The sequence below is a fragment of the Micromonospora sp. NPDC001898 genome, assembly GCF_042891255.1.
GTDB lineage: Bacteria > Actinomycetota > Actinomycetes > Mycobacteriales > Micromonosporaceae > Micromonospora.
This window is the reverse complement of record NZ_JBIATC010000015.1, coordinates 1-115343: the sequence shown is the minus strand read 5'-3', so window position 1 is coordinate 115343 and position 115343 is coordinate 1. Positions and strand designations below refer to the sequence as shown.

At 73.6% G+C, this 115343-nt stretch carries 91 protein-coding genes and 5 pseudogenes (1 of these 96 running past the window's edge); 46 read left to right on the top strand and 50 right to left on the bottom strand.

From position 1 onward, the window contains the following. The 3 genes in view from ACFYZF_RS24895 to ACFYZF_RS24885 are tightly spaced (each overlapping or abutting the next) and all read left to right on the top strand, a layout consistent with a single transcriptional unit that may run on beyond the window. Window positions 1-862, top strand: partial view of a nitrate- and nitrite sensing domain-containing protein gene (locus ACFYZF_RS24895; protein ID WP_387024615.1) — the final stretch only. It extends 1625 nt beyond the left edge of the window; only the last 862 of its 2487 coding nucleotides appear in the window; the start codon falls outside the window, past its left edge; the stop codon is at window positions 860-862. Further along, window positions 859-1251 carry a roadblock/LC7 domain-containing protein gene (locus tag ACFYZF_RS24890; protein WP_350888587.1) on the top strand — a complete coding sequence of 131 codons (393 nt, stop codon included), beginning with the start codon at window positions 859-861 and terminating at the stop codon, window positions 1249-1251. Before ACFYZF_RS24895 ends, ACFYZF_RS24890 begins: the two co-directional genes overlap by 4 nt. Further along, window positions 1248-2342 (top strand): TAXI family TRAP transporter solute-binding subunit, encoded by a 1095-nt coding sequence (locus ACFYZF_RS24885; protein ID WP_387024613.1) that lies wholly within the window; start codon window positions 1248-1250, stop codon window positions 2340-2342. Before ACFYZF_RS24890 ends, ACFYZF_RS24885 begins: the two co-directional genes overlap by 4 nt. A 133-nt stretch (window positions 2343-2475) precedes the next feature. On the opposite strand, the gene ACFYZF_RS24880 is transcribed toward ACFYZF_RS24885, so the two are convergent. The 11 genes from ACFYZF_RS24880 to ACFYZF_RS24830 form a co-directional block, all read right to left on the bottom strand. Next, window positions 2476-3333, bottom strand: coding sequence for a S1 family peptidase (locus ACFYZF_RS24880; RefSeq protein WP_387024611.1), 858 nt, complete (start codon window positions 3331-3333; stop codon window positions 2476-2478). Between the two features lie 141 nt (window positions 3334-3474). Next, window positions 3475-5271, bottom strand: coding sequence for an NACHT domain-containing protein (locus ACFYZF_RS24875; protein ID WP_387024608.1), 1797 nt, complete (start codon window positions 5269-5271; stop codon window positions 3475-3477). Further along, complete coding sequence (locus ACFYZF_RS24870) at window positions 5268-6740, bottom strand: VWA domain-containing protein (protein WP_387024606.1); 1473 nt, start codon at window positions 6738-6740, stop codon at window positions 5268-5270. Before ACFYZF_RS24870 ends, ACFYZF_RS24875 begins: the two co-directional genes overlap by 4 nt. A 70-nt stretch (window positions 6741-6810) precedes the next feature. Beyond that, complete coding sequence (locus ACFYZF_RS24865) at window positions 6811-9027, bottom strand: tetratricopeptide repeat protein (RefSeq protein WP_387024604.1); 2217 nt, start codon at window positions 9025-9027, stop codon at window positions 6811-6813. Continuing rightward, window positions 9024-10154, bottom strand: coding sequence for a hypothetical protein (locus ACFYZF_RS24860; protein WP_387024603.1), 1131 nt, complete (start codon window positions 10152-10154; stop codon window positions 9024-9026). The genes ACFYZF_RS24865 and ACFYZF_RS24860 overlap by 4 nt, the downstream gene beginning before the upstream one ends. Before the next feature lie 13 nt (window positions 10155-10167). Next, entirely contained in the window at window positions 10168-11271 is a 1104-nt protein-coding gene (locus tag ACFYZF_RS24855; RefSeq protein WP_387024601.1) for a transporter substrate-binding domain-containing protein, read from the bottom strand. Window positions 11272-11288: 17 nt separating this feature from the next. After that, window positions 11289-12602: a hypothetical protein gene (locus ACFYZF_RS24850; RefSeq protein WP_387024599.1), complete on the bottom strand. Its 1314-nt coding sequence runs from the start codon at window positions 12600-12602 to the stop codon at window positions 11289-11291. Window positions 12603-12772: 170 nt separating this feature from the next. Further along, window positions 12773-13576 carry a TetR/AcrR family transcriptional regulator gene (locus ACFYZF_RS24845; RefSeq protein ID WP_387024597.1) on the bottom strand — a complete coding sequence of 268 codons (804 nt, stop codon included), beginning with the start codon at window positions 13574-13576 and terminating at the stop codon, window positions 12773-12775. Window positions 13577-14196: 620 nt separating this feature from the next. Further along, window positions 14197-15807, bottom strand: a complete 1611-nt coding sequence (locus ACFYZF_RS24840; RefSeq protein ID WP_387024596.1) for a hypothetical protein — start codon at window positions 15805-15807, stop codon at window positions 14197-14199. Window positions 15808-16386: 579 nt separating this feature from the next. After that, window positions 16387-17385: a dTDP-glucose 4,6-dehydratase gene (gene rfbB / locus ACFYZF_RS24835; protein WP_387024594.1), complete on the bottom strand. Its 999-nt coding sequence runs from the start codon at window positions 17383-17385 to the stop codon at window positions 16387-16389. A 116-nt stretch (window positions 17386-17501) separates the two neighbouring features. Then, a complete protein-coding gene (locus tag ACFYZF_RS24830) occupies window positions 17502-18833 on the bottom strand; it encodes a hypothetical protein (protein ID WP_387024593.1) in 1332 nt (443 codons plus the stop codon). 154 nt (window positions 18834-18987) lie between these two features. Here ACFYZF_RS24830 and ACFYZF_RS24825 point away from each other — a divergent pair, with 154 nt between their 5' ends. The 4 genes from ACFYZF_RS24825 to ACFYZF_RS24810 all read left to right on the top strand — a co-directional run bounded on the left by ACFYZF_RS24825 (window position 18988) and on the right by ACFYZF_RS24810 (window position 26103). Beyond that, window positions 18988-19611 (top strand): LuxR C-terminal-related transcriptional regulator, encoded by a 624-nt coding sequence (locus ACFYZF_RS24825; RefSeq protein ID WP_387024591.1) that lies wholly within the window; start codon window positions 18988-18990, stop codon window positions 19609-19611. 113 nt (window positions 19612-19724) lie between these two features. Further along, complete coding sequence (locus ACFYZF_RS24820) at window positions 19725-23432, top strand: VWA domain-containing protein (protein ID WP_387024589.1); 3708 nt, start codon at window positions 19725-19727, stop codon at window positions 23430-23432. Between the two features lie 4 nt (window positions 23433-23436). Then, the gene (locus ACFYZF_RS24815) at window positions 23437-24063 is read left to right on the top strand and encodes a DUF4255 domain-containing protein (RefSeq protein WP_387024587.1); all 627 of its coding nucleotides are present in this window, start codon (window positions 23437-23439) and stop codon (window positions 24061-24063) included. Between the two features lie 3 nt (window positions 24064-24066). Next, window positions 24067-26103: an ATP-binding protein gene (locus ACFYZF_RS24810; RefSeq protein WP_387024585.1), complete on the top strand. Its 2037-nt coding sequence runs from the start codon at window positions 24067-24069 to the stop codon at window positions 26101-26103. Window positions 26104-26147: 44 nt separating this feature from the next. Here the strand turns inward: ACFYZF_RS24810 and ACFYZF_RS24805 are convergent, their stop codons facing one another. Beyond that, the gene (locus tag ACFYZF_RS24805) at window positions 26148-26507 is read right to left on the bottom strand and encodes a hypothetical protein (protein WP_387024583.1); all 360 of its coding nucleotides are present in this window, start codon (window positions 26505-26507) and stop codon (window positions 26148-26150) included. On the opposite strand from ACFYZF_RS24805, the gene ACFYZF_RS24800 reads away from it, so the two are divergent. Both ACFYZF_RS24800 and ACFYZF_RS24795 read left to right on the top strand, forming a co-directional pair. Then, window positions 26506-26730, top strand: coding sequence for a hypothetical protein (locus ACFYZF_RS24800; RefSeq protein WP_387024581.1), 225 nt, complete (start codon window positions 26506-26508; stop codon window positions 26728-26730). The genes ACFYZF_RS24805 and ACFYZF_RS24800 overlap by 2 nt on opposite strands. Window positions 26731-27258: 528 nt before the next feature. Then, complete coding sequence (locus tag ACFYZF_RS24795; RefSeq protein WP_387024579.1) at window positions 27259-28038, top strand: DUF4157 domain-containing protein; 780 nt, start codon at window positions 27259-27261, stop codon at window positions 28036-28038. Window positions 28039-28080: 42 nt separating this feature from the next. Here ACFYZF_RS24795 and ACFYZF_RS24790 read toward each other — a convergent pair whose 3' ends face one another. Next, window positions 28081-29946, bottom strand: a complete 1866-nt coding sequence (locus tag ACFYZF_RS24790) for a hypothetical protein (protein WP_387024577.1) — start codon at window positions 29944-29946, stop codon at window positions 28081-28083. A gap of 472 nt (window positions 29947-30418) precedes the next feature. Then, on the bottom strand, window positions 30419-30619 hold the full coding sequence (locus ACFYZF_RS24785; protein WP_387024575.1) for a hypothetical protein: 201 nt from the start codon (window positions 30617-30619) through the stop codon (window positions 30419-30421). Window positions 30620-30656: 37 nt separating this feature from the next. Here ACFYZF_RS24785 and ACFYZF_RS24780 point away from each other — a divergent pair, with 37 nt between their 5' ends. Beyond that, window positions 30657-34022, top strand: coding sequence for a hypothetical protein (locus ACFYZF_RS24780; protein WP_387024573.1), 3366 nt, complete (start codon window positions 30657-30659; stop codon window positions 34020-34022). Window positions 34023-34032: 10 nt separating this feature from the next. Here the strand turns inward: ACFYZF_RS24780 and ACFYZF_RS24775 are convergent, their stop codons facing one another. Continuing rightward, a complete protein-coding gene (locus ACFYZF_RS24775) occupies window positions 34033-34602 on the bottom strand; it encodes a hypothetical protein (protein ID WP_387024571.1) in 570 nt (189 codons plus the stop codon). Between the two features lie 204 nt (window positions 34603-34806). Between ACFYZF_RS24775 and ACFYZF_RS24770 the strand changes: the two genes are divergently transcribed. The 13 genes from ACFYZF_RS24770 to ACFYZF_RS24710 are packed head-to-tail and all read left to right on the top strand — an operon-like array spanning window position 34807 to window position 47613. Continuing rightward, a complete protein-coding gene (locus ACFYZF_RS24770) occupies window positions 34807-36336 on the top strand; it encodes a phage tail sheath family protein (protein ID WP_387024569.1) in 1530 nt (509 codons plus the stop codon). Window positions 36337-36360: 24 nt separating this feature from the next. Beyond that, window positions 36361-36804, top strand: coding sequence for a phage tail protein (locus ACFYZF_RS24765; RefSeq protein WP_387024567.1), 444 nt, complete (start codon window positions 36361-36363; stop codon window positions 36802-36804). A gap of 4 nt (window positions 36805-36808) precedes the next feature. Further along, window positions 36809-37249, top strand: coding sequence for a hypothetical protein (locus ACFYZF_RS24760; RefSeq protein WP_387024565.1), 441 nt, complete (start codon window positions 36809-36811; stop codon window positions 37247-37249). Next, complete coding sequence (locus ACFYZF_RS24755; protein WP_387024563.1) at window positions 37246-37404, top strand: DUF6760 family protein; 159 nt, start codon at window positions 37246-37248, stop codon at window positions 37402-37404. The genes ACFYZF_RS24760 and ACFYZF_RS24755 overlap by 4 nt, the downstream gene beginning before the upstream one ends. A gap of 37 nt (window positions 37405-37441) precedes the next feature. Next, window positions 37442-40087, top strand: a complete 2646-nt coding sequence (locus ACFYZF_RS24750; protein ID WP_387024561.1) for a hypothetical protein — start codon at window positions 37442-37444, stop codon at window positions 40085-40087. A 58-nt stretch (window positions 40088-40145) separates the two neighbouring features. Then, a complete protein-coding gene (locus tag ACFYZF_RS24745; RefSeq protein ID WP_350888479.1) occupies window positions 40146-40583 on the top strand; it encodes a phage tail protein in 438 nt (145 codons plus the stop codon). Window positions 40584-40586: 3 nt separating this feature from the next. Continuing rightward, a complete protein-coding gene (locus tag ACFYZF_RS24740) occupies window positions 40587-41357 on the top strand; it encodes a LysM peptidoglycan-binding domain-containing protein (RefSeq protein ID WP_387024559.1) in 771 nt (256 codons plus the stop codon). Then, the gene (locus tag ACFYZF_RS24735; RefSeq protein ID WP_387024557.1) at window positions 41341-43182 is read left to right on the top strand and encodes a VgrG-related protein; all 1842 of its coding nucleotides are present in this window, start codon (window positions 41341-41343) and stop codon (window positions 43180-43182) included. The genes ACFYZF_RS24740 and ACFYZF_RS24735 overlap by 17 nt, the downstream gene beginning before the upstream one ends. A gap of 26 nt (window positions 43183-43208) precedes the next feature. After that, window positions 43209-43490, top strand: a complete 282-nt coding sequence (locus ACFYZF_RS24730; RefSeq protein WP_387024555.1) for a PAAR domain-containing protein — start codon at window positions 43209-43211, stop codon at window positions 43488-43490. 5 nt (window positions 43491-43495) lie between these two features. Then, complete coding sequence (locus ACFYZF_RS24725) at window positions 43496-43906, top strand: GPW/gp25 family protein (RefSeq protein WP_161692193.1); 411 nt, start codon at window positions 43496-43498, stop codon at window positions 43904-43906. Beyond that, on the top strand, window positions 43906-45861 hold the full coding sequence (locus ACFYZF_RS24720; protein ID WP_387024553.1) for a putative baseplate assembly protein: 1956 nt from the start codon (window positions 43906-43908) through the stop codon (window positions 45859-45861). The genes ACFYZF_RS24725 and ACFYZF_RS24720 overlap by 1 nt, the downstream gene beginning before the upstream one ends. A 31-nt stretch (window positions 45862-45892) precedes the next feature. Then, the gene (locus ACFYZF_RS24715; RefSeq protein WP_387024551.1) at window positions 45893-46417 is read left to right on the top strand and encodes a phage tail protein; all 525 of its coding nucleotides are present in this window, start codon (window positions 45893-45895) and stop codon (window positions 46415-46417) included. Next, on the top strand, window positions 46414-47613 hold the full coding sequence (locus ACFYZF_RS24710) for an NADase-type glycan-binding domain-containing protein (RefSeq protein ID WP_387024549.1): 1200 nt from the start codon (window positions 46414-46416) through the stop codon (window positions 47611-47613). Before ACFYZF_RS24715 ends, ACFYZF_RS24710 begins: the two co-directional genes overlap by 4 nt. Here the strand turns inward: ACFYZF_RS24710 and ACFYZF_RS24705 are convergent. Continuing rightward, window positions 47528-50425, bottom strand: coding sequence for a BTAD domain-containing putative transcriptional regulator (locus ACFYZF_RS24705; protein ID WP_387024547.1), 2898 nt, complete (start codon window positions 50423-50425; stop codon window positions 47528-47530). The genes ACFYZF_RS24710 and ACFYZF_RS24705 overlap by 86 nt on opposite strands. A gap of 220 nt (window positions 50426-50645) precedes the next feature. Here ACFYZF_RS24705 and ACFYZF_RS24700 point away from each other — a divergent pair, with 220 nt between their 5' ends. Continuing rightward, entirely contained in the window at window positions 50646-51269 is a 624-nt protein-coding gene (locus ACFYZF_RS24700) for a TetR/AcrR family transcriptional regulator (protein ID WP_387024545.1), read from the top strand. Between the two features lie 122 nt (window positions 51270-51391). On the opposite strand, the gene ACFYZF_RS24695 is transcribed toward ACFYZF_RS24700, so the two are convergent. From ACFYZF_RS24695 to ACFYZF_RS24660, 8 genes are all read right to left on the bottom strand, one after another. Next, complete coding sequence (locus ACFYZF_RS24695; RefSeq protein WP_387024543.1) at window positions 51392-52288, bottom strand: hypothetical protein; 897 nt, start codon at window positions 52286-52288, stop codon at window positions 51392-51394. Next, window positions 52285-52770 carry a hypothetical protein gene (locus ACFYZF_RS24690; RefSeq protein ID WP_387024541.1) on the bottom strand — a complete coding sequence of 162 codons (486 nt, stop codon included), beginning with the start codon at window positions 52768-52770 and terminating at the stop codon, window positions 52285-52287. Before ACFYZF_RS24690 ends, ACFYZF_RS24695 begins: the two co-directional genes overlap by 4 nt. 143 nt (window positions 52771-52913) lie before the next feature. Then, window positions 52914-53522 carry a hypothetical protein gene (locus ACFYZF_RS24685; RefSeq protein ID WP_387024539.1) on the bottom strand — a complete coding sequence of 203 codons (609 nt, stop codon included), beginning with the start codon at window positions 53520-53522 and terminating at the stop codon, window positions 52914-52916. Window positions 53523-54467: 945 nt separating this feature from the next. Continuing rightward, window positions 54468-55910: a M48 family metalloprotease gene (locus tag ACFYZF_RS24680; protein ID WP_387024538.1), complete on the bottom strand. Its 1443-nt coding sequence runs from the start codon at window positions 55908-55910 to the stop codon at window positions 54468-54470. 100 nt (window positions 55911-56010) lie between these two features. Beyond that, window positions 56011-56694 (bottom strand): TcmI family type II polyketide cyclase, encoded by a 684-nt coding sequence (locus tag ACFYZF_RS24675; protein WP_387024536.1) that lies wholly within the window; start codon window positions 56692-56694, stop codon window positions 56011-56013. 132 nt (window positions 56695-56826) lie between these two features. Continuing rightward, complete coding sequence (locus ACFYZF_RS24670; RefSeq protein WP_387024534.1) at window positions 56827-58053, bottom strand: cytochrome P450; 1227 nt, start codon at window positions 58051-58053, stop codon at window positions 56827-56829. Then, a complete protein-coding gene (locus tag ACFYZF_RS24665; protein ID WP_387024532.1) occupies window positions 58050-58343 on the bottom strand; it encodes a putative quinol monooxygenase in 294 nt (97 codons plus the stop codon). The genes ACFYZF_RS24670 and ACFYZF_RS24665 overlap by 4 nt, the downstream gene beginning before the upstream one ends. 267 nt (window positions 58344-58610) lie before the next feature. Next, window positions 58611-59828, bottom strand: a complete 1218-nt coding sequence (locus tag ACFYZF_RS24660; protein ID WP_387024530.1) for a helix-turn-helix domain-containing protein — start codon at window positions 59826-59828, stop codon at window positions 58611-58613. Window positions 59829-60048: 220 nt separating this feature from the next. Here ACFYZF_RS24660 and ACFYZF_RS24655 point away from each other — a divergent pair, with 220 nt between their 5' ends. The 3 genes from ACFYZF_RS24655 to ACFYZF_RS24645 all read left to right on the top strand — a co-directional run bounded on the left by ACFYZF_RS24655 (window position 60049) and on the right by ACFYZF_RS24645 (window position 65551). Continuing rightward, on the top strand, window positions 60049-60534 hold the full coding sequence (locus ACFYZF_RS24655; protein ID WP_387024528.1) for a peptidase inhibitor family I36 protein: 486 nt from the start codon (window positions 60049-60051) through the stop codon (window positions 60532-60534). A 159-nt stretch (window positions 60535-60693) separates the two neighbouring features. Beyond that, window positions 60694-63426, top strand: coding sequence for a CHAT domain-containing protein (locus ACFYZF_RS24650; RefSeq protein ID WP_387024526.1), 2733 nt, complete (start codon window positions 60694-60696; stop codon window positions 63424-63426). A 37-nt stretch (window positions 63427-63463) separates the two neighbouring features. Further along, window positions 63464-65551: a hypothetical protein gene (locus ACFYZF_RS24645; protein ID WP_387024524.1), complete on the top strand. Its 2088-nt coding sequence runs from the start codon at window positions 63464-63466 to the stop codon at window positions 65549-65551. Window positions 65552-65570: 19 nt separating this feature from the next. On the opposite strand, the gene ACFYZF_RS24640 is transcribed toward ACFYZF_RS24645, so the two are convergent. Genes ACFYZF_RS24640 through ACFYZF_RS24630 form a run of 3 tightly spaced genes read right to left on the bottom strand, consistent with a single transcriptional unit; the run spans window position 65571 to window position 70398 of the window. Beyond that, a complete protein-coding gene (locus ACFYZF_RS24640; RefSeq protein WP_387024522.1) occupies window positions 65571-67559 on the bottom strand; it encodes a caspase family protein in 1989 nt (662 codons plus the stop codon). Then, window positions 67556-68860, bottom strand: coding sequence for a hypothetical protein (locus ACFYZF_RS24635; RefSeq protein ID WP_387024520.1), 1305 nt, complete (start codon window positions 68858-68860; stop codon window positions 67556-67558). Before ACFYZF_RS24635 ends, ACFYZF_RS24640 begins: the two co-directional genes overlap by 4 nt. Beyond that, the gene (locus ACFYZF_RS24630) at window positions 68857-70398 is read right to left on the bottom strand and encodes a VWA domain-containing protein (RefSeq protein WP_387024518.1); all 1542 of its coding nucleotides are present in this window, start codon (window positions 70396-70398) and stop codon (window positions 68857-68859) included. The genes ACFYZF_RS24635 and ACFYZF_RS24630 overlap by 4 nt, the downstream gene beginning before the upstream one ends. Before the next feature lie 133 nt (window positions 70399-70531). Here ACFYZF_RS24630 and grpE point away from each other — a divergent pair, with 133 nt between their 5' ends. The 7 genes from grpE to ACFYZF_RS24595 are packed head-to-tail and all read left to right on the top strand — an operon-like array spanning window position 70532 to window position 80915. Further along, window positions 70532-71191 carry a nucleotide exchange factor GrpE gene (gene grpE / locus ACFYZF_RS24625; protein ID WP_387024516.1) on the top strand — a complete coding sequence of 220 codons (660 nt, stop codon included), beginning with the start codon at window positions 70532-70534 and terminating at the stop codon, window positions 71189-71191. 38 nt (window positions 71192-71229) lie between these two features. Continuing rightward, window positions 71230-72900, top strand: coding sequence for an Hsp70 family protein (locus tag ACFYZF_RS24620; RefSeq protein WP_387024514.1), 1671 nt, complete (start codon window positions 71230-71232; stop codon window positions 72898-72900). Between the two features lie 4 nt (window positions 72901-72904). Next, the gene (locus tag ACFYZF_RS24615) at window positions 72905-75562 is read left to right on the top strand and encodes a hypothetical protein (protein WP_387024513.1); all 2658 of its coding nucleotides are present in this window, start codon (window positions 72905-72907) and stop codon (window positions 75560-75562) included. Between the two features lies 1 nt (window position 75563). Continuing rightward, window positions 75564-76757, top strand: a complete 1194-nt coding sequence (locus ACFYZF_RS24610) for a hypothetical protein (protein WP_387024511.1) — start codon at window positions 75564-75566, stop codon at window positions 76755-76757. Continuing rightward, on the top strand, window positions 76754-79159 hold the full coding sequence (locus ACFYZF_RS24605; protein ID WP_387024509.1) for a GTPase-associated protein 1-related protein: 2406 nt from the start codon (window positions 76754-76756) through the stop codon (window positions 79157-79159). The genes ACFYZF_RS24610 and ACFYZF_RS24605 overlap by 4 nt, the downstream gene beginning before the upstream one ends. 3 nt (window positions 79160-79162) lie before the next feature. Continuing rightward, on the top strand, window positions 79163-80716 hold the full coding sequence (locus tag ACFYZF_RS24600) for a hypothetical protein (protein WP_387024507.1): 1554 nt from the start codon (window positions 79163-79165) through the stop codon (window positions 80714-80716). Further along, window positions 80709-80915, top strand: coding sequence for a hypothetical protein (locus tag ACFYZF_RS24595; protein ID WP_387024505.1), 207 nt, complete (start codon window positions 80709-80711; stop codon window positions 80913-80915). Before ACFYZF_RS24600 ends, ACFYZF_RS24595 begins: the two co-directional genes overlap by 8 nt. Window positions 80916-81010: 95 nt before the next feature. Here ACFYZF_RS24595 and ACFYZF_RS24590 read toward each other — a convergent pair whose 3' ends face one another. The 7 genes from ACFYZF_RS24590 to ACFYZF_RS24560 form a co-directional block, all read right to left on the bottom strand. Next, complete coding sequence (locus ACFYZF_RS24590; protein ID WP_387024503.1) at window positions 81011-82885, bottom strand: AAA family ATPase; 1875 nt, start codon at window positions 82883-82885, stop codon at window positions 81011-81013. Continuing rightward, window positions 82882-84105 carry a hypothetical protein gene (locus ACFYZF_RS24585; RefSeq protein ID WP_387024502.1) on the bottom strand — a complete coding sequence of 408 codons (1224 nt, stop codon included), beginning with the start codon at window positions 84103-84105 and terminating at the stop codon, window positions 82882-82884. The genes ACFYZF_RS24590 and ACFYZF_RS24585 overlap by 4 nt, the downstream gene beginning before the upstream one ends. After that, entirely contained in the window at window positions 84105-84782 is a 678-nt protein-coding gene (locus ACFYZF_RS24580) for a 4Fe-4S single cluster domain-containing protein (RefSeq protein ID WP_387024500.1), read from the bottom strand. The genes ACFYZF_RS24585 and ACFYZF_RS24580 overlap by 1 nt, the downstream gene beginning before the upstream one ends. Continuing rightward, the gene (locus tag ACFYZF_RS24575; protein ID WP_387024498.1) at window positions 84779-85825 is read right to left on the bottom strand and encodes a hypothetical protein; all 1047 of its coding nucleotides are present in this window, start codon (window positions 85823-85825) and stop codon (window positions 84779-84781) included. The genes ACFYZF_RS24580 and ACFYZF_RS24575 overlap by 4 nt, the downstream gene beginning before the upstream one ends. Beyond that, on the bottom strand, window positions 85822-86601 hold the full coding sequence (locus ACFYZF_RS24570; RefSeq protein ID WP_387024496.1) for a protein phosphatase 2C domain-containing protein: 780 nt from the start codon (window positions 86599-86601) through the stop codon (window positions 85822-85824). The genes ACFYZF_RS24575 and ACFYZF_RS24570 overlap by 4 nt, the downstream gene beginning before the upstream one ends. Further along, on the bottom strand, window positions 86598-87353 hold the full coding sequence (locus ACFYZF_RS24565) for a hypothetical protein (RefSeq protein ID WP_387024494.1): 756 nt from the start codon (window positions 87351-87353) through the stop codon (window positions 86598-86600). The genes ACFYZF_RS24570 and ACFYZF_RS24565 overlap by 4 nt, the downstream gene beginning before the upstream one ends. 169 nt (window positions 87354-87522) lie before the next feature. Next, window positions 87523-88341: a hypothetical protein gene (locus ACFYZF_RS24560; protein ID WP_387024492.1), complete on the bottom strand. Its 819-nt coding sequence runs from the start codon at window positions 88339-88341 to the stop codon at window positions 87523-87525. 612 nt (window positions 88342-88953) lie between these two features. Here ACFYZF_RS24560 and ACFYZF_RS24555 point away from each other — a divergent pair. Beyond that, window positions 88954-90048, top strand: coding sequence for a hypothetical protein (locus tag ACFYZF_RS24555; RefSeq protein WP_387024490.1), 1095 nt, complete (start codon window positions 88954-88956; stop codon window positions 90046-90048). Here the strand turns inward: ACFYZF_RS24555 and ACFYZF_RS24550 are convergent. Next, window positions 89968-90237, bottom strand: a complete 270-nt coding sequence (locus ACFYZF_RS24550) for a hypothetical protein (RefSeq protein WP_387024488.1) — start codon at window positions 90235-90237, stop codon at window positions 89968-89970. The genes ACFYZF_RS24555 and ACFYZF_RS24550 overlap by 81 nt on opposite strands. 387 nt (window positions 90238-90624) lie before the next feature. Here ACFYZF_RS24550 and ACFYZF_RS24545 point away from each other — a divergent pair, with 387 nt between their 5' ends. Further along, window positions 90625-91323 carry a Crp/Fnr family transcriptional regulator gene (locus ACFYZF_RS24545; RefSeq protein WP_387024486.1) on the top strand — a complete coding sequence of 233 codons (699 nt, stop codon included), beginning with the start codon at window positions 90625-90627 and terminating at the stop codon, window positions 91321-91323. Window positions 91324-91401: 78 nt separating this feature from the next. Here the strand turns inward: ACFYZF_RS24545 and ACFYZF_RS24540 are convergent, their stop codons facing one another. The 8 genes from ACFYZF_RS24540 to ACFYZF_RS24505 all read right to left on the bottom strand — a co-directional run bounded on the left by ACFYZF_RS24540 (window position 91402) and on the right by ACFYZF_RS24505 (window position 99841). Next, window positions 91402-92985, bottom strand: coding sequence for a mucoidy inhibitor MuiA family protein (locus tag ACFYZF_RS24540; RefSeq protein WP_387024635.1), 1584 nt, complete (start codon window positions 92983-92985; stop codon window positions 91402-91404). Window positions 92986-93120: 135 nt separating this feature from the next. Next, window positions 93121-93654, bottom strand: coding sequence for a GNAT family N-acetyltransferase (locus tag ACFYZF_RS24535; RefSeq protein WP_387024484.1), 534 nt, complete (start codon window positions 93652-93654; stop codon window positions 93121-93123). Window positions 93655-93840: 186 nt separating this feature from the next. After that, complete coding sequence (locus ACFYZF_RS24530; protein ID WP_387024482.1) at window positions 93841-94590, bottom strand: sugar isomerase domain-containing protein; 750 nt, start codon at window positions 94588-94590, stop codon at window positions 93841-93843. After that, window positions 94583-95773 (bottom strand): hypothetical protein, encoded by a 1191-nt coding sequence (locus ACFYZF_RS24525; RefSeq protein WP_387024480.1) that lies wholly within the window; start codon window positions 95771-95773, stop codon window positions 94583-94585. Before ACFYZF_RS24525 ends, ACFYZF_RS24530 begins: the two co-directional genes overlap by 8 nt. Window positions 95774-95820: 47 nt before the next feature. Further along, window positions 95821-96756: an N-acetylglucosamine kinase gene (locus ACFYZF_RS24520; protein WP_387024478.1), complete on the bottom strand. Its 936-nt coding sequence runs from the start codon at window positions 96754-96756 to the stop codon at window positions 95821-95823. Then, window positions 96753-97568 (bottom strand): carbohydrate ABC transporter permease, encoded by an 816-nt coding sequence (locus tag ACFYZF_RS24515; protein ID WP_387024476.1) that lies wholly within the window; start codon window positions 97566-97568, stop codon window positions 96753-96755. The genes ACFYZF_RS24520 and ACFYZF_RS24515 overlap by 4 nt, the downstream gene beginning before the upstream one ends. 81 nt (window positions 97569-97649) lie before the next feature. After that, complete coding sequence (locus tag ACFYZF_RS24510) at window positions 97650-98474, bottom strand: carbohydrate ABC transporter permease (RefSeq protein WP_387024475.1); 825 nt, start codon at window positions 98472-98474, stop codon at window positions 97650-97652. A gap of 104 nt (window positions 98475-98578) precedes the next feature. Next, window positions 98579-99841, bottom strand: coding sequence for an ABC transporter substrate-binding protein (locus ACFYZF_RS24505; protein WP_387024472.1), 1263 nt, complete (start codon window positions 99839-99841; stop codon window positions 98579-98581). A 176-nt stretch (window positions 99842-100017) separates the two neighbouring features. Here ACFYZF_RS24505 and ACFYZF_RS24500 point away from each other — a divergent pair, with 176 nt between their 5' ends. Further along, entirely contained in the window at window positions 100018-100791 is a 774-nt protein-coding gene (locus ACFYZF_RS24500) for a GntR family transcriptional regulator (RefSeq protein ID WP_387024470.1), read from the top strand. A 20-nt stretch (window positions 100792-100811) separates the two neighbouring features. On the opposite strand, the gene ACFYZF_RS24495 is transcribed toward ACFYZF_RS24500, so the two are convergent. Next, window positions 100812-104126, bottom strand: coding sequence for a beta-N-acetylglucosaminidase domain-containing protein (locus ACFYZF_RS24495; RefSeq protein ID WP_387024468.1), 3315 nt, complete (start codon window positions 104124-104126; stop codon window positions 100812-100814). Between the two features lie 933 nt (window positions 104127-105059). Between ACFYZF_RS24495 and ACFYZF_RS24490 the strand changes: the two genes are divergently transcribed. Beyond that, window positions 105060-105602, top strand: coding sequence for a hypothetical protein (locus ACFYZF_RS24490; protein ID WP_387024466.1), 543 nt, complete (start codon window positions 105060-105062; stop codon window positions 105600-105602). 191 nt (window positions 105603-105793) lie between these two features. On the opposite strand, the gene ACFYZF_RS24485 is transcribed toward ACFYZF_RS24490, so the two are convergent. Continuing rightward, a complete protein-coding gene (locus ACFYZF_RS24485) occupies window positions 105794-105988 on the bottom strand; it encodes a helix-hairpin-helix domain-containing protein (RefSeq protein WP_387024464.1) in 195 nt (64 codons plus the stop codon). Window positions 105989-106109: 121 nt separating this feature from the next. On the opposite strand from ACFYZF_RS24485, the pseudogene ACFYZF_RS24480 reads away from it, so the two are divergent. Beyond that, window positions 106110-106193 (top strand): annotated as a pseudogene (locus ACFYZF_RS24480) (DUF779 domain-containing protein); the annotation flags it as partial. Between the two features lie 16 nt (window positions 106194-106209). On the opposite strand, the gene ACFYZF_RS24475 reads toward ACFYZF_RS24480, so the two are convergent. Beyond that, on the bottom strand, window positions 106210-106473 hold the full coding sequence (locus ACFYZF_RS24475; protein ID WP_387024637.1) for a hypothetical protein: 264 nt from the start codon (window positions 106471-106473) through the stop codon (window positions 106210-106212). 173 nt (window positions 106474-106646) lie between these two features. Continuing rightward, window positions 106647-107042: a hypothetical protein gene (locus ACFYZF_RS24470; protein ID WP_387024462.1), complete on the bottom strand. Its 396-nt coding sequence runs from the start codon at window positions 107040-107042 to the stop codon at window positions 106647-106649. 202 nt (window positions 107043-107244) lie between these two features. On the opposite strand from ACFYZF_RS24470, the pseudogene ACFYZF_RS24465 reads away from it, so the two are divergent. After that, window positions 107245-107790 (top strand): annotated as a pseudogene (locus ACFYZF_RS24465) (XRE family transcriptional regulator); the annotation flags it as partial. 3 nt (window positions 107791-107793) lie between these two features. Here the strand turns inward: ACFYZF_RS24465 and ACFYZF_RS24460 are convergent. Then, window positions 107794-108198: an NUDIX hydrolase gene (locus ACFYZF_RS24460; RefSeq protein ID WP_387024460.1), complete on the bottom strand. Its 405-nt coding sequence runs from the start codon at window positions 108196-108198 to the stop codon at window positions 107794-107796. A 682-nt stretch (window positions 108199-108880) separates the two neighbouring features. Here ACFYZF_RS24460 and ACFYZF_RS24455 point away from each other — a divergent pair. Continuing rightward, window positions 108881-109102, top strand: coding sequence for a hypothetical protein (locus tag ACFYZF_RS24455; RefSeq protein WP_387024458.1), 222 nt, complete (start codon window positions 108881-108883; stop codon window positions 109100-109102). A 68-nt stretch (window positions 109103-109170) separates the two neighbouring features. Then, window positions 109171-109627: pseudogene (locus ACFYZF_RS24450) on the top strand (tyrosine-type recombinase/integrase); the annotation flags it as partial. Between the two features lie 318 nt (window positions 109628-109945). Here the strand turns inward: ACFYZF_RS24450 and ACFYZF_RS24445 are convergent. Then, window positions 109946-110872 (bottom strand): helix-turn-helix transcriptional regulator, encoded by a 927-nt coding sequence (locus ACFYZF_RS24445; protein WP_387024456.1) that lies wholly within the window; start codon window positions 110870-110872, stop codon window positions 109946-109948. Window positions 110873-110976: 104 nt separating this feature from the next. Here ACFYZF_RS24445 and ACFYZF_RS24440 point away from each other — a divergent pair, with 104 nt between their 5' ends. Both ACFYZF_RS24440 and ACFYZF_RS24435 read left to right on the top strand, forming a co-directional pair. Beyond that, on the top strand, window positions 110977-112485 hold the full coding sequence (locus tag ACFYZF_RS24440) for an MFS transporter (RefSeq protein WP_387024454.1): 1509 nt from the start codon (window positions 110977-110979) through the stop codon (window positions 112483-112485). Window positions 112486-112833: 348 nt separating this feature from the next. Then, window positions 112834-113010: pseudogene (locus tag ACFYZF_RS24435) on the top strand (site-specific integrase); the annotation flags it as partial. A gap of 293 nt (window positions 113011-113303) precedes the next feature. Here ACFYZF_RS24435 and ACFYZF_RS24430 read toward each other — a convergent pair. Next, window positions 113304-113498 carry a hypothetical protein gene (locus ACFYZF_RS24430; protein WP_387024452.1) on the bottom strand — a complete coding sequence of 65 codons (195 nt, stop codon included), beginning with the start codon at window positions 113496-113498 and terminating at the stop codon, window positions 113304-113306. Between the two features lie 187 nt (window positions 113499-113685). Between ACFYZF_RS24430 and ACFYZF_RS24425 the strand changes: the two are divergent. Further along, window positions 113686-113955, top strand: a pseudogene (locus ACFYZF_RS24425) (hypothetical protein); the annotation flags it as partial. A gap of 464 nt (window positions 113956-114419) precedes the next feature. Next, window positions 114420-115343 (top strand): PIN domain-containing protein (locus ACFYZF_RS24420; protein WP_387024450.1); only part of this gene is annotated, 924 nt, incomplete at its 3' end.

Here is a 115343-nt window from a genome sequence, read left to right as displayed (position 1 = left end):
GGTGCACCTGCTGGCCGAACTGCTGGAGAACGCGACGGCCTACTCCCCGCCGCACACGATGGTGGGGGTCGACGGGCGGCACACCATCGACGGGCTGGTCCTGCGGGTCCACGACCGGGGGATCGGGATCAGCGACAGCCGGCTCGCCGAGATCAACGAACGGCTCGACAGGCCGGGCAACCTGTCCAGCGCCGCGGCGGGCAGCATGGGGCTGCACGTGGTCGCCCACCTGGCCGCCCGGCACCACATCCGGGTGTCGCTGCACAGCGCCGGCGGGGGCACCACGGCCACCGTCGAGATCCCGGAGAGCGCCCTCACCCTGGTGGAGAAGGTGGTGGCCCGGTCGGGTTCGGCGACGGCCGCCAAGCCGCCGGGGACGCCGCCCTCGCCGCCCACCTGGTTCGCCACCGGCCGCGCCCCCGCCGCGCCGCCGGCCTGGTCGCCCGCCCCGGCCGCCGCGCGACTCACGGCGGTCTCGCCGCCGGTGCGCTCCCAACAGGCCCCGGCCGTCACGCTGCCGGGGTTCGGAACGCAGCGCCAGCCCGGACCGGCCGCACCTGCCTGGCCCGCCGGGCCCGCGGTCGCCGGCACCGGGTCGACCTGGGGCGGGACGACGGACCACGGTGGAACGACGGACCACAGCGGGACGACGGACCACAGCGGGACGGTCACGCCCGGCGGCGGGGCGCTGCCCCGACGCGCCCGGGGCGGCCAGCTCGCGCCCCCGTTGCCCGCCCGGCGCCAGCCGGACGACCTGCTGGACCCGGAACTGGTCCGGGCCCGGCTCTCCGCGCTGGCCGAGGGCGTCGCGACCGCGATGCGCCACAGCCAACAGAACGACGCCACCAGGAGAACCACATGACACCGCAGCCGAGCACAGGCCTCGACTGGCTGTTGGCCAGCTTCGCCACCCAGGTACCGGACGTCGCCCACGCCCTCGCGGTCTCCGGCGACGGCCTCAAGCTGGCCGCCTCCCCCGGCCTCTCCACCGATCAGGTCGACCACCTGTCCGCCGTGATCAGCGGCCTGGCGAGCCTCACCGTGGGCGCCGCCCGGTTCATGAACGCCGGCCGGGTACGCCAGCAGATCGTCGACATGGACGGCGGGGTGCTGCTGGTGATGGCGGTCGGCGACCGGGCACTGATCGGCGTGCTGGCCGCCCCCGGCTGCGACCTGGGCCAGATCGGCTACGAGACGGCCATGCTGGTGCAGCGGGTGGCCGAGGCCCTCGAACCGGCGGCCCGGTCGTGACCGCCCGCCCGACCCCGCCGAGTCGCGGGCGGGCGGCGACGGCACCGGCCGGACGTGCCGCGACCATCGCGGCCACACCGCCCGGCCCCGCGCAGGCGGTGCCGGCGCGCCGCCCCGGCGGACCCGGCCGGGTGGCCGCCGCCCTGGTCGCGCTGCTGTCCGTCCTGCTGGCGGCCGGCTGCGGTGACGACGCGGCGCCGCAGCCGGCACCCTGGCACGGCGGGCGGATCTTCCTCGCCACCGGCAACACCACCGGCGTCTACTACCAGCTCGGCGGCGGGTACGCCGACCTGATCAGCCGGTACCTGCCCGGCTACGAGGCGCGCGCCGAGCCGACCGGCGCCTCGGGCGAGAACATCACCCGGGTCACCGGCGGCGACATGGAGATCGCGTTCAGCCTGGCGGACACCGCGGCCGACGCGAACGCCGGGCGGGGCGCGTTCCAGGGCCGGCCGCAGCAGGTGCGCGCGTTGGCCCGGGTCTACCGCAACTACACCCACGTGCTGGTACGCGTCGACGCGAAGATCACCACCCTGTCCGACCTGCGGGGCAGGCGGGTCTCCACGGGCTCCCCCCGGTCGGGCACCGACGTCATCGCCGGCCGGCTGCTCACCGCGGCCGGGCTCGACCCGGAGCGGGACGTCCGCCGGGCCCGGCTCTCCCTGCCGGACACCGCCGACCGGATGCGGGCCGGCACCCTCGACGCGATGTTCTTCTCCGGCGGGCTGCCCACGCCCGGCATCACCGACCTGCTCGCCGCCGCGCCCGGCAGGTTCCGGTTCCTGCCGATCGCCGACCTGATCGAGCCGCTGACCGCCGCGTACGGGGCGGTCTACACCACCGCCGACCTGCCGAAGGAGGCGTACGGTACGCCGACGGCGGTGCCGACGGTGACCGTGGCGAACATGATCCTGGTAAGCGCCGACATGCCGGACAAGCTGGCGTACGACCTGACCGCGCTGCTCTTCGCGCACCAGACCGAACTGGGGACGGTGCACCCGGAGGGGCGCAACTTCGACCGGAGCAGCGCGGCCGATACCGACCCGGTCCCGCTGCACCCCGGAGCGTCCCGGTTCTACCAGAACGGTTGACCGGACGGCCGGGACCGGGGCGGCCCGTCGGTGGGGCCAGGCCGAATGGCATGGGGCCGGGCGGCATGGGGCCGGGCGGCTGCACGCGGCGAAAGCCCGCACTTCGCCGCGTGTGACCGCCCGGCCCGCCGGCTCAGGGGATCGTCACCCCGTACGCGGCCAGGATCTCGTTGATCGGCTGGTAGTAGGTGGTGCCGCCGCTGGTGCAGTTGCCGCTGCCGCCCGAGAGGATGCCGAGGATCCGGCCGCTGCCGGCGACGTAGAGCGGGCCGCCGCTGTCGCCGGGCTCGGCGCAGATGTTGGTGCGGATCAGCCCGGAGACCGAACCCTCGGCGTAGTTGACCGTGGCGTTGAGGGCGGTGATCGTGCCGCACCGCACGCCGGTGGTGGAGCCGCTGCGGCAGACGGCCATGCCGACGACCGGCGTGGCGGTGCCGGTGATGGTCAACGTCCCGGGGTACGTGTAGACGGCGCTCGGGTGCGGGACCGTCGACGAGGTGTAGCGGACGATCCCGTAGTCGTTGCCGGGGAAGCTGGTGCCGGTGCGGGTGCCGAGGACCGTCGTGTTGGCGCTGTCGGCGTACCAGGTGGTGGCGATCGACGTGCAGTGGCCGGCGGTGACGAAGTAGTACGTGCTGCCGCTGCGGACGTTGGCGCCCAGCGAGCAGCGGCCTCCGGCGGCGTAGATGGCCTGCCCGCCGGCGATCAGGGTGCTGAGCCGGCCGGGCTCCCGGCGGACCACGGCGTCGGTGCCGGCCAGCCGGGTGCGCAGCGCGGCCAGTTGGCTCTCGCTCACCGTGTCGTCCACCGCGACGGTGGTCCGGCCGGTGGCCGGGTCCACGGCCCACGCGGTGCCGGCCGGAGCGGCGGCTGCCATGGCGATCGACGCGACGGCAACCGGCGCGGCGGCTGGCGCGGCGGCCCGGGCGACCGCCGGTGGTGCGGCCAGGGGGACGACGAGCAGGAGTGCGAGCAGGGGGAAGCGACGCATTCGAGCCTCCACACATCGGTAACAATGGATTCCCTACAGCATCCGCGCCCCGCCCGTCCCGTTCAATACGCCAAGCCGAGTCGATACACCGAGGACACCGCCCAGCAGGCCGGCCCACCGGGCGGGCGCCCCGGGACACCACTAGTTCCCGGAATCAGCGCGGGCGGCGCCGGCCGGCTGCCGACGCCGCCGGGTGGCGAAGAAGAGCGCGGCGGCCCGCCGGACGACGGTGGGTCGGCGCGGATCGACGGCGACCTCGCGGAGCAGGTCCCGGTTCACCGTGGCGGCGGTCAGCGTGGTGAGCAGCGCGAAGCACTCCTGCCGCACGTCGCGCACCGGCAGCGGGTCGACGCCGTCGACAGCCGGGCCCGGACGGGGCGACCAGTGGGTCAGCAGCGCCGCCAGCACGTCCGAGCGGACCACCGGGCCTGCGGCGCCGCCCGCGGCCAGGTAGTGCCCGGCGGCGACCGCCCCGGCCGGGTCCCGGGCCACGTCCTGGAGGAACCCCGGCGCGACCGTGGCCCGGCTCATCGCCCACAGCCCGACGCCCCGCTGGGGGGTGCTGGTCATCGCCGTGATCCAGCGCTGCGCGCTCCAGTCCCGGGCGAGCGGGCCCGCCGCCAGGTGCTCGACCAGGCCGGGCCAGGTCGCGGCCAGCGCGCCGGACGCCGGGGCCGGCCCGCCCGCCGCACCAGACCGGGCGGCGGGCACGCGGCCGGCCCCGGCGTTGGAGAACAGGCCGGTGGCGAGCAGGACCAGCCGCACGTGCCGATCCCAGTCCGGCAGCACCCGGTCCGGCTGGTACGGCGCCTGCCCCGCCGACCAGTCGACCACCGCCGCGACCGGGTCGGCGCCGGTCACCGCGGCAGCCGCCGCCACCTCGACCAGCTCGGTCTGGCGCCCGGTCAGCCAGTCGGCGACCGGCCCGCCCCGCACCGCCCGGCGCAGCGTGTCGCACGTCGTGTCGAAGCTGGCCCGCCCGCCGCCGAGCAGGGCGCCGACGAACCGGTCCAGCAGCACCGCCGGGTCGGCCACCGGGTCCGGGCCCGCCAGCCCGGCCTGCCAGACCGCGGCGGCGATGGTGGCGGTGAGGGGGTTGCGCAGCGCCGGGCGGGCCCGCTGGTGATCGACCCAGCTCAGGAAGCGCCGCGCGGCCACCGCGTTCGGGAACCAGCGGTGCGCGAACCGCCCGACGTCCGGGTCGGTGAACGGCGCCAGGTGATACGCGGCGTACCCGGGGCCCAGAACCGCCAGTTCGTTCTCCGCGAGCTGACGGGTCGTCACCAGGACCCGCCACGGCCTCGCCCCCGACGCGGCCAGCGCGGCGAGGCGGTTGAGCACCTCCGCCCGGTCGTCCGGGTCCGCCACCGCGTCGACCCCGTCGACGCAGACCAGCCACGCCCGGTCCGGCGCGGGCTCCCGCGCGAAGTCCAGGCCGGGCACCAAATCGCGGTACGCCTCGGCGAGCGCGGCGGGCAGCGGTTGGTGCACCAGCGCGGTCGCCGGCAGGCCCACCACCACCGGCCCGGGAGGGGTCCGACGCAGCCGGCCCCGCCCGGCGAGCCACCACCGCGCCGAGCTTGCGCACGCCTGCCGGACCAACGCCGACTTCCCGCTGCCCGGCTCGCCGATGAGCAGCACGTGCCCGGGGCCGGTGAGCAGCGACTCGGCGGCGACGGGGCCGACGGCGGGGTCGAGCCGGGAGACGACCCGGCGGGCGACGTACACCTCAGACAGGGGGCGGACGTACCCTCCGGCGATCCGGTGCGGGTGGACGATCGCCTCCTCCGACTGGGCCCTCCACAGCGGGCTCAGGGCGGCCCACCAGCCGCGCCCGCGCCGGCCGCTCAGGTGGCGGCGGACCGCCAGAATCGCGGCGGCCAGAGCCAGCGAACCGCTGACCACGCTGGCCACCTTGTCGAAGTAGTCCCAGGTCACGCGCCCACCCGGGCCGGCCCGCCCGGCGAGTCGTGGTGGGCGCCGCACCCGCCGCAGTACGGGCGGGTGTGCAGTTCGCCGCAGTGCTCCCACGGCGGCACCCGCTGCTCGGGGGCCGGATGCGGCGGCGGGTCCGACCGCCCCGGGCCGCCCCCCGGCTCGCCGGACACCCAGGAGGACGTCTGCGGCGCGACCGCCGCCGAGTACTGCCAGCGCCGCAGGTCGACGTGGGGCTTGAGGCGTACGTCGCCGGCGGCGGCGTCCCGCACGTCCACGATCCGGTCGAGCTGGCGCAGCTTGTCGTCGTGGCCGCCGGCATGGGCGAGGGCCACCGCCCGCCCGAGGTGGTGCTCCGCGTCGGTGAGCCGGCCGACGCCGGCCGCCGCCAGCGCCAGCGCCACCTGTTCGGCGTACCCCTGCTGGTGGGTGTAGTGGGCGACGGTCTCGTGCACCCGGGAGAACAGCTCGATCTCGTCGGTCCACTCCACGTCCACGGGCACCTCGGCGGTGTCCGGGGCGGCGTCGACCCGTACGCCCAGCCAGCCGATCCGCCGCCGCGCCTGCGGGGTCATCGGGTCCACCTCCAGGGCGACGTGGTAATCGCGCCGGTCGGCCGGGCTCCACGCCCCGATGGGGAAGTCGGTGGTGAGGTCACCGGCGGCCACGCCCCGACCGGTGAGGTCGGCGATGGTCGGATACACCTGCTTGACGAAGCGGATCCGGGCCAGCGCGCTGGTGCGTACCCGCAGCTGGGCGTCGGCGGCCCGGCGGTTCAGCGCGCGGTCCAGCACCGCCGCGAACTCGGCGGCGAGGCCGTCGAGGTCCTCCACCGGCACGACGGGGTTGGCGCCCAGCGCGTCGGCGATGCCGAGCAGTTCCGGGCCGTCCCAGTCGTGCACCCCGTCGGCCGAGCCGATGGCCCGGCAGTCCACGGTGAACCGGCCCGCGCAGGCGTCCACCGCCGCCTTCAGCTCGGCGGGCCGCTGGGACTCGTTGCGGCCGTCGGTCAACAGGATGGCGTGCCCGATCGCGTCGGGCCGGGTTCCGAGCAGGTCCCGGGCCAGCAGCAGCCACTTGCCGATGGCGGTGCCGCCGTGCGGCGACGCCCTGCGTACCGCGCGCCGGGCCGCGGCCCGGGTGCCCTCGTCGGCGACCGCGAGCCGCCGCTCGCCGGGGTAGATCATCTCGGCCCCGCTGGTGCCCTCCACCACGGCGAACGCCACCCCGTCGGGCAGCGCGTCGACGGCCGCGAGGGTGGCCGCGCGGGCGGCCCGCATCTTGGCCTGCGGCGCACCCATCGAGCCGGAGCAGTCGAGCAGGATCACCTCGGCGAGTTCGTCGTGACGCGTCTCGCCCCCGGCCGGTCCGGCCCGCACCGCGGCGACGACGTCGACGGTCCCGCCGTCGGTCGGCAGGTACTCGCTGTGGTGGGCGGTCAGGTCGAGCCGCAGCCCGTCCGGTGCCGTCACGCGGGGCTCCTTTCGTCGGGTCCGCCGGCCGGAGGCTGACCGGCCACCGGCTCGGCACGCCTGCCGGAAATCACCACCAGGTCACCGGCCGGTGCGCGTTGGCCAGGTCCACCAGCGCGATCCGCTCCCGCCGGTCGCCGGTGTGCCCGGCCAGGGACCGGCAGGTGCGTTCGAAGACGCGGCGCAGGGTGTCCGGGTCGAGCCGGTGACCGAACAGTCGCCGGTCGGCGTACCGCCCGTCGGCCAGGTCACTGCCGAGGGCGATCCGCAGGATGTGCGCCTCGACCAGGTCGCGTTCGGCGAACGGGGGCAGCTTCTCCACGACGGCCGCGGCGTCGAGCGCGGCGTCGAGCCGGTGGCCGTCCTCCGGCGCCTCCAGCAGCATCCGTACCGCGCAGGTCGCCGCCACCGTCGAGGCGCGGGACGACTCCGGCACGGTGAGCAGGACGGCGGCTGCGGCGCGCGGGCCCTCGGTGACGAACAGGCAGCGGGCCAGCCCGAAGGCGGCGGCGACCACGCCCTGGTCGGTCTCCCACACCCCCCGGTAGTGCGCGGAGGCCGTCGGGTGGTCACCGGCGACCTCGCAGGCCACGGCGTACGCCAGGCGCGCGGACACCTCGCCGGGCAGCCACCCGTACACCCGCCCGAACCGGTCCCGGGCGACGGCGCCGTCGGTGCCCACCAGGGCGACCAGCCCCTGGTGCCACCACAGTGACCAGCCCCGCCGGTCGTCGGGGATGCCGGCGAGCAGCGGCCCCGCCTCGTCCGCCCGGCCGGCGGCGAGGTACGCCCGCACCATCCGGTAGGTGACCTCGGCGGTGTGCTCCGGCGCGGTGCCGAGCAGGGCGATCAGCTCGGCGGGCTCGGCCGGGCCGAGCGAGGCGAGGAAACCGGCCGCCGGGTCGTTGCCGTCGACCAGCGGCATCGGCAGGCCGAGCACGATCTCCACCATGTCGAGGGCGTCGACGTCGGCGTGCAGGGCGAACGCGCACGCCGCCGGGCTGAACAGGGTGGACCGGGTGGGTCGGGGGATGCCGTCGGCGGCCGAGCGCACCTGCCGGCGCACCCCCCTGACCTGCTCGCGCATCTCGGCGGCGGAGCCGAACCGCTCCTCGGGTTCGACGGCGGTGGCCCGGGCCAGCAGCCGCGCGAACGGGTCGAGCGGGGCGGGCAGCGGCAACCGCAGCAGGTCCTGCCCCACCGGCAGGGGCCGCAGGTCGGTCGCGCTGACCGCCAGGGTCAGCGCGGCGAGGGTACGGCCGACCGTGTAGATGTCGGAGCGGACGCTCGGCCCCGCCGGGCCGAGCCGCTGCACCTCGGGGGCCTCGAAGCCGGCCGTGCCCCAGGGCGGGCTGACGGTGTTGTCGATCCGCCGGGCCGCGCCGAAGTCGACGAGCTTGAGCGGGCCGTCCGGGCCGTACCCGCCGATCAGCATGACGTTCTCGGGCTTCAGGTCGCAGTACAGCCAGCCCTGGTCGTGCAGGTACTCGAAGGCGTCGAGGATCTGCACCCCGTACCCCAGCGCCTGCGGCACGTCCACGGCGGACGGGCCGCCGTCCGGGCCGATGGCGCGGCGGGCGTCCTCCAGGGTGCCGCCGTTGACGTACTCCATCACCAGGTACCCGACGTCGGAGTCGGACTCGGGACGCAGCGCGTGGGTGATCGTCACGATGCGGGGGTGGTTGAGCGCGATCAGGGCCTGCCGCTCCCCGACGAACGCCGCTGCCGCCTCCCGGTCCTCGGGGTTGCGCTGCCCCTTCAGCACCCGCCAACTGCCGTCCATGTCCTCGTCGCGGGCGAGGAACACCCAGCCCACGCCGCCGTGGCCCAGACAGCCCTCGATCCGGTACCGGCCGGCCCGCACGTCGCCCATGGCCAGCGGTGGGGTGAACGAGTAGCGGGAGCCGCAGTTCGGGCAGTACCCGCTGACCCGGGGCACCCTGCGCCGGCACGTCGTCTGCGGGCAGTAGCGGGAATGCTCGGGCACGACGGCCTGGGACAGCACCGCCTCCAGCGGGTCCCGGGCCCGGGCCGGCGGGATGAGCGCCGGGCTCTCCCACGGCCGGCCCCGGGGACGCCACGGCTCGCGGGACTGCACCGGGAAGGGCCGGGGGACGCGGGACGACGGCTGCGGGACCACCGACGACGACGGCCGGACCACCGACGGTGGCGGGTCCGCGCCCGGCGGGCCGCCGTCGCACGGGTGGCCCCACAGCCGGCAGAAGCCGTCCTGGTCCACCGTCCCGGGGCAGTTGCGTTCCGCGCAGGCGCGGCTCGTCGGCGTCATCGGGTCACCTCGTTCACGGCCTGCTGGTAGGCGCGGACCGCCCGGCTCGCGGCGGTCACGGCGAAGCGATCGGGGCGCAGCCTGTCCCGCGCCTCGCGGTAGCTCTGCTCCAGGTCGGGGTGCTCGGCCCGGTCCTCGTCGGCGGCGCGCTGCCGGTACGCCTCCAGCCGCCCGCCGAGTTCCAGGTGGCAGCGGCCGCGCAGCCGCCGCCGGGCGGCGTCGACCTGGTCGGCGGCCCGGTCGAGGGCGGCCTCCAGTTCGCCCACCGAACCCGCCGAGCCGGCCGAGCCGGCGGGGTCCGCCGAGCCCGCCGGGTCGTCGGGCGACGCGGTGCGGGCCGCGGCGGCACGGGCGAGCAGCCCGTCGACGTCGACGGCGGCCACCGGGTCGCCGCCGTCGCCAAGCCCCTCACGGGCCGCCTCGGCCGCGAGCTTCCGCAGTCGCTCCACCGACGAGCACAGCCGCCGCTCCCTGGGCGTCCGCCGGTCCGGGTCGTCGATGGCCGGGGCGTGCGCCCGGCGTACGGCGGCGAGGTCGTCCGCGAGACCGTCCAGCGCGTCGCGCCAGGGGCCGGGACGGGCGCAGCCCACCGGGTCCGCCGCGGCCTCCCGCTCCAGCCCGGCGAGCCGGACGGCGGGCGCGTCCGGCGCCGTCGGGCCCCGGTCGGCCGCCCCGGCCCGGTGCCGCGGGTCCGCGACCTCCTTGCGCAGCCGGTCGAGGTCTGCCTCCACGAACCGCACGGCCGCGCGGTACGCGTCGACGAGCCGGCGGATCGTGGCCCGGCGTTCCCGGGCCGCCGCGACGATCTCGTCGAGGCACAACCGCTCGGTCCAGGGCGCCTCCCCCGTGGCGGAGGTGAACGTGACCTCGATCGGGTCGGTGAGCAGCCGGGCGAGGCGGTCGTTGCGCCCCGCCGCCGGGTCGGGGCCGTCGTCCATCGGGTCGAGGGCCAGCGACAGGCAGCCGAGCACGTGCAGCTCGTCCCAGGCCGCGTTCTCCGTCCCGGCGGTGACGCCGGCGAGCGGGGCGCGGAACTCCCCGGTGATCAGCGCCTGCGCCTCCAACAGCCACTCGGCGGCCAGGCCGTGCGCGGCCCGCACCGCATCGAGGCGATCACCGTCCGGCATCACGCCCCGCCCCTCACCCGGGCGGCCACGACGTGACCGGCGGGCCCGGTATCGGCTGCCCCCGGTCGGGGTGGTCGGCGAGCCACTGCCGGTGGGCCGCCGACCACACCCCGGAGGCGCGGGTGGACTCCAGGACGTGGTTGACGAACCGGGCCAGCTCGAGACTGTCCGGGTTGTTCCGGGCGAACGCGAAGGAGTGCGGCTCGTCGGTGAACCAGGTGCACGGCCACCTGCCGTCGTGGTAGCGGCAGAACTGGGCGTTACCCCGGGGCGGCTCGGTGACCAGCACGGTGTCGGGCGCCATCCGGGTGAAGCCGAGCAGGATGTTCTCGTCCGTGCTGACCGCGTCGACCTGACCCTGGCGCAGCATGACCAGACAGTCGATCACGTGGGCGGCCTGCACCGGCACCGGCAGTGTGCCGTCGGTCGTGCGGTAGGCGGTGATCGCCGCGAGCGAGGTGGTCCGCGCCGCCGCGCAGACCCGACGGCCGCCGAGCTGCTCGATGCCCGCGTACTCCGGCCGGCCGCCGACGCGTCGGACCAGCGCGGTCTGCCCGGAGTCGAGGTAGTCGTTGGAGAAGACGACCTGCTTCGCCCGCTCGCAACTCGCCGTCAGCGAGGTGGCGATGAGGTCGACCCGGTCCGGGTGGTCCGGCGCCAGCATCTCGAAGGCGCCCTGCCCGGGCGGCACCACCTTGAAGGTGATCCGCTTGCGCGGCTCCTCCCCCGGCCAGATGGCCCGGACCACCGCCAGCAGGAGGTCGATGTTGAAGCCCTCGAACTGCTGCGTCTCGGCGTTCCAGTGGCTCATCGTGGCGTCCGAAGGGTCGACGCCCGCGACCAGGCCCTGCCCCGGCCCCCGGTCGCGGATCACCCGTGGCGGGGTGCCGCTCGGGGCGAAGCTGCTGCGCACCGTGCAGAAGGCGTTGGCGGGCTCACCGCCGGCGGCGATCCGCTGCACGCCCGGGGGCGCCGCGGTGGGTACGGCGGCGGAGTCCGGCGGGACCGCCGTGCACGCCGCCACCGCCAGCAGCAGGACGCCGGCCAGCGCGGCCCGGGCGGCCACCGGCCCGCCGCCGGGGCGGGCCGCCGAGCGCCTCGTCACCTGTGTCGTCATCGATTCCCCCGCCCGTCTCACCGGTACTCGGCCAGGCGTTGCCGCAACCCGACGACGACTGCGGCGCCGGCGAGCAACACGACCCACGCGGCGGGCCCACCGAACTGGCGCGGCGTCGCCGGCAGGCCGTTCACGTGGCCGGCGACCACCTTGTCGCCCTCGTCGAGCCGGTTGGTGAGGGCGACGGTCGCCGCGTCGAAGGACTTCCCGGCGGGCCCGGCGTCCAGCACCGCGTCCATGGCCCGGCGGAACGCGTCCGGCTCCTGGCTCTGCCGGGCGGTCCACACGGCGGTCAGGGTGGCGCAGTCCACCCCGTCCGGGACATCGCAGAGCCGCCGGTCGTCGAAGTCCTCGTGGTGGCCGGCCGGGTCGACGCTGGCGCCGAGCCCCAGGTACACGTCCGCGCGGCCGGCCAGCAACGTGCCGAGCCGCTGCTGGGTGGCGCTCTGTGCGTCCACGGCCCGCTCCAGCTCGGGGAACCGGCTGTCGGCGGTTGGCCAGTGCGACCACGAGGCGACGGCCAGGGCCAGGACGGCCACGACGCCCACCGAGGCGACGAGCAGGCCGGCGTTGAGCCGGCGACGGGTACGCCGCCACAGCCACCACTGCACGGCCCCGAGCGCCGCCAGGGTCAGCAGCGGCATCAGCAGAGAGGCCGCCACCCACCACCGGGCGTCGACCCGGGCCTCCCGCAGCAGCCTGGTGTCGTAGTCCCACAGGCTCTGGGCGGCGGTCAGCAGCTGGGTGGACAGGTAGTGGGACGCCTCCCGCGCGTACGCGGAGGCGAGCACCCCCTGGTTGGCGACCGTTCCCGGCCCCTCGGCCACCGCCAGCGCGTCGAAGATGATGCGCTGGTAGACCTGCAACCGGGCGGCGATCGCGGCCAGCTTCGCCAACCGGGCCGGGTCGTCGACCGCCGCCCCCATCGAGCCGTTCAGCGCGTGCTCGACCTCGTGGATCTTCCGCTGGTAGTCGGCCTTCAGGCCGGCCGCCCGGTCCGCGCCGGGAGGCAGCAGGAAGACGGCGCTGGCGGCGACGTCGGCGTCGGCCAGGCCGACGTAGATCTGGCGGGCGCTCGTGCCGGTCCGCGCGGCGGACGCGGCGGACCGTTCGCCCAGCGTGGTCGCCGGCCCGCCCGCGCGCAGGGCCACCACGGCCGTGGCGATCAGCAGGGCCGCGAGGAGGAGCCCGTGGAGCACGATCCGCGCGGGGGTCGTGCGGAGCGGGTCGCGCCAGCGCGACAGGCCGCCCCGATCCGGCTGGGCCGCGCCCCGGGTCAGCGTCGTGGTCGACGTCTCGGCCCCGCGTCCAGCTTCCACACGTACGGTCATCCGCGCCCCCGTCCGCCCCCGCCGCGCGCCGCCTCCGGCTCGCCGGCCGGGTCTGGCCGGCGCGAATGGTCGCCGGCGGGGAAGATCCAGGATGGCAGAGCAGCCGGGTGGCCAGCCGCACCATGTCCGGTATCCGACCGGACCGACAAAGTGGACGTCAGCCGGCGCCGCTATCCGGCGGCGGCAGGGCCCGAGCGGTCCGGTTCGGCCGCGGCCGAACGCTTGGCGACGATGACCGCGACGCCGTCGAGCACCCGCTGGAGGCCGAACTCGAACGCGTACTCCGGCCCGTACGCCGCGCCGTGCGCCTCCCCGGCCGCCGAGCCCACTCGGGAGGCCGTCGGGTAGCTGCCCGGCTCCATGAACCTCTCCAGCCAGGGGGCGTGCGACTGCCACCACTGGCCGTCCGTCATGCCGGTCTCGCGCTCCAGGTCGACCACGTCCAGCGCGGCCCGCGCCGCGCTCTTGACGTGCCCGAGGACCAGGGTGAGCACGGAGTCCATCTCCACGTCGTCGAGGCCGATGCCGGCCACGGCGCCCAGCTCGTAGTCGTACTTGGCGAGCAGGTTCGGGCCGAGCACGGGCCGGCTGGTCTCGGCGCGCAGCAGCCACGGGTGGGCGCGGTAGAGCGTCAGGTTCTCCCGGGCGACCCGTTCGAGCCGGGCCCGCCAGCCGCCGGGGACGTCCGCCGGGCGCCTCATCTCGCCGTAGACCGTGTCGACCATGACGTCGAGCAGCTCGGCCTTGCCCGGCACGTACGTGTAGACCGACATCGTCCCGACGCCCAGCGCCTCGCTGACCCGGCGCATGGTGAGCGCGTCGATCCCCTCGGCGTCGGCGATCTCGACCGCCGACCGGACGATCCGGTCGACGCTGAGCCCCGGACCGGCGCTGCGGCTGGTCGGTTCCCGGGTGCGCCAGAGGATGGCCAGGCTGCGGGCGGGGTCGATCTTGCCCTTGCGCTCGTTCGGCATAGTGCCGCCATCCTAACGAGTGGATACCGTACCGCGTACGGGCCGATCGATATGCAAGTCACCTGCATATCGAGGCGGTCTACGGTTAAGGCCATGACGAAGAGCCGGCTTCGACCCGCGAACGCGGCAACGTCGACCGGTGGAGTCGCCGAGCACTCAGGGCCCCGGCGAAGTCGCGGGGTGTCCGATCCCGCCCGAGGTTCATGCACCTCCGGGCATCCCGTTCCGCTTCTTGCGGATGACCCGAGATCCAGGCCAGGGCCTCGGTCTCACCGCTCCTCAGCCATGTCCCCTCTCCCGCACCTGCCCCGGGGGGCCGCCGCTACGCCGCCCCATACACCGGGCAGTCGGTGGCGGCCTGACGAATGCCCCCACCTGGCCGGGGACCCACCCTTCGGTCCCTATGGAGCTGCCCCGTCCACGCTCCCGCTCCATCGACCGCACAAACGGGGCAGCTCCATAGGGACCGAAGGAGGGCAGGCCGACCCGGCAAAGGCCGACCCGGCAGGGGCCGATGGTGTCGGCCGCGCGTGCATCCCCTGGGGCCTGCCAAGCCAGAGACCCTCACGACTCTGCCGGGGCCCTGGCCGAGCACTGAGCCGGAATTCCCGCTGACAGGGTCAGTAGCCTTCGGATTCGCTCACAGCGTCGGGGTGGGCGAAGAAGGCGCCGGGATAGCGCGGCGGGCACCGCAGGGCGACGTCGCGGTCATCGGGCGGAAAGGCCCGATTGATGCCGAGTGCCACCTCGTGGCCGCCGTGGATAAGTAGCTCTTTCGCTCCCGGAATGTACTCGTTCTCGACCAGGTACCGCAGCTCGGTGAACTTGGCCCGTACCGCGTCGCCGAGCGCCACCAGATTCAGTGCCTCGGGACCGCCGTCGACCCCTACCTGAAGCGCTCTGGTGAGGGTGCTCGTGAACGGGTCGATCTCGCTCCCGAACAGCATCACCCGGCCAGCGCCCAGCAGCGACAACTGTGCGCCGGCCGGACCCACCGGCCGGGTGAAGTGCCGCGCGGCGATCTGCGCGGAACCGCAGTCCAGCAGGACGACGAGTCGGGTGGCCGCGCTGTCCCGCATCAGGTCGGCGACCCTCCCGAGCACGGACCGCCGGCTGTCCGGATCCTCGGTCCACTGCTCCGCGCCCTCGGGGGTCTCCCAGCGTTCCGGGCCGGTCGCGGCGTAGGAGAACAGCAACGTGTCGGACGCCGCTGCGGCGGCCCGGCGCACGGCGTCGATCACCGCCTCGGGGGACTCCGCGCGCACGAGCTGTTCGGTGTGCGCTTCGAGGAAGGGCGTACCGATGTTCGGGGAGACGAGGGTACGGGCCAACGCCCTGGTCGCCTCCACCGCCGACTCGTAGCCGTGGCCGAAGCCGTAGTCGGCGTCGGGGTCGGGGGTGTCCCGGCCGACGAGGACGGCCCGGGAACCGGCGAGGACGGGCAGAAGCGGATGTCGCCGGGGAGTCGCGTCGGCTGTCATCACTCCATTCTGAAGACCGGGAGCCGGCCAGTCGATGTCCCCGGCCGCGGCATCGCCGTCGAGAGTGAGCGCGGACTGCGTGACGGCGCCGAAATCCGCGAACTCACCGGCCTGGCCGACGCCAGCGGCTTCCCGGCCGTACCGCACCTGGGCGTCGCGGCCGATGGTCCACCGGTTACGCCAGCTCTTCACCTCGGGCGGAGCGCCGTCAGCCTCGCCCGCCTCGCGCAGCGCGTCGGTGGCCCGGGCGACCACTTCCTTCGGCGGGCTGAACACCGCGTCGACGGCGTCCACGCCGGCCGCGTACTCCCAGGCCCTGATCGCCCGGGGCAGCTCGGCCGCCCGGCCGCTGGCCTCGCCGAGCCGCTTCGCCGCCCGGGAGCGGGGCATCCGGGCGGCGAGGCGCACCGCGTCCTGCCAGGCGTCGGGCTCCGGGGAGAGCACCTCGTCGGACGTCGCGGCGAGCAGGTACCGGGCCCGGGCCGCCGCGTCGGCGGCGAGCACCCCCAGCGCCTCGGCGTCGATCCCGGCCGCCTCGTGCCCGGCGAGCAGCGGAGCCAGGGCCATCGGCGCACCGGACGCCGGCCTGGGCGGCTCGGGCAGCGGGGCCGGCGGCGCGGCGTACGCCTCGGCGGCGGGCGTGCCGGCCAGGTTGTCGTCGTCCGTGGCGGCGACCGATCGGCGGGAGTTGCGCCGGCGCAGCTCCTCGACCAGTTCCCCCTCGCCCCGCCCGCGCATCAGCAGCAGCACGAACGGGTCGCGGTCGAGCAGCCATCATGGGGTAAGTGCGGTAGCTGCGGCTTGATCGATAGATCGCGGCGAAACCCTGACCAATGTCGTAGACCCTGGCCGATGTGGGTGGGCGTGCGAGGTGGGACAGCGGGGCCCGCCATCCAGCGGCTGGGGTGCCGGGCGGGTGATGCCCCCTCGCCCCCTTTGCTCTGCTGCCGCCACCGCAACACCAGCACCGCCCGCACCAGCACCAGCACCAGCACCAGCACCAGCGTGGCGCAGCCGCCTCGCGTCAGGTGCCGGCAGTGAGAGGTCGGCGGAACTGGCACGCTCCGCGAGCGTTGCGCCGGCGGCAGCAGAGCAAAGGGGGCGCTGCGGGGTTGCCCGCCGGTCGGCGACGACACCTGCGTCGACGTTCCCGCCCCCGCCCTGGGTGGGGGCGGGCTTCACGATCGTCTGCTGATTCTGGAGAACCCGCCCGGCGTGTCGTCTTACGAATCAACAAACGATCACGCCACGACAGGCTGCCACGACACCGCGCACATCGTCGCGACCAAGGGTGGTGGCTGCGTCGACGACTTCGACGCAGGCCCTAGGCTAGCGGCCGATGGCCGCGTAGCGGGCCTCGGTGTCGGCCTTCTGCGGCCCCCACCACCACTCGTTACCCCGGTACCAGTCGATGGTGGCGGCCAGCCCGTCGGGCAGCTCCGCCCAGCGGGGCCGCCAGCCCAGCTCCCGGCGGAGCTTCCCGCTGTCGCAGGCGTAGCGCAGGTCGTGGGCGGGGCGGTCCGGCACGCTGTCGAAGTCGTCGGCGGGCCGGCCGAGCAGCGTCAGGGTCACTTCCAGCAGGGCCCGGTTGCTCCACTGCGCGCCGGAGCCGATCAGGTACGTCTCGCCGACCCTGCCGGCGTCGAGGATCAGCAACACCGCGTCGTTGTGGTCGTCGACGTGGGTCCACTCCCGCACGTTCTCGCCGGTGCCATACAGCTTCGGCCGCCGCCCGTGCAGCACGTTGGTGATCTGCCGGGGCAGGAACTTCTCCACGTTCTGGTACGGCCCGTAGTTGTTCGCGCAGTTCGACAGCGTCGCCCGGACCCCGTACGACCGGGCCCAGGCCCGGACCAGCAGGTCCGAGGCCGCCTTGGTGGCCGAGTACGGGCTCGACGGGTCGTACCGGGTCTCCTCGGTGAACGCCCCGCCGCCGTGCAGCGGCAGGCTGCCGAACACCTCGTCGGTGGAGACGTGGTGCAGCCGCCGGTCGTGCCGGCGGACCGCCTCAAGCAGCACGAAGGTGCCCTCGACGTTGGTCCGCAGGAACGGGACGGGGTCCTGGAGGGAGTTGTCCACGTGGGACTCGGCGGCGAAGTGGACCACCGTGTCGCAGTCCCGGACGAGGGCGTCAACCAGGTCGCCGTCGCGGACGTCGCCGTGGACGAAGGTGATCCAGTCGCCCACCTCGGCGAGGTTGTCCCGGTTCCCGGCGTAGGTGAGCGCGTCGAGGACGGTCAGCCGCAGGTCCGGCCGGGCGGCCAGCGCCCGGTGGACGAAGTTGGCGCCGATGAACCCCGCACCCCCGGTGACCAGCATCTGCTCCATGCCGCGACGCTAGCCGACGCGTCTCGAGGCCGGGTCGAAGTCCGTCACCTGCCGTGGGCGGGCCGGTGACGCGGCCCCGCCGCGCTGCCCATCGCGACGACGGCGACCCGGGGTCGTCAGGCCGCCGGGGTGCTCGTGCTGCGGGTGTAGCCGTTGAGCAGGGCGTAGTCGCGGCACTGGCCGCCGCCCCCACCGGCCCCGTCGAGCGCGGTGCCCGCCGTCCGGCAGGTGGCCCGCAGGCTGATCACCCGGCCGGCGCGGACCTCGATCGGCGACACCATGTGGTAGTCGAGGTCCCGGAAGTTGTTCAACGCCACGGTGAGCACCGTCGTCCCGTCCACCACCAGCTCCAGCCGTCCCTCGTCGCCCTGCGGGTTCTGCAGGAAGATGTCGGTCAGCACGAAGACCCGGCGGGACGCCACGGTGTACTGGTCGGTGCGGGTGGCGCCCTTCGCGGCGGTGACCGCGAGCCGACGGCTGAAGGACTGCCCGCCCGCCGGGATGCCCGGCACGGGGGCGCTGGGCGTCGCCGACGGCGGCAGCGGCGGGTTGCTCGGGGTCGGCCCCGCCGGGCGAGGGCTGGCGGACGCGCCGCCGAGCGCCCGCTGGGCCTTGTCGTCGGCCTGCTGGGCCCGGCTGTCGGCGGCGCTGGCCTGCTGCGCCACCGGGGCCACCTGCTCCTGGGCGACCTCCTCGGCCAGGGACTTCACCGTCGGCCGCAGCAGCGCGTACCACAGGCCGGCGCCGAGCAACACGAGGACCACCAGCGCGGCGATGATCCGACCCACCCCCTGCGGAAGCAACGGCTCCTGCACGGTCGCCGCGTCCAGGGTGGCCGGGGGCGTCTCCTCCGAGGCGACCGCGACCTGGAAGGGCAGGGTCACCGGGTGACCGCGCCACCGCAGCCGACGCGCGCGGACCCGGACCTGGACGAAGGCCGCCTCGCCGGGGGCCACCGCGAGCTGCGGCGGGCGGACCGTCACGCGGAGCCGATTGTCCGGGTCGCTCCCGGCCAACGCCAGCCCGAGCGGCGTGTTGCCCAGGTTGGACACCGACAGCTCGTGCCGGCCGCCCCAGCGCCCCCGCGAGGTGCGCGGCAGGATCTCGGGGGCGATCTCGGCGAACGGCAGCACCCGCACCGTGGCTTCCGGAATGACCTGGCCGTCCGGGTTCTCGGCCGGGGTGACCCGCACCGCGAAGGGCCGGTCGCCGGCCACCACCTGCGGCGACCGGGGTGGCTGGAAGCGGATCGCGACCGTTTCGGCCGAGCCGGGGTAGACCGAGACGGTGGGCGGCTCGGCGTGGGCCCAACCGGCGGCGTCGCCCAGCACCTCAAGCACGTACGACTCGACGATCGGGCCGGCGTTGCGGACCTCCAGCCGGCAGCTCGCCTCGCTGCCCGGGCTGACCTCGACGAGGTCGGTGTCCAGGTTCGCGTCGGTGGTCATGGCGCGACTCTAGGTGGATGCCCGCCCGTTCAATCCGCCGTGGAGGAAGACCTTGGGGCAACGCGGGAGGGCCGTTAAGCCCACGTTGACTGCACGATTGGTGCGGCGGGCGATACTCGGCGTCACCGATCGTCCCAGCGCACCGGGGGTGCTCATGCGACGCGTACCAGTCCACCTGTCCTCCACCGATGTCATCTCGCGCGCCGGGGTGGTCAGTCAGCTTCGGCCCCGGCCGGAGGTGCTGCTGCTCGACGACGCCGAGGCCGACCGGGCCGAGGTGGCGGTGATCATCACCGACGGCATCGACGAGTCGTCCCTGCGGACCCTGCGCGCGACGCGCAGCCGGGGCACGCCCGCGCTGGTGCTGGTGGTGACCCAGGTCGACGACGCCGGGCTGGTCGCCGCCGTGGAACACGGCGTCGCGGGGATCGTCCGCCGGTCGGAGGCCAGCGCGGACCGCCTCGTCGCGGTGGTCCGGGCCGCCGCGGCGGGCGAGGGCGCCGTCCCGCCGGACCTGCTCGGCCGGCTGCTCCAGCAGGTCGGCGCGCTGCAACGGGAGGTGCTCGGGCCGCGCGGGCTGACCTTCTCCGGCCTGGCCGACCGGGAGGTGGAGGTGCTTCGCCTGGTCGCCGACGGCTTCGACACCGCCGAGATCGCCGCGAAGCTCTCCTACTCGCAGCGGACCATCAAGAACATCCTGCACGACGTGACGAACCGGCTGCACCTGCGCAACCGCTGCCACGCGGTGGCGTACGCGCTGCGCAACGGCCTGATCTGAGCCGCGCTGCCCCATCGGGCAGGCCGCATTGCCCGCAGGCCGGCACCGACCGCCGCTACCCGCCACGCCGGGGCTCGCCACGGTGGGAACAGGGGTGACCACGGGGAGGTGTCGTGCGCTGGGGCAACCGCCGCTGGGGAGTCATGGTGCTCGGCCTGGTGGCCGGGTCGGCGCTCGCCGTGCCCGCGCCACCTGCGCCACCCGCCCCCACGCCGCCCGCCCCGGCGCCGGCCCCGCCAGCCGCCGAGGTGGGCTACCGGCTGGGCTACCGCAGCGAGGAGCGCCCGACCCCGGTGGTGAGCGCGGGCGCCACCGCCGGGCCTCGTCCGCTGCTGTCCGAGGGCGAGCGCGGCGACGCCGAGCGGGACGTCGACGCGCGTGCCGGCCGGCTGGTCTGGGTCGGGCGGCGGGCCGACCCCGGCGGCGCCGATCGTGGCGGGGGGCTCTACCTGCGCCGCCCGGGCGGGTCGCCGGTGCGGCTGGTCGGCGGCCCCGGCACGGTCGCCCACCCCGCCCTGTCCCCCGACGGCCGGCAGGTCGCGTTCACCAGCGACCGTGCCGGCAACGCCGACATCTGGCTGGTCCGGGTCGACGGCTCCGGGCTGCGGCGGCTCACCGACCACCCGGCCGAGGACAGCTGGCCGACCTGGTCGCCGGACGGGGCCCGGATCGCCTTCGGCAGCACCCGGGGCGACCCCGCCGGGGACGTCTGGGTGCTGCCGGCCGGGGGCGGCGCCGCGGTCCGGGTGACCGACGGCCCGGCCGCCGAGGGGCAGCCCGCGTGGTCCCCGGACGGCGCGCGGATCGCCTTCACCACCGCCCGGTTCGCGCCGGCGGGCGACCCCGCCTTCCGCACGGTGGCCACCGTGGCCCCCGGCGGCGGCCCGGTGACCCGCGCGGTGCCGGGCCCCCGGGACGCCGCGCAGCCGGCCTGGTCCCCCGACGGTGCGCGGATCGCCTTCACCTCCGTCCGCGACGATCCCGCCGGGGACGTGTACGTCGCCCGGGCCGGCCGGGTGACCCCGGTCGCCACCGGCCCGCTGCCCGAGCACGAGCCCGCGTGGCGGGGCGGCGATCTGATCTGGACCGCCACCGAGCTGGCCGACACCAGCGACGTGTGGACCGCCGACGCCACCGGCGGGGACCGCCGCGACCACACCGCCCGGCCCGGCCTGTCGGAGACCGGGCCGGCGTTCAGTCCCGACGGCACCCGGCTCGCCTACAGCGCCGACCAGCCCGGCGGCGGGGCCCGGGTCGTCGTCGCCGACGCCTCGGGCGCCGACCCGCGCGCCCTCGCCCCGCCGGGCACCGCCGAGGAGGACCGGGACACCGACCCGACCTGGTCCCCGACCGGCGAAGCGGTCGCGTTCACCCGGCAGCCTCCGGACGACGACCCCTCGCGGATCCTGGTCGTCGCGGTCGCCGACGGGAGGCTCCTCGCCGAGGTGCCGATGCCCCCGCACCTGATCGGCCGCGACGCCGAGCCTTCCTGGTCACCCGACGGCCTGCGGCTCGCGTTCTCCCGGCTGGCCACCCCCCGGCGCAGCGATCTGGCGGTGCCGAGGGTGGATCGGCCGGCGCGGCCGGGCACCTCGTTCACCGTGGAGCAGTCGCTGCCCACCCCGCCGATCCCGCCCCGCCCCGACATCGTCTTCCTCGTCGACGACACCGCCTCGATGTCCCAGCCCGGGGAGGGCGGGGCGAGCGTGATCAGCCAGCTCAGAACCCGGCTGCCCGATGTGATCGAGAACGTGCGGGCGAGCCAGCCGGACGCCTGGTTCGGCCTGGCCACGTTCAGCGGGCGCGGCGGCGAGGGGGAGTACGACCCGGACATGTACCTGCCCCGCCAGTCGCTGACCAGGAACGACGCGGCCATGGACGCCGCCGTGCAGCGGCTCGCCGCACAGAGCCCGTACGGGACGGAGAACTGGTTCTACGCGTTGCGGCAGCTCGCCGGCAACGACCGGATCGGGTTCCGGCCGGACAGCAGCCGGATCGTCGTGCTGATCAGCGACACCGACAGCGTGGACAAGACCCTCCCGCCGCCGGAGGAGGGCGCGATCGACGAGGGGGACCTCACCAGCGCGCTCCAGGCCGCCGGGATCGCCCTGATCGGGGTGCCCATCGCCGGCGCGGACTTCGAGCGGGGGCTGAACTACGACGGCGCGGCCGGCCGGCTGGCCGAGGCCACCGGCGGCCTGCTCACCGCCAACAGCGACCCGGGGCAGATGATCACGGCCATCATCGAGGCCATCGGGAAGCTGAAGGTCACCGTCAGGCCGAGCGCCATCTGCGACGACGGCCTCTCCGTCGCCTTCGACCCGGACCCGGCCAGGGTGGACGCCGGCACGCCGGCCAGGTTCACCGAGACCGTCTCCGTCGCGCCCGGGGCGGTCCCCGGGTCCGTGCTGCGCTGCACGCTGCGCTTCGACCTCGACCCGCCGGAGGCCGGATCGGACGCCGTGCAGGAGCTGATCGTCCGGGTCGCCCAGCCCGGCCTGCCGCTGGTCCGGGTCGACGACGTGCAGGTCGCCCCGACCGGGCCGACCGGTGCCCAGGTGACCTACCAGGCCACGGCCGTGGACGAGGCGGACCGGCCGCTGCCCGTGCGCTGCGAGCCGCCGTCCGGCTCGCGGTTCCCGATCGGGCAGACCGTGGTGACCTGCCGGGCCACCGACCAGGCCGGCCGCACCGGCGCCGACACTGCGCTGATCATCGTGTCCGACCCGCAGCTCACCGGCACCCGGATCTGGCTCGTCCGGCTCGACGGCACCGGCACCGGCACCCTGACCATCACCGACCAGACCGACCTCAGCGCCCGGATCGGCGACGGCTGCCCGGCCCGCGAGACGGACCGGTCGCCGGCCTGGTCCCCGGACGGGGCCTCGATCGCGTTCGCCGACAGCAGCCGCCCCGCCGACCTGTGCGTGGTCGCGCCCGACGGCTCCGCCGCCCGGCACCCGCTCGCCGCCGGGGACCGGGACGGCCGTTGGGCGGCGGACCCGGCGTGGTCCCCGGACGGCCGGCGGATCGCGGTGACCCTCCAGGGGTCCGAGGAGCCGCCGGACATCGTCGTCCTGCCCGGCGCGGGCGGTGCGCCGACGACGGTCGTCCGGCAGGTCGGGTCGGAGCCGGCGTTCCAGCGCCTGCCGTCGCCGGACCTCGCCCTCACCGTCTCGGTCGGCAACCAGCCGGCCTACCTGGGCGGCGACCCGGTCCCCGTCACCTTCACCGTGCGCAACGCCGGCCGTCTGCCGGCCGACAACGTCTGGCTGGACGTCACCCCGCCCGCCCCGCTGCTGCCGCCGGTCAGCGCCGACCCGCGCTGCGGGGCCGGCCGCCAACTCTGCCTGCTCGGCACGCTCGGCCCCGGCGGGCAGCAGGTGGTCAGGGTCGTGCTGCCCGCGCGGGCGGCGATCGTCGCGGCGGTCGCCGGGCGGCTCACCGCGACCGTACGGGAGGTGTCGGCGACCCGCACGGCGCGGGCGTCGGTGCAGGTGATCGCGCCGCAGCTGCGTGTCGACCCGGCGATCGGGCCGCCCGGGTTCGTGACCGCCGCCGTGGGCACCGGCTTCCCGCCCGGGGCGACGGTGCGACTGCGCTGGCAGCCCGGCATCACCGCCACCCCGGACACGGTGACCGTCGACGCGGACGGCAGCTTCCGTACCCAGGTCCTGGTGCTGCGCAAGGACGAGCTGGGCCCGCGCAACCTCGCCGCCGCGCGGGTCTCGGGAGGCCGCGCCTTCGGGCCGGTGCGGGCCGCCGAGCCGTTCCTGGTGGTGCCGCGCGGGCTCGACCCGCCCTTCCGGGGCAGGTGGTGAGCGGGTGATCCACGAGATCGACGACGCGCTGCGCCGGTTGGTCCGCGACGAGGCCCTGCCCGGGTCCGGCGTGGACATCGTGCTCGAGGCGCCGACGAAGGAGTGGGCGGCCCGGCGCAACGCCCCCACCGTCAACGTCTACCTCTACGACATCCGGGAGGACCTGCGCCGCCGGTCCCGGGGCCTGGTCAACGAGTACGACGAGCGCGGCCAGGTGGCCCGGCGGGTCGCCCCGCCCCGCTACATCAAGCTGTCCTACCTGGTCACCGCGTGGACCCAGCGTCCCGAGGACGAGCACCGCCTGCTGTCGTCGCTGCTGCTGTGCTTCCTGCGCCTCGACGCGCTTCCCCCGGCGGTGCTGGCCGGCTCGGTGGCCGCGATCGGCATGCCGGTGCCGATGACCGTGGCGCTGCCGCCGCCGGAGGACCGGGCGTTCGCCGACGTGTGGACCGCGCTCGGCGGGGAGCTGAAGCCCTCGCTCGACGTCGTGATCAGCACGCCGGTGGACAGCGGCCGGGTGGTCGAGGCCGGTCCGCCGGCCCGCGAGGGGATGGCCGCCGAGGTCGGCGACCGCACCCGCGACGCCGCCTCCGACCGGGTCCGGCACCGGTCGACCCCGGCCGGGAGCTGAGCCGTGGCCCGGGGGTCGCCAACGCTGCTGCGCCGTCTCCAGCGGGTGGAGCTGGCGGTACGCGCCGCGGTGGCGGCCCGCCGGGAGTCCGACCCGCAGCCCGACGACCCCTTCCGGGGGCTGTACCTGTCCGACGAGGCGGTCGACGCCGCCCTCGCCGCCGGCCGGGAGCCTTTCCACCCGTGGCCGGGCGATCCGGCCGACGCCTCGGCAAGGGCGTCGGCCGGATCGGGGCCGGCAGCCGGGCCGGACCGGTTGGCGGAGCTGGCCCGGGCGGCGGGGCTGACCCCGCTGGACGAGGCGCTGCTGCTGGTGGCCCTCGCCCCGGACGTGGACAGCCGGTTCGAGCTGTTCTACGGGTACCTCAACGACGACGTGACCCGCCGCCGCCCCTCGGTCGGGCTGGCGCTGCGGCTGTGCGGGCTGCCCGAGGCCGCCGCGCCGGCCCGGCTCCGGCTCGCCGCCGGGGCGCCGCTGATCGACCTGGCGCTGCTGCGCGTCGACTCCCCCGACCGGCCGGTGCTCAGCCGCGGGCTGTGGGTGCCCGACCGGGTGGGCGGCTGGCTACTCGGCGCCGACGCCCCCGAGCCGTCGCTGGTCGGGTTCGCCGAGCCGGTCGACGCGGCCGGGTCGCCGCCGCCCGGCGCCGAGCAGCTCGGCCGGTCCGGGGCACGGCTGGCGTACCTGCGGGAGAAGCCGGGCGGCAGCGCGACGGCCCTCGCGGTGGCCGCCCTCGACCGCGCCGGGCGCGGCGCGCTCGCCGTCGACCTGCCCCGGCTCGCGGCCGACCCGCAGGCGGCGGAGCTGGCCACCGTGCTGGTCCGGGAGGCCCTGCTCACCGGGGCGGGACTGGTCGTCGGGCCGGTGCGGGGCGACGAGCCGTGGGCCGTCTGGTCCCGGCTCACCGCCGGTGAGGTTCCGGTACTGGCGTACGGGACGCAGCCCTGGGACCCGGCGTGGACGGCCGGCGCGCCGATGCAGGTCGACGTGGTGCCGTTGAGCGCCGCCGAGCGGGCCGAGGTGTGGCGGGCCGCGCTGCCCGGCCCGCTCGCCGATGGGCTCGACCCGGCCGCCGCCACCGCCCAGTTCGTCCTCGGCGCCCCGGCGATCCGGCGGGCCGCCTCGGTGGCCGTCCAGCTCGCCGCCGCCACCGGGGAGCCGGTCGGCGCGGCGCACCTGCGCGCGGGCGCGCGTACCCAGAACGCGGCCGGCCTGGAGCGGCTGGCCCGGCGGATCGTTCCGGAGGTCGGCTGGGACGACCTGGTGCTGCCGCCGGGCACGCTGTCACTGCTGCACGAGCTGGCCGGCCGGGCCCGGCACCGGGACCTGGTGTTACGCGACTGGCGGATGCGCCCCGGCGGTGGGCGCGGGCACGGGGTGGCCGCCCTGTTCGCCGGGGACTCCGGCACCGGCAAGACGATGTCCGCCGAGGTGGTGGCGGGCAGCCTCGGGCTGGACCTCTACACGGTCAACCTGGCCACGGTGGTGGACAAGTACGTCGGCGAGACCGAGAAGAACCTGGAGCGGATCTTCGGCGAGGCCGCCGGGGTCAACGGCGTGCTGCTCTTCGACGAGGCGGACGCGATCTTCGGCAAGCGCTCCGAGGTGCGCGACGCCCACGACCGGTACGCCAACATCGAGAGCGCGTACCTGCTGCAACGGATGGAGACGTTCGACGGGCTGGCGGTGCTGGCGACGAACCTGCGGGCCAACCTGGACGAGGCGTTCACCCGCCGGCTCGACGTGGTGGTCGACTTCCCGGTCCCCGACGAGGCGGCCCGGAGGGCGCTGTGGGACCGCTGCCTCGGCGACCGGGTGCCCCGTGCCCCCGACGTGGACCTGGGCTTCCTGGCGGAGTCCTTCGAGCTGGCCGGCGGGCACATCCGCTCGGCGGCGGTGACCGCCGGGTACCTGGCCGCCGGGGCGGGGCGGCCGGTGGGGATGGCCGAGCTGATCGGCGCGGTGGGCCGGGAGTACCGCAAGCTCGGCCGGCTGACCCTGGAGAGCGAGTTCGGCCCGTACCTGGGGCTGGCCGGGTGAGGCCGCCACCCGGCGACGGGAGATCGTTGCCGGGCGCGGGGGCGTCACTCCCAGACGGTGACCCGGACGGTGAGCTGCTTCTCGACCGCCCTGGTCACCACCAGCAGCGCGTAGCGCCCGGCCGAGGTGACCACGCAGATTCCCCGGCCCTCCAGCAGCCGATCCCCGACCGGGCGGGCGGACGGCTGCCCGTACCCCGCCTGGACGCAGTCGGCGCGCTGCCAAGGACCGGTGCCCGGCAGCGACGCCGCGTACCTCGGGTCCGCACGGCTGACGACGGCGTCGTTGCTGGCGTCGGGCCACCACGAGGCATATCCGACGTCGCGGCTGGAGCCCCAGTCGCCCTTGGTCGGATTCCAATCGGCGGCCGTCGAGTCCAGGTCGTACGCCGTGTAGTCGGCCATGGCCAGCGTTCCGCTCCGCCGCACCCGCGCGGAGACAGCCGCCTCGTCGCTGGGCGGGGGCGGTTTCGGCTTCGACGTCGGGGTGGGCCTCGACGTGGGTCCGGCGGACGGGGGGCCGGTCGGGTCCCAGATCGGCTCGGGAGGCAGCGGCGGAACGTCCGACGGCGAGCCGTCCGGAGCCGGGCCGACCGGTGAGGGGCTGGCCGACGGCCCCGGGGCCTGACCACCGGCGGACGCCACGGGTGTCACGGGCGTCACGGACCCGGAGGCGCTCGGGGTGGGGTTGACCCAGCGATCCACCAGTCCGGTGCCCTTCGCCCACAGGGCCGCGACGACGAGCGGGACGACCGCCGAGATGACGGCCGCCTTGAGCCCCCAGCCCTGCATCCAGGACCGGCGACCCGGTTCGCGGGCGCCCGGGCGCGGTCGCCGCGACGACCTGCGACGCTCCGATCGGCGTAGGAGCATGAGCCCTCCCGTCCAACGTAGACAGTTGCCCGGACCGCCGATGTTAGGTCCGTCCGGCAAGGCGCGGCCGGCCCCGCGACCGCATCTGGACCGTCTGCCGCGATCGGTGTCCGTGAGTGCGCCGACGTGGGCCACCAGGGCGCGACGGACTGCCCGGGTGGGCAGTCCGCGCTGCCTCTACGGCTGGCCCGGCTCGCCCTGTACCGGGGCCACCCGACAGGGGACGGTCGAGACGGGAGACCCTGCCGTCATCGCGCCGGGTCGTTCCGGCGAGGAGGCCGACATGCGCGGACATCGCGAGTTCGACTCGGACGCGGCGGCACGCCCCGCCGGTGACCGGCCGTCCGGCCCCGAGCGCGACACCGACCACCTCATGTACGCCGCTGCCAGCGCCGGGCGCCCCGATGTCCTCGGCGCGTCCGGGCTGCTCGGGCTGCAACGGGCGGTCGGCAACCAGGCCGTCGGGGAGTTGCTGGAGCCGGAGCGTTCCCCGGTGCACAACGTGGTCAACTCCGGCGGCGGGACGCCGCTCGCCCCCGACGTGCGCGCCGACATGGAGTCCCGGTTCGGCGGGCAGGACTTCGGCGACGTCCGGGTGCACACCGACGGGGCGGCGCACGAGTCGGCGAAGTCGGTCAACGCGCAGGCGTACACCGTCGGGTCGAACATCGTCTTCCAGCGCGACAGCTACGACCCGGCGTCGTCGGCCGGGCAGCACATGCTCGCCCACGAGCTGACCCACGTGGTGCAGCAGCGCAGCGGGCCGGTCGACGGCACCGACCACGGCGGCGGGGTGAAGGTCAGTGACCCGTCCGACCGGTTCGAGAGGGAGGCCGTCGCCAACGCCGACCGGCTGATGTCCGCCCCGGCCACTCCGGCCCCGGTCACTCCCGCCCCGGCTGCCGCCGCCCCCGTCCAGCGGGCGGTCGAGCACGAGGGGCACGACCACCCCGAGGTGCAGCGCGCCGAGGAGATGTCCGAGGAGGACGAGTCGGCACAGACGTACGTCCAGCGCCAGGAGACCGGCGAGGAGGAAGAAGAAGCGGAGGCCTCGGCCTCCTGACCTCGCCGGCCGTCCCGGTCGCGCCGGTCGTGCGCAGGCCCGTCAGGCGACCCGGAAGGGGTACGACTTCGCGACGTAGCTCTGCTTCCCGTCGGGGCGCACGGCGTACACACTCACGGTCTTGAACCCGCGTGACGTCGGGGTCCAGGTGACCGAGGCGGTGCCGTCCGGGCCCGCCGCCACCGTCTGGTACGCCGAGCCACCGGTGAACTTGTACCGGTACTCGCTCACCTCGTCCCAGTTGGACGGCGGCGAGAAGACGAACGTCCCCGGCACACCGATGCCACCGGAGGGCTGCCCGTTGGCGGGGTAGACCGTGGAGGAGACGCCCGGCGGCTGGTGGTTGAAGCGCAGCGACCACGACCCCTCCGAGGAGACCCAACCGTTCGCGCTGCGGCTGCGTACCGTGAGCTGGTAGCCCGTCGGTTCGTCGGCGGTGAAGGTGACCGTGGCGCTGCCGTCCGGGCCGGCCGGGACGGTCTGCTTCGCGCTCCCGGTCAGCACATACTCGTACTCGGTGACCGGAACGACCCCGGCGTGCGGCGTGATCCGGACGGTCACCTCGTCACCCCAGTCGGGCTGGTCGCCCACCACCGTCACGGTCGGGTCGGTGTCCGGCACCCGGATCTCGTAGCGGGTCTCGGCTGACCGGTTGCCCGCCCGGTCGAGCGAACGCACGACGAGCGTGTTGAGAAAGTCCCGGGGCGGGTTCAGCGTCAGCGTCGCCGAACCGCCCGGCACGCCGGTCTGCACGGTGCCCGGCACGGTCACCGGATCCGGGCAGACCAGTTCGCCGAGGTCGCCGTAGGCGCACCCGGACACGGGGATCGACTCCCAGGCGTACGCGAAGCCGACCACGTCGGGGTCGCCGCCACCGGAGAGGGTGAACACCCCCGGCTCGCCGACCGGGGTCGATCCGGTGTCCGAGGTCGGATAGTTGGCCGAGGTGACCTGGGCAGCCGGCGGCGCCGTACGGTCGACCGTGAAGTAGCAGGTCCGGGACCAGGCGGAGGTGTCCAGGCCGTCGGAGGTGCGGGCCTGCCAGGCGTACGTCGTGCCGTCGACCAGCGCGGTGTCCGGCACCTGGACCGTGGTGGCCCGGCCGGACTGACCGTGCTCCTGGCTCAGTTCGACCCGTGCCGCCGGGTCGCCGACCGGCCAGACGCCGACGTCGAGCCGCACACTGTCCCAGCCGTCGGCGTCGTTGCCGACGGCCTGGAGGGTCGCGCGCTGGGCCGGCAGCGTCGGGTAGGGGGCCTGCTCCCGGCACGGGAAGCCGCCGTTGTAGAGGTGGTCGCCGTCAACCGCCGGCAACGAGTTGTAGGTGACGCTCAGCTGCAACCGCTTGTACCAGTAGAGCTGGCGGCCGTAGCTGAGGTCGCTCTCGTGCTGCGCCGACACCCGCAGCTCGACGGTGATCCGCCCGTCGTCCTCGCGGGCGTCGTCGAGGGCCGCCGCCGAGACGTCGAACGCCAGATCGGCCGGGCAGTACGTCGAGTCGCCCGCCTCGTCAAGCTTCTCGATCCCCGCCGGTGCACCCGCCCAGGTCGGCGTCTGCGTCACCGCTGCGGTACGCCAGACCTCGACGGCCCGCTTCGGGCACTCGGCCGCACTCTGCTCGCGGAGGTACAGCTTGCCGCCGATGATCTGCCGCGCGGCGAAGCCGGTCAGGTCGAAGGTGGCGTAGACCCGGGACGTGTGGAGCTGACTCGCCCCGTCCTGCCAGGTGCCCAGCGGGGCGTTGGTGTCGCCCTCCCACTCGTGGGCGACCTGCGCGTCGGTGGAGTCGGTGTAGCCGATGTGCATCGGTATCTGACTCTCGTGGTAGGGAGCCGCGGAGGCCGCCCCAGCGGCCGACACGACGGCGAGCCCGCCGGCACCGACCACCGCCACCAGGGCAGTGGCCAAGCTCCGGCCCGTTACTGACCATCTCAAAGTGACAACCTCTCCCCGTATGCCTGCGAACCCCGAAATGACGCAGCGCATCGACGATCGTATGGATCTTCGGTTATGTCGTCCACGCTTTTAGCCGTCGGCCGACACCTCGCGAATCTGCCTCCCCGGCCTCCTGCCGGAGCGGACAGCCGAAGGTCCGACCAACCGAGCGCTGCCCCATCGGGCAACTTTCGCGGCACTCCCAAGAGGCCGCACGGTCAGTGACCGGTGCCTCCGAGTATCGGACGCTCATTTCCACGGTGAACTGACGGTGGCGTGCCCGGCCCGGGAGGTACAGCGTGAAGGCGCCGGCCGAGGAACGAGGTGCGGAACGCGCTCCGGTACGCCCGGCAGCGCCTGCACCGGCCCGGCCGGTTGATGACTCGGACGCCACGACCGCAGCGCACCGAGGCCCCGGGGCCCGCCCATTGAGCCCGGCCGTGGCTCAGCGGTTGCAGGCGGCAGCCGGCAACCGGGCGGTGTCCGCCCTGGTGGCGCAGCGCAGGGCGGCTGGATCGACCGCGCGTCGATCGCCGACCACCCCCCGATCGACTTCCGGCGGCAGGGCACCGAAGACGGGTTCGGCATCGTCGTCCTCCTCCTCGGCAACGGTCCAGCCGACGACGGCACCAGCGGCCGGTGACACCGGTCCGGAGGTTGTCGACCCGTCGGTCCACGTACCGGTGCAGCGGCTGGCGACCGACGCCGGTCCCGTCCACCGCCCCGGGCCGCAGGCCGACCCGAAGTTCGCCGCGCTGAAGGCGGACGTGCGGGGCAAGCAGCAGGTGCTCGGCGCGCACCCGCCGGCAACGTCGGAGGCGGCGAAGGCGCAGGGCGCGGCGAAGGCGCCGCAGGACGACAAGGAGGCCCAGGGCAAGGCGGCGAACGCGGAGAAGATGAACGCCGCCAAGCCCGGCGAGTTCGACAAGGCCGCGTTCGTGCGCGCGGTCAACGAGGCGATCGCGGCGCAGGCGCCGAAGAACCTCGACGAGGCCGACAAGTTCGGCGACTCGGGCAAGGCGGACGCGGTCAAGGGCCAGGTGCAGGGCCAGGTCACCGACGGCAAGAAGGCCTCGGCGAATGCGATCGAGACCACCACGAAGGCCCCGCCGGACACCTCTCAGGCGGTCGACAAACCGGTCACGCCGCTGGTGGCCGACAAGCCCCCGGCCGCGCCGGGCGCACCCGACCCGGCGAAGGCCGTGCCGGACAGGGCGCCTGCGGCGGCGACGGACCTCTCCGGCGGGCCGAAGCAGGTCGACCAGCAGATGGCCGAGGCGCAGGTCACCGAGGAGCAGCTCGCGAAGTCCAACGAGCCGGAGTTCACCGGGGCGCTGAAGGAGAAGGACGCGGTCGAGCAGCACGCGGCCACCGCCCCGGGCCAGGTGCGCGCCGCCGAGGCGCAGACCCTGAGCGGCGCGAAGGCGGCTGCGGGAGCCGCCGGGGCGACGGCGATGACCGCCCTCGCGGGCGATCGCAAGCAGGCGGGGCAGGCGGTCGGGGCGGGCAAGGAGCAGGCGAAGTCCGCCGACGAGACCAAGCGGGCGCAGGTCACCGCGACGTTGCAGAAGGTCTTCGACGCCACGAAGAAGGACGTCGAGGAGATCCTGTCCGGCCTGGACAAGAAGGTCGACGAGAAGTTCACCGCCGGGGAGAAGGCGGCCCGGGACGCGTTCACCGCCGAACACACCCGGCTCATGGACGCCTACAAGGACAAGCGGTACTCGGGGCTGCTCGGCAAGGGCCGGTGGATCAAGGACAAGTTCGCCGGGCTACCCGAGGAGGCCAACCAGATCTTCGTCACCGCCCGCAAGGGCTACGTCGACCGGATGCAGCAGGTCATCTCCGGCGTGGCCGACGTGATCGGCGCGGAGCTGACCCGGGCCAAGCAGCGCATCGCCACCGGCCGGGACCAGTTGCAGGCCGAGGTGAAGAAACTCCCCGCCGATCTCCAGGCGATCGGCAAGGAGGCGGCCGGCGAGTTCGCCGGGAAGTTCGACGAGCTGACCGAGTCGGTGAACAACAAGGGCACCGAGCTGGTGCAGACCTTGGCGACGAAGTACAACGAGGCGCTCAAGTCGGTCGACGAGGAGATCGCGGCCGAGAAGGAGAAGAACAAGGGCCTCGTCGCCAAGGCCGTCGACGCCGTCGCCGGGGTCATCAAGACCATCATGCAGCTCAAGGACATGCTGATGGGTGTCCTGGCCAAGGCCGCGCAGGCGGTCATGGCGATCATCAAGGACCCGATCGGGTTCCTCGGCAACCTGGTCTCCGCCGTCGGGGCGGGGCTGCGAGGGTTCCTGGCGAACATCGGCGAGCACCTGAAGAAGGGCCTCGTCGGCTGGCTCACCGGGGCGATGGCCGGGGCCGGGCTGGAGCTTCCGGCGAAGTTCGACCTGCGCGGCATCGTCATGATGATCGGCTCCCTGCTCGGGCTGACCTGGGCGTCGATCCGGGGCCTGATCATCAAGCGCGGCGTGCCCGAGCCGGCCATGGGCGCGGTCGAGAAGTCCGTGCCCCTCGTGCGGAAGGTGCAGGCACAGGGGCTCGGCGGCCTGTGGGAGGAGATCCAGGACAAGGTCGGCGACCTCAAGGCCAACCTGTTCTCGAAGATCAGCGAGTACCTGATCCCGACCGTGCTGATGGCCGGCATCACCTGGATCATCTCGCTGCTCAACCCCGCGTCGGCCTTCGTCCGCGCGGTCAAGATGATCATCGACTTCGTCACGTTCATCGTGACCCAGGGCGCGCAGATCCTGGAGTTCGTCAACTCGGTCCTCGACGCCATCATCGCGATCGCGGGCGGCGGTACGGGCGGAGTGCCCGCGCTGATCGAGAAGGCCCTGGCACGGTCGGTGCCGGTGCTGATCGGCGTGCTGGCGGCGGTGCTCGGCGTCGGCGGGATCGCGCAGCGGGTGCAGAAGTTCTTCAAGGGGCTCGCCGCGCCCGTCATGAAGGCCGTTGGCTGGGTCGCCGACAAGATCGCCGCGATCGGCAGAAAGCTCTGGAGCAAGTTGAAGGCCAAGGCTTCGGCGATCCGGAAGAAGGTCGGCGGGCGCGGCGGACGGGACGACGCGAAGACCGCCCGCAGCGAACGGGTCCGGGCGGGGGTCGCGGCGGATCTCCGCGCCCGTCTCGGTGGCGGAGCCAGCCCTCCGCGCATCAAGGACGCGACTGCGGCCGTCTGGAACAGCTGGCGCGGCCAGGGACTCAAGGAACTCCACGTCGTCAGCGCCGACGACAAGGCCTCCAAGTTCAGTTTCCTGGTCCGCGCGAGCGCGAAGAAAAAGGTCCTGGAGGTAGCTTGCGACCTGAGCCAGGACCCCCGGGTTGACGGGCCGGATCACTTCGAGACCGGTCAGCCCTTCAGGATTCCGGTGGACGTGGCGCTCGACAAGAACATTGCCACCCGCGCGCAGGCCAACCTATCCTGGCCGGCAAGACTGGACAATCTTGCCACGCTGAGAGGTGCCGTGCTGCGGAGTGGAGATCGACTCTGGCTGACCAACGAGGACGGCAGCCGGGAGTTGGTGCCGCGCCGGACGCTCGGCACCTGGGTGAAGAAGGGCAAGATCAAGCAAGAGCAGGTGTCCGAGAAGGGCGCCCATGCCGAGGTCACCGTGCTGGAGCGGCTCAAGGGTAATTGGGACGCGCTCCCCCAGGTGCAGGAATTCAAAGAGCTGATGCAGTACGACCCGATCTGCTGGTTGTCCCTGCACATAACGAGAAGCCCGTGCGGGAGCTGCGCCGACTCCATCCTGGGCACGATCGATTTCGCCAGCGGCAAGAGCTGGACGATGAAGACCAAGGTCTCCGCTCTTTCCCTCTTCCACTCCGAGGGCATGGACAGCTCTGAGGCGAAGGCCGCCCTGGCCAAGCTGGCTGGCCGCAGGGTGCAGCTCTCCGTCATCGCGATGTCCGACAAGGACAAGAAGAAACTGTTGGACAGCGACCCGGAACTGGCGCGTCGCATCGCTGACAAGCAGCTCACCCTCGGCCAGGCCATCGAGGAGGCGAAGCGGACGGCCGAGAAGCGCTATACCAGCTAGGGGCCTTGCCCTACCCGCGATCCCAGTGGGTGAGGCCGAGCAGGTTACCGGCAACGTTCCTGATGTTCTCACCCGCTTCGGGGGATTCGCTGACGCGCTCGACCAATGGACTGAACTGCTGCCATCGAAGGTGGAATGCAGCAGCGAGGGCCGCGAGCCGCACGAGCGGATCCGAGTCCTCAAGGCCGGCGCGTACCGCGTCGTAGATGGTCTGGTCGAAGCCGGCTACGCCGGTCGCCGCCACCAGTCGGAGTGCGGCCCTCCGATCCTCGTCGGAACGAGCCTCGGACAGCCGTTCGACAATTTCGGCGAGAGCATAGGAGGGGAATTCCTCCCGGACGGCATCCGCCGACGGACCCGGTTCGTCACCGGCGACGACCAGGTAACTGTGGTCCAGGCTCGCGCTCTGCACCAGCCTGACCGTGACGTCGCCGCCGGCCCGCCACAAGAACTCCGGAGACTCCTCGTGGCGGGCCGCCCGAACCGATCTCTGATCAATCTCCCAACCGCGTCTCTGCGCGAACTGCGAGAATTCTTCGAAGGACACCGCGTCTCGAGGAACCAGATTGATCTCGGCCATCTGCCACTCCTCAAGATGATCGACACCTCTGAGTAGGTTTTCAACATATCCCAGCCGTCCGCGAAAACCTCCCGCGAAGCGCCGCCCGGGCCCTTCTGCCCCATGAGGCAGGGGACCTTTCCCGATCAATCGGCCCGGCGGACGTTCGGCCCCGCACCCGTAGGCGGGACGCTCGACTCGATCCCCGAGGGACGAGGAGGCGGGATGCCCAACTACCTGGCGCCGGGCGTGTACGTCGAGGAAGTGGCCGGCTCCCGCCCGATCGAGGGCGTCGGCACGGCGGTCGCCGCGTTCGTCGGCTTCGCCGCGCAGGGGCCGTTCAACACCCCGACCCTGGTGACGAACTGGAGCCAGTACTCGCAGACCTTCGGCGAGTTCGCTCCGGACTGCTACCTCGGCCACGCCGTGTACGGGTACTTCATGCAGGGCGGCGGGGCCGCGTACATCGTGCGGGTCGGCGGCGACCGGGCCAGCGACCAGGCCCTGCCTGCGGCGCCCGAGCCGACGGCGATCCTGGGCACGTACCGGGTGGTGGCCCGCGCCCTGCCCGAGGGCATGCCGGACGACGTGACGGTCGAGGTGGCCGACCCGCCGGAGGGCGCGGGCGAGGACCGCTTCAACCTCGTCGTCAAGCGCGGCGGCCAGGTGGTCGAGACGTTCGAGTCGGTGACCACCAAGCGCGGCAAGGACAACGTGGTGACGGTGGTTCGCGAGCGGTCCAAGCTGATCACCATCGAGGAGGCCGCGCCGACCGGCCAACTGGCCCGCCCCCGCGGCGGCGAGGTGGCGCTGAGCGCCCCGCCCACGGTCAGCGCACCGGAGTCCGTGTCCGCCGACGAGTACGTGGGCGACGCGGCGGAGCGGACCGGGTTCGGCGGCCTGGAGGCGGTCGACGAGGTGACCATGGTCGCGGTGCCCGACCTGATGGGGGCCTACCAGCGCGGCGCGATCGACCTGGAGTCGGTGAAGGCCGTCCAGTCCGCGATGATCGCCCACTGCGAGCTGATGGGCGACCGGATGGCCATCCTGGACCCGCCGCCGGGGCTGTCCCCGCAGCAGGTCAAGGAGTGGCGCACCGACCAGGCCGGCTACGACTCGAAGTACGCCACGCTCTACTACCCGTGGATCAAGGTGTTCGACCCGGTGACCGGCACCAACCGGTTCATGCCGCCGTCGGGTCACCTGGCCGGGGTGTGGGCCCGCAACGACGCCAACCGGGGCGTGCACAAGGCCCCCGCGAACGAGACGATCCGGGGTGCGATCGCCCTGGAGACGCAGCTCACCCGCGCGGAGCAGGAACTGCTCAACCCGATCGGCGTCAACTGCATCCGCTCGTTCCCGGGCCGGGGCATCCTCGTGTGGGGCGCGCGGACCCTGTCGTCCGACCCGGCGTGGCGGTACCTGAACGTGCGGCGGCTCTTCAACTACCTGGAGGAGTCGATCCTCAACGGCACCCAGTGGGTGGTGTTCGAGCCCAACGACCACATGCTCTGGGCCCGCATCCGCCGCACCATCAGCGCATTCCTGGTCAACGAGTGGCGACGGGGCGCGCTGTTCGGGCTCACCCCCGACGAGGCGTTCTACGTCAAGTGCAACGAGGAGACCAACTCCGCCGAGAGCATCGACGCCGGCCAGGTGATCTGCCAGATCGGCGTGGCCCCGGTGAAGCCCGCCGAGTTCGTCATCTTCCAGCTGGCGCAGATGTCCGGCGGCACCAGCCTGGTCAACGAGTAGTCCCCAAAGCGTCAGGAGGCAGTCGTGCCGCTCCCCGATTTCGACTCCGCCGTCGGCCACTCGTTCGGCCTTGAGGTGGACAGCATCGTCATCCGCCAGATCACCGAGGTCTCCGGCCTCAAGATGGAGCAGGACGTCATCGAGTACAAGTCGAACACCGCCGACGGCAAGTTCGCCGTACGCAAGGCGCCCGGCGCGCCGAAGGCCGGCGAGGTCACGTTGACCCGGGGCCTGACGGCGGACAACAGCTTCGAGCGGTGGGTCAAGGACTGCCGCTTCGGGAAGATGGGCTCCGCCCGCAAGGGCGGCGCGATCATCGTCTTCGACTACGAGGGCATACCGATCAAGCGGTACAAGCTCACCAACGCGTGGGCGAAGAGCCTGGAGATCAGCTCGCTCAAGGCCGGTGACACCAGCGTGCTCACCGAGAAGCTCGTGGTGACGTACGAGTCGATGGAGGTCGAGTAGCCCCATGCGCCGCACGTCGTCCCTGGTCCCGTCGCCCGGCCCGGAGCCGCCCGCCGTCGCCCCGCGCCGCGAGACGCTGCGCACGGAGTTCCCGTTCGAGCTGCCGCGCGGCTACGTCGACGGCTCGGGCACGGTGCACCGGGACGGGGTGATGCGGCTGGCGACCGCCCGCGACGAGCTGGTGCCGTTGCGCGACGACCGGGTGCGGGAGAACCCGCCGTACCTCACGGTGGTGCTGCTCAGCCGGGTGATCACCCGGATCGGCACGGTGTTGGACGTGCACCCGGGCGTGGTGGAGGACCTGTTCGCCTCGGACCTGGCGTTCCTCCAGGACATGTACCGGCGGATCAACAGCGAGGGGCACACCCGGGCGAGCGTGGTGTGCCCGGAGTGCCGGCACCGGTTCGCCGTCGACCTCGCCGGTGGGCGCCTGGGGGAATCGTGACGTACGCGGCCGACCGCATCCACACCGAGGTCGCGTACGTCGCTTACCACTTCCACTGGTCGCTGGACGAGATCCTCGACCTCGAACACGGCGAGCGGCTGCGCTACGTGGCGGAGATCGCCAGCATCAACACCCGCATCAGCCAGGGACGGTGACCCGATGTGGCCGTGGCGCCGGCGTACGCAGGGGGCCGTGCAACGGTCCATCGCGGACGCGCCACCCGGAGACGGCTCGCCGGCCCCCACCCGGAGCGAGCCGCCGGCGTGGCAGAGCCTCCCGCCGCTCCAGCGGGTCATCCCGGACGAGCCACGGCTGAACCTGCCCGACACGTTCACCGGGTCGCTGGCCGCGTGGCGCGACCCGTCGTACCTGGCGCCCCTCGGTCACCTCGTCGGTGCCGCCGAGCCGGCGGGGGTGCTGCACGAGACGGCCGTGCCGGTGAGCGAGCCGCCCCGGCCCGTCCCGGAGCCCGCCGGCCGGACGCACGGCGACGACCCCGGGCCGCTGCCGCTCGCGGCGCCGTCGGCGGACAGCCGCCCGCCGGCGCCGTCCCTGCAACGGCAGGCCGCCGGCCCGCCGGGAACCACACCGGCGCCGGAACATCCGCTGGCCGTGTCGGCCCGGGGCCGGGCGGTGCCCGTGGAGCCGGTGCCGGTCAGCCGGCTGCTGACCGCGCCCCCACCGCCGGAGGAGCTGCTCCTACCGGCCGTCGACCGACCGGCCGACCCGACGCCGGAGGCTCCCCGACCCGACGCCGCCTCGCCCGAGGCACCCACCCTCGGACGGGACACCCCGGCGACGGGTGACACCGACGCGACGACCCCGGCCGATATGACGGGTCCCCTCGGCGGTGACGTCCCGGGTCCGGCGTCGGACGCGTGGTCGGCGGCGGCAGCCGGGCCCCTCACACCAGGCAGCGCCGGGTCTCTCACACCGGGCAGCGCCCGGTCCCTCACACCGGGCAGCACCCGGTCCCTCACACCGGGCAGCGCCGGGCCGTCCGCACCGGACCTGCCCGTGCAGCGGCTCGTCGGGGACGGCCCGAGGCCACCCCGCCGGCTCGGGCTGGGCGAGCCGATCGTGTCCCCCGTGCTCCCCTCGGTGCCCCGCCCGGCCGGCGACGCCGCTCCCCCGTCGGTGCAACGCTCCGCGCCCGGACAGGATCCCGAGCAGGTGCGACGCTTTGCCGCCGGAGAGGGCCGGGCGGGCGGCCCACAGTCGACGGCCGCCGCGCCGCTGGTCCAGCGGTCGCCGACCGGCGGGAACGGGCCGGTCACCGAGCCCGCATCGGCCGGACGACCGGCCGACGCGAGTGACGCGGGAGATGCAGGCGACGCGGGCGACGCGGCACCGGCGGACGATTCGACCACGCTCGTGGGCTCCGGGAGCGTCACCGTCTCCCGGCTCGACACGCAGGCCTTTCCCACCGGTCTCGGCCCCTCCCCCGTGGGGCCGCAGGCCGGGGCGGGGGCCGCCGACGGGGGCGAGAACCCCGTCGGCGGTCCCCCGCCGCCCGCCGAGGGCCTGCCGCTCGCCGGTACGCCGCGCGGCGACGCCCCACCCACCCGTTGGGCCGGGGGCGTGGCAGACCCGGGCACAGGCCGGCCGGCACCCGTCCAGACGTTCGTGCCGCCCGCCGGAGAGACACCACCCGCCGGGGGGAAGTCACCTGGCGGGGAGACGGTCGCCGGCGGGGAGACGACGGCCGGCGGGGACGTGCCGGCCGGGGCGGGCATGGCCCCGCTGCTGGGCGGGCCGCCCACGTCGACGCCCTCGGGCTGCGCCTCCTCAGCGGGCGGGCCGGCGGCGGGCGCTCAGGCGGTGGATCCGGCCGGCGGTCCGGGGGCGGGACAGGAGGGCTCCGGCGGCACCGACCTGCCGGTGGTGGCGCGCCTGGCGACGTCGGCCACCCCGACCGGCCCCGGCGTCGAGGGGCCGTCGACCGGAACCGGGCCGGCCCCCCACGCCGAGGCGTCGACCGGCACCGACGGCCCGTACGACGGTGGAACAAGCCCGGTCGGTGGCGCCACGGCCGGCGGGGAGACCGGCACCGACGGCGGACCGGGCGTCGCCGGTCTCGTCGGCGGGGACGGCGGCACGGCGGACCCCACCGGCGACGCGGCCGGGCCGGCCGGCCCCGCAGGGGTGGACGCGGGCGGGAACCCGTCCCCTCCCCTGCCCCTGGTCGTGGCCCGGCTCGTCGGTGACCGCCCGTCCCCGCTGCTGACCGGGGCCGGGCCGGTCGCGCCGTTGCCCGACCGGCCGGCCGTGCAGCGGGTGACCTGGCAGCGGGACGAGCCACCGGCCGGCGGCGGGCGGGCCGGCACCACAGCCGACCCGGAGCGGGCCGTCCCCGTGGAGCTGTCCCCGACCCCGGCCGCCGCGTACCCGGGCGCCGCGCCGGGCCCGGCGACATCGACCGACGCAGCCGGCTCGCCCGGCGCGGAGGCCGGCGGCGGGCTCCCGCCCGTCCAGCGGTGGGTCGGCACGCTTCCCGCAACGCCGTCGGCCGGCCGGCCCCAGGGGCGGGACACCGCGCCACCCGGGCCGCCGCTGTCCGCGTACCCCCTGGGTGAGCTGTCGGGTCCGGTCGTGCAGCGGGCCGACGACGCCGCCCCGCCGCCCCCGGTCGACGCGCCCGCGTCGCCTGCCGCCGCCCCACCGCCCGACGGTGGCGGGGCGGCAGCCGGTGGGCCGGCGGCGCCGGGCGTCCCGCCAGCCGGCGGGGCCGAACCGGAGGAACTGCTGAAGAAGCTGTACGACCCGCTGCTGCGCCGGCTCAAGACCGAGCTGCGCCTCGACCGGGAGCGGCACGGGGCGCTCGGCGGGCCGGGCTGACGGGGACCGGGAGCCACGCCAGGGACCAGGGGAACACGCGCAGGACCAGGAGGGACGAATGGCCAAGGATGAGGTCGCCGTCGCGATCGCCTTCGTCGTCAGGATCGACGACCAGGATCTCGGCGCGTTCAACACCTGCGACGGGCTGGGCTGCGAAGTCGTCGTCGAGCAGCGCGAGGAGGGCGGCAACAACGGGCACGTGTGGCAGTTGCCGACCCGGATGAAGTTCTCCAACGTCAAGCTGTCCCGGCCGGTCACCGCCGACAGCACGAAGCTGATGCGCTGGTTCTCCGGGATGGCGAACGGGATCACCCGCAAGACCGCCACCATCGAGGCCCGCACCCTGGAGGGCACGGTGATCGCCCGGTGGGGGCTGCTCGACGTCATCCCCGTCAGGTGGACGGGGCCGCAGCTCAGCCCGGACAGCCCGAAGGTGGCCGTCGAGACCCTCGAACTGGCGCACCACGGCTTCTTCGGCCCCGGGACCGGGGGGTGACCCGTGAGCGCCTCCCCGGTCACCTTCACCGCCGCCGGCAGCCCCGCCGGGCGGGGTGGCGGCGCGCCGCCGCAGCTGACCCACGCCTACCTGCAACTGCACGAGCCGCCCCGCAACGGCGGCACCGCCGCTCCGGGCCCGACGTTGAACCGGATCCCGTTCCAGTTCAACCCGAAGGAGCTGGCGCTGACGAAGACCGCCAAGTGGAAGCGGGACGCGCAGCGCAACGCGAAGAAGAGCGGCGTGCCGGAGTTCACCGGCTCGGACCCGGCCAAGCTGACCCTGGAGATGTTCTTCGACGCCACCGGCACCATGGACAGCTCGGTGGTGAAGCGGGTGGAGGAGCTGTTCGCCTGCTGCGTGCCGACCGACGCGAGCCGGCAGCAGAAGAAGGGCTCCCCGCCGTGGGTGGTGTTCCACTGGGGCGGAATGGTCGGCTTCCCGGCGTTCGTGGCCAGTGTCAACGCGAAGTACACCCTGTTCACCCCCGGCGGCACCCCGGTGCGGGCGCTGTGCACGGTCACCCTGGAGGAGATCTCCGGGGAGCAGCCCGGCCAGAACCCGACGTCGGGGGCGCTCGCGGCCCGGGACGTCCACGTGGTGGTCGCCGGGGACACCCTGCACTCGGTGGCCCACCACGCGTACGGGCGGGCGGGGCTGTGGCGGCAGATCGCCGAGGCCAACGACATCGACGACCCGATGCGGCTGCGGCCCGGCACCACCCTGCTGGTGCCCGCCCTCGAGGAGCTGACGGACGGTGCCCGTGGCCAATGAGCAGTTCGCCAACGCGCTCCTCGTCGAGGTGGGCGGCAGCCCGCTGCCCGCGGAGATCGCCGCGCTGCTGACGTACGCGGCGGTCGACGACAGCCGCAACCTGCCCGACCGGTTCGTGCTGCGGTACCGGGATCCGGGCCGGACGGTGCTGGCCAAGGGCGGCTTCACCATCGGCGCCCCGGTGAGGTTGACCGTGCAGACCTCCGACCCGGGCGGCCCCGCGCCGCTGCTCGCCGGCGAGGTCACCGCCGTGGAGTGCGAGCTGGACGCCACCGGCACGTTCACCGAGGTCCGCGGCCTGGACCTGGCCCACCGGCTGCTGCGCGGCCGGCGGGTGGCCGCGTACCCGGGGATGAGCGTGCCGGACATCGTGCGGAAGGTGGCGCAGCGGGCCGGGCTGAAGGCGGGCCGGATCGACCCGGTGACGGGCATCGGCGGCGAGCCGGAGGCGCAGATCAGCCAGGACAACGTCAGCGACTGGGTCTTCCTGCACCGGCTCGCGGCGCTGGTCGGCGCGCAGGTGATGGTGCTCGACGGCGCACTGCACCTGCGGATGCCCGAGCCTCCGGCGGGCGCGCCGGACCCGTCCGCGCGGGCCACCCAGGACCCGCTGGTGCTGGAGGTCAACCGGAACCTGATCGCGTTGCGCGCCGGGGTGACCGCCACCGCGCAGGTGCCCGAGGTGGCCGCCCGGGGCTGGGATCCGGCGACGAAGCGGGCGGTCAGCGCGACCGCCACCCCGAAGGTGCCGGGCGCGGACGGCATCGGGGCCGACCCGGCCGAGCTGGGAAAGAAGGTGGGCAGCCCGCCGTACCTGGTCGCCGACCCCACCCTGGGCTCGGACGCGGCGGTGCGGGCGGTGGCCGGCGCGCTGGCCGGCGACCTGGGCGGCGGCTGCGCGGAGATCGAGGGGGTGGCGAAGGGCAACGCCCGGCTGCGCGCGGGCGCGGCGGTGGCGCTGGCGAACATCGGCGAGCCGTTCCAGGGAAGGTACGTGCTGACCAGCACCCGGCACGTGTTCAGCGAGCAGGCCGGCTACACCACCGCGTTCACCGTCTCCGGCCGCTCCGACCGCTCCCTGTACGGGCTGACCGCCGGTGCGGCCACGGCCGACCGGGCCGGCGACGGACTGGTCCCGGCGGTGGTCAGCGACGTGAAGGACCCGAAGAAGCTGGGCCGGGTCCGGCTCACCCTGCCGTGGCTGGACGAGAGGTACACCACCGGCTGGGCGCGGGTGGTGCAGCCCGGCGCGGGCGCCGGCCGGGGGGCGGTGCTGCTGCCGGAGGTGGGCGACGAGGTGCTGGTCGGGTTCACCGGCGGAAACCTCGACGCCGCGTACGTCCTCGGCGGGCTGCACAACGGCACCGACGCGCCGCCGAAGCTGGACACCGATCCGGTGGACGGCAGCAGCGGCCGGATCGCGGCGCGGGCCCTGGTCTCCCGCACCGGCCACCGGCTGGAGCTGTTGGAGGCCGGCAGCGGGCCGGACGGGATCCTGCTGGCCACCGGGGACCGGAAGTTCACCCTGCGGCTCGACAGGACCGGCCGGCAGGTCGAGATCGTCAGCGACGGCAAGGTGAGCGTGCGCGCCAAGGACGGGATCAGCCTGGACGCCGGCTCCGGGCCGTTGGAGCTGGCCGGGCAGCGGGTCACCGTCACCTCGAAGGGCGACGTCGGCATCGAGGGTCAGGGGCAGGTGCGGGTGAAGGGCACGGCCGGCGCGTCCGTGGAGGGCGCGACGGTGAAGGTCGCCGGGCAGGGCGGCGCGGAGCTGACCGCCGGCGGCGCGGTGACCGTCCGCGGCGGCGTCGTCCGGATCAACTGACGGTACGTGAGTGAAGGGAGAGCGCCGTGCCACCAGCAGCTCGCGTCGGTGACCCCACCGCGCATCCGGGAGTGGTCGGGGGCCCCGGGGCACCCACCGTCCTCATCGGCGGGCAGCCCGCCGCCACCGTGGGCACGATGCACGCCTGCTCCTTCCCGGGCACCCCGCCGCACCCCCCGTCGCCGCTGCTGCCCCCCGGCTGCCCGACGGTGCTCATCGGTGGCCGGCCCGCCGCCCGGATGGGCGACCTGACCGGCTGCGGGGCGCCGATCCTCGCCGGCTGCCCGACCGTGCTGATCGGCGGGTGACGCCGATGGCCACCGACTTCGTCGGCGCCGGTTGGGCGTTCCCGCTGCGCACCGATCCCACCGGCGGGATCGCCCTGGTCCGGGGGGACCGGGAGGTGGTGGAGAGCATCCGGCTGATCCTCGGCACGGCCCCGGGCGAGCGGCCGGGCCGCCCCGAGTTCGGCTGCGCGATCCACGAGCTGGCGTTCGCTCCGGCCGACCCGTCCACGGCCGGCCAGGTGGCGTACCAGGTGCGGCTGGCGCTGGAGCGGTGGGAGCCGCGCGTCGAGCTGGACGACGTGCTGGTCGACTTCGCCGATGCGGCCCGGGGAACCCTCTACATCGACATCCGCTACCGGCTGCGCCAGGACAACGACCCGCGCAACCTGGTCTTCCCGTTCTACGTCATCCCCGCGCACGACCCGGGAGCCGAGTGATGGCCCTGCCCGCCCCCCACCTCGACGACCGCCGCTTCCAGGACCTGGTGGACGATGCGAAGCGCCTGGTGCAGCGGCGCTGCCCGGAGTGGACCGACCACAACGTGTCCGACCCGGGGGTGACCCTGATCGAGACGTTCGCGTACATGGTGGACCAGTTGCTGTACCGGCTGAACCGGGTGCCGGACCGGCACTACGTGAAGTTCCTGGACCTGCTCGGCATCGTCCCGTTCCCGCCGGCGGTGGCGTCGACGGACGTGACGTTCTGGTTGTCCGCGCCCAGGGACGCCCCGGTCGTCGTCCCGGCCGGCACCCACGTGGCGACCGTGCGCGCGGAGAGCGCGGAGCCGGTGACCTTCGAGACGCTGCACGAGCTGGCCGTTCCGCCGTGCCGGCTGGTCCGGGTGCTGACCGTGCCGGCCGGAGGGCGGGCGACGGACCGGACCGGGGACCTGGGCGGCGCGGACCGGATCCCGGCGTTCGCGGACCCCCCGGTGGCCGGCGACGCCGTGCTGTTCGGCCTGGACGGGGCGGTGCCCGGCAGCGCCGTGCTGCTCACCATGGACTGGGTGGTCGCCGGGCGCGGGGTGGACCCGACGAATCCGCCGCTGGTGTGGGAGGCGTGGACCGAGGGCGGCTGGGAGGAGTGCCCGGTGGAGCGGGACACCACGGGCGCGCTGAACCGGGCCGGCGAGGTGGTGCTGCACGTCCCGGCGCGGCACGCGGCGTCGGTGGAGGCCCGCCACCGCGCCGGCTGGCTGCGCTGCCGGCTGCGCGAGCCCGGCGCCGGGCAGCCGTTCTTCCACGCCCCGCCCCGGCTGGGCCGGGCGGAGGCGGTCACCATCGGCGGCACGGTGAGCGCCTGCCACTCCGAGCTGATCGGTGGGGAGACCCTGGGCGCGTCCGAGGGGGTGCCGGGGCAGCGGTTCACGGTCCAGCGGGTGCCGATCGTGGCCGCCGACGGCGCGATCGGGATCGAGGTGGGCACCACCGAGGGCTGGCAGACCTGGCGGGAGGTGGCGAGCTTCGCCGGCTCCGGGCCCCAGGACCGGCACGTGTGCGTCGACCGGTCCACCGGTGAGATCGGCTTCGGCCCGGCCGTCCGGCAGGCCGACGGCACGGTACGCCGGTACGGGGCGGTGCCGCCGAAGGGCGCGGTGGTCCGGATCCCGGCCTACCGCACGGGCGGGGGTCGGCAGGGCAACGTGGCCGCCCGCACGCTGAGTGTGCTGCGGGATCCGGTGCCGTTCGTGTCCACGGTGACCAACCGGGCGGCGGCCACCGGCGGCGTCGACGGCGAGTCGCTGGCCGAGACGTCGGTACGGGGGCCGTTGAGCCTGCGTACCCGGGAACGGGCGGTCACCGCCGAGGACTACGAGCAGTTGGCCCGGGAGGCGGCGCCGGAGGTGCTGCGGGTGAGGTGCGTGCCGGCGGGCGACGGCTCGGCGGCGGTGCGGGTGCTGGTGGTGCCGGCGCTGGGTGAGCACGGCGACGCCGAGGACGACGCGGCCCGGTTCGCCGCGCTGCGGCCCCGCGACGAGGTACTGGACCGGATCAAGGCGTTCCTCGACGCGCGCCGCTGCGTGGGCGCCCGGGTGCTGGTGGAGCCGCCGTTCTACCAGGGGGTGACGGTGGTCGCCCGGGTCCGCGCCCGGCCGCGGGTGAGCACGTCCGCCGCCGAGCTGCGCCGCCGGGCGCTGCGGGCCCTGTACGACTACCTCGACCCGGTGCGGGGCGGTCCCGACGGTGACGGGTGGCCGTTCGGTCGGCCGATCCAGTCGGGCGAGCTGCACGCCGTGTTGCAGCGGGTCGACGGGGTGGACCTGGTGGAGGAGGTCCGGTTGTTCGGGGCCGATCCGACCACCGGGGAACGCGGCGAGGCGGTGCAGCGCATCGAGTTGGACGTCAGCGCCATCGCCTTCTCGTACGCCCACCAGGTGCGGGTCACCGGATGAGCGGGCACGTCGTCGAGGTCAGGAGGGGATGATGCGGGGTGCGGTGCCAGGGCTGGCGAGCCCTCACCCGATCGGGCAGGAGCTGCCCGCGGTATACCTGGAGGACGACTTCGCGCAGCGGTTCACCGCCGGGCTGGACGAGGTGCTGGCACCGGTCCTGCTGACGCTCGACTGCCTGGACGCGTACTTCGACCTGGACCTGGCCCCGCCGGACTTCCTGGACTGGCTGGCCGGCTGGGTGGCCGCGCCGGTCGACGGGGACCGGGCACCGGACGTGCGCCGGGAGGTGGTCCGGCACGCGGTGGAGGCGCACCGGTGGCGCGGGACGGCCCGGGGCGTCGAGCTGGCGGTGCGGGTGGCCGCCGGGGCACGGGTGGAGGTCACCGACAACGGCGGGGTGACGTGTTCGGCGACGCCGACGGGCGGGCCGCCACCGGACGAGGTTCCGGAGGTCCGGGTCCGGGTCGTCGGGGAGGCCGACGAGGCGCTGGTGCGCCGGGTCGTCGCGTCCGCCGTGCCGGCCCACGTCCGGCTGACGCTGGAGATCGAGTCGTGATCACCTGTGCGAACTGCGGCACCTCCAACGCCGACGGCAGGCAGTTCTGCGCCGCCTGCGGCGAGTACCTGTGGGACGAGGGCAGCGCGCGGCCCGCCTCCGGGCCCGCCGTCACCCGGGGCCGGCCGGAGACCGACGCGCCGACGGATCCGGTCGTCCCGGCCCCGCCGGGCCGTGGGCCTTCCACCGCCGGCGGGCGGCCGCCCGTCGTGCGGCCTCCCGACCCGGCCGAGCCCGACCCGGCCGAGCCCGACCCGGCCGAGCCCGACCCAGGCGGGGGCGAGCCGGGCGGAGCCAAGCCGGGCGGAGCCAAGCCGGGCGGGGACGAGCCGGTCCGTTCGGGCGACGGCACACCCCAAGCGCTGCAGCCCGGGCCGCCGAGCACCACCCGGGAGGCCCCGAGGCCGGTCGACCCGGTCGTTCCGGTGCCCCGACCGCCGGAGCCGACCTGCCCCCACTGCGGCCGGATCAACCCGCCCGGCCGCCGGATCTGCCGGTTCTGCGGGGAGACGCTGACCGCGCCGGTCGGACCGGAACCGGAGCGCGCGACCTGGTGGGAGCGGCTGCGGGACCGGTGGCGACGGATGTGGGACCGGGTGCGCCGCCGGGGGCCCCGCCGCTCCGCCCCGAAGGACCGCCGGGCCGCCGGGGCAGCCCGCCGGCTGCTGCTGCTCGTGCTCGGGCTCTGCCTGGTGGTGGTGCTGGCGGTGGCCGGGCCGCCCCTGGCGCGGCGGGCCGTGGAGGCGGTGCGGGACTGGACGGAGGACCCGGCGGCGCTCGTCCCGGCGGCGGTGAGCGCGTCGTCGGAGAAGCTGGGCGCCGGCGCGGCCCGGCTCACCGACGGGGCGAGCAACCGCTACTGGGCGCCGACCGGCACGGCCGCCGGAGCCTGGGTGGAGGGCCGCTTCACCGAGCCCGTGCGGCTGCTCGTCGTCATCGTCACCCCGGGGGTCGGTGAGCGGCGGCAGGAGTTCCTGGAGGCCGGGAGGCCGCGCGGGCTCACCGTGGTCACCGTCGACGGCAAGGGGAAGCAGACGGAGACCGACATCGAGCTGCGCGACGAACCCGGGGAGCAGCAGTTTCCCGTCGAGGCGTCGAACGTGGTGCGGATCAGGCTGGTGGTCCGGTCGACGTACGGGCCCGGCTTGGATCCGGCCGTGGCGATCGGGGAGGCGGAATTCTTCGGCCGACGTTGACCGTGGCCCCCGGTGGCGTGGTCTCCGCGGGTGCCGGGTCCAGGCCGAGGGAGACCAGCACGTCCGCGTACCGGCGGCGGGCGTGCTCGGCCGCGGCGGCGTTGCCGGCCCGGTCGTGCGCCGCGATCAGCAGCCGCCAGCCGGCGTCGTGGCACGGGTCGATCTCGACGCAGCGGGCGGCCGTCGCGACCGCCGGATCGGCGTGGGCGCCGCCCAGGGCTGCCTCGGCGAGCTGCGCCGCCGCGTCCGCGGCCTGCCGGCGCAGCGTCTCCCGCTCGGCTACCACCCATTCCGCCGGGCCGTCCTCCGGCAGCAGCTCGCCGGTGTACGCGGCCACGGCCACCCGCAGGTCGTCGAGCGCGCGCGGGGCGCGGCTCGCCCCGGCGCGGGACGCCCGTTCCAGCGCGAGCCGGAACTCGGTGACGTCGCACCAGCTGCCCGGGGGCAGCGCCAGCAGGTACGCGTCGCCGTCGCGGTGCAGCAGGCTCTCCCCCTCGCCGGCGGGCAGGTGGGAGTCGAGGAACCGGCGCAGGCTGGACAGGGCGACGTGCAGGGTGCGGGTGGCGGTGGCCGGATCGGTGTCCGGCCAGAGCGCGTCCAGGAGCCGGTCGCGGTGCACGGCCCGGCCCGCGTGCATGGCGAGGATCCGGGCCACGGCCCGGGCCCGGGGGCGCAGCGGCGACCAGTTCAGCGGCTCGCCGTCCAGGCAAATCCGGAAGCCGCCGAAGCAGCGTACGGTCAGCGGCGCCGTGTCCGGCGCGGCCGGCGCCGGGCCCCGCTCCGGGGTGACCCAGGCGGTGACCGCCGGCCGGGGCAGCCCGGCCTGCTCGGCGGCGGCGTGCACGGCGGACAGGCCCACCGCCCGGCCGGGCCCGGCGGGCACGCCCGCGGCGAGGGCGAGCGCCCGTGCCCCCGGCACACCGGCGGCGCGGGCGGTGCTCTCCGCCCGGCGCACCTCGACCTCGGCGTCGGGCAGCCGGGCGCGCACGGCGGCCAGCGCGAGCAGGGACTGCACCCAGGCGGCGAGCACTCCGCTGTCCACGTCCCGGGCCCGGTCGAGCAGTCGGCTGGCCTCCTCCACCTCCGGGCCACCGTGCAGGGAACGCGCCAGCGCGGCGCAGCCGGCCGCGAGCAGTGCGCCCCACCGGTCCCCCAACCGGTCGCACTCCTCGACGACGGCGGCGGCCTCCTTGAGGTCGACTTCCGCGCCGGCCAGAGCGGGCACGGCCCGGGCGAGCCGGGCCAGCCAGGGCAGGCCGGCCCGGTCGGCGTCCAGCCCGATGGCGGCGGCCACGGCGGGTGCCTGCGGATCCCCGCCGGCCGACGCGACGGCGGCGCGCAGCAGCCGGCAGGCCAGCCCGACGAGACCGGCCTCGGATGGGGTCGGCCGGTCCAGGACGCGCGCCGCCTCGGCGGCGTGCCCGGCCAGCAGCAACGCGCCGGCCCGGACCAGGACGTCGGCCGCCCCGGTCAGCCGCTCCGCCTCGCCGACGACAACCATCGGGTGCCGGTGGGTGGCGGCCCGCAGCCAGCCGGACCAGTGCCCGCGCCAGTGCGGGCCGTCCGGCAGCCAGGCCGTCACGGCGGCGCGCAGGGATCGGCACCGCGACTGGGCCGGCTCGCTGTTGAACATCTCCTCGGCCCGGCGCAGCAGCGGCACCGCCGCCGCCAGTTGGCCCTCGTTGATGTGGTGCCGGGCGTCGGCGAGCACGAGCCACGGGTCCTCGGCGATGAACCACGTGGGCAGCAGGTCCGACCAGGGGTCGAGGCCCCGCACCGCGACGTCGCTACCGGCGGTGTCGAGCAACCGGTGCACGTCGGGCCACTGCTGGGCCCGGGCGAAGCACCGGGCCGCCTCCAGCGCCGCGCCCTCGGCGGCGAGCAGCCGGCCGGCGCGGGCGTGCCAGGCACGGGCCGCGGTCTCCCCCAGCTCCTCGGCGAGCGCCGCGATCAGGTGGGCGCGCAACACCTCGTGGTACGCGAAGGTCCGGCCGCCGTCGTGTGAGACGGTGAACGCCTGCCGGCGCTCCAGCTCCTCCAGCGCGGCCTGGGCGTCGCCGCCCAGCAGCAGGTCGCAGCGCTCGGCGGTGAGGACCTCGAACACACAGGTGCGGACGAGGAACTGACGCAGGTCGGGGGCGAGCTCCGCGAGCACCGTGCGGGTGAGGTAGTCCCGGGACAGCGCGGAGCGTGCGCCCAACGAGGCGACCGCCCGCCGCCGGTCGGCCAGCGGTTGGCCCCGGGTGGAGAGGTGGTAGAGCTTCAGGCCGGCCGCCCAGCCGCCGAGCCGCCGGGACAGGGCCGCCACGTCGTCGGCCGGCAGCGGCTCCCGGTAGATGTCGCGCAGCAGCCGTTCGACCTCCCAGGTACGGAAACGTAGTTGCTCGGCGTCGATGACGACGCTGTCGGAGAACTCGTGCCGGGTCAGGATCAGCGGCGGCATGCGGCGGGTGCCGACCAGCACCCGGACGCCCGCGCGGACCAGGGTGAGGGCCCGGTCCAGCAGCACGGACTCCCCGGGCGTTCCCTCGACCAGGTGCAGGTCGTCGACGACGAGCGGGCCGGTGCCGGCGTCGGGCAGCGTCGCCTCCACCCGCTCCAGCGCCCGCGCCGGGTCCGCGTCGGACGGCACGACGCGCAGCCAGCCCCCGGGCCCGCGACCGGTGGCCGCGTACTGGGCCAGCAGGGTGGTCTTGCCGGATCCGGCGGGGGCGACGACCAGGCCGAGGGATCGGGGCCGGACGTCCAGCGCGGCGATCAGCCTCGACCGCGTGAGGCTCAGCGAAGGGCTGCGGGCGGGTTCCGTCGGCATCGCGCACACCTCCCCGAGGTAGACGGCCGTCGAGCCGGCCCGGGACGAGCGACACCACTGATGGTAGTCATCAATACGCCCTGGTAGCTGCCCGTGATCGGACACCTCGGTCGGATTTCGGCAGGAGGCCGGCCACCCGTGGGGACGGGCCATCCCGTGACCCCGCGCGTTCCTCCGGCAACCGCTTGCCACCAATCGAAGGGTGTGGTTGCCTACTCACGTGTCCCCGACCACGCGCGCCAGGACGCTCTCCACCGCCGAGGAGCGGCGGGAGGACGTCCTCTCCACGGCCATCGGGGCGTTCGCGGCCCGGGGCTACTTCGGCACCACCACCGTCGAGGTCGCCAAGCGCGCCGGCATCTCCCAGGCGTACCTGTACCGGCTTTTCCCGGACAAGGAGTCGCTGTTCGCCGCGGTCACCGAGCGCTGCTTCGAGCAGTTCCGGGAGAGCCTCAGCGAGGGTGCGGCGGGGGCCCCGGGCAGCTCGCCCGAGGCGGTCCTGTCCGCCATGGCCGGCGCCTACACCCTGCTGATCCGGGACCAGGACCTGCTGTTGGTGCAGCTGCACGCCCAGTGCGCGGCGGTCTCGGTGCCGGAGATCCGCCGTGCCGTCCAGCGGGGCTACGCCCGCCTGGTCGAGTACACCCGCAGCGTCTCCGGCGGCAGCGAGGCGCAGGTGCGGGAGTTCTTCGCCAAGGGTGCGATGTGCAGCGTGGTGGTGACCATGGGCGCCGAGCAGGTCGACGCCCCGTGGGCCAGGACGCTTGTCGACGGGCCCGCGGGCACTGACGGGCGCGCCGGCCCACCCGACCGTCGCGCGGTCACCCCGGCAGTAAGCGAGTAATCAACCATTCTCCTGGCGGGCAACGTGATCGGGCCGGCGTCCGCGCCGCCCGGACCGCCGGTACGGCATCGGGCCGGGTAGGCGCCGCGCTGGCCGACGCGCACTCCGCCGAGAGGGCCGGTTCAGCCCTCCCGGACCGTCCACAGCGCCTCGTACAGCGCGCCGGCGACCAGGGCGGGCACGTCCTCGGCCCGGGCGCTGTCGATGTACACGACCCGGTACCCCTCGGCCGTGTACAGCGTCCCGCCGCCCTCGACCAGCCGGCGCTGGCTCTCCCCGGACATGGCCTGGCCGGGGTTGGCGACCAGCCAGCGCAGCGCCGGGTCCGCCCGGAAGGCGTCCCGGACGCCGGGGAGCAGGACCAGGTAGGAGTCGCCGCCCTTCGGCTCCGGCGCGGAGAACGGGTAGATGGTGATGATGCTCTTGCCGCCGGCCGCCCGCACCAACGGGGAGTCGGTGACGAGCCGGGCGTGCTCGGCCCGGGACAGGAGCACTTTCAGCATGGTGAGCGCGAACCCGGCCTGCCGGGTGGCCGGGTAGCTCTTGACCGTCTCGGCGTCGGGGATCAGCCGGCCGAAGGGCTGTCGGGTGCCGGCCAGCGGCGTGGTGTCGAGGCTCTCGTCGTTGCCGATCAGCGGATCCAGCAGGTACTCCTCGCCGGCGGGGACCCGGGGCAGGGCCGGACGGATGTCGGGGTGGCCGTTGTCCCGGGCCCAGGCGAGGAACGCGGCGATCTCGACCCGCATCGCGACGGTGGCCCTGGCCGACGCCGCCTCGTCGTCGTACGCCATGGTGTTGGTCCGGACGAAGCGGTACGCGCTGCGGTAGCCGGCGAGCCGGTCGGCCAGGACACCGGCGGTGCCCGGCGACGCGCCGGACCCGGCGGTCGGCAGGGTCGCGTCCCCGGCGGGCCGCGCGGCGTCGCCGCCGCATCCGACGAGCATCCCGGTCAGGCCGGCACCGGCCAGCCGGAGGGCGTGGCGCCTGCTCAGCGGCCGGCCGGCGGGACGCCCGGTCACCGGTCGCCGCCGAACTGCCGCCGGATCAACGCGGCGTACGCGGCCTCGGCGAGCACGGCAGCCCGGCGGCGGGACACCCCCACGCCCGGTGCGCCGGCCATGATCGCGTCGCGGACCGTCTCGGCCTGCTCGACGAGTTCGCGGGGAATCACGACGTCGGCGGGCCGGCGGCGGCGCCGCCACCGATCGGACAGCCGCCGCCAGCCCCGCTCGGCGGCTGGGACGACGAGCGGGGTGAGTGCCGCTGCCAGCACCGGGTAGACGACCGTGACCAGCAGCGGCGCGTCCAGGCCGAGGCCGATCGCGGCACCCCGCCGACGCCCCCGCCGGCTGGGCCCGGCAGCGAGGTCACCGGCGAGCCAGGCGGCGGTCACCTCGGGCAGCAGGCCGGCCTCCTCCGGCGCGGCGGCCTCGATCACCTCCCGGGCGAGATCGCTGAGGCGGAGCAGGCCCGACTCGGACCTGGCCGTCGATTCCACCATGGCGCATCACCGATCCGTTCGTCCGCTGTGGAGCGGGAATCCGTCGGGTACCTGGAACCTGTGTAGCAGAACAGTCACAGCCCGCTGACCGGGATCGGCCGAGCGGCCGGGGCGGGTGGCCGTCCGTACGCACCCGAATGCCCTCAGGAGTCGAGGGCGTTCACGATCAGCCGGGCCGCCACGACCGCGAGGTCGTCGAGCAGGCCCTGCTCCTTCGGCTCCAACTGGTCCCGGAAGGGCCGCCCGTACGCGATCTCCGCCACCGCCACGTTGTGGCCGATCCCCACCACGACCAGCGCCCCGCCGGCCACCACGGGAAGACCGGCGACGGACGAGGACTCGGTGATCCTGGTCCGGCAGTTGTCGTACGGCAGGTCCGGCGCCGGCATGGCGACGACCCACCGGCGCGCCACCCCGCCGTCGGCGAGCGGGGACGGCACCGACCAGCGGGGGCAGGCCGCCACGGTGTCCCCGGCCTCGGCGACGACCTGCTTCCCCGCGTCGGCGGACGGGTACGACGTCAGCCGCAGGTGCAGCGTGGCCCCCAGCGGTGGCAGGACACCGGCCGGCACCTCCAGCCTGACCTCGCGGGTGGTCACCGCCGCGCGCCGGTCCTCGGCCAGCCGGACGGCGGCGAACCGGTCCGCACACGACTTCGGCCGCACGGTCGCCGGGTCGTCCGTGCCGGTCCACGCCACCGTGCGGGTCGGCGGCCAGCCCGACGGCAGGCCGCGTCGCGCCTGCGCCAGCACGGCGTCCGCTCCCTGCCGGGTGAGCGGCCGGCCGGGCGCGGCGCCCGCGGGACGGCCCCGGCCGCCGTCCGCCGCGGCGGGGATCCACGCGCGCCGCCAGGAGCCGCGCCAGGTCGCCCTGCCGTCCGGTGACCGGCACGGTCCAGCCGAGCGCCACGACGCAGGTCACCGCTACGGCGCCGGCGAGGGTCGCCACGGGTACCGGCCAGGCCCGGCGAGGCACCGGCGGGCGTCCGACCCGCTCCCGCCGCGCCGCCACGACGTCCCGGACCAGCACCGCTGCCGGGGTGGAGAAGAGCACCAGGGCCGTCAGCAGCCACCACGGCCGTTGCACGAAGGTGAGCGGGTGGGTGGGGCCTCGGCCGGCGAGCACCTCCCCGGCGTACCGGACGATGCCGCTCACGGCCGTGACACCCGCGCCGGCCAGCCAGGCCACGGCCACCCCGCCGTCGGGGCCGCGCGCCCCCAGCGACAGCAGGAGCGCCAGCGCCACCACCCATCCCGCCGCCGCGCACGCCCACCATCCGGTGGACAGCAGGAAGAACGCGGCGTCGTCGCCGACGAGCCGGTCGGCGAGCGGCGCGGCGGCAACCGCGCCGACGAGCCCCGCCGCGATGCCGGCGACCGCCACCAGCAGGGCGAGCCGGCGCACCGACCATCCGCCACCTCGGCCGTCCCCCCCGCCCGGGGTTTCCCCGCCCGGCACCGCCCGACCCGGGACATCCCCGCCCGGGGCCTCTCCACCGGGCGTCCCCCCATCCGGCGGGGCGGCGGTCGGGCGGGCCGGGGCCCTCGCGAGGACCGGCAGGACGCAGGCCGCCACCAGCGCCACGGCGGCCCAGCTCCGGAGGCGACCCGGCGTGCTCCACAGGACCCGGTCGATGGCCACGCTGTGCCACGCCCAGTGGCCGTACAGCAGCAGCGTGGCGGTGAGCGCGACCGCGGTCAGCAGCACCGCCGCGCCGAGCACCGACAGGAGCGCCGCCACGACGCGGCGGGCGCCACCGGGCAGGGCCGCCACCGCCTCGGCCAGCCCGGCGGCGAGCGCGGCGACACCGGCGAGCGCCAGTACCAGCCAGGCGAGTGCGGCCGGCCCGAACCCGGCCGTGAACGTGGCGTAGATCGACGCGGTCGTCCCGACACTGGGCAGGGCACACCCGGCCGCCAGACCGACGGCGGCGCCGAGCACCCGGGCCCACCAGCGACGCCGGGTGGGCGCGGGATGGCGGATCCAGATCGGAATGGTCGCCGCCGCCCAGACGAGCGCGGCGATCCCCACCGCGAGATCCTCCTTGGCCACGCCGAGCGGCAAGGGCGTGTCGGGGGTGTGCAGCAGCACACGGCGGGCGCTCTGCAGGGCGGACATCGCCGCCAGCCCGATGACGGCCGCGACGGCGAAGCCGCCCTCCCACCGGTCGTCACGCCCAGCGCCGCGACCCGGCCGGACGGGTCCGGATGGGTCGCGAACAGCCGGCCCGGCCTCCACCGCGCCGGACGGTCGGTGGGCTCCCCGTCGTCGGCGGCGGCGACCAGCGCGTCCCGCAGGTCCCCCCGGGCAACGGCGAACCGGTCGGCGGCGTGCTCGCGGCGGCGCAGCACGGCGGCGCGCAGGATCAGCATCGCGGTCGCCGCCCCGGCCGCGATCGACAGCGAGACGGCGTACGACCCGGTCACGGCGGCCGGCGCGACCAGCACCGGGGCCATGGCCGAGAGGAACGCCGGGACGACGAGCCACCCCGCCCACCACGTCGCCGACGCCCACGACACCTCCCTGGCCCTGACGTGGGCCAGCTCGTGCAACACCACCAGGTCGAGGATGTCCCGGCGGCCGTACGCGTGGGCGACGGGCACCACGACGACGGCCCGGCCGTACGGGACGGCGGTCGTGTACGCCTGCGCGTCGGCTGCCCCGACCGGCGCGACGACCACCCTGGGGCGGGCCCGGCCGCGCAGCCCCAACTCGTCGCACCAGAATTCGAACCGCTGCCTGATCCGCGTCGACGCGTCCCCGTCCGGGGGCCGACGCCGACCCCGGCGGGACAGTCCCAGCCGCACCGACAGGCCGTCGAGGAACACGACCAGCCCCGCCAGCGCCAGCATCGCCGTCCCACCGGCGAGCTGCGCCGCCTGGCGGGTGGCCTCGAACCCGGCGGCGCAGCGGTCGTACTCGGCGCTGCGGCCCACCAGGCGGGCGACCTGCCCGCCGTCGGGCGGCAGGTCGTGCAGGGCCGCGCACGCCTGCACCTCGCCCCAGTGCCCGAGGTTGTGGACGACGAACACCATGTCGCCGACGCCCACCCCCACGGCCACGAGGGCGAGCAGCACCAGCAGGTGCAGCCAGCGCAGACCGGGTTCGGCCCCGGTGGCGGCGGAAGAGGGTTGTCCCACCACGCTTCACCATCCGCTCCGCTGTCGACGGTGGTCGGCTGAGCGTAGGTGGACGAGGGCGCGAAAGCTGTCGGGTCGGCGATCCCCGGCGGCGGGGGTCTCAGTCCTCGGCGCGCCAGCGGTAGAACTCCTTGGCCACCGCGTCCTCCGGGCCGCGCCAGGTCTCCGGGTTGTACGGGGTGATGAACGTGTTCAGGTCCTCCATGATCTTGGCGAAGGCCGGCTTGGCGTGGCTTTCCCGCATGGCCTGGGCGAACGCCGCGTCGGTGCGCTCCAGCAGGTGCAGGTAGACGTCGTCGATGGAGTACAGCCAGCGCCCGGTGACGCCCAGCTCGACCGGCAGCGATCCCGCGTCGGACTCGGCGAACACCCGCGCGACGTTGGGCTCCGCCCCGGGCTTGATCCGGGCGACGATGACGGTCATGTTCCCGTCGTCCGACTCCGACGCGGGCACCGAGCCCTCGGCCGGAACCCAGCTGTAGAACTCCTTGGCGACGGAGTCGGACGGGTTCTGCCAGTTCTTCGGATATGGCGTCACGTACGGGGCGATGGCCTCGGCGATCTGCTGGAACGCGGGCAGTCCCCGGGCCTTGCCCAGCGACGCCTTCGGGTCCACGTTGCGCTCGATCACGTGGATGTACAGGTCGTCCAGCGACAGCAGGGTCCGGCCGATCACGCCGAGATCCTGCGGTCGGGTCGTCTTGTCGTAGTAACCGAAGACGTCGCCGACGGTGCCCTCGCTGCCGGGGACGATGTGGCAGACGATCACGGACCGGTAGATCATGGCTGCTCCTCAGGTGGATGGACGTGAACCGGGCGGCATGGACCGGTGGGCGTGGATCGGGCGGACGCGAACCGGGCGGCCAGGGATAGGGCGGACATGGGGCGGGGCCGGGCGGCGGGGCGACCGGGCGGGTCAGACGGCGAACCGGACCGGCAGCTCCAGCAGGCCACGGAACGGCGACGCCGCCGGCAGCCGGCGCAGCTCCTCGACCGGCACCCCGAGCCGCAGCCCGGGTAGCCGGCGCAGCAGCGTCCCGATGCCGATCTGCGCCTCCATCCGGGCCAGCGAGACGCCCAGGCAGTAGTGCACGCCGTAGCCGAACCCGATGTGCGGGGCGCGCTCTCGGCGGACGTCCAGCCGGTCCGGGTCGGCGAAGTGCTCCGGGTCGTGGTTCGCCGAGTTGATCGCCACGCCGACGACCGACCCGCGCGGGATGCGCACCCCCTGGTACTCGACGTCCTCGGTGGCGATCCTCGGGCTGGCCACCGGCAACGGGCCGTCGAACCGCAGCAGCTCCTCGATCGCCGACGGCAGCAGCTCCGGCCTGGCCCGCAGCAGTTCGAGCTGGTCGGGGTGGGTGAGCAGGGCCACCGTCGCGTTGCCGATGAAGTCCGCGGTGGTCTGGTGCCCGGCGAACAGCAGCAGGAAGGTGGTGGTGACCAGTTCCTGCTCGGTCAGCTCCCCGTCGCGGTCGCAGGCGTCGACCAGCGCGCCGATCAGGTCGTCGGCGGGGTGCGCGCGCTTTGCCTGCACCAGGTCGATGAGGTAGTGGTGCAGGCGCAGCTGGGCCTCCTGCACGGCGGCCCGGTCCTTCTCGGGGCTGCGGTTGGCGGACCCGGACGTCCTGATCACCTGCGTCCAGTCGAGGACCCGCTCGTGGTCGGACTCCGGAAGCCCGAGCAGGTCACTGATCACCAGCATCGGCAGCGGGATGGCGAAGTCGCGCATCAGATCGCACCCACCCTGCGGGACGATCCGGTCGAGCAGCGTGTCCACCATCTCCGCCACGCGGGGGCGCAGCGCCTCGATCCGGCGCGGCGCGAACGCCTGCGACACGATCCGGCGCAGCCTGGTGTGCTCCGGCGGATCCGAGTTGAGCATGTTCTTGTTCAACCCCTCCGAGTTCGGCCCGAAGATCCGCAGGTAGTGCTGGCCTGGCCCGTAGAGGTCCTTGGACAGTCTCGGGTCGGTCAGCGCCGTCCGGGCGTCGTCGAACCTGCTGATCAGGTACGAGTCGAAGCGCGGCGAGCTGACCGGGCAGACGGGCCGGTCCGCCCGCAGCCGGGCGTAGCTGGGGTACGGGTCGGCGGCGAACTCGTCGGTGTACAGCTCCGACGCGGGGACGGGGTGCTCGGTCATCGCGACTCCTCGGGCTCGCTCCGCAGGACGTGCAGGACCTGGTACGTGTGCCGTTGTGCGGACTCGCGAAGCTCACGGACCACGCGCAGCAGCCGGTCCCGTTGCTCGCTGCGGCCGAAGGCGTCCAACCGCTCCCGGTCCGCCCAGTCGCTGATGATCAGGTAGCTGCGCGGATCCTCGGCGTCGCGGACCAGGTCCTGACGCAGGCACCCGTCGAGGGTGCGGATCTGTTCGGCGGCCGAGAGCCACTCGGCCTCGAACCGCTGCTCGCAGCCCTCCCTGGTGCGCATCGCGAGTACCGTGCGCACGCCCGTCATCCGGTGCCTCCGGGCACCCGCCGCATTCCGATCATGAGGTCTCCTTCGCCGGCCCTGTGCGAATGGAGTCTGCGGGGCCGGGCGTCACCCCAGCGTCACGGTGCGCCAGAAACTGTGGGCTACCGGTGACAGTCCGTTGACGCCCGCCCCGCCCGGCCGCCGCACGCTCCCGTCGCCGGTTCGCGAATCAGTGACCGGAGCAGCGGTACGCGGGCCGTTCCCACCCGCCTGGGCCGCCCCTCACCCCCGGCTGGGATAGCGGCAGGCGGACCCGGCCGCCTCGGCCTGCTGCCGTTGGTCGAGCGTCACCGGCACCGCCCCGTGCGGGTCCTCCGGCCGAACCTGACGGGCCCGCACCAGACCGGTCGGGCTGTCCCCGCCGAGACAGGCGGCAGCGACCAGGACGACCGGCCCACGGGCCGAGGGGCCCGGCATCGCGTCGAGCCGGACGCTCGCCCCGACCGTCGGATCCCGCACGTCGGCCAGCCTGACCTGCCGCCAGGTTCGCTCGCCGGACACCCCCGGGTCCCCCTCGGAGGTGGCGAAGCCCACGACGTACAGGTCCCTGCCGGTGGCCCGCAACGTCACGGTCCCGGAGCGGCCCGCCCCGGTGACGACGGACAGGTCGAGGCTGGTCGAGGTCGGACGGCCGTTGCGACAGTCCGACGCCCGCAGGTCACGCGGCGGGTTGCCGTGCACGACCGCGGAGGAGACGACCCCGCCGCCGGCCACCTTGAACCAGCGCACGTCCGGCATGCCGCCGGTGTTGTCGTAGACCTTCTCGCCGACACAGAAGCCGGTGAAGCCGACCGTGCAGTCCGGCGGGATGGTGGTCAGCACGGATTCGTCCCGGGCCGCCCCGTCGCGCACGTGGGCGCCGCCCCCGTAGGTCACCCCGGTGAAGACGGCCCCGTCCGGCACGGAGGGACAGCGCGCCGTGCCGGGTGCCGTCGGACCCTCGTCGGGCAGCTCGACCACCGTGACGATGGTGACGATGGTGACGATCGTGGCGGCGACTGCGACGACGGGTACGACCCATCGCGGGCGCGGCGGCCGGGGCGGCCCGTTCCCGGGCCGCCGCACACCGGACGGCGCAACCGCCGACAGTTCGGGGCCCTCCGTGCCCGCGCCGCCGCCCTCCTCCGGGTCGCCGTCCTGTTCTCCGACGACCTGCCGAACGGGCTCCGCCGGGCGCACCCGCTCCGCCGTCTCGTGCCAGCGCCGCCGCCACTCGTCGGGATCGCCCCCACACGCGCCGACGTAGGCCAGCAGCACCTCCAGGGTCGGCAGGCGGGTTCCGCCGGCCGCCTCCGACAGGGTCGTCGCGCCGTAGCCGGCGGATCTGGCGAGCTGACGGTAGGTGGGGTTGCCCGCCTCCACGCGGAGCTTGCGCAGTTCGTAGGCGAGGGCCTGTACCGGGCCGGCGGTCGGATCGACGGGTCTCTCCTGACGAGCCACTCAGTTCCCCTTCACCCAGAACGCCGAGCAAATCCGATTCATCGTTACCGACGCTGTCCAGCCGGCCGGGCGGCTGTCGCGTTTCCGCTGGTGAACACGCATTGTCCGGAATTGATTGACCCAGGTCCGTGGGTGTCCCGATCAAGCGGGCCGGCGACTAGCAATGGAACCGGGACGTCATCGACGCTCCGCACCCGTTCCCGAAACGAAGGAGAAGACGATGAAGGCACGAATGGCCACCATGGCCGGTACGGCCCTCGGCACCCTGGGCCTGCTCGGCACGTTCGCCGCACCCGCTGCCGCAGCGCCGCAGCGCAATTGCGCGGTCAACCTCGACACCGGGGCGGTGACCTGCGCGACCAGCGAGGACCGGGCGCTGCGCGCGGTCGGCGCCCAGGCCAGTCTGGTCATCGCCCGCACCTACACCGGGGCGAACTACACCGGCACGGTGCTGGCCTGGGTCCAGAACCAGGAGTGCACGCCGGCCTACGACGCCGAGTTGCAGTGGGACGACCTGCGCAGCACCGCGGCGGGCGACCTGAACAACAAGATCAGCTCGGTGCACACCTATCACCAGTGCGACGTGAAGCTCTTCGACGGGATCAACTTCACCGGCGCGTCGTCAACCTGGATCGACCAGGCGCCCGTGCTCGGCAACATCGGCGACGGGTGGGGCAACCGGGCGGGTTCGATCAAGTTCTCCTGACCGGCAGCCGGCCGGTCGGCAACCGCTGAAATTCGCACCACCACCGACATGTCGGCTGAGAGGGCTCCCGGACGGATTCGACTCCGTCCGGGAGCCCGTCCCACGTCCGCCGTCCGTCAGGTCCAGTCGTCGGGGCTGAACGTGGCGAGGGGGGAACGCGTGGACGAGGCGACCGGCATCACCGAACGGTGCGTCGCCATCAGCCGGGCGGCCTTCGGACGGGGTGACCTGGACGCGGCGATCGCCGACCTGCACCGGCTCCCCGCCGGGCCAGCCGTCCGGGGCGTCCTCGCGGCCGACCTGCTGTCCGCGGTCCTGCGCTCCGTCTCGCCAGCGGACCGGGACCGGACACGGCAGATCGCCGACCTGCTGGAGATCGCCGAACGGCACCCGCCCGACACGACGGAGTGGCCACAGGTGCGCGCGGCGGCCCGCGCCGTGGTGCTGCTGCGGGCCGGTGTCGACGGGGAGGCGGCGGACGACCGGGCGATGCTCACGGAACTGGGCTCCCTTTTCGACCAGGTCGGCGGTGACGACAACCCGGCGACCGCGCCGATGGTCGGCTCGGTCCGGGCCATGCTCACGTACCTGCAGGCTCTCGAGAGCGGCGACGAGGCCGCGCTGCGGCGCTTCCCGGACGAGGCGCGCCGGATCCGGGACGGGCTGGCCGGCAACCCCGCCATGGCGCACCTCGCGGACATCTTCGCCGGTCTCGTGGACGTCCTCGGGGCGAGCCATCGAAACGAGGACCTGCGGCCATCCATCGCCCAGCTCGGGCAGGCCGTCGAGCACCTGCCACCGGACGACCCGCTGCGTAGCGCCTTCGAGGAGATGGCGGTCATCGCCGGTCCGCTGACCGGAATGTACGGCGACAGCCCGGACGCCCCGGCGCCCGCCCTCACCGACGTGCAACTCGCCGCCATGACAAACCTGACGCTGCGGCCGGAACTCGGCGCGGAGGGCCGGGCGTCGTACCACGGGAGCGTCGGCAGCGCGGCCGTGTACTCCGGCTGGGGGGTCGACCCGGCCCGCGTCGAGCAGGGCATCGAGCATCTCCGCACGGCGGTGGCCCTCGCCGGCTCCGACAGCCCCAAGCGCCCGCTCCACCTGCTGGGGCTCGCGGTCGCCCTGTACCACCGTGGCGAACTCACCAGCTCCACCGGGGACGTCGAGGAGGCGAACGAACTGCTCGAACAGGCGCGAACGCTGGCCGGCGGGCCGGCGCACCCGATGTGGGCGGGCATCAACGAGATGCTGTCGTACACCCGGCGGCGACGCGGAGCCGTGCCGGACCCGCACAAGGCGGCCCTGGAGGGACTCCAGGAACACGCCTGGAGGGTGTTGCTCCAGTCCGACCTGCCGGCCGCCAACCTCGCCGCGCGCCGGGCGGCACGGGACGCGGTCGAAGCCGCCCGGCAGTGCCTCACGTTCAACGAGCCGGCCGACGCCATCCGGGCCCTCGACGCCGGCCGGGGACTCGCCCTCCACGCGGCCACCGAGGTCCGCAACATCCCCCGCCGCCTCGACGACGCCGGCCGGCCCGACCTCGCGCGCCGCTGGCGGGAGGCCGCGGCCACCGGCACGGCGGAGAGCCTTCCGACCGACCTGCGCCACGAGGTGCTGACCGTGCTCGCCGCCCCGGATGGCGGCGGGGCACTGCTCGACGCGCCAGGCCTCGACGAGATCCGCACCGCGCTGGCCGCCCTCGACGCCGACGCGCTCGTCTACCTGGTGCCGGGGGACGGGCCGGTGCCGGGTTTCGCGGTCATCGCGCCGCAGCGGGGACCGACCGGTTACATCCCCCTGGCCAACCTGCACGTCCGCGACGACCTCGACGTCGAGCGGTACCTCAGGGCCCTGGCCCGGCGGGACGCGGCCGTCGCGGACCCGGGCCGGGACCTGACCGCCCTCGACGATCCGACCGACTTCGCCGCCAGCCTCGACTCGATGTGCGACTGGGCCTGGCGGGCGGCGATCGGCCCGCTGGTGGAGCGGTACCTGCCCACGCTCGCCCGTCCCGATGCCGGCCGGCCGCCACGGGTGGTCCTGGTGCCGATGGGGGAACTCGCCCGGTTCCCGTGGCAGGCGGCCCGCCGGTCGGACGGCACCTACGCGGTGCAACTGGTCGCGTTCTCGCAGGCCGCCTCCGCGCGCATGCTGTGCCTGTCGGCCGCCCTCGCCCCCGTGCCGCCCGCACCGGTCGGCCTGGTGGTGGGGGACCCGGACACCGGCCGGGCGGCGCCGGACCTGGTTGCGGCCCGGGCCGAGGCGTACGCCATCCACCGGTCCTTCTACCCCGGCGGGAAGTACGTCGGCCGGCGGATGGACGGCTCGACGAGCAGATCCGGGCCCGGCAGCGTCGACGAGGTCCGGGACTGGCTGACCAGCACCAGCCCGGGCTCCGGTGCCACGCTGCACCTCGCCTGCCACGGCGTCATCAACACCGATCCGGAGTCCGCCACCTCCTACCTCCTGCTGGACGGCGGCGGGCGGTTGACCGCCGAGGAGCTGGTCGAGCTGACGGCACGGTCGCCGGACCGCGACATCGGCCTGGTCGTGCTCGCCGCCTGCCGCACCGGCCTGGCGATCAACGGGTACGACGAGGCGTACAGCCTGGGCACCGCGTTCCTCGCCGGCGGCGTCCGGTCGGTGCTCTCGACCCAGTGGGCGATCCCCGACCGGGCCACCTCGGTGCTGATGTACATGTTCCACCACCACGTGATGGCCGAGGGGCTGCCCGCGTGGGAGGCGCTGCGGCGGGCGCAGATCTGGATGCTGGACCCCGAGCGGTCGCTCCCGGACCGCATGCCGGCACGGCTACGCCAGCAGTTGCACCACGAGGAGCTCGCCCACGTCGCCGCCTGGGCCGGCTTCGTCCACTGGGGATGGTGAGCCGCCGGATGGCGGCCCCGAGCAGGAGAGGAAGACCGTGGCAGAGGAGACCGAGAAGGAGCTGCGGGCCCGGCTGGCCCGGCTGACCGGAGCCGCCCGTACGCGCCCGCTGATCGAGCTCTTCCAGATCCTCGCCGACCGGTACTGGCGGGCCGGACCCGGGCGGCCGGCCGCCCTGCCCGCGCTCGACGGGGCGATCGACTGCCTGACCGAGGCGTACGGCTATCTCCGGCCCGGCGACCCCATGCGGGCACAGGTCGCCAGCCAGCTGGGCTGGTTCATCGGCACACGGCAGATGGCGCACGGCGGGCCGGAGAGCGACCGGCAGCGGGCGGCCGGACTGCTGGAGGAAGCACTCGCGGCGACCAACCTGCCACCCATGTTCACGTGCATCGCGCGGATGACCCTGGGCCAGCTCCACCTGACCTCGGTGGTCCGCGGGTTGCAGTCGCTCGACATGCCGACCCTGCTGGCGGGAGGGGGCCACCGGCCCGCCCGCACGGAGGCGGAACGGGCCATCGACTGTTTTCAGCGGGTGCTGGCCGATGACCTGCTCGGCGCGGAGGTGGCCGAGGGAGTGCGGGCCATGCTGACGTGTGCCGAGACGGCAGGGGACCTGTTCGCCGGGCTCAACGCCGGCACCAGTATCGGCACCAGTATCGACTTCGGGCCGATGATGCAGGCTATGGCCGCGCTCCAGGAGATGCAGCGACGGCTTGCGGACGGGGCGGAAGCCGGCACGATGCCGCGGCTGCCGAACCTCCTCGCCGAGACCGTGGACCCGCTGGACTTCCCCGTCACGGTCCTGCACGGGCCGGAGCCCGTGCCCGGCGACGGCAACCGCGTCAGGCGGTCGGCGGCCCCCGTCGACCTGGCGGCGCTGCGGCGCGCCCTGCGGGAACGGGTGGCGGGCGACGGCGACCCGTACGCCACCCTCGCGGCCCTGCTGCGCCCGGACACGCCGCCGCCACCGGTCGGGCTGGTCGACGACCTGGTGGGACTGGCCACCTCCGTCACCCACGCGGCGGGCGCCGCCGCCACCGCCGCCGACCGGGTCGTGCTGGCCGTGGCGCTGTACCTGCGCGGTCGCGACGACGCCGACGACGGGTGGGGGGACGCCGACGACGACGTCCGGGCCGCCGCCGTGGCGTTGTCGGCCGCCACGGACGACCTGCCCGCCGACCCGTCCGGCGCCGTTCCGCTCGCCGTCGACCTGGCGGGGCTCCTCGACGGGCGCGACCCCGAGGGGCGGATCGGCGACGCCCTCCACGACCGGTTCGTCCCGGTGGCGCAGGCGCTGCGCGGCGTGCGGGTCCAGGCGCTGGCCTGGTCCCGGCCGGACGGGCCGCGCCTGCTGCTGCACACGGACGACGGCAGGTTCCGCGACGGCCGACCCGACGGGGCCCTGCCGCCCCGGGTCGTGGTCGTCGGCGCCGAGCCCCTGCCCGACGACGACGCCGTCATCTCCCACGTCGCCTCCGCCAGGCAGGCGGGCGAGCTGGCCGGGCGGGTCCCGCTCCGGGTCACCGAGGCCCCGGTGCTCGTGGTGGACCCCCGGGGCGGCCACGACGAGGCGGGCCTCGTGCGCCTGTGCCGCCGCCTCTACCCCCGGGCGGTCGTCCTGGGCCGCGCGGACGGGGGCAGCGACGGCCCCGGCACGCCGGAGGAGGTGCGCCGCCGCCTCGACGCCTCGATGCTGCACCTGACCTGCGGCGTCAGCGCCGCCGGGGCGCTGGAGCTGGCCGGGCCGGCCGACCTGGACCCCGCCGCGATCACCGGTCGGACGACGCGCGCCGCGACCGAGGGCGGCCTGGTCGTCCTGCCGCCCAGCGGTGACGGGTCCGGAATGCTCGCCGAGGCGTTCCTGGCGGCCGGCTTCACCGGCGTGGTGGGCTGGACCCGGCCGGTGCCCCGCCCGGTCGCCACGCTGATGCTGGCCGTCCTGCACACCGGGCTGGTCCGCGGCGGGCTACGGCCGGCCGCCGCCGTCCGCGCGGTGCGCCGGTGGCTGGCGTCCCCGGACCGTACGACGCCGGCCGGGCTGGCACCGGCCCCCATGGACGTCACCGGCCCGGCCCTCGCGGACCCGGCGTACCGCAGCGCCATGGTGTACCACGGGATCTGAGCCGGCCGACGCCGCCGGCTCAGTTCCCGGGCCCGGGAATCTCGATCACGAGGGGGACGGTGACGGTCGCCCAGTCGTACGCGCCGTCCGCGGCGGACGCCGCCAGGTCGCGGTGCTGGACGGCGCGACCGACCCGGTCGAGGAAGCCCCGGACGGCGAGCGGCCCCCGGGCCACGCCGCTCGGGTCGCCCAGCGCCGGCATCTCGAACGGCTCCGGGCTGAACTGTTCCTCCGCCACCACCAGCTTCAGCCATTCCCGCGCGCGCCTCCCCGGTTCGACCACGGAGCCGGCCGGCAGGGACGCCACCACCCGGCGTCCCCGTAGGGCCCCCGTACGCCCACCCGGGGCGACGTGGTCGCCCGGAAACAGGTCAGCGTGGACCCGGAACCGCTCGGTCAGGTCCAGCAGGACGCAGAACAGCCGCCGGTCGCTGCGGTTGTGCAGCCGGACGAAGAACCTGGGCGGCACCCACCCGGTCGGGCCGGGCTCGTAGCGGAGCCTGATTACGCCGTCCCCGTCCGCCTCGACGGGCGCGCGGGTGAGCGGCACGATCCTCTCCCCCGGTCGCGCCGCGACCACCTCGACGGCCATCGCGCCCGCCAACTCGGTCACCGGGTTGGTGAGGTCGCGCAGCTGCCGCCACCGGGCGATGTGCTCCAGCGCCCGGACGGCCCGCCGCGCCCCGCCGCCGACGACGCCGGTCAGGTCCCCGGTCAACCGGACGCCGTGCCGGTCCTCCACCCGGGCCACGCCCGGGCTCGGTGTCCGTACCCGCAGTTCCGGGACCGTGTCGGTGCCGGCCGGGTCGACCGGACGCAGGTGCGCCGACGGCCCGCCGTCCGGCCCGGCCGTGCCGAGCGCGGCGAGTACGGCGGCGACCGTGGCACGGTCCTGGTCCGCGCCGCCCACCGCCACGGTGGTGGCCGGCAGCGGCACCCGGCTGAGCACCACCCGGTACTGCCTGTCCGGCTCGGGCCGCCACCCCACCGGTTCCACCAGGCTCCGTTCGGCGAGCACCTGGACGACCTCGGCCTCCCGCGCCGGCGACCCGCCGACGACGGCGACGCGGACCGCGTCCGCCGTGGCGTCGGGGGGCGGCAGCAGCCCGTGACAGCCTCCGGCGTTGACCTCCCACCCGTCGCGGGCGTACCGCAGCACCAGGCCGGACGGCGGCGGCGCGAGGCGTCCACCGAGGAAGGGCCGGTCGGCGATGCCGCGACCGGGCGGAACGAGCTGCGGCACCTGCTGGTACGCGTTCTGCTCCACCTCGGCCTGCGCGGCGATCAGCAGGTCCCGGTACGTCGCCGTCGGGCCGAGCCGACCGAGGGCGCGCAGCAGCGCCCAGCTGAACAGCCCCCGCCGCCGGCCGCCCAGGTCCATCTCCTGCGCCGCCTCGTGTGATCGGCTGGCGGCCAGGACGACGTGGTCCGGCGCGGGCGGTGACGGGGGCTCGTCGTCCGCCAGCTCCGGCAGCAGCAGTTCCCGCCCTGGCGACGCCGGCATCGGCTCCACCGCGCGGGCCCGCGCGCCCGGTTCCCGCTCCTCAAGTTTCCGGGTGGCGCCCGCGGAGTGGCAGCTGTCGAGCACCACGGCCACGTGTCCCGCCCGGCGGGCGACCTCGTCGAGCAGGATCGACAGCTCCTTGTCCAGCAGGTCGGGCACGCCGCCGTCGCGGCTGTCCGCGCAGACCAGGGTCTGCACCAGGTGGGACGGCTCGGCGTACCACCACTGTGGGGCGGGAGCCTGCGACCCGTGTCCGCTGAACCAGAACAGGGCGGTGTCCACGGAGCGGGCCCGACCGAGATGGGACCGCAGCGCCCCGATCACCGCCGCCCGGGTGGCCTGCCCGTCGGACAGCACGAGCGCGTCGAGGTCGACGCCGGGGGCCGTGCGGGTCTGCAGGTAGGCCAGGGCGTAGCCGATGTCGGCCCGGCACCCGCGCAGGTCGGGCACCGCCGGTGAGCGGTACCTGTCGATGCCGACCAGCAGGGCGTACAGGGTGCTCATCCGGCCTCGTCCGGGCCGACGTACAGCCAGCCGTGTTCGACGAAGTCCTTGGCCGGCAGGTCCACCGTGACCGGGGCGAAGTCGGCCGGCAGGGGTGGTTGGGTCGCGTGCGCGATGACGTCCTGGAACAGCACGTCGGGCAGTCCGAGGACGAAGTCGACGGCCGGTCGGGCGGCCAACGCGTCCCGTAGGGGCGGGCTGTCGAGGATGCGGTGCACCGCGACGGCCGCCACGCCGACCCAGCCGTTGGCCGCCGCCTTGACCAGTCCCCGGTGCAGCGCGACCCTCAGCCGCAGCCGGTCCGCCGGTGCCCGGCCCGTGTTCAGCTCCCGGAGGTGCCGCTCCAGGCCGCACACCAGACGGGAGATCACCACGGCCTCGTCGATGCCGACCGGCAACACGGTGAACTGGCCGTCGCCCTGCGGCTGGGGGGTGACGTCGGAGTCCGACACGCCGGCCGCCCGCCGGGCCAGGGACAGCAGCGCGACCAGGTCCCGCTGGACCTGCTCGGCGGCGGTGGTGCTGCGTCTGCTGTAGCCGGACACGTCGGCGGCCATGCACAGCCGGACCGCCGCGCCGTCCACGGGGCAGCCCGGGGAGAGCGTCTCGTCGAACCTCACCGACTCGCGCAGGCCGGCGCTGTACCGCTCCCGGCCGCTGGCGACCCGCACCCGGACGTCGAGGGTGCCGGCGACCCGCGTCGTCCCGGCGGGCAGCTCCAGCAGCGCGTGCATGCCGTGGGCGCGGGGCACCAGCAGCTCGCCGCGTGGGTCCTCGTACGTCCAGCCGAACTCGTGGTGGTGGATTCCGAACACGTGGGCGCGGGGCGTGGCCGCCCGGCTCGCCAGCCGGCGCAGCCAGCCCGGACGGGACCGGGTCGCCGCCAGGACGTGTGCCGCGGTCGCCGACGCCGGCTCGGCGTCGTCGGCCGGACAGGTCAGGCCGAGCGCGCCGCCGTCGCCGTCCAACCGCGCGGCCAACGCCCGCACGTCGGCCAGCGTCACCTCGAAGCACGCGGCCGTGTACCGCTGCCCCCTCGGCAGGGCGTCGAGGTCGAAGGCGAACAGCGCCCCGACGTACGACCCGCCCGTCGCCTCGGCCCGGCGGCGCAGGTACACCGGCAGGTCCCGGACGGGCACGGGGTACAGCAGGGGCCGCCCGCAGCGCACCGGGATCGGGGCGGCGGCCAGCCCTCCGTCCGGGGCCCGGTCCCCGGTCGGGACCAGTTCGCCGTGGGCGAGCAGGTCGGCTTCCCGCAGCTCGTCGACCGCGCCCTCGCACCGGTCGTCCGCGCCGGTCACCGGGCCACCCCCGGGACGCTCGCTACCCCGCCGCGTCGCACGGGCGCGGCGTGCCGCCAGGTGAACGCCGCGCCGCCCAGTTCCACGGTCTCGCCCGGGCCGCAGGTGCCGTCCTGCCGGCCGGCGGCCGAGCCGTCCGGGGAGTAGCGGATCACCAGGCGGATCTCGGCGGACGCGGCGGAGCTACGGGACGCGGTCACCTCGCCGTACCCGGGCAGCCCCGCCGATCCGGCGGTGAGCGCGGCCCGCCGGCCCGCCAGCGGCAGCTCGCGCTCCTCCCCGCCGGGCGCGCGGACCCGCAGCGTCCCGGCGAGGGGCGGGGCCAGCCGCCGCCGGCGCCACCACCATCCGACCCCGGCCAGGGCCAGCAGCAGGACCCCGCCGGCGGCCCACCACCGGAGGCTGCCGCGCTCGGCGGAGAGGGACAGGCGGGTCGCCCCGCCGTCCAGTCGCGGCGCGAAGGTCAGCCCGAGTTCACCGGTCAGCACGTCCGCCCACGGTGAACCCACGTCGCCGCTGAGGGTCAGCGTAGGGCCCGCCGTGACCTGGGACAGCGGCGCCACCCGGCGGGGTCCGGCGTCCCAGTCGACGGTCACCGGCACGGTCGCGGTGCCGCCGGCCGGCAGCTCGACCGGGCCGCCCGGCACCGTGACCCGGAGGTCCGGCCGGTCGCTGCGCACGACGAGGCGATCGACCACCAGCGGGATTCTCGTGGTGGTCGACCGGAGCCGGACCTCCAGCCGGGTCCGGCCGGCGTCCAGCCGGCTGGCGGCGGCGGGCCAGGTCACCTGGACGCCGTGGGTCACGTCGTCGCCGAGCACGCTGCGGGCCTTCGCCGCGCGGGCTGCGGACTTGGGCTTCTCCAACTGCTCGCCCAGCCGGTCGATCGACGCGGGTGCGAGAATCCGGGCACCCGGGTAGACCCTGGCCAGCAGCGGCGCGCCGGTCGACCCCGCCAGGGGCACGGCGTACGCGTTCAGGGAGGTCTTCCGCAACGACCGGCCGGTCCCGGCCAACTGGTTCCACGCGTACCCCTGCTCGAACGGGTACGCGCTGCCGGCCGGCGGGTCGTGCCGCCCGTCGGTGAGCATGACGACCGTGGCGATCTGCGGCGTGCCCTGGCGGTTCAGCAGCCGCAGGCTCGCCTCGATCGCCGCGCCGATGTCGGTGTGCCGCCCGTCGGCGGTGCGCGGCAGCTTGCCGACGACCTGGTCGGGAGAACGACCGACCGGGCCGTCGTGGACCACCCGCGCCGAGTCCGCGAAGGTCACCAACGCGATCCGGTCGTCCGGCGCGAGCGCGGCGAGGAACGACCGCAGCGACGCCTTCACCCGCTCGTACCGCCCGCCCTCGCGCATCGAACGGGACACGTCCACCAGCACCACGTAGTCGCCCGCCACCCGGTTGACGCCGAGCGCCGCGTACACCTCGTCACCGGTCGCCGGGGCCGCCGTCACCGGGCCGCCGGGCAGGCCCACGGCGGCCAGCGCCGCGAGCGCCGCCAGGAAACCCGTGGCCGTACGTCGAACACTGCCCACTGATCGTCCTCCGCCCGTGCCGTCCGTCGACTGTGCCTGACGGACGGGACCGCCCGACGCCGACGACACGGTCCGTCAGACATGACCGAGACGCCCGCCGCGGCAGCGGAAGGGCCCAGGGAGGGAGCACGGGGTGCACGAGGAACCGCAGGGTCCGGCCGAGGAGGAACCCGCCGTCGGGACGGGTCCGCAGGCGGTCGCCCCGGAACCCGCCACGGGCCCGGACCGGCTCGACGAGCTGGCGCAGCGGCTGGGCGACGAACTGGCCGGGCTCCGGGCCGAGGTCGCCCGCGAACACCACCGCGCGGCGGCCCGCGAGCAGGTCATCGACCGGCTGCACGACGAGAACCAGCGGCTGCGCGCCGGCGAGCGGCTGCTCCTGCTCCGCCCGCTGCTGACCGACCTCCAGCGGCTGCGCCACGACCTGCTGCGCACCGCCACGGGACTGCCCGCCGGGTTCGACACCGCCGCCGCGGCGGACCTGCTGCGCAGCTATGCCGCCAGCATCGAGCTGACCCTCGAACGGGGCGGTGTCACCGTGCTGGTCCCCCAGGCCGGTGCCGCGTTCGACCCGTCGACGCAGCGGGCCACCGGGGCGGTGCCGGCCGTCGACCCCGGCCAGGAGGGAACCGTCGCCGAGGTCGTCCTGGACGGCTACCACGACGTCGAGGCCGGGCGCACGGTCGTGCCCGCCGCGGTCAGGGTCCACCGCTGGCTCCCCGACCCGGATCCCGCCCCGGCCGGCACCGGGCCGGAGCCCGCGAGCAGCACCCAGCCCACGCCCAACCCGTGACAGCCCAGCGAGACAGCGGAACAGCGGACAGGAGCACCATGTCGGACGAGAACCTGACCTTCTTCGGCATCGACCTGGGTACGACGTACTCGGTCGTGTCGTACATCGACGAGACCGGTCGGCCCGCCGTCGTCCGCAACGTCATCACGAACGACGAGACCACCCCGTCGGTCGTCTACTTCGAGGAGGGCACCGGCGAGGTGGTGGTGGGCGAGGCCGCCAAGCGCGTGTCCCGGCTCTACCCCTCCCGGGTGGTCGAACGGGTCAAGCGGAGCATGGGCAGGGAGGCGCAGTGGGAGTTCGACGACACCACGTACACCCCTGAGTCGATCTCCGCGCTGATCCTCAAGCAACTGGCCCAGGACGCCGAGTACTACACGAAGCGCCCGGTGCACCAGGTGGTGATCACGGTGCCGGCGTACTTCGGCCTGCTGGAGCGGGACGCCACCCGCAACGCCGGCAGGATCGCCGGACTGGACGTCGTCGAGGTCGTGCCCGAGCCGGTCGCCGCCGCCCTGCAGTACGACCTCGGCGGTGCGACCACCCGGACGGTGCTGGTGTACGACCTGGGCGGCGGCACCTTCGACACCACGGTCATCCGGATCGACGCGGACGCCGTCGAGGTGCTCTGCACCGACGGCGACCAGCAGCTCGGCGGCGCCGACTGGGACGCGCGCCTGGTCCAGTACCTGGTCGACGAGTTCGTGGGCGACGCCGGGCCGGCCGACGACCCGACCCTGGACGAGGAGTTCATGCAGGATCTCGCGCTGACCGCGGAGGAGGTCAAGCAGCAGTTGTCGACCGTCACGTCGCGCCGGGTGCCGATGCGTTACGCGGGCGTGTCCACGTCGGTGGAGGTCACCCGGGAGACGTTCGAGGAGATCACCCGGGACCTGCTCGACCGGACCGTCGAGTACACCGAGCGCACCCTGCACACCCTGGGCGACAAGCTGGGGACCGCCGATCCGGCGGCGGCCGTCGACGAGGTGCTGCTGGTCGGTGGCTCCAGCAAGATGCCGGCGGTGGCCCGGCGGCTGGCCGAGAGGTGGGGCTGGACGCCACGCCTGCACGACCCCGACCTGGCGGTGGCCAAGGGCGCGGCCCGCTTCGCGCTCAGCCGGGCGCTGTGGGCGTGGGACGGGCAGGGCGCGGCGCCGACCGCCGAGGAGAAGCAGCAGCGGGCGTCGGCGCTGGCGCTGGCGCTCGGGGTGGACGAGGAGTCGCTGACCGCCAGCGCCAACAGGCGGATCGTCACCGTCCTGCCGAAGTCGTTCGGCGTGAAGCTGCAGGACACCTCGGCGCCCGACTGGCGGTCACAGCCGGAACAGATGTACGTCGAGCACCTGGTCCACGCGAACGAGGCGCTGCCCATCGAGGGCCGCGAGCTGGACGCCCACACCATCGAGGACGGCCAGACCGCCGTGCGGATCGAGATCTACGAGCAGGCCGGCGCCGCCGAGAGCCCCGACCTGGCGGCGAACAAGCCGGTGGACCGGGGCGCGGGGGTCATCGGCGGCCTGCCGCCGCTGCCGAGGCACTCGCCCGTCGCCATCAGCATGGGCGTGAGCGTGGGGGGAGAGCTGAGACTGCACGCGGTCGAGCCGAGCTCCGGGCAGGAACTCACCATCGAGGTCCAGGTCAGTGTGCTCAGCGAGGACGAGGTGCACCAGGCCCGGGAGGTCGTCGCGGCGCTCACGGTACGGGGCTGAACTGATGGCGTTCGACCAGCGCGCGTACCTGCGGGACGTGATCATGCCGCTGCGGGACCAGCCCGGCGGGCTGTCGCCCACGGACCTGGCCCGGCACTACGCGGTCACCCCGGACATGTCCCAGGACCAGCTCCGGAAGCACCTGACGGCGATCCGGCGGCTGTGGAACCAGCGTTCGGACGGCGTCGACGCGGGGGCCCGGGTCTGCGCGCAGCTGTTCAGCCGGGACGAGCAACTGCGCGCAGAGCACGGCGCGGACATGTTCGAGCCACGGTGGTGGCGGGAGCGGGCCGAGGAGCACGACCGCGGGTCCCGCGCCGAGTCCGAGCGCTTCGCCCGGGACCTCGCCCGGGCGTACGGCGCGCTGGGCCGGATCACCCGGGGCCAGCTCAAGGAGATCGCCGGGCACTGGCCGGGTCTGGACACGGGCCAGATCGACGAGGCGGTACGGCGCGCCGGCCTGGCGGTGGTGGATCCGGTCGAGCTGCCCACCAGCTCCGGCATGGACCGCACGGCGTACCGCGCGCTGGTCCGGCTCCAGGACCTGCTCGGCGTGCCCACCGTCGTCCAGGTGGTGCACCCCGACGGCGCGCCGTTCCGGCTGCTCGGCCCGGAGGCGGTGGCGCTCGACGCGGCCACGGTGCGCGCCCGCGCGCAGGAGGCGAACCGGTTGGCCGACGCCACCGCGGTCCGGACCCGCAAGGAGGCCCTGGGTCTGCTGGAGCGGGCCGTGAGCAACGGCGTGGACCTGCGGGCGCTCGCGGTGTTCCAGGTCGTCGAGCGGCTCCGGGCCGGGCGGGCCAGGGGAATCGCGGACGGCATGCTGGTGCCGATCGCCACCGACGCCGGACTGGCGCAGGGCGACGCCCAGTCGGTGGTCGCCAGCCTGCCGATCGACGCGGACCCCGAGGCCGGCCCGGCGGACAGGATCCGTGACCTGGTCGCCGACGGGCAGCTCCTCGCGGCCCGGCAGGCCCTGGCGGTGCTGCCGGCCGACGACCCGCGCCACGACGAATTGCGTAGTCAGGTGGACGCCCTGTTGGGCGAGGTCGAGTCGCTGCGGCGGGCGGCCGACGAGGCGGCCCGGACGGAGCGCGAGGAGGAGGCGGCCCGGCTGCTGCGCTCGGCGCTGCGCATCGCCGGTGACGACGACGGTCTCGCCGACCGGCTGGGCGCGCTCGCGCCGCCGCCCCCGCGCGACCTGTCGGCCCGGGCGGTGGACACCGGTGTCCGCCTGACCTGGACGGCACCGCCCGCCCCGGCGGCGGAGGTGCGTTACCGGGTGGTCCGCGCCGACCGGCCGCCCCGCTCGTCGACGGACGGCGAGACGGTGGTGGAGGGCTCCCTGACGGAGGCGACGGACGGGGCCCCGCCGCCCGCCCGGACCCTGCACTACGGCGTCTTCGCGAGCGTCGGCGGGGACTGGTCACGACCGGCGACGGTGCGGATCATGGTGGTGCCGCCCGTGGCGGCCGTGCGGGTGTGGGTGCGCCCCGACGAGGTCTCCTGTGCCTGGCGGGCGCACCCGGCCGCGGAGGGCGTGCGGGTCCGGCGCACCCTCGGCCGGCCGCCGACGTACCCGCAGGACGGGGAGCCGGTGACCGCGGGCCACACCGGGCTCTCGGACGACACCGGCGACGGCAGGACCGACCGGTACTACGGCATCGTCACGGTCTACCGCGACGAACACGGCGAGGAGGTCGCCTCGCCGCTCGTGGTGGCCCACGCGGCGCTGCGCGACACGGCCCCGCCCCACGTGGAACGGGTGCGGGCCCACGTCACCGCCGTCGACGCGCAGACCGCGACAGCCCACCTCGCCTGGCTCACCCCCACCGGTGGCACGGTGTCGGTCCGCCGGTCCGAGGTGGCCCCGCCGTGGGCGGCGGGAGCGCGGATCCGCCGCGACGAGATGGAGGAGTACGGCGAGGCGCTGGTCAGCGACCGGCTGGAACAGGGGGCGGAGACCCTGCTGGAGGTGACCGTCCCGAGCGGGCGGTTCGTGTACGTGCCGTTCACCGTCGACGCGGCGACCGGCACCGCCGTGGTGGGCGAGCCGGTCCTGCTCGGGGTGACCGAACCGGTCGGGCAGCTCGTCGCCCGCCGCACCGGGGACGAGGTCACCGTCGCCTGGGTATGGCCGCCCTCGGTGCACCTGGCGGAGGTCACGTTCACGCCGCCGCACGGCCCGCCGGTGGTCCGGCGGCTGACCCGTGGCCAGTTCACCGATTCGGGCTGTCGCATCCCGGTCTCCTCCGGCGGCGGCCGGGTCTCCGTCCGGGCGGTCGAGCGCGGCCCGGCCGGGGAGACGTTCTCCGTTCCCGAGTCCGTGCCGGTCGACCGCGTCCCCGTGGCGGTCGGGTACCACCTCCAGCGCGTCGGCGGGCCCTTCAGCCGCAAACGGCTGTTGAGCGTCGACGTCGACCGGCCGTGCGAGGGGGTGGAGCTGCTCCTCGTGGCCGCGCCGGGCCTGGCCATGCCGGTACGGCCGGAGCAGGGCACCGTGCTGGCCCGGGTGACCGGCCTCTCCCTCCGACCGGACGCGCCGTGGCAGCTGCCCTTCACGATGCCCGGCCTGGCCAGGCCGTACTGGCTGCGTTGTTTCGTGATCCAGCCGACCGGGGCCCGGGTCACCGACCCGATCCACGAGATGAAGGTGTCCTGACATGCCCACCCCCTCCTGCCCGTACTGCTACGCCAAGATCGACCTGCGAGCGCCGTGGTTCCGGTGCACGGGGCGCCGGTCACCGGGCAAGGACCCCTGCAAGCCGCAGTGGGACGAGGCCAGGGATCGGGAGATCGGCATCAAGGAGCTGGTGCTGCCGTCGTTTCCGGGAACCCGTCGCACCCTGCGGGCGGTGACCGCCTCGCCGTGTCCGCACTGCGGCGCCGAGTCCGCGGTGAAGGTCTGCCCGACCTGCCACAGCCGGCTGCCGGCGACGTTCGGCGAGGGGCGCAGCCCGCTCATCGCCATGGCGGGCGCGCGGCACACCGGCAAGAGCGTGTACCTCAAGGTGCTGTCGTACCAGTTGCGACACGGCATGGGGCAGCGCTTCGGCGCCGACGTCCGGCTGGTCGGCGACAGCCAGTTCCGGGCCGAGACCGGCGGCGGCAGGGACTTCCTCGACCCGGCCGGCGCGCTCTTCCCCGACGGCGGGCTCTACCAGCGCACCGGCCAGGCGGAGTTCGGCCGGCGCGAGCCGATCGTGTTCGCCTGGCGGCAGAACCGGGGGATCACCGGCCACGAGACCACCTTCCTGTCCTTCTTCGACACCGCCGGGGAGGACCTGATCGACCAGGAGACGGTCGACAACCTGCGCTACCTCGGCGCGGCCGACGCCCTCATCCTGCTGCTCGACCCGTTCATGATCCCGCAGGCGCGGGACCGGATCCGGCTGCCGGCGTCGGCGGTCGACACGCACGCCAGCACCATCGACGTGGTCAGCCGGGTGACCGAGAACCTGCGGATCAGCCACCGGCTCGGTGGCCGCCGGAACATCACGATCCCGGTGGCGGTGGCGTTCGCGAAGATCGACGCGTTCTTCGACGTGCTGGGCCCGGACCATCCGCTGGTCCGCCGTCCGGCGCCCGGTCCCTTCTACGACGAGCAGGCCGGGCGGGTCACCCACGAGCACGTCCGCGCGTTGCTGCACGAATGGGGGGCGGACGACATCGACACCCACCTCACCCTCAACTACCGCCACTTCCGCTACTTCACCGTGTCGGCGCTCGGGGCGGAGCCGGACTACGACGAGAACAAGGTCGACGCGCGTGGGGTCCAGCCGTTCCGGGTGGACGAGCCGCTGCTGTGGCTGCTCAGCGAGTTCAACGTGGTACCGCGCACCAGGGCAGCCCGATGACCGGTCGGTTCGAGACGTTGGTCTACACCGACTGTCGCCCCGGTCAGGGGCTCAAGGGCGGCGCGGGGTTGCAGTTCCAGGCCCGGTCCTCCGACGAGGCCGCCGCCGGGGAGGACCTGGTCAGGAACAACCTGCTCTACGAGCCGCCGTCGTCGTGGATGGCCGACCGGCGGCCCGTCGCGCAGTACCCGCCCTCGTTCGCGCACATCCGGTCCGGCGGCCTGCTGGCCACGGCGTCGGGGGTCTACCTGGGTCGCGAGGCCAACGGCACCCGGGAGGGCAACCAGCTCACCCACGCCGTCGTCACCACCGACCCCGCCAGCTACGACGACCTGCGGCCGGCGCAGCTGTTCCGCGCGGCGTTCTGGTCGGCCGAGCCGGCGCCGACGACCCGCAGCGCACCGGTGGAGCTCACCGGCGGGGTGGGTGCCGCCCTCTCCCCCGCCCACGCGCGGGACTTCGTGCTCGCCCAGCCGGACGGGCCGCTGACGCTGCTCGCCCTGGTCTCCGCCCTCGCCGAGGCCGGGCGGCCCGGCCGGCGGCGGGTGCTCTTCGTCGGCGACGACACGGCGTCGGTCGTGTCGTGGATCGTCGCGGGCACCCTCCTCGTGCCGCGTGAGCGGGCGCTGGAGTTGGGGTTCAAGGTGTTCTCGACCGATCCGGCGCGTTCCGCGTTGCCGATCGTCGCGGTGCTGCCGGAGTTCGCCGGCCCGGCCGCCCGGGTCGACAACGAACTCGGCTACGCGGTGTTCGACCTGTGCCGGCACGCGCACACCCCGGTGGCGCCGACCGCCGCCGCCCGCCGCTGGGTGGACCTGTTCCTCACCGAGGACCCCCGGGACGTGGTGGACGCCCTGCACGTCGCGACCGAGTCCGGGATCACCGTCGCGGGCGGGCAGTCGGACGAGGCCGCCGCCGCGCTCGGACTGGCCGCCATCCTGCACCGCAGACCGGACCCCCGGCACGCCGAGGCCATCGTGGGCTGGTTGCGCACCGGGCCGGCGGGGATGCGCCGCGCGTACGGCATCGACGTGGCCGACCTGTTCGCCGAGACCCCCGAGCGGTGGCCGCAGGAGATGCTGGTGCTGCTCGACGAGGTCGGCTGCGACGGCCTCGTGCCCGGCCGGGCCGCCGAGGTCCGGCTCGCTCTCATGATCAGCGAGGTTGAGGCCGCCCGGACCCGGGGCGTGCTCACGGATCGGCCGCTGCCCGCGCTGCCGGCCGGCGAGTGGAACGCGGACCACGACGAGCATGCTCGGCAGATCCTCACCGAGGCCCTCACCTCAGGGGTGCCGCCGCTGCGGTTCGCCGCCCTGCTGCAGGTGGCCGCCCGGTTCAGCGTCGACGTGCGGTGGAAGGACATCCGGGACGCCGCCGATCCGTTCGTCGGGTACTGGGCGGATCATCCCCGGGAGATCCGTCCTCGCGGCTGGCCGTGCGCCGACGTGCTGTACGACCGGCTAATCGCTGTGCTGGGCGAACGCGCCCTGCTCGGCGAGGCGGTCCAGGCCGAGATCGGCGACACCTGGCGGGAGTCGCTGCTCCCCCACGTCAGCACGTTGCAGCCGCGGCTGGCGGAGGCGGTGCTGGGCGCGACGGTACGACACGGCGAGAACCGTGTCGCCGTCGTCGAGCGCCACCTCCGCGAGGCTCGGCACGAACCCGGGTGGTTCTCCTGGACGGCGGGGGCGTTGTGGAGCCAGGCCCCACCCACGACCGCCGAGCTGGAACTGCTGCGGGACCTCGCGCCGGCGGGCGCCCGGCCGCCCACGCGGGTGTACCGCCGGCTCCTCGCGCAGGTCACCGGCAGTGCGGTGCCGACCCCCCGGCTGCTCGACCTCTGCCGGGCGCTACTCGCCGACGGGTTGATGACGGCCAGCCCGCAGGTACGCGGGGAGCTGGAGGACGACGACGCCCTGACAACCGTCGTCGCCGAGCTGCGCCGGGGCCCGGACGGTGAGCGCACCGCGACGCTGCTGCGGCACCTGCGCGGGTGCTCGCCGCGCCTCGTGGAGATGCGGCAGGCCGACATCGCGTCGGTGCTGGCGCGGGTGGTCGCCTTCCGGGCCCTGGACGCGCTGCTCGACCGGCACCCGGCCCTGCTGTCGCCCCTCGTCTCCCGGCTGGCCGGGGCGCTGCACCACGAGGACGCCGTGGCGCCCGCCGTCCTGTCCTACTACCTGCTCGCGGGCGCGGGCGGGCCAGCGCCCCCGCAGGCGACGCTGCTCGAACAAGCCCTCGGGCACTGGCTGACCCGGGCCCAGGACGAGCAGCTCGAACGCGCCGGCCGGCACTTCGGCCAGCTCGACAGCGCCTGGCGTGACGGCTGGCAGCGACACGTCGAGGCGTACCGCCACCGGCGCCGCCGCTACCGGCTGACCCACCCGTTCGGGCGGCGGTGACCGATGCCGTACATCTGGCTCTTCATCTACGTGGCGGCCTGCGTGGCGTGCCTGGTCTTCGTCTCCGCGCCGCTGGCCATCGTCGGGGTGGGCGCCGGACTGGTCGGCGGCCTGGCCGTCGCGCTCGGGCTGGCCGGCGCCGTCCTGCTCGGCCGGGCGTCCTGGGCCCGGGTGCTCACCCCGGAGCAGGTCCGCCGGGGCGCTCTGCTGGGGCGGGTGGCGCCGGCCTTCGTCCGCCGCGACCGGGCCTGGCCGCAGTACTTCGCCGCCCAGGTGCTGCTCGACGTCCGCGCCGTGGCGGAGCGGGCCCTCGCGATCACCGGCCAGGTCTGGACCCGGCCGCTACCGTGGGCGCGGGCCCACCCGGCCTGGTGGCCGCTGTGCGTACCGGTCGTCGCCGTCCAGCTCGGCGTGTCGCTGGGCGTCACCGCCGGGGTCCTGGGAGTCGCGCTGGTCGCGGCGGGTGTCACGGCGGCGGCCTGGCTGGTCGGCGGGGCCGTGGTCCGGCTGCTGCGCGGGGTGGACGCGGGCTGGCAGGCGGTGCGGCGCTCCCGGGCCAGTTGCCGGCACTGCTACGAGCTGGCGGTCGTGCCCGCGTACCGGTGCCTCGGGCCGCACCCGACGGATGACCGGCTGGCGGGCGACGACCTGCACCGGGACCTGCGGCCCGGCCGGCTCGGCGTGCTGTGGCGGCGCTGCGCCTGCGGCTGGCGGCTGCCGACCACCGTCCTGCGCGCCGCCTCCAGCCGCCGGCTGGAGGCGTACTGCCCGAGCTGCGGGGAGGCCCTGCTGCCGGGCGCCGGGGTGGTCACCGACGTCCGGATGCCCGTGTTCGGTCCCGCGTCGGCCGGCAAGACCCAGCTGATCATGTCGGCGCTGGTGGGGCTGCACCATGGCGGGGAGGATGCCGGCGGCGAGGTGTCCCTCCCCGACGAGCGCGACCGGCAGCGGCACGAGATGTACGCCCGGCTCATGCGGGACGGCGGGTCACCGGCGAAGACGGACGCCGGCGGCCCGCCCGTCGCCGTCACGCTCCGGCTGGCCCTCCGATCGCGGGTCGTGCTGGTGCACCTCTTCGACGCGGCGGGCGAGAACCTCGTCGACCGCGAGCAGAACGCCCGGCTGTCCTACCTCGACCACGCCCGCTCGCTGATCTACGTCCTCGACCCGTTCTCGGTGCGGCGGGTGCGCGACGAGTACGCCGAGGGCGCGCCGGACGTCTTCGCCGCGGCGAACCCGGCGACGCACGACCCCGAGGACGCGTACAACGCCACCGTGCAGCGGTTGCAGGACTACGGGGTCCGCACCCGCAGCCGGCGGCTGGCGTTCGTCGTGTCCAAGGCGGACCTGCTCGGGAAGCTGTCGGCCGGCCCGGGGGGCTCGGACGGGGTGCGGGCGTGGCTGCTGGACACCGGGCTGAGCAACCTTGTCCTGGCGGCCGAGCGCGACTTCGGCGAGGTGCGGTTCTTCCTGGTCTCCGGTCGATGCCCGGGCCGGGAGGGCGGGTTCGGGCCGGCGAGTTGGATCCTGGCGCGGGAATGGGGCGGCCTTGACTGACGGCGGACGACAGCAGCTCCCACCGGCCCATCGTGCCGCGCGGCTGGCGATCCTCGTCGCCCTGGCCGGCGTACTGGTCGCCGCCCTGTTCACGGACGGCCTGACCGACGTCGTCGGCGCGGCCTGGCAGCGCGGCGCGCGCGTCATCGCCCAGCTCTGGGCGCCGCTGCACGACGGCGACGACGGGGCCTGGTCGTAGCCCTCGGGGGCACGGTCGTAGCCCTCAGGCACGCCGTCGCCGGCCGCGCCCACCGGCAGGGATCCGGCTCCCACCGGCAGCCGGCCCCGGTGCGGTCAGGCGTCCCGGATCAGCGTGCCGTGCGCCCCGACCGACAGGTGCAGGGAGACCTGCCCGGGATGGTCGAAGACGTGCCCCACCAGAGGGTCCCGCACCAGGCGGTCCAGGACGTCGCGGATGCTGCGCACCCCGAGCCGCAGCGCCTCCGGCCGACGCATCACCTCCTGCACCCGCAGCACGACGGCCTCTTCGTCGACGGTCAGTCGCACGCCCTGGCGGCCGGCGCTGGCGGTGAGCTGCGCCAGTAGTTTGCGGACGATGCGATCGACGAACTCCGGTCGCAGGATGTCGAAGACGGTGATGCCGCCGCCCAGCCGGCCGAGCAGCTCGGGCCGCCCGAGCCTGGTGGTGAAGTGCTCGCGCACGGCCCGTTCGAAGTGGGTGGTCACCGTGTCGTAGTCGGGCAGTTCACCGCCGTCGAGCCAGCCGTACGTCTCGGCGGCCCCCAGGTTCGACGTGAAGATGATGATCGTCTCGGAGAAGTAGGCGGTGTTGCCCAACGCGTCCGTGAGCCGACCGTCGTCGAGCACCTGGAGGAACTTGTCGAACACCGAGGCGTGCGCCTTCTCGATCTCGTCGAAGAGCAGCACGCTGAACGGGCGCTGGCTCACCCGGTTCGTGAGCTCCCCGCCGCGCTCGTGGCCGACGTACCCGGGTGGCGCTCCGGTCAGCCGCTCCGCGGAGTGCGACTCGGCGAACGTCGACATGTCGAACCGGGCCAGCGCGGTCTCGTCGTCGAAGACGAACTCGCTCAGCGCCCGGGCGAGCTCCGTCTTGCCGACGCCGGTGGGCCCGACGAAGAAGAAGATCCCCTTGGGACGCGACTCGGAGCTGTGCGGGTCGGCCACGAAGTCGATGCCGACGGTGGCGGCCGTCAGCGCCCGGCGGACGCGTTCGACCGCCACGGGCTGGCCGACGACCCGTTCCCCGGCCACGGGGACGAACCGGGTCAGCCGGTCCCGGACCTGCCGCCAGGGGTCCCGACGGGGGCCGAAGAGGGTGCGCTTCATCAGCGTCCGGGGCTCGTCCAGCGGGATGCGCTGGAGCTTGCTCATCCGCCACAGGCCGTCCAGCTCGGTGACCGCCATGCCCTCGCTGAGGTTGGCCAACACCCTCAGATCGTCGGAGGCCCGCCGGGCGTCGGCCGCCTGGTGGAAGTGGCGGGCCTGCTGGTGCAGGTACACGTGCCGCTCGTCGAAGGTCGGCAGCGCCGCCTCGACCACCTGGACGTACGGCCGGTCCCGGTAGAGCCAGGCCGGCAGGGTGCCCAGGTCGTCGGCGACCAGCACGAGCAGGTTGCGCACCGGGCCGGTCTGGGCCGCCTCGGTCATCGCCTTGGCCATGGTGCCCAACAGGCGGCGCTCGGCGTCCCCACCGCGGTCGGGCGGGGCGAGCATCAGATCGACCATGTCGACGATGAACGCCGACGAGGTGGCGCCCTGCCGCAGCACCGTACGGATCGCGGCCAGCGCGTCGTACGGATTGCTCAACGTCGGCGCCGGGGCGTCGCGCAGTGCTGCGGCGAACCGGTTCCGGACCGCGCCGGCCCGGCCGGTCGACGCCGGCGGCTCGGGCTCGGCGGACCGGTCGCCGGCCGTGGCGGTCAGCCGCTGGAACTCCCGCTCGTCGTCCGGGCCCGCGAAGCTCAACCCGTCGATCAGGTCGTAGTAGCCGGTCAGCTGGTAGCCGAAGACCGACAGCAGCCCGGTGACCGCATGGCGCAACGGCTGGAACGACCGGTCCCACCGGACCAGGTCGCGGACATTGCCGTGGATGATCACATGCCGGCCCCGGGCGATCTCCGCGGTGACCCGCTCGAGCCAGGCCGCGGCCGGTCGGGCCGTGGGCCGACCCGGCGAGCCGTCGCTCACTGCCGGCTCCGGTCGTCGTGGCCGGCGCGCTCCTGGGCCTGTCGGGCGGGTGGCCTGGGCCTGCCGGGTTTGCCCTCCCAGTGCAGGCCGTCGGCGGCCACACCCTGCCGGTCGAGCTGGGCGTGGAAGCGTTCGAGCAGTTCCTCGGTCAGGTCGCAGCGGAGAATCTCGCCGTCCGGCGCGGTCTCCACGACCGTGTCGACCCCGTCGCTGCGGTACTCCAGCCGGTTGCCCTGGCCGTCATCGGCGTGCACGGTGAGCTCGATGGCCGACCCGTCGGCGCGCTGGGCGACGAAGACCACCGTCGTGTCCCGCTCCGTCAGGCTGCCCGGCACCACCCGCAGGCCGGCGGCAGGCAGCGCGGCGCTGGCCGCCTCCACGATGACCGCCATCCGCTCCAGCTGGTCGAGGCGGGTGTCGACGTCGGCCGTCACCACCTCGACGCGTCGGCGCAGCCCGGCCACCCGGTGCTCCCAGCGGCTCAGGTTCCCGGCGTCCCGTTCCCCGCGCAGGTCGGCCACCTCGGCGCGCAGCTCGGCCGCCTCGGTCACCGCGACCCCCGCCGCCTCGGCGTCGGTCAGCACGGCGGTCAGCCGGCCGGCGAGCTCGTCGGTCTCCGTGGCCAGCCGCAGCAGCTGGCCCTGCCGGTCGCGGACCGTCTCCAGGTGCGCCCCGACGGCCTCGCCGAGCCGCCGGTGGGTCTCGGCGAATCTCCGGGCGTCCCCGGTGCGGTCCTGCGCCTCGGCCCGCAGCGCCGCGACGGACCGGTGCCCGGCCGGGTCGAGGCGTTCGCCGTCGACCAGCTCGCGCAGCGGTCCGAGGATGAGGTCCAGGGCGCGGCCGTGCTCCCGGCGGGTCAGCTCCCCCGCCACGGCGGCGGTCAACCCGTCCGCGCGGCGTTCCGCACGGCGCAGCTCCGTGCCGGTCCGGGCGAGCCCGGCCTCGTCGGCGGGCCGGGGCAGCGCGGCGAGCCGGGCGATCTCCGCGGTCACCTCGGCGCCCTGGGGCAGCGCCCCGGACGTGTCGGCGAGGTGGCGCAGCCGCGCCGTCAGGGCGTCCCTGCGCGCGGTCGCGGCTGCGATGCCGGCGGCGAGCCGCCGCCGTCGGGCCTCCTCCCGGCGTCGCCGGCGTTCCTCCTCGCGCCGCCGCCGGGCGGCCTCCACCTGGGCGCGGCGCGCGGCGTCGAGCGCGACGGTCGTGTACTTCGGGCTTCCGGACATCATCGGCCTCTCTCGTCGGTCGGCGCGGGATCGCCGGGCGGTGGCGCGGCACCGTCGGGCGACGCGAGCACGACTCCCCGGGCCGCCATGGCGGCCTCGAACCCGGCGCGGAAGTCGGCCACCGGCGGTACCCCGATCCACTCGACGCCGTCGCCGGTCAGGTGCAGCTCGATCCCCGCCGAGACGTCCCGGTCCGGCGGCGCGTGCCGCTCGGTGAGGAGGTGCAGCCGCTGGTTCGCGGAGCCGCGCCACCTGAGGTCGGCGTGCCGGGCCGCCACGTAGGGACCGTCCACGAGGATGTCGAGCTGTCCCAACAGCCGCCGCTGGCCCGGGTCGCCGTGCCGGCGCAGGTGCTCGATCGGGTATCCGCTGAACGACATCACCGACCAGTCGCGGCCGGCCCGGATCCGGTCCACCAGCGCGCTGAGCCCCGCCGCCTGCGCCATCGGCTCACCGCCGGAAAACGTCACACCGGTGATCTCCGGCGGCAGGCCGCCGAGCCAGCCGGCCAGGTCGTCGACGGTGCGGGTGGTCCCGCCGGTGAAGGGCAGGTCCTCGGGCGCGACGCAACCCGCGCACCGCAGCGGGCAGCCCCGGACCCAGACGACCGCGCGCAGACCGGGACCGAGCACGGCGGTCCGGTCGGCGACCCGGCTGATCCCGATCGTCGTCGTCATCGTCCACCTCCGGGGAACGGGTCGGGTGCTCCGGCCCCGACCATCCGGCACCAGGGGCAGCGCCGGGCCTCGCGCGGGTACACGTGGGTCGCCACGGCGGGGCAGGGCGTCAGGCCGTCCCTGGCGTACGCGAGGGCCGCCGCCCAGGACTGCGGGCCGGGGCGGGCGGCGGGCGCGGTGTGCCCGGCGTCGAGGGCGTCGCCGAGCCGGCGGCGCAGCACCGCCGGCAGGGCCTCCGGCGGGACGGCGGCGGCGGGCACCCGGACGTCGGCGCCGAGCAGCCGGCACCGGTGGAGCCGGACGTTGTCGACCTCCTCGACCGGCCCGGCGGCGTCGCGGGGCACGCCCCCGAAGGGGTGGAAGCCGAGGCAGGTGAGCTGAGCCACCAGCACGGCCAGGGCCCAGTGGTCACTGGCCGGTTCCCGCCTGCGCGGCGGCTCGTCCAGGTGCTCGGGCGCCGTGTACTCGGGCCGGGAGAACGGGCACGTCAGGTCCACCCCGGTCGCCGGGTCGCGCAGCTGCCAGCCGTCCGCGTCGATGAGGCAGACGCCCCCGGACGCGGAGACGAAGACATTCGCCGGCGCGAGGTCACCGACCACGTGCCCGCGCTGGTGCACGACGTGGACGACACGGGCCAGCTCCTCCGCCACGGTCAGCCACCAGGACCACGTCGCGCCGGGCAGTATCCGGGCCCGGACGGCCGGGTTGAACAGGGCCGGCAGCGGGGCGAAGCGCGGGTGGGCGAGCCGGGGCGCGGCGTAGCCGAGCAGCCGGCCGTCGTCGCGCCGGTGCACCGCGGCGCTCGGCCAGGCCACCAGCGGCTGCCCGGACCCCCCGACCCATCCGGTCGGGTCGGCGAGCATGACCCGCAGCCGGTCGGCCAGGTGCACCCGGTCCGCGCGGTGCAGCACCTTCACCACCGTGTCCGGCCGGTCCCGCAGCCCGAAGACCCGCCCCTGGGAGCCGGCCGACCCGACCGGGGCGCCCAGGCTGGCGGCGGACCGGTGTCCGTCCGGGGCGGTCAGCCACACGTCGAGGCTCATCGGGGCACCGCCAGCACGAGGGTACGGTCGTCGTCGGTGAGCGCGCCGACCCGCCGGCCGCAGAGCAGCCGGGTCAGCGCCGTCGGGTCCGGGTCGGCCGCCTCGGCCAGCGCGAAGAGCTGCCCGAAGGCGGCGGCGCCCGGCCGGCTGGGCCGCGTCCCGTCGTACTCGACGAGGAGGCTGTCCAGGCCGTCGGTGCACACGGCGAGCCCGGTCAGGTCGGGCAGCCGCGCGACCAGCCGGCGGGTGTCCGCCACGGCCCGCGCCGTCGGCAGCAGCGCCGTCGCGCCGGGTGGCCGACCGGCGGCGTCCGGCGGGGCGGCCAGCAGGGCGAGGTCGCCACCGCCGGTGCGGACCACGACCACACCGTCCCCGACGGCGAGCACGCCGACCCACGGCGGGTGGGCGACCACCACGGTCACCGTCGTGGCGAGGTCCTCGGGGCGGAACCCGCCGGCGGCCCGCGCCAGGGCCCGCGCCGCCCGCCGGAACCGCCGCAAGAGCTGGTCCCGTGCGGCGTCCAGCAGGGCGGACCAGGCGACGGCGGTCCCCGGCGGCCGGTCCCGGACGAGGGCGACGAGCACCTGCGTCGCCAGTGTGACGACCAACGACGCGCCGGCTGCGGCGCAGCGGCGCCCGCCGGCTCCGTCGGCGACGACGAGCAGCAGGACGCCGTCGACCTCCCGCACCGCGTACGCGTCCTGGCCGCTCACCCCGGCGCGGGCGTGCGCCCCGCCCGCGACACTTCCGGCCAGGACCGACCACCGCGCCGTCACCAGGGCTCGTCCCCGTACACCTGGCTGCGCACCTGCTCGAAGTCGACGTGTTCGGACGTGGCCACGAGGATCAGGTCGAGCAGCTTCCTCAGGTCGAGGTCCGCCAGGGGGAAGAAGCCGCTGGGGGTGGCGAGTGCCCGCATCACCTCGTCGTCGACGCCCGGCACGCCGAACGCGAACAGCCGCATCCGTCCGGTCGAGCGCCACTGTTCCAGCCGTCGGGCGAGCGGTTTCCAGTCGTCCGTCGGGTTGCCCTCGGCGTCGGTCGGCGCGCCGTCGCTGACCAGGATCAGCCGCGGGCCGCCGGTCTGCTGGGCGTGGACCGTCTGCACGTGCCGCCGCCGTTGCTCCACGAGTGTCAGTGCCAACTCCACCGCCTCCACCATGGGCGTCGCGCCTCCCGCCACCAGCGGTGCCAGCTCCAGCCGCGACGCGGGTACGAAGGCCCCGCCGTCCTCGGCCGACGGCGTGCCGTCGCCGGACACCACGCTCACCCCGCCCGCGCCGAAGGTGACGACCACGAACTCGACGTCCCGGAGCGGACCCCGGCCCTCGGCGCGCAGTGTCGGCAGCCAACGGGCCAACTCCCGGTTGAGCGCGTCGATGGCCACCACCCCGTTGCTCTGGGTGGCGGCCATCGAGCGTGAGGTGTCGATCAGCAGGGCCACGAACCGGCGTCGGTGCGTGTCGGTGACGAACTCGACCTCGTCCGGCTCGTCCGTGTCGTCCTCGAACAGCGCGAAGGGGTTCACCGGGGGGCCGCCCCCTCGGCCGGCTCGGGCGGCGTCGCCGTGGGCCGCCGGACCACGTCGCGGGTACGGGGCCCGCCTGCCCGCGACCGGGTGGGAAAGCTCTCCACGTACCTATCTGACGGACCGCGCCGCCGTCCCCCCCGCACGTCGTCGCCGCCCGGACGCCGCGTCAGCCGTCCGGGCCGGCGGCGGACCAGGCCACGCCGTACGCGTAGCCCTGTTGCAGGCCGTCGAAGGCGGACGACACCTCGCCGATGCCGTCCGGGCTGAGCCGGTCCCCGCCCGGCGCGCGGTCGTCCACGGAGCGCGGCGGCACGCCGTCCAGACGCCAGACCAGCGCGGGGCCGTCCCCCGGCGGGAACCGCAGCCGTACGGTGCAGCGGGCGCACGGCGCGAGCGGCTGGAAGACGTAGTGCTCCCGGATCGGCTGGCCCGCCGGAACGCGGTAGTGCAGGCACAGCTCGTGCCGCTCCCCGGGTGCCAGGATCCGGGGCAGGGTGAGGACGAGCCGGAAGAACTGCCCGTCGTTGTGCCGGGTCACCTCCCGGATCCGGGCTCCGTAGAGGACGTCGACGACGACGTCGTGCTCCGGGCGGTCGTCGCCCGGTCGCCGGGGCAGGCTGAACTGCACGGTGATCTCCCCGATCGACCGGATCGCCACGACGTCCCGCGTCTCGTAGAGCTCGGGTGACGGCGTGTCGAGCCGCAGCAGCGCGTGCATGCCGTGCAGGTGCCACGACGGACCCGTGTCGGACGGGGCGTCCGCGACGGCGGCGCCGACCAGCCGGGCCACCGCCTCGTCGATCCGACGGCGCGCCGTGCGCTGCTGGCACGACAGCTCGCGCGCGAGCTGGTCCGTCCGCCGGTCCAGCCGCAGGTAGGAGTGCTCGGGATCGAGCGCGTACGCCAGCACGAGGGCGCGACGCAGGTCGGTGGGCAGGTCGGCGGAGAGCGCCAGCAGGGTGGCCCGCACCTTCGCGCGTACCACCGGGTCCGATTCCGCCGGCGAGATGTCGCACAGGGCGGCCAGTCGCGGCCCCAGGCGACGGAGCAGGGGGCTGCTCTGCAGACCTGGTCCCCGACGCAGCTCCAGCAGTTCCTGCCGGAGCCCGTCCTCGTACGAGGGGCGGGGTTCGCTCCCGGGGCGCAGGGTCGTCTCCTCTCTGCGGGTGGTCCGTCAGGACGGTGGGGAGGCTACCGGTCCGCAGCCGGCGGCGCGGCCCGTCCGGCTCCGGCTGTCCACTTCACGACCATTATCTGACCAGCAGATTGGCAATCGTCTGGCCAGTGCCGATCGGGAATTGGCATGAGTATGGGCGCGTCACGTCGTATTCGAGCGAGGAGATCGTGGTGCCACCCGGCGGGCGCCGCAGGCATTTCTCCCCACCGGCCGTTCGATGCCCCGGGCCGCCGTCGGCCTGAGTCCACAGCGGATCGGAAGCGTCGTCCGTGGTTCACGAACCGCCGCTTCGCCGGCCGAGGGACAACGCCCGGCGCGCACATCCGACACATTGTTATCGATCACCGACAAACCTCTTTCCATCTGCGGATTGCAGATGGAAAACCCCCGTAGCCCGGTACCTGTTCCGGGAGGAGCGTCATGACGAACGCGAATGACACGGCCTCGCTGCCGTCCCCGCGCGCCGCCACCGATACCCCGGCGGCGGGCAGGCCGGCCCGCGCGCTACTGCCGTCCCGCCCCCGGTCGGCGGTGAGGGAGCTGTGCGACCTGGCCCGTCGGGGGGACCTGGCGTCCCGCGCGGCCTCCGCGTCACCCGCGGCCCGCGCCCGGCTCGTCAGCGCCGCGTACGACATCGTCTGGCCGATCGTCTTCGCGCGGGTGACCCGGCCGGTGGAACGCCGGCGGGGCCACTGGGCCTGCGCGACCGCGGTCCAGATGCTCGCCGACGACTGCCTCGACCGCCACCACGACGACGTGGAGGCCGTCGTCACCGACCTGATCGCCAACGCGAGGGTGCCGATCATCGACGTGGAGCGCTGGGTGTCGGCCCGGCTCACCGCCGCCACCGTCGACGGTCACCGCCGCCGGCGTGGCCGGCGGGGCGCGCTGCAACGCCCCCGGGTGCCGGGCTGGCTCGCCGCCGAGCTGGGCGAGGACCCCTGGCTGACCGACCTCGCCGTGCAGATCCTCACCTGGGTCGGCGTGGCCACCACCGCCGGCACCCAACTCTGGCCGTTGGACAGTTGGGCGCAGCGGCGGGAGTCGGTGACCGGCGACCTGACGGGCAGCGACGGCCCGACGGTGTCCCGGGAGGTCGACCAGGTGCTGGCCGCCATGCGGAGGCGACCGCGCTGGTACGCCGACTACGTGGAGCGTCCACTCGGCAGCAAGCGCCCCCCGGTCCTCGCCGCACCGGGCGACGGGGTGGCGGACCCCCGCCCGCTGCTGCCCGTCGGCCCGCAGGAGCGCGCCGAGGCCCAACTGGCCGACCTCGCGTCCGCCGCCGTGTCGGCGATCACCCGGGGGCTGCGGTCCGGAGCGGACCCGGTGGCCACGGTGGTGGGGGTCATCGGCACCGTGTTCGGCACGGGCACCGGAAGCGACGAGATCGACCGGACGCCCGACGGCGCACCGCGCCCCGACGAGTGGGTCTCAGCCCTGCTCGACGACGCCGATGCCGTCCGACGCGTCGTCGACGAGGTGCTGCGCGTCATCGGTGAAGCCCCCGAGTAGCCAGAGCGTCCGGGCCCGGTCGCTCACCAGGGCCGCGAGGGCGGTCGGGGGCACCCCCGCCGCCTTCGCGGCGCGCCACGCCTCGGTGAGCTCCCGCTCAAGGAGCCGCCGGAGGCTCTCCCGGCGCCGGGGCGAGAGCTCCCCCGGCACCGGGGCAGGTGCGAGGCCCACCAGATCATCGGGGCTCACCGGCTCACCGCCCGCCGGCCGGTGACCCCTGCCCGCAGCCGCCGCCGGCCGGCGTGCCCCGGTCCGGCCGCTCGGCCGGGCGGTCGGACGGTCTTCGCCACTTCTCCTCCGATCCGTGCCACACCAGCCCGCGTCATCACACGCCCTCATCTGACGGACGGCCGGGCGCACGGGCGCAGACAGCCGGCCCGCCGGTCCTCGGGCGTGTCCCGTGACCGGCGGGCTGACGTGCGACAGGCTGTCAGCGGCAGGACCGCCCTAGGTGTGACTCCACGTCCCCTCCCCTCGACGTGCCGGACTGTCCGATGCAGGTATTGCATCCCTGTCCGGCGAGCGGTATTCCGGGAAAGGACGGGATCTCTCCCGCCATGCCTAGGAGGACATCGCATGTCTGCCGCACCGCCGGACGACGACGCCGCCTGGTCCGCCGGGTCGTTCATGGACCAGGTCGCCTCCACCACGCGCCGGGAACTGCTGGCCCTCGGCGTCACCCGCACGGTGTCCGCCGGCCGACGCCTGCTCACCGAGGGGGCGCGGGACACCCACGTCGAGGTGATCCGGCGCGGCTTCGTCAAGGTCACGGCGGCCGTGGACGGGACGGAGCGGCTGCTGGCGATCCGCCTGCCCGGCGACCTCGTCGGCGAGTTGGCGGCCATCACCGGGCATGGCCGCACGGCGACCGCAACCGCGTGCGGCGACGTGGTGTCCACCGTCATCAGGCAGGCGGACTTCCTCGCCTACCTCGGCTGTCACCCCACGGTGGCCGCCCAGGTCACGGCCACCGTGGGCGAGCGGCTGCGGTGGGCGAACACCCGCCGGGTGGACTTCGCCGCCTACCCGGTGCACGTCAGGCTCGCCCGGGTGCTCGCCGACATCGCAGCGCACTGCGGCCGTGCCGACGACGACGAACTCGTCATCGGGGTCGAGCTGAGCCACACCGAACTCGCGACCCTGGTCGGAGCGGCGACGGACACGACCCAGCGCGCGTTGCGGACCCTGCGGGCGAAGAGACTGATCCGCACCGGGTACCGCCGGATCGCGGTCCTCGACCTCACGGGCCTCCGCGCGCTCGCCGCCCCCCGATGAGCAGCCCTCCCGACGAGCAGCCCCCGACGAGCAGCGCTCCGGCGTGCGGCCGACGTGCAGGGGCCCTTCCCTACCCGGTCACTCCCGCCAGCCGGCCAGTTCGACCCCCTTGGCGAGTTCGACCCGGAAGCCCATGGTGATCTCGCCGCTCTCCCCCGGCGCGAGCCGCAGCCGCCAGGTCAGCTCGCCCAGCTCGGTACGCTCGGCCGGCGGCGGGGCGAGGGTGGGTTCCCGTACGACAACTGCCTCGTCGCGGGACACCGGCAGCTGGTCGCGCACCTCCACGCTCGCCGGCCGGGGCGTGTGGTTGGCCACGCTGATCCGGTACTCCACGTCCCGCCGCCGGGTCGACCCGAGCGTGGCCCGGGTGTCGGCGCGCCGGCCCAGTTTCCGTTCCACCCGCACCCGGTCGTCCACCCCGAGCGCCAGTTCGGTCTCCTCCCCGGGCGCCCACATCGGCAGCCGGGTGGCCGCGACGAAATCGGCGCCGTGGAAGACCGCCGCCGCGCCGGGGAGCAGCGTGTGTGCCGAGGTGTTGCGTACCGTCGCACGCAGGTGCGCCTCGGCCGCGCGGACCGGCACGGTCACATGGTCCAGCCGGGCCGGCAGGTCCAGTACGGCGATGGTGGCCCGGTAGGCGCTGCCGTCCGCCGGCACCGCGACCGGGCGGGCCGGCCGGTAGGTGGCCGCGGTGACCCCCTGCTCGACCGCGGCGACGCTCTCCTGCACCTTGGGGCGCGGCGCGCCGGACCGGGCCGCACCGCCCGTGAAGGCCGGTGCCGCACCCGGCGGCGGCGGTCCCGGCCGCGCGTCGAAGCTGGCCATCGACATGGGCATCTGCGGCGGCACCGGCCGGACCCGGTCGAGATACCAGGGCGACAGTTCGGGTACGCCGGCCGCCGCCGCCGGGCGGGCGGTCGAGAGCTGGAGTACGCACTCCGGCCAGTCCTCGCCGGTGTCCTGGCTGACCAGGCCGAACCAGGTGACGTTCATGGTGTCGTCGACCAGCCGCAGGTCGTAGGAGGGCTGCCAGCGGGCCCCGTCGACCAGGTAGGTCAGCTCCAGGTCCAGCTCGGCGTCGTCGGCGTCCACCGACACGGTCACCTCGGCGGCCAGCCGGTCCGGTTCCCGCTTGCCGTTCGCGGCGTCCAGCTGCCGCCCGACAGCCGCCAGTTCCTCGGTCAGATCGTTACGCTGCCGGGCCAGCCCGCGCCGGCGGCTCTGGGAGTCGGCGAGCTGACCGGCCATCGAGTCGGCGAAGGTGGCCACGTCGGTCGGGCCGGCGTCGCCGGAGGCCAGCGCGCGGGCGTACGTGCTGCCGGCCCGCTCGGCCAGCCGGGCGAGGAACTGCCCCCGCTGCTCCTCGACCTCGTACGTGTCGTTGACCTCGGCCAGTTCGTCGGCCAGCTCCCGGCGCCGCTGCTCCAGTTCGCGGACCTGCCCGTCGGCGCTGCGCGCCTGCCGCCACGTCGTCACGTCCACACCGAGCACGGTGGCGGCGCCCCGGCCACCGACGCGTAGCGAGTCCCGCCGCAGGCCCAGCGGCAACGGTGCGATACGTACCCGGTGCTCACCGGCGGCCAACCGGGTGCTGCCCCGGCGGGTGACCCGGGCCCGGTCCGGATAGACGGTGACGCCGACGATGGGTGCTTCGATCTCCATTGCCTTCACGGCGGCGAGGGTAGTCGGACCGTGCTCGTAACCCCGGCGCCCGGTCACGGGCTGCGAGGTCACCCCGGCCTTCCTCGTGCAGCAGCCGGTTCGGCACTGACAGTTGGTCGGGTACGGCGATTGCGGTCAGTTCGCGTCCCACTCGGTGCCGAGCAGCCCGAGAACGACCTGATCGGCGAAGTCCCCATTCACCCAAGCCGCACGGCGCAGGGTGCCTTCGGGCACGAACCCTACCTGGGTGGCTGCTCGGATCATCGCGGCGTTGTCGGCCAGCGCCTCGACCTGCAACCGATGCAGGCCCCGCACCACGAGGCCGTAGTGGCACAGCACCCGGATGATGTCGGTGCCCAGCCCACGGCCGCGGAAGGCCGGCCGCAGCGAGATCCCGATGTGCGCCATTCTGTTATGCAGGTCGATGCCCCACAACAGCGCCTCGCCCACCAGTTCGTCATCGGCGAGCTGCACCACCGAGAAGCACGCGGCATCGTCGGTGGGGCCGGAGACCGTGTATGGCGACGCGGCGGAGCCGGGTGCGATCGGACGCCATGGACGGGAGTCGGCCTTTGACCGGGTCGCGACGTCGTCGTAGAGCTCAGCCTGCAGGATGGGAACGTCGGTTTCGTGTCGGGCCCGCAGCCCGATCTTGTCGCCACGTAACATGCCGTGTTCCTACCCGACGTGACCTGCCCCTATCAACCTGGTTGTTCGCTGGACACCTCACGAAGGGTGCCGGCTCGGGCCGGACGCCGGGCAGCGGCCATGGTTGCCGCGATGGGTGCGGCGTCGCGAACGACGTTCCGCACCACACCACGGCCACCCAGGCGATCGCGTCGACCCTACGCGCAGTCAGGGTTCGATCGGGCGGATCCGACCGTGGTACCGCTCCAGAAGGTCGGCATTGCGCGCGTCGCCCGAGGCGAGATTCGCGGATATGTACACCGGCGGGTTGATGCCGCGCTCCAGCAGGCGGCGGCAGACCAGTTCGGTGAGGAGCTGCGCGATGAGCACCCCGGTGAACGACGAGATCGCCCCGATCCGAACCTCTGGGGTGATCTCCAGTGCCGCGTCCCCGGCCGGGGCATGGTTGTCGATCACCACATCAGCCAGGTCGGCGAGATGCGCTCCCTGGGTCGTACGTGCCCCGGCGGAGCGGGTGTGTGCGAGTGAGGTCACGGCGATGATCGGATGCGCCCGCGCACGGGCCAGCGCCGCCATCTCGGTTACCGCGGCGTTGATGCCGGAGTTGGAGACGATCAGGAAGACGTCCTGGGTGGCGGGCGCGGCGAGCTCGTAGATCCGCTCGGCCAGACCGGACTCGCGCTCGTACGTCGGGTCGAGGATCGGTCCCGGGTCGGCGCCGCCGAACATCACGAGGTCCTTGACCGCCAGCATGCTGACGGGGACGAGACCGCCGGCGCGCGCCGCGAGTTCGAGGGTGACGATCCGCGAATGGCCGGTCCCGAACGTCTGCAGGACACCACCGGCGGCGATCGCGTCGGCAACGAGCGTGGCCGCCGACTCGATCGCACCGAGTTGGGTGGCGAGGATCTGTTCGAGCGCGCTCCGGGCGATGTTGGCGTAGGCGGGTTCAGGCACTGTTCCTCCTGGAACGGTCACGGTCACGGTCGCGGGCGGCCTCGACGGCAGCCTCGACGGCGGCCTCGACGAGGATCTCGCCGCTGCCGGCGCTGACCGGGCTGGCATAGGTTTCGTAGCAAGGTGGTGTGTCGCGGGCGGGCAGATAGCCGAGGTAGCCGTTCGTGTAGCCGAGGACGACGACGTCGGAGACCTGGTCCCCCGCCCCGGAGCGGATCGCTTCGCCCAGTTCCAGGAACATCTCGCCGGGCACGCCGACGATCGTGACCCCGTCGAGGTGTACCGCCGCGACCTCGGCCACATACGGTTCGGTGCGTCGGCGGGCGGCCTGCTCCTCCGCGATCCGCAGCCCCTGTTGCAGGACCAGACGGATCCGGCCGTCTCCGACCTGCGGGGTCGGGCGGGCGGACGCGTCGAGCTCCGCCGGCTGTTTGGGCCGTAGTCGGACGTTGCGCGGGACCGGTGGCCGCACCGGTGCCGCCGGGTGGTGGCCGACATGTGGCGACGGCTGCACGCGGCCGGCTACCAGGGCGCCGAGCCGGTCCACTTCGGGCCGACCGGAGCCCTGGCGGGTGTGCCGGGTACTGATGTCGCCGGCAGCGCCGGTGGCGACGACCACCCATCTGTCGGGTGCGGACAATGCGCGGCGAATGCCGCCACTCAGGTCCGCGCTCACCTGGTTGTTGTCGGCGGGCAGGACGGTCGGGTGGACCGGGGAGATCACTATCAGGCCGACCACGTCGGTGCCCGCGGTGACCACGATGGTGTCGACGGGAATGTCCAACGCTGGCGGGTCCGCGAGGTTGCGGCGACCCGCCAGCCCGGAAACCAGGGTGCGGGTGGTGCCGAGCCTGGCTGCCCGCTCGGATGCCATGGCGTGGCGCGCGGCCGCGAGTGACGCGGCCACGAGCCGGTCGCCGACGGGCCGTGGCGTGGCCCCACCGCCGGGGAAACAACCCGCCTCGGGGCTCGCGTGCGTGTGCGTGGCGGCAACCCAGCAGGAGGAGACACCGATGCCCCGCATGGCGGTCCGGATCCGATCGACGACGTCGACATTCACGCAGATCAGGTCCGCGACCACCAGCGCGAACCGGTGGCCGTCGTCGGCGAAGGTCACCACGTGGACCTCGATCGGGTCGAGCACGCCCTGTACGCCCTGGGATCGGTCGATGTATCCGCCCATGGGTTCCCCGGGCACGACCGCGAAGCGGGCCGTCCCGTGTCCGACCCTCACGCGTCCCCGCCCGGGTTCTGGTCCGCCAGCAGGCGGGCGTAGGGTCCGGTACCGCGTAGCAGCGTGGGGCCGCCTTCGAGCGGCTCGGCCTTGGGGCTGACCAGCGACAGCCCCCTGGCGTCGAGTTCTGCGGACAGCGCCTGGTGGAGGACGTTCCCCCGGGCCAGTAGCCGTCCGCTGTACGACACCTGGCGTTCCGCTTCGCTGAGGCGGAGTCGGTTGGTCGCCGTCTCCGCCGCGTCAGCGAGATCAGCTGCGGCCGTGGCGCAGATGCGGCCCGCCACCGGGTCGGCCTGGGCTGCCGCGTCGAGGACGTCGAGAGCGAAGGCCGCCGTGCGGGGGATCAGGGCCGGGTCCCGGTAGTACCGCTGGAGCGCCGCCAGGTCGGTGCCCCCGAGCGCCGCGCCGAGACGGTCGGCCAGCGCGGTTTCCGGCCCGACCCGGTCGTACGACGCCGTCGCGGCGCGCATCCCGGCCAGCCCGATGGCGTACGCGCTGCCGCGGTCGCCGAGATGTGGACCCCACCCGTCGAGCCGGGCGTAGTTGCCGTCTGCGGCCACCGCCAGAACCGTTGTCCCGGTTCCGACGCACAGGACCACGCCGGCGCCGTCGAGGGCACCGGCGTGGGCGAGGAGGCTGTCCTCCACGACCGCGGCGGGACCGCCGAGGAGCCGGGTGATGGCGAGGGCGAGGCGTCGACGCTCGACCTGGTCACCCGGCACGCCGGTCAGACCGGCGAGCACACCTGTCACCTGGGTGGGCAGCGAGAGGGTGTCCGCAGCGCCGCGGACGGCATCCAGGATCCGGGCGACGCCGTCCTCGCCTGGCTGGTAGACGAAGCCGGGCCCGATCCCGAGCTGACGACCGGCTGGAGTGCTCAGCAACATCCTGAGCTGTGATTTCCCGCCGTCGATGGTGATGGTAGCTGTCATCGCGACATCCCCGCGGTCAGGCCGGCGACGATCTGCTTGGTCGCCAGTGCGAACACCACTGCCAGCGGGACCAGGGCGATCACGAGCCCGGCGAACAGGGTGCCGCGATCGGCGGCGAACTCACCGAAGAACCGGGTCAGCCCGACGGGGATGGTGTACTTGTCGCCGCTACGCATCAGGACCAGCGGATAGAAGAAGTCGTTCCAGGTCGGCGCGAACTGAAAGACCGTGACCACCGCGAGGGCCGGGCGCATCAGTGGCAGCACGATCGAGACGAACAGGCGTCCCTCGTGTGCTCCGTCGATCCTCGCGGCCTCCTCCAGTTCCCCGGGCAACCCCCGCATGAATCCCATGATCACGAAGACGGAGAACGGAATGCCGCCCGCCGCGTAGAGCAGCACCAGCCCGATCCGGCTGTCGATCAGGCCCAACGACTGGAACATGTAGAACACCGGCAGCAGGCCGAGCTTCGCGGGAATCATCAGGCCCGACAGGAAAAACGCCGCCAGCAGAGCGCGTCCCCGGAATCTCCACCTGGCCAGGGCGTAGGCGGCCAGCGCCGACACGCCGACACACAGCACCACCGAGGCACCCGTCACCGCCAGAGAGTTGATCAGGTACGTCGAGATCGACGCGGTCTCCCAGGCGCGGACGTAGTTGCTCACGTCGAACGAACTGGGCAACCCGACCGGCGCGCGAAGGATCTCCGCGTTGGAACGGAACGAACCGATCAGCACCAGCAGCAGCGGGCCGAAGGCGATGCCGGCGTACGCCCACAGAATGACCTGGATACCGATGCCGCGGGTGAGCACACGCCGGCGGGTACCGTCCGTGCGCGATGACCCGCTGGTGGTTTCCGACGTCGTACGAGGGGTGGTCATCAGGGCGTTCACCTACGTCACCTCCCGGCGGCGCAGCACCCGCTCCAGAACGACGGATATCCCGAAGATGAACACGAAGATGAGCATGGCCAACGCCGAGGACTCTCCGATCGCGTTGCTGCCGCCCTGGAAGGCGGTCCGGTAGTAGAGCAGGCCCAGCACGTCCATGGCGCCTCCGGGGCCGCCGTTGGATCCGCCCAGCGCGTAGACGAGGTCGAAGATGTTGAAGCACCCGATGAACGTCAGAACGGTGATCACCCCGACGGCCGGCATCAGGAGGGGGAACCGGACTTTCCAGAAGGTCCGGGCGGCTGATGCGCCGTCGATGGCGGCCGCCTCCTCCAACTCCCGTGGGACACCGGCCAGGGCCGCGCCGAAGATGAGCATGGGCCCACCGATCCACTGCCAGGCGTTGACCAGGATCAGCACCGGCAGCGCGATGTCCGGCTCACCGAGCCACGGGCGTGCCCATGAGTCCAGGCCGACACCTCTGAGCACGTGGTTGATCGGGCCGAAGGTGGGGCTCAGCAGGAGCGACCAGATATAGCCGACGATCAGCGGGCTGATCAGGTAGGGAAGCGAGAAGAGGGTCTGGAACAACCGCTTCCCCCATGGGTTCCGGTGCAGGAGCACGGCCAGGCCCAGCCCGACGGTGTTCTGGATCGCCATGGTGCCGACGAAGAAGAGCACGTTGTGCCCCAGCGCGGCGGCGATCTCGTCGCTCAACGGGTAGCGGGTGAAGACCTCCCGGTAGTTGCCGATCCCGACGAAGTCCGCCTGGCGGGTGCCCTCCCAGCGGAACAGCCCGTAGTAGAAGGCGGTGACCAGGGGTACCACGACGAAGAGGCCGTAGATAGCGAACGCCGGTAGGCAGAATGCCGCGATCCACCCCGGTGAGGTCCGTCCTGCCTGGCGGCGACGCCGCCGGGCAGGACGGACATTCAGTTCTTGGGCCTGAACCACTGATCGACCCCTCGCTGGACGTGTCCGGCCGCGTCAGCGGCGTCACGTCGCCCGAGCAGATAGTCGGAGAAGGCCGCCGAGGCGAGGTCCCAGGCCGTGGGTGACCCACCGGAGAAGTACGCGTAGGTGACGTACGGGCTCGGGTTCTCCTGGTACGCCTGCAGGGCCTGGGCCAGGAGCTTGTCCTGGGGCTGGACCTTGGGTACCGCGGAGATCTGACGCAACTCGTTGGAGTACGCCCGGCCGAACTCCTCCGACGCCATCCACCGCACCAGGTCCAGCGCGGCCTTCTGCTTGGGGGACTTCGCCGAGACCCCGAACGAACCGTCGACGTAGCCGGGAACGAGCGTCTTGTCGACCGCCGCGCCGGGCGCGGGCGGCACGTTGAAGATGCCCATCTTCAGGTCGGGGTTGGCCTTCTCGAACACGCCGAGTTCCCAGATCCCGCCCGGGAACATCGCGGCGCGGCCGGAGGTGAAGAGCGCCTGCGCGTCGGCGTAGCTCACCCCGGACGACTGCGGTGGCCAGTACTTGTTGGTGCCCTTCCAGGTCTCGAGCGACTTCACCCAGGGACCGTCGGTGAACTTCGCCCCGCCGGTGGTCATCTTGTTCAGGTAGTCGGTGCCGCCGTACGTCGTGGCCCCGAAGATCTCGTGCTGGATCGGCAGCATCCAGGTGTCGGTGACCGTGCTCGCCAGCGGGATAATCTTGGCGCCCTTGAGCTTCTCGAACGCCGCGATCATGTCCGCCCAGGTAGTGGGGGCCTTGATGCCGTTGTCGGCGAAGAGCTTCTCGTTGTAGATCACGTGCAGGGTCTGGAGTGCGAACGGCACTCCGTAGACCTTTCCGTCGCTTTCGCCCCGGGCACCGTCGAGGACCGGCTTCGAGAAGCCTTCCAACTCCTTGATCTGATCATCGAGGGGCACCAGACCGGTGGCGGCGACCAGCGGCTGAAGCAGGCCGTAGGAACGGAGTTGTGCCACGTCCGGGCCGTTGGCGTCGGTGAGCCCCGTCTTGAGGATTGTGTCGTATTCGGTGTTCTTGTAGGGGACGTACTCCACGGTGACACCGGGGTTGGCGTCCTCGTAGATCTGGAAGATCTTGTTGTACGCCGCGACATCCTCCTGCCGCCATCCCCAGACCTTCAGGTTGACGGCGTCACCGCCGCCGCCGCCGTCGTCACCGCTGCCTGGCGCACACGCGGCGAGGGTGACGGTGAGCATCGCAGCCGCTCCCAACACGCCGTACTTCCTGGGCATCCATATCTCCGATCGTTGTTATGGCCACCCCACCCGACCGGCGGAGAGCTCGACTGTAATACTGGTATAGACCGCTGGTCAACGGGTAAGCCGACCTCACCGAGGAGCGCGGAGCTGCCCGTACGATGGCGTCAATCGAGCAGGAAGGAGACAAACTCGTGCCAAGGACCCGACATGAGCCGAGCGACGGAGCGCTTGAGTCGTTACTTGCGGAGCAGAGCCGCGGCAAGGGCAAACACATCACCGATGTGCTCACCTCCTTGGTCCTGAACTCACGAGATGGTTCCCTGCTCCCCTCCGAACGGGTGCTCGCCGAGCGGTTCGGAGTGGCCCGGATGACCGTCCGGGGCGCCATCGACGCGCTGGAGACGAAGGGAATGGTCCGGCGGATCCCTGGACGCGGCACCTTCGTGCAGCATCCGACCCTGACCCATTCGGAGATATTCCGCTCGTTCAGCGAGGACATGCGGATGCGCGGTATGACGCCGGGCGCCAAGAGCTATCGCGCCCGCACCCGCCCGGCCACCCGCACCGTCGCCACCAACCTCGACATCGCTCCGGGCGAGCCGACCCACTACATCGAGCGGATCCGTACCGCCGACGGGATCCCGATGGCGCTGGAACGGACCAACCTCGCCACGGCGCGGTTCCCCACCCTGCTCGACGTGTTGGGGCGCGACGACTCGCTCTACGACATCCTGGGTCGCGCATTCGGTGTGCGACTCGAATCGGCACGGCAGACCGTGACCATCGCGCGGCTGACCGCCGCCGAGGCGAAGCGACTCGAAGTCGCCGAGGACGACCCGGCATTCCTGATCGAGCGCATCTCCGTCGACAACATGGGCAAGGTCGTGGAGTTCGGGCGGTCGCTCTACCGAGGGGATCGCTACGCCATCCGGATGCGCGTCAGCCCACCGCCGCAGGGCGGCTGACGCGCATCCGGAGGATCTGGCTACCCGATCCCGGCGAAGTAGTGCTCCTGGATCTCGGTCGCCGTCAGCGCCCGGTCATAGATCGCCGCCTCGTCGAGGTCGCCCTGCAGCCGCTGGGACGTGTCGTCTCCGCGGCCACCGAGCTTGATGCTGGCCGTGCCGCTGCCCGGGGCCACCGTCGTCGCGACACTGCTGTCCGCGACGCCGTCGAGGTACACGGTCAGCCGCGATCCGTCGAACACGGCGGCGACATGGTGCCACTTGTTCGGCGTCAGCTGGGTGCGGCCGGTGACGACGCCGTGTCCCTTTCCGGGAGCGCCGAGCGACCACGCCTGCAGGACGCCGTTGCTCGCCCTCAACGCGTACCCGCTGACCGCCGGCCCGGTGTAGCTCTCGATGATCGCCTGCCCCGGCGCCGGAACGATCGTGTCGAGCTTGACCCACGCTTCCAACGTGAACGGTCCGGCCAGGTTGGTACGCGGGGCGCGCGGCGCCTCGATGTAGCCGTTCGAGAGGTCGGCCGCGCCGTTGCCGGCAAGCACACCCTCGACACCCGGCTCAGCGACCTGGTAGGTGCCGTTCTGCCCGCTGGTGGAGCTGTCGACGGCGGTCCTGGAACCGGCCGCGTCGCCCAACCGCCAGTAACCGGACGGGTTGGCCCCGGTCACGAAATCCGGATAGCTGCCCTCCCCCACGATGATCGTCAGCGACAGGTTCACCGGCGCGACACCGTCCTTGTGGAACGTCACCCTCACCTGGTGCCGGCCCGGGGCAGTGCCGGCGGGGACGGTAACGGCGACCGGCACGCTCGCGACGATGGTCCGACCATCCGGTCGCGCCTGGAGAACCTGCGTCGCCGGGGTGATGGTCCAGCCGTCCGGGCCGCTGGCGGCGACACTTGCCTTCACCCGGCCCTCGTCGAACACCTCGAAGGCCACCTGGAACCGCTTGGTCGCCCCGGGTGCGATGAGCGAGCCCGACGGTTCGACCGAGACTCGACCGCGCAGCACGTCGGAGTAGTGCGGGACGATCTCGTAGACGCGCGGCGCGACGCTGCCCGGAGTCCACTGGATCCGTACCGCGCTGGCCGCGAGGTCCGCGGCCCGCACCTTGGTGAATCCCTCAGCGAGTTGCCCGAGGTCCACCCAGGTGCCGTCGACCAGTGCCTGGATCATGCCGTCCGCGGGAGCGGCCGCGTCCTGTACCACCGTCACCGCCGACAGCTTGTGCGGCTTGGTGATCGGGACCGTGATCGCGTCCCCCGCCTGCGGTGCGCCGGCGGCGACGTAGGCCGTGTCGTCGCGCCGGTCGGTCAGATTGCCCAACGGGGAACCCGGTGCGGCAGCCGGTGCGCCGGTGGGGGCCCCGAGGTCCCCGTACCAGCGGTCACCGATGTAGCCGTCACTCTGGGACGCCGCGAAGCTCAGCAGCTCGTCGACCGGCCCGGGGCTGATCTGGTGCCAGGTGCGGTCGAGGACGAGACGGGCGCTCGACTGGTCCCGTCGGGCCACCCAGGCGGCTTCGCTGGAGCCCGCGTCCTGGGCGCGGAGAATACGCAGGGCTGCCCGACCTGCCTGACCGGTCACGCCGACGCGGTCCAGCCAGGGCGCGATCTGCTTGAGCAGAACCGGGTTGTCGAGCTTTGCCCGTAGCGCGGCGGGGAGTTCCTCGAGGCGGCGCAGCTCACGGTCGACCCGGGCGAGCTGGGCGTTCACGGGTCGGCCGGCCCGGTAGTCAGCGATGAGCCGGGTGATGAGCGCCGCGAACTCCGGCCGGGTGGTGGCGTCCAGGACGCTGGCCCGGTTGTTCTCGGCGAAGAGCCTCAGCTCCTCGTACGCGTCACCGCCGAGAATCTGCAGGGTGTGCGTCCATGAGCGTTCCGCGTCGTAGGCCACCGGGTTCCAGGCGTAGTCGGCCTGGGTGCCGAGGGCGATCTGCGAGGCGTCCTGGAAACCGACGAGCTCGTTGAACGAGATGCCGATCGTCTTGTCCGCCATGCCGGCGTCGCGGTTCGTCAACGGGCCCAGCAGCAGCCGGTTGGTGCTGTAGTCGTTGACCGGGTAGTTGTCCCAGAGCATGATCCGGTGCCGCGACCACACCGCCTGGGCAGCCTGGAGGTCCGCCTCGGTGATGCTCGGCGAGACCACTGCCGGCCCCGTCCAGTAGAGGTCGACCTCGGTGCTCAGCAGCTCGTCGAAGCGGTCCGTGTACGGGGTCTTCGTCATGCCCCAGTACTCCGTCGGCACGGCCACCATGCGGCTGGCGCCGGGGTGCTTCTCGATGAACTCCTTCTGCATGAAGTTGGTGACCTCGGCCTGCGCGATCGCGAGCGGTGACCGGTCGCCACGGTAGGCGTCCCGGTCCTCCTGGCACGCGAAGTTGCCCGACACGTCGTCCCAGGCGATGACGTAGCTTCGGACGCCGATCTCCCACATCTGCTCGAAGCGTGCCAGCAGCTTGGCCCGATCGGTTTCGCGCACGTGACAGATCCCCTTGCTGGGCGCCATCGGCGCCTCCGGCGAGATCCGGTACACGAAGTCGACATGGCGCGCCTTCGCCAGGTCGACGATCTCCTTCATCCGGGCCAGTTCCGCCGCCTCGTACAACGAGCTCCAGTTCGAACCGGTGCGCAGGTCGTCCGCCGGTCCGTAGAAGTACTGGTTCATCTTGTGCCGCGCCAGGAACTCGATCTGCGAGCGCCGGTCCTCCTGCGACCAGACCGGTCCGTAGAAGGACTCCATACCGCCACGGACCTGGTACCCCGGCCAGTCGCGGACCTGCACGCCGTCGACGGTTACCCGGGAGCCCTTCTTTACGAGCAGCTGGCGCAGCGACTGGACCGCGTAGAAGGTGCCCGTGCCGTCCACACCGGAGAGCACGATCCGCGACCGACCACGGTTGTCGTGACCAGCCGCCAACACGTACCCCTGAGCGGGCAGCGACTCCGGACCCACGACGTTGAGGGCGCGTAGCGCATCGGTGCTAGCCGGCGTCTCGCGCGGCCCGCCCAGGATGATCATCGGTGCGCGTGCCGCCAGGTCGCTCTGGCGCACGATCCGGGCGGTGACGCCGTGCGCGGAGAGCAACTCCACGAGCGATGTCTGCGCTGCCGGGTCGGCGGCCTCGCCCGCGACAACATCGATGTTGTCGGGTAGCGCCACGTGGCCCGGGCGCGAATCGATCTGCTGCGGCACCGGAAGGATCCGAGCCGCCTGGCTGGGAGCTCGTCGCTCGGCACCGGCAGGCAGGGGGGTCAGCAAGCCTACGGAAAGCGTGACCGATGCGGCTATTGCGACAGCGCGGCGACAACCGCGAGATGAGCGTAGAAGGAACACGCGACCTCCACTTTGTTGGGTCAGGGTCGGTAGCTGTTGCCGGTGCGCGCCGGCTCGGAGCGCGGTGGTGTGCATGTAGGGGCTGGCCGGCACAAGGTCCGCCGGCCCGTCGGGTCAGTCGGGGAGCCGATCGGGCCGTCGGGCCGGAGCCGGTTCGGGTTTTGTGGATTGGTCTATGCCAGTAACGAGAATCCATGCTGCCCCTGGTTACGTCAAGACCTCACCGGTCACGTTGGGGCTGTCGAGGCCGAACCCGGACCCGGCGGGTACCCCGAAGATCACCCGATTTCCGCTGATCACAAGCATCATGTGGGGCTAGCCGCCGGGTTGTTCATACTGGTCTAGCCCTGATGGCACCTGCCTGGCAAAGCGAGACCAGGATCGCCGCCGCCGGTTGTCGCCGGCATCGGGGCACACCCTTCACCGCGCGCTGCCGCTCCACGACGATCCGTCGGCCGGCGACCGACCCGGCACCGCGACGCCCAGCGACCTCTTCGCGCCCGGCGCCGGCGGCCTACCATCAGGTAACAGCAGGTCACCGCACCACCACAGACTGTCATGACTCACGGTAATCCGCAGGTGCGGATGGTGCGACGAGAAGATCGCGCTTCAGTGCAGCGACGGGCGCGCGCCCAGGCGGCGGCGCGTGCGGCCTGTTCAGGGCCGCCTTGATAGAGGTGCAGAAAGTCCTCCCACATTGACGCCGGCACCGGTTTCCTCCGTCGACTGATGTGCGACAGTCGTCCGCCAACTGATCGGCGACACCTCAGCGTGTTGATCGCGGCAGACGAGGACGTAGCGCACTCATTGCAACGACTCATGACGGCCCAGGCCGAACTGCATAACCTCGCCAGGCAGACGAGGACACTGATCGTTATCGGCCTGCGGCCGGACCGAGATCCTAGATTGACGCGGTACTACGACGGTCGGAGCGTGGCTGTTCAGATGCTGACGAGGACGCGGCGGATCGTCGCTTCGATGGCCGCCGTCCTGCTCTTACTGGCCGGGTTGACCTCCTGCACCCCCGAGATCAAAGGCATCACCGGCCTAACCATGGACGCCGACGGCCAGCCGCTCGCGGCTCTGGCCTGGTGCGCGGACCGGCCGCCAGACGTTGTGTTGTTCCTTGCTGAAGAAGGCTCGTCTTCGCCTGACCCGTCCGACGTGCCGACGCCGTCCACGAACTGGCACTGGCCGGAACGACGGCATGCCGTGCCGCGTGACGCGACCTCGCCGACCACCGTGCGCCTGGTGGGCTTCCCGCCTGGAGATGCCACTGACCCGCACGCGGCTTTTCGACTGTTTGGAGTCGCCAGCAACAAGAGCTTCGCCTCCCGTTCAGTGACCTTCCGGCTCGCCGAACTGGCCGGCCTGCGGCCCGGATCGGTCCTGATTACCGACATCGTGGACAACGACGAGGTGCAGAGAAACATCCCTCTCGACGAGTTTGCGCGTCTGGGAAGGGACGCATGCTGAGCGGCTGCCCAACCTGCACGCCCACTCATCGGCATAGTCGGACGTTTCGTTGGCGGCTACGTCACCCGCCCCCAGATCGCCGGACAATGTCGCACATCACCTGGCGAAGTTGTGTCGCATATCAACTATCGCATCACAGGCCGGCAGCCGGCCGCCGAGTTGCTTGGCGCGCTGCGACGGGGGAGGAACCACTATCCCAGAGTCAGGTTGCACTGCTCCAACGCACTCTGGATGATCCCGAGCGCTTTCGGCCCCACGCCATGCAGCTTGGCCAACTCGGCGCGCGGCACCCCCGCAAGGTCACGCAGCGTCGAATAGCCGGCATTGTTCAGAACCCGCGTCGCTGGCGCACCGATCTTCGGCAGGGTGTCGAGGGCGGAATTCACGCCTCTGATCTTAAGCGGATAGATGTTGCTAGGCGAACGTGCCAGTTACGGCGGCATCGATGGTCAGTGCGGTAAGGATGCTCTCCACCCACAACTGCGCCCGCTGCACCCGAGTGGATGTGTGCCCGGCCGGGGCAGCGGCTTCTCCCTGGAGGCGCCGGAGGGCGTCCGCTTCCTGATCCGCTCCCGGGTTGAGCAGGTCGACCGGGTGGGGGTGATCCTCAACGTAGGGCAGGGCCGGCGACCGCCGCCACAAACAGGAGGGTCGGTGACGCGGCGGCGGTGCCGAGGAGCACCGGCGCAGTGTTGGCGCCGAGGATCAGCATGTCTTCAAACGGTGAGTTGTCGTACCGCACCCTGAGTGTCGATTGTCGGCCCAGGATGACGAAGTAGGCGATGATCACCAGGGCGTGCCAGCCGAGCATGACCGTGAACGCCGCGCCGATGTCCGGCCCGTCGCCGTCGCCACGCTCTGCTCGTGGCACCCGATCCCGTTCCCGATCCGCTGGTGACGTCGCCATCGCCCACGGTATCCACCGCGCTGGTGCGGGTTCAAAGCGCTTCGAAGCGCTGGCCGAGCCCGTTCCTTACGGTGGCCCGAAGCACCACAGCCCCGGCCTCCCTGGTGGAGGTCGGGGCCGCTTCGTGCTGTTCGGGGCTACCAGGGACCGTCGCCGAACTTCGCCCCGCACGCGGTCGCGAGGGCGATCCGCGCCCGGTCGAGCACGAGGTTCGCCTCGGTGCTCTTCTTGCTCTCCAGGTCGTTGACCGCGTTGACCAGGTCGATGCCAGCCTTCTTGATGTCCGGATCGGCGGCCCCGGCGGCGAGCGCGCCAGCGTCTCGGTGCGCGATGGGGTGGGCCTTGGCGGGGGTGGCGGAGAGGGCGTGGCAGCCTCGCCGGTCGTCGGGGCCGGTCGTAGCCGGCGCCGCCGTGGCGGGCGCGGGGGCGCTGGCAGATGGCGGGGCAGCTGCGGGCTCGCTGTCGCTGGAGCAGCCGGCCAGCGCGGCGGCCAGGGCGACGAGGACGGCGGTGGCGGGGAGGGCGCGGATCATCGGGGCACCCTAGCGGCGGTGCCCGCCCGGGAGTGTCCGGGAGACGACAGCGGCCCGGCCTGCGAGAGCACCGCCGACACGGAAAGGGATCCCGTTTCCCTCGGTGAGGGGGACGGGTCCGCTTCGACAATGCGGCAACTGCTCACCGTTGTTTGGCTGGTGGGCCCCCGTAGCTCGCCCCGTTGAACGTCGCCCCGCCACCGGCCTCGACCCCGCCCGCGCCGCCGGTCAGACCGCCCGCCGCGCCGAGGTGTCCGTCCTGGCCGCCGAAGCCCACGTCATGGAAGCCCACGCCCTGGCCAAAGCCAACGACGAACGGGCCTGCGCCGCCGCCCTGCACTAGGCCGAACAAGCCCTCGACCGGGCCGACCGCAGCGCCGACCCGCAATGGCTCAGCTACGTCGACGAGGCATACCTGTCGGCCAAGTTCGGCCACTGCTTCCACGCCCTCGGCCGCAACACCCACGCCGAACGCTTCGCCGCCCGATCCCTACGCATGGACAACCGCTACGTACGCGGCAGAACCTTCAACCTCGCCCTACTCGCCAGCGTCCACGCCCAACAGGGAGAACCCGACCGGACCTGCACCATCGGCACAGAAGCCCTGACCCTGACCACCCGACTACGCTCCGCCAGAGCCGTCCGCTACCTCCGCGACCTGCAAACCCAACTCGCCCCACACCGGCGACTACCCGCCGTCCGGCACTTCACCGGCCGCATCGACGCCGCCCTCGGCCCACGACGCTGACCTCTACAACTCCCCGCGAGCCCTCCGCGCCACCAGCTTTAGCACGGCGATCACCGTGCCGGCACCGACAATCTCACCCCGGGACACCAGCCCGTACGCCTCGTCGAGCGGAATCCAGGCCACCTCCTCCGCCTCGTTCACGTCCACGGGTGTGCCGATGTGCTCGGCCTGCCGGGCGAGGAACAGCAGATTCTCGGCGTCCGCAGTGCCGACCCACGGTTGGAAGGACAGCAACGGCTCGACCCCCTGGGGCCGCCAGCCGGTCTCCTCCTCGACCTCCCGCACCGCACACTGCGCCGGCTGCTCGTCGCCGTCGACGTAGCCGCCCGGCAGCTGCCGGGTGTCGTCCACCACCCGCTCGCCGTGAACGGTCCACCGGGTCAACTCCGTCGCCTGCTTCTCCACCACCCCGCCAGTATCCGCGCCAACCCCCACCATGCGTCGCAGGCGACGCCTCTTGGGCGCACTGTTCGGGCTGTCGCCCAGACGAACACCCAACACCGACCCCCGTCGGGGGGATGCGGTCTGAAGCTGTCGGGCGCTGTCGACTGGTGCTGCTTCGCGTTGCTGAGCAGGCGCCGAACGCCGTCGGTTCAGGTTCATGGTCGACCTGTGTCGACGCTCGCGCTGCCTTCCTGCTGCTTCGCTGCCTGGCCCCTCGCTTGCAAAGTTCTGGGCGCTCCGTCCGGCACCGTCCGCGCACGTCTCTGACATCGGGCGTTGATCCCCCGCCGGCCGGCTTCGGCTCGCGCTGTTCGGCCCTGCTGCTGTCACCGTTGTTGTCGACAGCGACAGGGCTGACTGCTTCGGTGTGAAGAAACCACCGGCCGTCGGTGAGCTGCGCCAACAGCAGGGCTGAGCTGTCCGAATGGTCCACCGGAGTCCCTGGACGTCCAGCGCTGCCCGCGCCCGTCGTCACCCAGTTGGTCACCCAACCCATGCGTCAGACGTCGAAGCGGAACTCAGACCCGCACCTCGTCGCGGAAAACGGCCAGCAAAGGCGCTTGACTTGAGCTGCTCATACTGAGAGCAGCGGTAGGTCCACGTGCTGTCAATCGGACTGGTGGTCGCTCAATAGACGGAGGTCGGCATGCGTTGGCTCATGATCCTAATCCTGATCATCGCATTGGCGGTCGTTGCAGCGGTCTGGCTGTGGCGCCGCACCCGGAAAGCCCCACTCGATGTCGACGGCCGGGTTCGTAACCAGCAGGCATCGACTGAAGCCCGCAGACGACTTGACGAACACCGCAACCCGAGTGACGGCAGCTCCGGCAGCGGCGCTGGCGGGGTCGGCGGCGTCTGGGGCATGTAAGGCTCTTCACCAAACAGCCAACTCAGATGACGGCGGCGATACGACCAGGCTAACCCGGTAGAGGGGGCACCGTCGGCCGGCAACTGCAACGCGTCCGGGGAAAGCTGCTCCACCGCCACACCAAGGCCCAGGCGTCCGACGGCCACCCTCCCACTCCCCGACATCTGCGTGACCGCACTCAAGCTACGAAGCGAACAACGCGACGAGGCACGAGAAGCCGCCGGAAAGGCGTGGCAGAAATCCGACCTCGCATTCACCACCCGCTATGGTGGACCCATCGAACCGCGCAACTTCCAACACTCCTGGCAGACCCGGTGCGACAGGGCGGGAGTCACGCCGATCACCGTCCACGACGTCCGCCGCACCTGCGCCACCCTGCTCGCCGACCTCGACGTACACCCGAGAGTCGCCATGCAGATCCTCTGGCATGCCCGCTTCTCCGTGACGATGGAGATCTACACCCAGATCTCATCGAAGGCGCCCCGGGAAGCCCTCAAGCGCCTCGGCGACTCGCTGAGTCGCTGACGCCGTTGCTGTACTTCGCTGCTGTACGGCAGCAGAAGGGCCACCTCCCGTCTCCGGGAAGTGGCCTTTGACCTGCGTGGGCGATGCTGGTATCGGAACCAGCGACCTCTTCGGTGTGAACGAATGATCATGGAACCCTGAGCAGCCAGGGGCCGCACTTCACCTCGGCAGCTTCGGAATCAGATTGATCTCCGGCCGTTGAGGCTGCGTTCCCTGGCAGATGAGGGCGGCAGGGCCAGGTTCCTTTCGTCACCTCGCCGCCCTAGACCCTTGTTGACCGCTACGTCGGGCACGCCACGGGCACGCAGGCTCCGCCACCTAGTTGTTGCGGGGCAGGAGGTTGTTGGCGGATCGATCGCGACCAGCCACAGGCCCCTCGGGCGCCCTGACGCTCGGATCGTCTTCTCCGAAAGCGCGTTGGGTGAGGATCCGTAGTGCGTCTGCCGTGGAGGCATCGTTTGGGGTGTAGATCTCGAGGCGGTGATCGGGGCTGTCGGGCTGTAGCCAGACTTGGTAGGCGATGCTCGCCGCGCCGACCGTGGGGTGTTGGAGATGCATGTCACCGGTGGTGCAGTCGGCGACTTCACCGGTTGCCCACATGGAGCCGAACTGGTCGCTGCGCATGGTGAGTTCACCGATGAGGTTCGCCAGGCGCGCGTCGGTCGGGAACCGTCCGGCGGTGAGACGCAAGTAGGCGACGTGGACCCGGGCGAGCTCGTCCCAATTGCGGTGCAGCTCCCTGGTGAGAGCGTCGAGGAAGAACATCCGCGGGATCGAGGGACGACAGCCCGGATCACGAGGCGCCTCGAAGTCGACGTGCTCGGCGAGCAGCGCGTGTCCGGTGCGGTTCCAGGCGAGGACGTCGCCGCGTCGGCCCAGCACGATCGCTGGCGTCGCCTCGGCCAGTGATTCGAGCAGTGCGAGGACGCGCCGGTGGGGCTGCTCGACTGGTGGTTCGGCGAGGCCGGACCGGGAGGGCTGGCGGGCGAGATTGTGAAGGTGTACGACCTCCACGTCGTCCAGTTTCAGAACTCGTGCGAGGGCGTCGAGAACCTGTTCGGAGGCCGTCTCGGCCTGGCCCTGCTCCAGCCGTGTGTAGTAGCCAGCGCTGACCCCTGCCAAATGGGCGAGTTCCTCGCGGCGCAGCCCCGGAACTCGGCGGGCGCTCCCATAGGTTCGTAGCCCGATCTCGTCTGGGGTGACCCGGTCGCGGCGGCTCTTCAAGAATGCTCCGAGGCTTTCCATGACATCGAGACTAGGCGCTCATCGCGTGTGGCTGGGTGTACCTGCTGGGTGCACCCACACCAGGTGCCTGGATGCTCCCGGCTCTGCGCTGGAGCGTTGCCGGCATGACGCAACACACCTCACGCACGACCAACGTCCGAGCTTGGCTCGGGCTGCTGGTCGTCCTCGGCCCGGTGCTCTTGGTCTCGGTGGACGGGTCCATCTTGTTCCTCGCAATGCCACGAGTCAGTCAGTCTCTCAATCCCAGCGCTGACCAGGCACTGTGGGTCCTAGACGTCTACGGCTTCTCGGTCGGCTCCCTGCTTATCGCATTCGGAAACATCGGCGACCGCTACGGGCGACTCAAGCTGCTCATGATCGGCGCGAGCTTCTTCGGCATCGGTTCGGCCGCCGCCGCGTTCGCGCCCACACCGGCGCTACTCATCGCCGCCCGTGCTGTGATGGGGATCGCCGGCGCCACCTTGCTTCCGTCCGCCTTGGCGGTGCTCAGTGAGCTGTTCACCGACCCGAAGCGTCGAGCCCAGGCCATCGGCATCTTCGCTGCGGTCTTCGCCGCAGGATTCGCAATCGGACCGGTCATCGGTGGCGTGCTACTGGAACGCTTCTGGTGGGGATCGGTGTTCTTGATCAACCTTCCCTTAATCGCGCTGTTCCTGTGTTTCGCACCCATGTTGCTCAGCGAGGTACAAACCACCCGCCCCGGACGAGTCGATCCGATGAGTGTCGTGACCTCTGCGGTCGGTTTGCTGCTAGCGATCTATGGGCTCAAGCACGTTGCCGCCGAGGGCCTCTCCGTATCGGCGGCGCTCACCGGGCTCATGGGGGTCGCTGTGCTGGCATGGTTCGGCGTCCGTCAACGACACCTGGACCATCCACTCATCGACTTCTCTCTCTTCCGGGATCGAGTCTTCACCATCGCGGTGATCACCGGGCTTCTACCGCTGGCCGCGTGGTCAGCAGCCGCCTACCTGGCTGGCATCTACTTGCAGTCCGTCCTTGACATTCCGGTCCTGCAGGCTGCCTTGCTGGCGCTACCGGGAGCCGTTGTGCTCATCACGACTTGCATCGTCACCCCTGTGGTGGTCGATCGCGTCGGGAAACGCTCCGCGCTGCTTGTCTGCCACTTCTCCATCGCCACCGGGCTGCTCCTGCTCTTGCCCACCACCATCACTGGCGGGATCGGCTGGTACGTCGCTTCCACTGCGATCGCTGGCATCGGCTATGGCATCTCCTTCGCAGTCGTCGCTGACGCCGCCGTCGGCGCGGTCCCGTCCGAGCGAGCAGGCTCAGCAGGCGCGATCGCCGAGACCAGCAACGAGATCGGTAACGCCCTGGGCATTGCACTGCTCGGCTCTCTGGCAGCACTGCTGTTCCGGCTCCAAGGGCCCGACCTCGCGCCGACCCTGGACGAAACGCTTCAGCTCACCGGCCTGACAGACACGTTGATCACAGATGCCAAGTCAGCCTTTCTCACCGGCATGCACGTGGCTGCAACTGCAGCCAGCTTGTTGCACCTCGTGCTCGGCCTCATAGCACTCCGCTGGTTACCCCGTCCTGTCGGGGACGACATCCCGGCTGATGGCGAGCACGGCGAGGCGGTCGAGGCGCGATGACCCATGCCAATGCACCTTATCCATCGAAGGCCGACGCTGCCACATGCCAGCCCGAGCGGCCATCCCGTCTGCCGCCGACCCGCCCTCCGGGGAGCGGGCCGCCGCCTGGCCCGCCACGTCAAGCGGACCTTGCCGCACGTACGGACGCTACCGGAAGGACGCATTCCAGCGGCGGTCGGTGGCCGATAGCCATGCTTCCGCCCTCCGGCGTCAGCCGCCCTCTCAGGCGGTGCCAGGAGACAGCACGTACACCACCGACGGACACCGTGGCAGTTCGTCGCCCGTCCCTGCCACCAGCCTTGAGGAGAATCCGTGTCCACCCTGCCCACCCTGCACCGCCCCGGCGCGATCACCGTTCAAGACGCCCGCCGTACCTGCGCCACGCCCCTGGCCGACATCGACGTCCACCCGAAAGTCGCCAGGCGGGTGCTCCGACACGCCCGCTTCTCCGTGACCATGGAGATCTACACCCAGGTATCGACGAAGGCGATCAGAGACGCCCTCAAACGCCTCGGCGACTCGCTCCGCCGCCGACGCCGTTGCTGTATTTCTCTGCTGCACGACAGCAGAAAGGCCACCTCCCGTTTCCGGGAAGTGGCCTTTGACCTGCGTGGGCGATGCTGGTATCGAACCAGCGACCTCTTCGGTGTGAACAAGGTCAACATCCGGCCTAGACGTTGACGTTTGATTATCAACCCTGGTCCAGCTCTTGATGTCCGTTGGTCTGGCGAGGCGAGCGAGGCGGTCGGGGGCAAGATCATCTCCCCGTTTTCTCCCAAGCCTCGGGCATGCGCCGTTACCGCCCTGCGGACGCTGATCTACTGCTCGTCTGTCCGCTGGGTCGGCCGGTTCTCGGCGATCCACGCCACCACCGCATCCCGCGCCCAGATTCGCCCGGTCGCCAAGGTGTCCAGCGGTGCTGGAAATCCAGACCGCGCCACGATTTCCGACGCACGCTGCCGGCTGACACCACCCAACATCTGTTGGATTTCCGACATGCCTGCGAGCCGCATAACTCGACCGTACGGACCTGACGGCCAGCAGCTCCGTCAAGTTGACGGGGTTGACACCTGTAAGGTGACGCTATGCGCCATGCCGGTGGTGGAGGACTCGAACCCGCCGCCAGCACAGCGAACGCCCTGCCCTGTGGGTGACCTTCGAACCCGCCGGGCAGGGCATACCTCCGAGCAGAGGAGCCGTATGCCTGTCGAGCGGCACAGCCGCACATGGGCCAGACAGCAACCACAACCGCCTGAGCCTGGTGACGACCTCTGGATTGGCCGCGAGGCGTCGGTGCAGTTCGCGAGACAGCCGGCCTTCATGTTCCGAGTGATCTCGGTGTGCCCAAAACCCAACTACCCCGGCTGGATTTGGGTCACCGGCTACCAACTCGACGGCCAGGGCCACGCCGTCGCCAAGCGAGAGATCTACGTACGACTGGCCGGTCTCCAGCGCGTCCGTCGCCCTGACGGGTACCCGGGGTCGGACTCGGCTCTCGTGTCACGGCCCGGCGCCCGGCGGACACCGCCACAGCAGCGCCCTTGACCTGACCGGGACCAGCGACGCGGCCGGCTCCTGGACGACGGACCCGACCACGGCGGCTCCCACCCCCTTCCCAGATGCAGGGTTTGACCTGACCTGGACTTCGGTGGGAGCTGGCGCGGGGGGTCGCCTGCTCGGCAACTGCGGGCGCCGCCCCCATGCTTGGGGCTTGCCGGCTCTCCACTGCGCGTCATTCTCGGAGCCAAGCTCCTGCGCCGGCTGCGGTTGTCCATCGGTTGTCCTGGTACGCCGTGCGCCGGGGCGTGACCGGCCGGAGGCCGCACGCGCGCCCCGGCGCGGGCACGGCGGCGGGCCGTAGGCCCGCCCTTGACCAAGTAAAGAAAGTCTGAACACACTAGACTGTCGGTGGCAGAGGAATTCGGGAGGAAATCATGCCTGGCTTTAGTGAACCCTTCCAACACTGGCTGCCGCCGTCAGAGGATGAAACGCGGGAAGCAGTAACGAAAGGCACCGTTGTCCTAGACACCAACGTGTTGCTCGACGCCTACCGCTTCGCAGCCAAAACACGGGCAGAATTGTTCGAGGCATTAGAAAGATTGGGAGATCGCCTATGGCTACCACACCAAGTCGCCCTCGAATTTCACAGGAATCGAGTGGGAGTTATTGCAGAACATGACGCCTCCTATCAAGACGCCATCAAAGCCCTGTCCGAATTCCGAAGCCAAGTCACCACCCACCTAGCCGAAAAGCTTGAGAATCTGAGTAATCGCGTAGCCTTGCCGGACGGCGAATCAAACCGCTTGCAACAGGTGGCACTGCGAGGGCTAGACGAAGCAGTCAAGGAACTAGAAGAATTACGAAGTGAGCACGGTATTCCGGAAAATGCGGTCCATAGAGACCCCATTCTTGAGCGGTTTGAAGGACTCTTATCTTCTCGGACTGGCGAGCCCCTCTCTGATACGGCAGAGAAAGCAGCCAGGGATGAGGCAGCGCGGCGAATTAGATGCAAAGAGCCGCCGGGATACGGGGACCGCAAGAAGACCGACCCCCATGGCGATTACATCCTCTGGCGCCAGGCACTTAACGAAGTTGCGACCCGGAGGACGCCCCTTCTAATTGTAACTCGGGACGTGAAGGAAGACTGGTTCTGGCGAGTCGGTGGGAAGACCATAGGAGCACGCCCAGAGCTGGTTGACGAATGCAAGCGTGAAGCCGGCGTCGGATTGTCGATTATGGCAACGCGCACCTTCCTCTATCATGGAGGCTTTTCCATCGTGATGGTGCTGGTCACGGTGGGTGCGGGGAGCCCGTGTCGACATAGGACGAGGCTCCCGGTAAGACAGCAGTCGACCAAG

What these genes read in the sequence shown, in the direction of transcription:
- ACFYZF_RS24890 (WP_350888587.1), top strand. Translation starts at nt 859, where the DNA reads ATGACACCGCAGCCGAGCACAGGCCTCGACTGGCTGTTGGCCAGCTTC.
- ACFYZF_RS24880 (WP_387024611.1), bottom strand. Translation starts at nt 3,333, where the DNA reads ATGCGTCGCTTCCCCCTGCTCGCACTCCTGCTCGTCGTCCCCCTGGCC.
- ACFYZF_RS24865 (WP_387024604.1), bottom strand. Translation starts at nt 9,027, where the DNA reads ATGACGCCGACGAGCCGCGCCTGCGCGGAACGCAACTGCCCCGGGACG.
- ACFYZF_RS24860 (WP_387024603.1), bottom strand. Translation starts at nt 10,154, where the DNA reads ATGCCGGACGGTGATCGCCTCGATGCGGTGCGGGCCGCGCACGGCCTG.
- ACFYZF_RS24855 (WP_387024601.1), bottom strand. Translation starts at nt 11,271, where the DNA reads ATGACGACACAGGTGACGAGGCGCTCGGCGGCCCGCCCCGGCGGCGGG.
- ACFYZF_RS24850 (WP_387024599.1), bottom strand. Translation starts at nt 12,602, where the DNA reads ATGACCGTACGTGTGGAAGCTGGACGCGGGGCCGAGACGTCGACCACG.
- ACFYZF_RS24845 (WP_387024597.1), bottom strand. Translation starts at nt 13,576, where the DNA reads ATGCCGAACGAGCGCAAGGGCAAGATCGACCCCGCCCGCAGCCTGGCC.
- rfbB (WP_387024594.1), bottom strand. Translation starts at nt 17,385, where the DNA reads ATGGAGCAGATGCTGGTCACCGGGGGTGCGGGGTTCATCGGCGCCAAC.
- ACFYZF_RS24830 (WP_387024593.1), bottom strand. Translation starts at nt 18,833, where the DNA reads ATGACCACCGACGCGAACCTGGACACCGACCTCGTCGAGGTCAGCCCG.
- ACFYZF_RS24825 (WP_387024591.1), top strand. Translation starts at nt 18,988, where the DNA reads ATGCGACGCGTACCAGTCCACCTGTCCTCCACCGATGTCATCTCGCGC.
- ACFYZF_RS24800 (WP_387024581.1), top strand. Translation starts at nt 26,506, where the DNA reads ATGGCCAGCGTTCCGCTCCGCCGCACCCGCGCGGAGACAGCCGCCTCG.
- ACFYZF_RS24805 (WP_387024583.1), bottom strand. Translation starts at nt 26,507, where the DNA reads ATGGCCGACTACACGGCGTACGACCTGGACTCGACGGCCGCCGATTGG.
- ACFYZF_RS24795 (WP_387024579.1), top strand. Translation starts at nt 27,259, where the DNA reads ATGCGCGGACATCGCGAGTTCGACTCGGACGCGGCGGCACGCCCCGCC.
- ACFYZF_RS24775 (WP_387024571.1), bottom strand. Translation starts at nt 34,602, where the DNA reads ATGGCCGAGATCAATCTGGTTCCTCGAGACGCGGTGTCCTTCGAAGAA.
- ACFYZF_RS24770 (WP_387024569.1), top strand. Translation starts at nt 34,807, where the DNA reads ATGCCCAACTACCTGGCGCCGGGCGTGTACGTCGAGGAAGTGGCCGGC.
- ACFYZF_RS24760 (WP_387024565.1), top strand. Translation starts at nt 36,809, where the DNA reads ATGCGCCGCACGTCGTCCCTGGTCCCGTCGCCCGGCCCGGAGCCGCCC.
- ACFYZF_RS24745 (WP_350888479.1), top strand. Translation starts at nt 40,146, where the DNA reads ATGGCCAAGGATGAGGTCGCCGTCGCGATCGCCTTCGTCGTCAGGATC.
- ACFYZF_RS24725 (WP_161692193.1), top strand. Translation starts at nt 43,496, where the DNA reads ATGGCCACCGACTTCGTCGGCGCCGGTTGGGCGTTCCCGCTGCGCACC.
- ACFYZF_RS24720 (WP_387024553.1), top strand. Translation starts at nt 43,906, where the DNA reads ATGGCCCTGCCCGCCCCCCACCTCGACGACCGCCGCTTCCAGGACCTG.
- ACFYZF_RS24715 (WP_387024551.1), top strand. Translation starts at nt 45,893, where the DNA reads ATGCGGGGTGCGGTGCCAGGGCTGGCGAGCCCTCACCCGATCGGGCAG.
- ACFYZF_RS24705 (WP_387024547.1), bottom strand. Translation starts at nt 50,425, where the DNA reads ATGCCGACGGAACCCGCCCGCAGCCCTTCGCTGAGCCTCACGCGGTCG.
- ACFYZF_RS24690 (WP_387024541.1), bottom strand. Translation starts at nt 52,770, where the DNA reads ATGGTGGAATCGACGGCCAGGTCCGAGTCGGGCCTGCTCCGCCTCAGC.
- ACFYZF_RS24675 (WP_387024536.1), bottom strand. Translation starts at nt 56,694, where the DNA reads ATGATCTACCGGTCCGTGATCGTCTGCCACATCGTCCCCGGCAGCGAG.
- ACFYZF_RS24670 (WP_387024534.1), bottom strand. Translation starts at nt 58,053, where the DNA reads ATGACCGAGCACCCCGTCCCCGCGTCGGAGCTGTACACCGACGAGTTC.
- ACFYZF_RS24665 (WP_387024532.1), bottom strand. Translation starts at nt 58,343, where the DNA reads ATGCGCACCAGGGAGGGCTGCGAGCAGCGGTTCGAGGCCGAGTGGCTC.
- ACFYZF_RS24655 (WP_387024528.1), top strand. Translation starts at nt 60,049, where the DNA reads ATGAAGGCACGAATGGCCACCATGGCCGGTACGGCCCTCGGCACCCTG.
- ACFYZF_RS24640 (WP_387024522.1), bottom strand. Translation starts at nt 67,559, where the DNA reads ATGAGCACCCTGTACGCCCTGCTGGTCGGCATCGACAGGTACCGCTCA.
- ACFYZF_RS24620 (WP_387024514.1), top strand. Translation starts at nt 71,230, where the DNA reads ATGTCGGACGAGAACCTGACCTTCTTCGGCATCGACCTGGGTACGACG.
- ACFYZF_RS24615 (WP_387024513.1), top strand. Translation starts at nt 72,905, where the DNA reads ATGGCGTTCGACCAGCGCGCGTACCTGCGGGACGTGATCATGCCGCTG.
- ACFYZF_RS24610 (WP_387024511.1), top strand. Translation starts at nt 75,564, where the DNA reads ATGCCCACCCCCTCCTGCCCGTACTGCTACGCCAAGATCGACCTGCGA.
- ACFYZF_RS24605 (WP_387024509.1), top strand. Translation starts at nt 76,754, where the DNA reads ATGACCGGTCGGTTCGAGACGTTGGTCTACACCGACTGTCGCCCCGGT.
- ACFYZF_RS24600 (WP_387024507.1), top strand. Translation starts at nt 79,163, where the DNA reads ATGCCGTACATCTGGCTCTTCATCTACGTGGCGGCCTGCGTGGCGTGC.
- ACFYZF_RS24585 (WP_387024502.1), bottom strand. Translation starts at nt 84,105, where the DNA reads ATGTCCGGAAGCCCGAAGTACACGACCGTCGCGCTCGACGCCGCGCGC.
- ACFYZF_RS24580 (WP_387024500.1), bottom strand. Translation starts at nt 84,782, where the DNA reads ATGACGACGACGATCGGGATCAGCCGGGTCGCCGACCGGACCGCCGTG.
- ACFYZF_RS24575 (WP_387024498.1), bottom strand. Translation starts at nt 85,825, where the DNA reads ATGAGCCTCGACGTGTGGCTGACCGCCCCGGACGGACACCGGTCCGCC.
- ACFYZF_RS24555 (WP_387024490.1), top strand. Translation starts at nt 88,954, where the DNA reads ATGACGAACGCGAATGACACGGCCTCGCTGCCGTCCCCGCGCGCCGCC.
- ACFYZF_RS24545 (WP_387024486.1), top strand. Translation starts at nt 90,625, where the DNA reads ATGTCTGCCGCACCGCCGGACGACGACGCCGCCTGGTCCGCCGGGTCG.
- ACFYZF_RS24540 (WP_387024635.1), bottom strand. Translation starts at nt 92,985, where the DNA reads ATGGAGATCGAAGCACCCATCGTCGGCGTCACCGTCTATCCGGACCGG.
- ACFYZF_RS24535 (WP_387024484.1), bottom strand. Translation starts at nt 93,654, where the DNA reads ATGTTACGTGGCGACAAGATCGGGCTGCGGGCCCGACACGAAACCGAC.
- ACFYZF_RS24525 (WP_387024480.1), bottom strand. Translation starts at nt 95,773, where the DNA reads ATGGGCGGATACATCGACCGATCCCAGGGCGTACAGGGCGTGCTCGAC.
- ACFYZF_RS24520 (WP_387024478.1), bottom strand. Translation starts at nt 96,756, where the DNA reads ATGACAGCTACCATCACCATCGACGGCGGGAAATCACAGCTCAGGATG.
- ACFYZF_RS24470 (WP_387024462.1), bottom strand. Translation starts at nt 107,042, where the DNA reads ATGATCCGCGCCCTCCCCGCCACCGCCGTCCTCGTCGCCCTGGCCGCC.
- ACFYZF_RS24455 (WP_387024458.1), top strand. Translation starts at nt 108,881, where the DNA reads ATGCGTTGGCTCATGATCCTAATCCTGATCATCGCATTGGCGGTCGTT.
- ACFYZF_RS24445 (WP_387024456.1), bottom strand. Translation starts at nt 110,872, where the DNA reads ATGGAAAGCCTCGGAGCATTCTTGAAGAGCCGCCGCGACCGGGTCACC.
- ACFYZF_RS24440 (WP_387024454.1), top strand. Translation starts at nt 110,977, where the DNA reads ATGACGCAACACACCTCACGCACGACCAACGTCCGAGCTTGGCTCGGG.
- ACFYZF_RS24430 (WP_387024452.1), bottom strand. Translation starts at nt 113,498, where the DNA reads ATGCGGCTCGCAGGCATGTCGGAAATCCAACAGATGTTGGGTGGTGTC.